Raw genomic sequence first — 90,588 nt, 5'->3', positions numbered from 1 at the left:
CCCCTGGCCGAGCACCGCAGCGAAGTCGGCGCAACGCGCCGACCGCCCCACCATGAGCCCGCGCCCCAGGCCCCCGGCCACGGCGCGCGCCCCCACCGCCTCGCCTCCCAAAAAACGCCCTTATCCGACAAACACTCCCAACCCCTCGCCAACCCGCATGAACACTGGCGCATTTGCTTATCCGAATAAAGCGCGAACCAAAAAATCGTTGGGATTCATAAGGGCCGCTTCTACAGTCCCGTCCTTCGCCATGAACATCGATCTCGCACACGTCAACGCCGAACTCGGCCGCAATGCACAAGGCCTCGTGGACTGGGCCTTCGGCCTGGGCCGCACCGCCATCGTCACCACCAACTTCCGGCCCTTCGAGGCCGTGATCCTGCACATGGTCACGCGCGCCCGGCCCGACGTGCCGGTGGTCTGGATGGACAACGGCTACAACACCGAGGCCACCTACCGCTTCGCCGACGAAGTGACGAAGCTGCTCAAGCTCAACCTGCACATCTACCTGCCGCGCCGCTCGCGCGCGCACCGCGAGGCGGTGGACGGGCCGACGCCCGCGCTCGACGATCCGCGCCACGCCGCCTTCACCGAGGAAGTCAAGCTCGAACCCTTCGCGCGCGCCCTGCGCGAGACGGCGCCGCAGGTCTGGTTCACCGCGCTGCGCGCCACCGACACCGCCGTGCGCGCGCAGATGGACCCGGTGAGCATCAATCCCGACGGCCTGGTCAAGGTCGCGCCGCTGCTGCACTGGACCTCCAAGGACCTGTACGCCTATTGCCAGGAACACGGCCTGCCCAACAACTTCGACTACGTGGACCCCACCAAGGGCGAGGACAACCGCGAATGCGGCCTGCACCTGGCGCACTGACCGCCGCCCGCCCCTTCGATCGCTTCCCAGCCCCCGCGCCCGACCCCATGAACGCCCGCACCGAACCCGATCTGCTGCTGCCCGAAAGCCGCCTCGCGGCGGCCGCCCTGCGCCTGTCCGACGCCCACCTCGACGCCCTGGAGGAAGAGACCATCTTCATCCTGCGCGAGGTGGCGGCCGCCTTCGAGCGCCCCGCGCTGCTGTTCTCCGGCGGCAAGGACTCGCTGGTGATGCTCAAGTGCGCGGAGAAGGCCTTCGGCGCCGGCCGGCTGCCCTACCCCCTGCTGATGATCGACACCGGGCACAACTTCCCGGAGGTGACCGACTTCCGCGACCGGCGTGCGCAGGAACTGGGCGCCCACCTCATCGTGCGCAGCGTCGAGGACTCCATGCGGCGCGGCACCGTGCGCCTGGCGCACCCCGGCGAGTCGCGCAATGCGCACCAGTCGGTCACGCTGCTGGAAGCGATCGAGGAGTTCCGCTTCGACGCGCTGATCGGCGGCGCCCGCCGCGACGAGGAAAAGGCCCGCGCCAAGGAGCGCATCTTTTCCCACCGCGACGCCTTCGGCCAATGGCAGCCCAAGGACCAGCGCCCCGAGCTGTGGACGCTGTTCAACACGCGCCTGGCGCCGGGCGAGCACTTCCGCGTGTTCCCGATCAGCAACTGGACCGAGCTGGACGTGTGGCAGTACATCGAGCGCGAGCGCATCGCCCTGCCCTCGATCTACTACACCCACAAGCGCGAGGTGGTCGAGCGCCGCGGCCTGCTGGTGCCGGTGACCGAGCTGACGCCGCCCAGGGACGGCGAAACCGTGCAGGTGCGCGACGTGCGCTTCCGCACCGTCGGCGACATCACCTGCACCTGCCCGGTGGCCAGCCTGGCCGCGGACGCGGCCGACGTGGTGGCCGAGACGCTGGCCGTCGAGGTCAGCGAGCGCGGCGCCACCCGCATGGACGACAAGACCTCCGACGCTTCGATGGAGAAGCGCAAGAAGGACGGGTATTTCTGACCACCCCCGTTACTCGCGCACTTCGTGTCGCTCGAATCCCCCCTCGAGGGCGCGCACCCGGCGGCCTGGCAAAGCCAGTTCCGCGGGTGCCCTGGCATGGCCTGCTCCGCGGCCTTCGGACGGGAAACCTTGGAGATGCCGGCTCCGGCCGGCCTGAAAGTTGAACATGAACGCCATTGCTACTGAATCGATAGCCTCCAGCACCCACGGGACGGGCGCTGCAGGCACCTTTGGCACTGAAACCGGGGACACCGGCACCGCCCTGCGCTTCATCACCTGCGGCAGCGTGGACGACGGCAAGAGCACGCTGATCGGCCGCCTGCTGGTGGACAGCAAGTCGGTGCTGCAGGACCAGCTGGCCGGCGTGCAGCGCAGCGGCGAGACCGACCTCGCCCTGCTGACCGACGGCCTCTCGGCCGAGCGCGAGCAGGGCATCACCATCGACGTGGCGTACCGCTACTTCTCCACCGCGAAGCGCAAGTTCATCATCGGCGACGCGCCCGGCCACGAGCAGTACACGCGCAACATGGTCACGGCCGCCTCCAGTGCCGATGCCGCCGTGGTGCTGGTCGACGCGACCAAGCTGCCCTGGGCGGCCGAGGTCGGCGACGGCGAGGTCGTGAAGAGCGAGCTGCTGGCGCAGACGCGCCGCCACATGCTGCTGGCACACCTGCTGCGCGTGCAGTCCATCGTGGTGGCGGTGAACAAGCTGGACGCCATCGACGACGCCCAGCTCGCCTTCGAGCGCATCTCCGGCGCGCTGGACGAGTTCGCCGCCGCCGCCGGCGTGCGGATCGCGGCCATCGTGCCCATCTCGGCGCTCAAGGGCTGGAACGTCGCCGGCCGCCACCAGGACGGCAGCGCGGGCTGGGCCGGCTACGAGGGCCCCAGCCTGCTCGAACTGCTGGAGGGCCTGCCGGTCACGGCGCAGGACGAATCCGTGCCCTTCGCCTTCCCGGTGCAGTGGGTCGAGAAGTTCTCGGGCTCGAACGACACCACGCAGGGCCGGCGCATCTTCTGGGGCCGCGTGGCCAGCGGCCACGTGGAGCCCGGCCAGCGCATCGCCATCCTGCCGAGCAACCAGCACGCCACCGTGGCGCGCGTGCTTACGCACACGCGGCAGGACCAGGCCGTGCACGCCGGCCACAGCGCCGGCATCGTGCTCGACCGCGAGGTGGACGTCTCGCGCGGCGACTGGCTGCTGGCGCCCGACGCCTTCGAGCCGCAGCGCGAGATCCGCGCCACCGTCGCCTGGCTGGACGACGAGCCGCTGGTGGCCGGCCGCGCGTACTGGGCGCTGCAGGGCCACCGCTGGGTCAAGGCCCGGGTCGCGCGCATCGCGCACCGGCTGAACATCACCACCCTGGAGGCCGAGGACGCCGCCGAACTGCCGCCCAACGCCATCGGCGAGGTGGTGCTCGCGCTGCAGCAGCCGCTGGCCGTGCGCCCCTTCGCCGAGTCGCGCGCGCTGGGCTCGCTGGTGCTGGTGGACACCGCCTCGCACCGCACCTGCGCCGCCGTTCTTGTCCGCGCGCAGGGCGTGGGCAACGCCTCTGCATAAAATACCGGGTTTCCCCCGACCGCCTTCACCAGCCACAGCGCCATGACCCACGTCGTCTCCGAGAACTGCATCCGCTGCAAATACACCGACTGCGTCGACGTGTGCCCGGTGGACTGTTTCCGCGAGGGGCCGAACATGCTGGTGATCGACCCCGACGAGTGCATCGACTGCGCGGTCTGCATCCCCGAGTGCCCGGCCAACGCCATCTACGCCGAGGAAGACCTGCCGGCCGACCAGATCGCCTTCGTGCAGCTCAACGCCGAACTGGCCCAGGCCGACGGCTGGAAGAGCATCACCAAGCGCAAGGCCGCACTGCCCGACGCGGACGAGTGGAAGGACAAGCCGGGCAAGCTCGCGGAACTCGTCAAGTAAGCCGCCCTTGTCCGAGCAGCCGGCTGCCCCGATCGAGACCGACGCGCTGATCATCGGCGCGGGGCCGGTCGGGCTGTTCCAGGCCTTCCAGCTCGGCCTGCTCGAAATCCCCTGCCGCATCGTCGACGCCCTGCCCCATGCAGGCGGCCAGTGCGTCGAGCTGTACGGCCACAAGCCCATCTACGACATCCCCGGCACGCCGGCCACCACCGGCCGCGGCCTGGCGGACGCCTTGCTCGATCAGCTCGCGCCCTTCGGGGTGCCGATGCACCTGGGCGAGCAGGTCGCCACGCTGGCGCGCGAGGCCGACGGCCGCTGGCGCGCCGGCACCTCGGCCGGTACCGCGTTCATCGCGCGCACGGTGGTCGTCGCGGCCGGCGTGGGCGCCTTCGTGCCGAAGAAGCTGGCGCTGGAAGGCGCGGAACGCTTCGAGGGCACGCGCCTGTTCTACCACCCGGCCGACCTGGCCCGCTTCGCCGGCCAGGACGTGGTGGTGAACGGCGGCGAGGACGCGGCGCTGGAAACGGCGCTGGCCCTCGCCGGCCTGGCGCGCAGCGTGACGCTGCTGCACCGGCGCGACGTGTTCCGCGCCGAGGAGACGCTGCAGGCGGCACTGCAGGACCGCGTCGCCGCCGGCGCCATCCGCCCGGCCGTGGGCCAGCCGGCGGCCTTCAATGGTGGGATCCTGCGCATCGACACGCCGGAAGGCGGCGAGCAGTCGTTGGCGCTGGACGCGCTGGTCGTGTGCCAGGGCATCTCGCCGCGCATGGGCCCCATCGCCGACTGGGGGCTGGAGCTGCAGCGCAAGCAGATCCCGGTGGACACCGAACGCTTCCAGACGCGCGAGGCGGGCCTGTTCGCGGTGGGCGACATCAACACCTACCCGGGCAAGCGCAAGCTCATCGTCTGCGGCTTCCACGAGGCCACGCTGGCCGCCTGGGGCGTGGCCGACATCGTCACCGGCGGCAAGCCGCCGCCGCTGCAGTACACGACCACCAGCACCCGGCTGCATGAGCTGCTGGGCGTGGCCGGCGCCCGCCGGCGCGGCTAGCCGCGGGTCTCTTCCTCCTCCTGTGGCGGCAGCAGCGCAGGGTTCCACACGATCTCCCACAGGTAGCCGTCAGGGTCCGCGAAGTAGCCCGCGTAGCCGCCCCAGAAGGTCGGCGCCGCCTGCTTCACCAACCGCGCGCCCGCCTGCTGCGCCTGGGCCATGACGGCATCCACCTCCTCGCGGCTGCGGACGTTGTGGCCCAGCGAGATGGCCGGCGCGCCGGCATCGGGCAGCGCCACGCCCGCATCGTGCGCCAGCGAATCGCGCGGCCACAGCGCCAGCCGCAGGCCCGATTCCAGCTCGATGAAGACGACGGCGCCGTGCTCGTATTCCTCGCCGATGACGCCCGGCGTCGGGAAGCCCAGCCCGTCGCGGTAGAAGGCGAGCGAGGCGTGCAGGTCCCGCACGCCCAGCGTCAGCACGGTGATCCTCGGGGTCATGGGTCGGTCTCCTTTCGGCACCGATTCTGACCCTTCGGACGCGCCGCCGCTCACTCCTCGGGCGTGAACCCCGACGCCTTGACCCAGGGGCCCCACAGCGCCGTCTCAGCCGCCTGGATCTCGGCCAGCTGGCGCGGCCCCGCCGGCTCGGCATGCATGGTGGCGCGCGCGAGCATCGGCTCGATCTTCTTCACCGCGCCCTGCAGCGCCTGGTACAGCCGGTCGATCTGCCCGGCGGGCGTGCCGGCCGGCGCGTACAGGCCGTACCAGCCGTCCAGCACCAGGTCGATGCCGCTCTCCTTGAGCGTGGGCACCTCGGGCAGCGCGGGGTTGCGGCGCGTGCCGGTGACGGCCAGGATGCGCACCTTGCCGGCGCGGTGGTGCTCGGCCGCGTCGGCCAGCGGCGTCACCGCCAGCGAGATGTTGCCGCCGATCAGGTCGACCAGCGACGGCGCGGCGCCCTTGTAGCCCACGTGCGTGATCTCGACCCCGGCCTTCTGCGCGAAGCCCTGCCCCAGGAAGTGCGGGATGGTGCCCGCCCCCGGCGAGGCGAAGGCGGCCTTGTTCGCGGGATCGCGCGCCCACGCCACGTACTCGGCCACCGTCTTCGCCGGGGTGGCCGGGCCGGTGGTGATGGCGTAGTCCACGATGCACACGCGGCCGACCGGCGCGAAGTCCTTCACCGGGTCGTAGCGCAGTTGCCGGTGGATCCACGGGAACAGGGTCATCGGGCCGTGCGGCACCAGCATCAGCGTGTCGCCGTCGGGCCTGGCCTGGCGCGTGGCCTCCACCACCAGGCGGCCGGCCGCGCCCGGCCGGTTCTCCACCAGCACGGTGCGCTCGAGGCTGGCGCGCATCGCCTCGGCGAGCGCGCGGGCCGTGAGGTCCACCGAGCCGCCGGGGGCGAAGCCCACCAGGATGCGGATCGGCTGCGAAGAGGGCTGCGCCCATGCCGCGGCATGCGGCAGGGCCAGGGACAGCGCGGACAGGCAGAAGTGGCGGCGGCGGGTCATGTCTTGTCTCCTTGTGGGTATGGCAGGCGGCGGGCTTCAGCGCGCGGGCATGTCGCGCAGCGTGCTGATCAGGTGGGCGCGCGCCTCGGGCGGCACGGCGGGGATCTGTGCGTTCCACCGTTCCCAGGCGGCACGCATCGCCGCCAGGCGCTGCGGCTCGCGCCGAGCCCGGTTGGCGCGCTCGCGCGCGTCGCGCGCGATGTCGAACAGGTACTCGTGCTCCTCCACCTTGAGGTACTTCCAGTCGCCGTCGCGCAGGGCGCGCTGGTCCTTGTGCTTCATGCGCCAGTACATCGGGCGCGCGAAGGTGCGGCCGCTGTCGTTCAGCGTCGGCCGCATGGAGACGCCGTCCAGCACATGCTCCGCCGGCGGCCGCGCGCCGGCGATGTCCAGCAGCGTCGCGGTCCAGTCCATCGTCATGCAGTGCTGCTCGCAGACCGTGCCCGGCCGGGCGATGCCGCGCGGCCAGTGGACGATGTAGGGCACGCGGATGCCGCCTTCGGTCAGGTCCATCTTGCCGCCCACCAGCGGCCAGTTGTCCGAGAAGCGCTCGCCGCCGTTGTCGCTGGTGAACACGATCAGCGTGTCTTCCAGCAGCCCGGTCTCGCGCAGGGCATCCACCACCCAGCCGACGCCCTCGTCCATCTCGCGGATCATGGTCCGGTAGGTCTCGACGCTGCCGCCGTCCAGGTGCGCGATGTCCTGCATCACCTCCGGGTCGATGCCGCCCTGCGCGCGCGTCTCCCAGGGCCAGTGCGGCGCGGTGTAGTGCAGGCTCAGCAGGAAGCGCCGGCCGTCGGCCGCGCGCTCGCGCACGTAGCGCGCGGCGCGCTGCGAGAGCAGGTCGGTCAGGTAGCCGGGCTCGTCGTGGGGCTGGCCGTCGAGTTCGAGGTCGGACGCCGGGCCGCGCGCGTTGTGGCCCCAGTAGCTGACGCCACCCGACATGGGGCCGAAGTGGTGCATGTAGCCCGAGCGGTCCGGTCCGAAGTGCGGACGGAAGCCCAGGTGCCACTTGCCGATCAGCGCCGTGTGGTAGCCGACGTCGCGCAGCATCGAGGGCAGCGTGGGCAGACCGGGATGCAGCCCCAGCTCCAGGTTGCCGCGCGAGGTGCCGAGCAGCGGCTCCTCGCTCGCGCCGCGCACCCAGTACTGGTAGCGCCCGGTCATCAGCGCGAAGCGCGTGGGCGAGCACACGGGCGAGTTCGAGTAGCCGTTCACGTAGCGCAGGCCGTTGGCAGCCAGGCCGTCCAGCACCGGCGAGGTGGCGGCGCGGCCGCCGTAGCAGCCCAGGTCGGCGTAGCCCAGGTCGTCGGCCACGATGAAGATGAAGTTGGTCACGCCATCCGTCTCCTGCTTGATGTCTCCTTGTGCGTCACGCAAGGATAGGGAGAGGGTTGCAAAAGTAAAATCGAAAGTTGATCGGCCAATCAATCACTTTCGTATGGACCCGAAGCACCTGACGCACCTGGCCATGGTGCTGGAGAAGGGCTCGATCACCGAGGCCGCCAAGAGCCTGGCGGTGACCCAGCCCACCCTCACGCGCAACATGGCCACGCTGGAGATGCAGGCCGGCGCGCCGCTGTTCACGCGCAGCCGCTTCGGCGTGCGCAGTACGCCCCTGGGCGAGGCGCTGGCGCGCGAGGGCCGGGCCATCGCCGCACGCATGCAGCAGGCCCTCGAGTCGATCGCGCAGCACCGGCTTGGCCTGTTCAACCGGCTGCGCGTGGGCGTGGGTCCGCTGCTGGGGCTGGCGCTGATGCCGCGGCTCGCGCCGGCCTTCCTCGATGCCTTCCCCCACGTGGCGCTGACGATCACCACCGGCCGCCCGACGATGCTGGTGGACGAGCTGATCGACGACCAGCACGACGTGGTGATCACGCCGGCCCTCTCGCGCCAGCTGCCCGCCGGCATCTCGCGCGCGCTGCTGGTGCAGGACTCGATCGGCGTGTTCTGCGGCGCGCAGCACCCGCTGGCCGGCCGGCCGCGGCCGGGCACCCAGGCGCTCAATGCCTGCGAGTGGATCAACGTGGGCGTGACCTCGCCCTTCCAGAACGACGAACTCGACTACCTGCACCGCAACGGCATCCGTCGGCCGCAGACGCAGCTGGCCACCGTCGCCGACGCCGCCATCCTGCTGCAGGTGCTGCGCCAGGGCCGCCACCTGGCCGTGCTGCCGCGCCTTCCGTTGGCGCTGATCGACACGGCGGGCGAACTGCGCCAGATCGCCCTGCCCAGCGAACCCGCGCCGCGCGACGTGCTGGCCTGGACGCGCAGCAGCGTGATCGAGCAGCCGGCCGTGCAGGGCCTGGCGCGCATCGCCCGCGAACTGCTGCAGCAGCCCAAGGGCCATCGGCGGCGGCCGGCAGGCAAGGCCCCGCGCGCCTAGAATGCCGGTTCGCTAGGGGTGCTGGGCTGCGACTGCGGCCCGGCTGAGATCAAACCCTTTGAACCTGATTGAGGTCATCCTCGCGCAGGGAAGCCGGTCCGGCGGCAGCCGTCCTCCTCTTCAGGACGCCTTCAGTCCCGCCCCCGGACCTCAGCCCACCTGCCATCACTTTGCACTGGAGCAAATGCATGGCGCAAGCCCGATCCTCTTCCTCCGCCAACGAGGCGCTGACGCCGCTGCCCGCCGAGCGGCGCGTGTTCCGCTGGCACGACCACCTCTCGCTGTGGTTCAGCCTCGGCGTGGGCCTGCTCGTGATGCAGATCGGCGCCTACCTGGTGCCGGCGGTGGGCACGCACGATGCGGTCATCGCGATCCTCGTCGGCTCCGCGGTGGGCGCGGGCCTGCTGGCCTGGACGGCGCGGCTGGGCTGCGAGACCGGCCTGGCCAGCGCCGGCCTGATGCATGCCACCTACGGCAGCGCCTTCGCGCGGCTGCCGGTGGTGCTGAACATCGTGCAACTGGTGGGCTGGACCACTTTCGAGCTGGTGGTGATGCGCGAGGGCACGCAGGCCATCGCCAAGCAGGCGCTGGGGCTCGACCTGGCCGGCAGCGGCGGCGTGCTGGCCGGCACGCTGCTGTGGGGCGCGGTGCTGCTGGCGCTGCTGTCGGGATCGATGGTGACGCTGGTGCGCCGCTTCGTCGCCCGCTTCGGGCTGCCGCTGGTGGTGATCTCGCTGCTGTGGCTGACCTGGCAGTTCGGCGCGCAACTCTCGGCCAAGGGCTTCGACGCCTTCTGGCAGCGGCCGGGCGACGGCAGCATGGGCCTGTTCAGCGCCATGGATCTGGTGATCGCGATGCCCGTATCGTGGCTGCCGCTGGTGGCTGACTATGCGCGCCACGGTCGGCGCGCCGCGCCGGGCCGCCTGGGCGGCGCCTTCGGCGGCACCTGGGTCGGCTACGCGCTGGCCAACGTCTGGTGCTATGCGCTGGGCGTGATGGTCGCCAGCGTGGCCGAGCCGGGCACCTCGCTGGTCACGGCGCTGCTGCTGGCGCAGGGCGGCCTGATCGCGCTGGGCCTGATCCTCATCGACGAGCTGGACAACGCGTACGGTGACGTCTACTCGGGCTCGGTCTCGGTCCACAGCCTGGCGCCGCGCTGGAGCGTGCGCCGGTGGGGCCTGGCAATGGCGGCGCTGTGCATCGCGCTGGCGCTGGTGCTGCCCATGCACCAGCTGGAGCCCTTCCTGCTGATGCTCAGCTCGGTGTTCGTGCCGCTGTACGGCGTGATCCTGGGGCGGCTGGGCGGGGGCGCCGCGGTGCAGGCCGGCGCGCGGCGCGTGGACTGGTCGGCCGCGCTGGTCTGGGTCGGCGGCATCGCGCTGTACCACGCCTGCGCCAAGTGGGCGCCGCAGTGGGGCTCGGCGCTGCCGACGCTGTTCGTGTGCTTCGTGCTCGCACGCCTCACGCGCCCGGCGGCAGCGGGAGCCGCACCGCTGGCCGGGGCGCAAAGCCATGGTTGAGCGGGCCGTGGCCGCCGCCGGTGCGCACTTCGGCGCCGGCCTGCATCGCGCCGCGCACGTACTCGCGCGCCTGCGCCACGGCGTCGGGCAGCGCCAGCCCCAGCGCCAGCCCGCAGGCGATGGCCGAGGACAGCGTGCAGCCGGTGCCGTGCAGGTTGCGGCTGGCGATGCGCGGCGCGCTGAAGCGCTGCCGCGTGCCGTCGGAGGCGGCCAGCAGGTCCACCACGTCGTCGCCCGGCAGGTGGCCGCCCTTGAGCAGCACCGCCGGCGCGCCCAGCGCGAGCAGTTCGTCCGCGGCGGCGTCCAGCGCCTCCGGGCCCGCGATGGGATGGCCCACCAGCAGCGCGGCCTCGTCCAGGTTGGGCGTGATGACGGCGGCGCGCGGGAAGAGTTCGCGCACCATCACCTGCACCGTCTCCTCGGCGATCAGCCGGTCGCCGCTGGTGGCGACCATCACCGGGTCGAGCACGACCTGGCGCAGCCCGTAGTGCCGGATCGCCCAGGCCACCACCTCCACCACCTCGGGCGCGTGCAGCATGCCCAGCTTGACGGCATCGACCCCGATGTCTTCGATGACGGCCTGCAACTGCGCCTTCAGGAAGTCCGGCGGCACCGCATGGATGCCCGTCACGCCGCGCGTGTTCTGCGCGGTGAGCGCGGTGATGGCCGTCATGCCGTAGCAGCCCAGCGCCGCGAAGGTCTTCAGGTCGGCCTGGATGCCGGCGCCGCCGCCGCTGTCGGAGCCGGCGATGCTCAGCACGCGGGGGTAGCGCAGCGTGCCTTCGGGGAGTGGCATGTTCGTCATGGCGGCGGAGTGTCGCAGAGGAGAAGCAGCCCACCCCCAGTCTCCGCGGACTTCGTTCCGCTTCGCCAGCCCCTCAAGGGGGCACATCCTGCGGCCTGGCCAAGCCAGTTCCGCGGATGTTCCCGCATGGCCTGCTCCGCGGCCTTTCGTACCGTCTTGGATCGTGCAACGCGGGCGAGGCTCAACGTCATGGGGCGCTGAAGTGAGTACCCTGCCCTTCGACCATGCCCACGTGCTCGGCGCCGGCCTGATGGGCCGCCTGCTGGCGCTGGCGCTGGCGCGCGCCGGCTGCGCGGTGGACGTGTACGAGGCCGGCGGCCCCGATGCCGAGGGGGCCGCCGCCCGCGTGGCGGCCGCCATGCTGGCACCGCTGGCCGAATCCGCCATCGCCCCCGAGCCGCTGGTGCGCATGGGCATGCATGCGCTGGAGCGCTGGCCGCAACTGCTCGCCGGCCTGCCCGCGCCCGTGTTCTTCCAGCGCGAGGGCACGCTGCTCGTCTGGCACCGGCAGGACGCGAACGAGGCCGCGCGCCTGGCTGCCACGCTGCAGCGTACGCAGGCCGCGGTGCCCGGGCTGCCGGCCATGCAGCGGCTGGACGGCCCGGCCCTGGCGGCGCTGGAGCCCGCGCTGGCCGGCCGCTTCGCGCAGGGCTGGCTGCTGCCCGGCGAAGGCCAGCTCGACAACCGCGAGCTGCTCGCCGCGCTGCTCGCCGGCCTGCAGGCGATGCCGAACGTGCGCCTGCACTGGCACAGCCCACGCGCGCCGCAGGACTTCTCGCCGGCGGCGCGCGAGCGCGTCGTCGACTGCCGCGGCCTGGGCGCCAAGCCGCAGTGGGACGCGCTGCGCGGCGTGCGCGGCGAGGTGCTGCGCCTGCATGCGCCGGGCGTCGAGCTGCGCCGGCCCACGCGGCTGGCACATCCGCGCTACCCGCTCTACATCGCGCCCAAGCCGGGCCACGTGTTCGTCGTCGGCGCCACCGAGATCGAGTCCGACGACCTTTCGCCGGCCAGCGTGCGCTCGACGATGGAACTGCTCAGCGCCGCGTACGCCGTACACCCCGGCTTCGGCGAGGCGCGCATCCTCGAAGTGCTCACGCAGTGCCGCCCCACCCTGCCCGACAACCGGCCCGCGCTGCGCTGGCTGGCGCCGCGCATGCTGCAGGTCAACGGCCTGTACCGCCACGGCTTCATGATCTCGCCCGCCATGCTCGACGCGGCGATGCAGGTGCTGGCCGATCAGGGCGATGCCTTGGCGCGGCGCTTCGATCTCCTCATACTGGACACCCCATGAACATCCTGCTCAACGGCCAGCCGCGCGAGTTGGCCCCGCCCGCCACGCTGGCCGACGCCATCGCGCTGCTGGCGCCGGCGCCGCCCTATGCCGCCGCCGTGAACCGCGAATTCGTGCCTCGCTCCTCGCATGCCGAGCGCGAACTGCGCGAGGGCGACGAGATCGAGGTGATCCGGCCCGTGACGGGAGGCTGACGAACATGAACGACAACACGTCCTCCCCCGCCGGCGACGCGCTGGTCCTGTACGGCCAGCGCTTCGACGGCCGCCTGCTGCTGGGCACCGCCCGCTATCCCTCGCCCGACGTGCTGGAGGCCGCGGTGCGGCGCGCCCGGCCCGCGATGCTCACCGCTTCGCTGCGCCGCCAGGGCGCCGCGCCCTCGGGCGCCGACGCCGGCCAGGACTTCTGGGCGCTGCTCAAGCGCCTGGACGTGCCGGTGCTGCCCAACACCGCCGGCTGCCACAGCGTGCAGGAGGCCGTCGCCACCGCGCAGATGGCGCGCGAGGTGTTCGACACGCCCTGGATCAAGCTGGAGCTGATCGGCGACGACTACACCCTGCAGCCCGACACGCTCAATCTCGTCGAGGCGGCACGCCTGCTGATCGACGACGGCTTCCAGGTGCTGCCCTACTGCACCGAGGACCTGGTGCTGTGCCAGCGCCTGGTCGACGTCGGCTGCCAGGCCGTGATGCCCTGGGCCGCGCCCATCGGCACCGGCCGCGGCCCCGTGAACCCCTACGCGCTGCAGGCGCTGCGCGAGCGCCTCGCCGTGCCCATGCTGGTGGATGCCGGCCTCGGCCTGCCCTCGCACGCCTGCCAGGTGATGGAATGGGGCTACGACGGCGTGCTGCTCAACACCGCCGTCGCGCTGGCGCAAGACCCGGTCGCGATGGCCGGCGCCTTCGCCGATGCCGTGCGTGCCGGCCGCGCCGCCCGGCTCGCCGGCGCCATGTCCACCAGCGATGCCGCCCAGCCCAGCACGCCGGTGCTCGGCACGCCCTTCTGGCACCATGCAGGCGCCCATGACTGAACACGACCCCACCACCATCGCCTCGGCGGTGCTCACCGCCCACCTGCCGCGCTTCGGCGCGCACCCGCCCAGCGTGCCGCAGGACTACACGCTGGCCGACCCCGTGTACCGCGGCGTCAAGCAGGCCTGCGTGCTGCTGGGCTTCATCGAGGCCGACGCGGAATGCGTCGCGCTGGCCTGGCACGCGCAGACGGAGCGCCTGGGCTTCTTCGACGCGCTCGCCTGGCCCGCCACGCCGGTGGACTTCGGCCTGCGCGAGTTCCCGCCACAGGCGCGCGACGACGCCTTCCCGCCCTGCCCCGGGCGCCTGGGGCTGTACGCCGTGCTGCCCGACGCCGCCTGGGTCGGCCGCATGGCCCGCGCCGGCGTGCCCACCGTGCAGTTGCGCTTCAAGTCCGCCGACGCCGCGGCGGTCCGCCACGAGGTGCGCGCGGCCGTGCGGGCCGTTCAGGGCACCGGTGCGCTGCTCTTCATCAACGACCACTGGCGCGAGGCGGTCGAGGCCGGCGCCTATGGCGTGCACCTCGGGCAGGAGGATCTCGACGAACTGCACGAGGCCGACGTCGACACGCTGCGCGCCGCCGGCGCGCGCCTGGGCGTGAGCACGCACGGCTACGCCGAGATGGTCCGCGCCGATGCGGTCAGCCCGAGCTATCTCGCGCTGGGCGCGGTGTTCCCCACCACCCTCAAGCAGATGGCGACCGCGCCGCAGGGTGTGGCGCGGCTGGGCGACTACGCCCGGCTGATGCACGGCTACCCCCTGGTGGCCATCGGCGGCATCGACGCCGCCAGCCTGCCGGCCGTGATGGCCACCGGCGTCGGCAGCGCGGCGGCGGTGCGTGCCATCGTCGCGGCAGACGATCCCGAAGCCGCCGTCCGGACGCTGATGGCGGACCTGGCCCGCCACGCGCCCCTGCCGGCGCCCTGAGCCGCCGCGGGCCGCGGCGACAATGCCGCGCGGGCGCTCCCGCCCAGCGCCCCTGCCCCGCCTGCATGACGACGACGCCCCACGCCCCCGCCGACGCCACCCTGCACCTGAAGTACCGGCCCGACATCGACGGCCTGCGCGCGATCGCCGTGCTGTCGGTGGTCGGCTTCCACGCCTTTCCGCAGCGGGTCAAGGGCGGCTTCATCGGCGTCGACATCTTCTTCGTCATCTCCGGCTACCTCATCACCACCATCCTGCTGGGTAACCTGTCCAGCCACGGCTTCAGCTACCGCGACTTCTATGCGCGGCGTATCAGGCGGCTCTTCCCTGCACTGCTGGCGGTGCTGGCGGCCACCTTCGCCTTCGGCTGGTACGCGCTGCTGGTCGACGAGTTCGGGCAACTGGGCAAGCACGTCGCCGCCGGCGCGGGCTTCGTCTCCAACCTCGCCTTCTGGAGCGAATCGGGCTACTTCGACACCGCCACCGAGAGCAAGCCGCTGCTGCACCTGTGGTCGCTGGCGGTGGAGGAGCAGTTCTACATCGTGTGGCCGCTGCTGCTGGGCCTGGCCTGGCGCCGGCACTGGAACGTGCTGGCCACGCTGGGCGCCGTGGCGGCGCTGTCCTTCCTGCTCAACGTGGCGGGCGTGCATCCCTGGGCCAGCGCCACCTTCTACCTGCCGGCCTCGCGCTTCTGGGAACTGGCCGCCGGCGGGCTGCTGGCCTACATGCGGCTGCACCGGCCGCGGCTGCTCTCGCGCGGCGACGACCTGCAGGCCATCGTCGGCCTGGTGCTGATCGGCGCCGGCCTCGCGCTGCTCGACAAGGACAAGGCCTTCCCCGGCTGGTGGGCCATCCTGCCGGTGTTCGGCGCCTTCTTCTGCATCGCCGCCGGCCCCGCCGCCTGGCTGAACCGCCGCGTGCTCGGCTCGCGCCCGATGGTGTGGTTCGGGCTCATCAGTTATCCGCTCTACCTCTGGCACTGGCCGCTGCTGGCCTATGCCCGCGTGCTCGAAGGCGGCATGCCCGCGCGCAACGTGCGCATCGCCTGCGTCGTCGCGGCCGTCGCCCTGGCCTGGGCCACGTGGAAGTGGGTGGAGCAGCCGCTGCGCCACAGCCGCCGCACGGGCGTGGTGCGAAATCTCTCCATCGCCATGGCGGTGCTGTTCGTGCTGGGCCTGCTCGCCTGGGCCCAGCGCCTGCCGCCGCGGCTGAGCGACCCCTACCTCAGCCGCGTCGCCGCGGCCACCACCGACTGGGCCTATCCGGACGGCCTGGCGCACACCACCCTCGGCAAGCGGCCCGCCTACACCATCGGCACCGGCCCCAAGCGCGTGCTGCTGTTCGGCGACAGCCACATCGAGCAGTACGGGCCGCGCGCGGTCGAGATCGCCCGCGACGGCGGTCCCGCCGCGCTGAACACCCTGCTCTTCGCGACCAAGGGCGGCTGCCCGCCGATCCCCAACGTATTCGAGGACCGGAACGTCGACTGCGATGCCTGGCGCAGCGACATCATCGACTACATCCACGCCACCAGGCCCGATGCCGTCGTCATCGGCGGCTGCTGGAACTGCTACTTCATCAAGCAAGCCGTGGCGAACCCCGACGGCAACTACGACGAGGGCTACTACTACCGCGACCGCCTCGCCGGCGACCGCAAGTACGCCTTCCGCGGCGGCGGCGGCGTGGAATGGGCGATCAAGTCGCTGGAGTACATCCTCAAGGACCTGTCGCTGCACACACGCGTGTACTTCCTGCTCGACAACCCCATCGGCGACGCCTTCGAGCCCAAGCACCTCATCACCTACGACCGCCTCGGCGCCTGGAGCGTGCAGCGCGTCAGCCCGCGCGTGCCGCTGCCGGGCGACCAGCAGTTCGTCGATGCGCGCCTGCGCGAGCTGGCCGTGCGCAGCGGCGCCACGCTGATCGACCCGCTGCCGACGCTGTGCCCCGATGGCCAGTGCATTCGCACCACCGGGGACGGAACCCCCGTCTACAAGGACTCCGATCACCTGCGCGCCGACTACGCGCGCGAGCACGCAACCTACCTGGACGCGGTGCTCAAGGCAGCGCCTTGAACATCGCCGCAACAAATCGACGCGACCTTGAGAGAAGCGCGAAAAACACGCTATACTCGTGGGCTCATTCCCCGATAGCTCAGTCGGTAGAGCGCCGGACTGTTAATCCGTAGGTCCCTGGTTCGAGCCCAGGTCGGGGAGCCAAACAAACCCTCGTGGTTCTTGAATGCCTCGTCATCTTTTCGATGGCGGGGCATTTTCCTTTCAGGCACTCTTCCGGCAGCGAGTTGCCAAGAGTCAGCAGCCTAGCGCCGCGACGAAGGCGACAGCGGCGCCCGCAGGGTCTGCGTGGTGGTGTCGATGGCCTCCCGGATGGCCCGGTCCTGCGGCGACTCGCCGGACCAGCCGAAGATCACCCAGAGGCACGCCGCCATGGCGGCCAGGCCGACGGCCAGGATCAAGGAGAACGAAAGCACGTTGCACGCTCCGAGGGTCGATGCGGTAGAACGATCCAGGGGCGTGAATCTGCAACGAACAGGCGCCGGGCCCTCGCCGGCAGGCCGCCGTCTAGCCCGAACGTTGCTGGCGGCAGACGTTGTCGCCGGTGGTCGTCAATTGCAGCGAGCCGCCCAGCCACTCCAGCCAGGACAGCGTCACCAGGTCCTCGATGTCGGCCTCGGCGATTTCGCTGGCGCGCCTGCGATGGAGCAGGTCGGCGATGTGGGGAAGCTCAACGCGAAGCGCGTCCTGCCTGGACTTGGAGATGGACACGCTGTTCATGCTGGTCTTTCGTGCTGTCTGACCGGCCAGGGTACCACTCGACGTGCCGCACCGCAGCGGCGAAGGGGTGCCCGAAGGGCGGACAACGTGAAATCGCCTACACTTGGGCCTATCGGCCGCAGCGTGCTCGTTGCTGCGGCCCTTGTTTGACACCACCCGGCACCTGCTGCCGCACGGATCGTCGCCAGTCGCATCACACCTGCGCAAGGCTGATCGTCATCCTCCGCTCCTGACGAGCTTCACACCGGCCCGCCACCTCCCCTTTCGGGCGGTCCACTCCCTTCTCTTCCTTCATCGCTGCGCCGCAGCCTCACGGCTTGCCGCAGCCCACCGCTTGCACCGCGCAAGCCCTGCCAGTACATGAACCAACCGACCGCCCACGCAGTGGGCAAGTACCTCGTCACACCGATGACGAAGCTCACCGAGACCGGCCAGTACGCCGCTTCGGTCTCCATCCGCCGCGGCATGCACGACCGCGTGTTCCGGCTCATCCCCTGTTTCGACAGCGCAGCGCGCGCCGCACGCTACGCCCTTACTCAAGGCCGGCATTTCGTGCTGACCAACCAACTGGCTTGAGCACGCCTCTCGCCCAACCACCGAAGGAGTCTCTTGGCCAAGGAAGAACTGATTGAAATGCAGGGGCGCGTCGAGGAAGTGCTGCCCGACTCGCGCTTTCGCGTGACGCTGGACAACGGCCACACGCTCATCTGCTACTCGGGCGGCAAGATGCGCAAGCACCGCATCCGCGTGCTGGCGGGCGACCGGGTCTCGCTCGAGATGTCGCCCTACGACCTCAACAAGGGACGGCTGACCTTCCGGCACCTCGAGCCTCGCTCGCAGGGCGGAGCCCCCGCCGGTGCCCGGCGCCCTGCGCGATAGGCGCCATCGCAACAACCGCCTCCCCTGCCCTTCGCGGCCTGCGGACCGCACACATCACTCACATTCACTCGAAAGAACATCATGGAAAACAAACTCTACGTCGGCAACCTCTCTTACTCGATGCGCGACGACTCGCTGCGCCAGCACTTCTCGGCCTTCGGCCAGGTCTCCTCGGCCAAGGTCATGATGGAGCGCGACTCGGGGCGCTCCAAGGGCTTCGGCTTCGTGGAGATGGGCTCGCCTGCGGAAGCGCAGGCCGCCATCCAGGGACTGAACGGCAAGGAAGTGGACGGCCGCGCCCTGACGGTCAACATCGCGCGCCCCATGGAGCCGCGCTCGGGCGGCGGCTTCGGCGGCGGTGACCGCCGTGGCGGCGGCTATCGGCAACGCGCCTACTGAGCATCAACCGTACGACTGGCTCGCAGCGTCGAGCCATCCGGAAGGGCCGCGCCGGCATCACGCCGCGCGGCCCTTTTTTCGCGCCTGCCCCGCACGCACGCGCGTTCGCGGATGATCGGGCTTCGCAACGAAACCAGCAGGAGACCGCATGGCGCAGCCACCGCAACGACAGGCACTGACGACCATTCTCATCACCGGCGGCGGCCGCGGCATCGGCGCCGCGACGGCGCGGCTGTGCGCCGCCGCCGGCCACGACGTCGCTTTCACCTACAGCGCCCAGCACGATGCCGCGCAGACGCTGGTGGCGCAGATCGAGGCGCTGGGCCGGCGCGCCTGGGCGGTGCAGGCCGATGTGGCGGACCCCGAGGCGGCGCAACGCGTGGTCGACGGCATCCCGGCCGGCTTCGGCCCCCTCGCAGGCCTGGTCAACAACGCCGGCATCACCGGGCCGCTGGGGTCCTTCGCCGACACGACCATCGACACGATGCGCCGCGTGCTGGACGTCAACGTGCTGGGCACGATGGCGATGAGCCAGTGCGTGCTGCGGCGCTGGCTGGCCGAAGGCACGGCGGGCAGCATCGTCAATGTCTCGTCCATCGCGGCCACGCTGGGCGCCGCGGGCGAGTACGTGCACTACGCCGCGTCGAAGGCGGCGGTCGAGGGGTTCACGATCGGCCTGGCGCGCGAGGTGGCGGCCAAGGGCATCCGCGTGAACGCCGTGTCTCCCGGCACCGCGCTGACCGACATCCATGCCGCCGCGGGCGAGCCCGGCCGGCCCCAGCGCGTGGCCGCCCGCATCCCGATGCAGCGGCCGGCCGAGGCGCAGGAGATCGCGGAAGCGATCGCATGGCTGCTGTCGGAGCGCGCCTCGTACGTGACGGGCACCGTGCTGAAGGTCGCGGGCGGCCTGTGAGCCGGGCGGAGCTCAGGCGTGCTGGCCCGACCCGCGGGGAAAGCGCTGGATCATCTGCCAGCCCAGCGGCGTGATGGCCGTCACCGTGGCCGGCGGCTGGTGATGGCCGTTGAGCGTCCGCACCGGCTTGGGGATGTCGGCGCGCACATGCCCGGCCAGCGCCAGCATGCGCACTGCATCGACGTCATCGCCCTCCGTCACGGCAATGGGCAGCGTCTGCAGGGCGAGTCGATGAAGCAGTTCCAACGGCATGGCTCGGAGTATTCTGCCGCGCATGCATGGCTGCACGCACGCGGCGGCCGAATCCGGTAATTTTCATCGGCCGGCCGGGCTGCGCGCATGCCCTTCAGCCCAGCCGCACCGGCACGAAGATGCGGTTGTCGCCGCGCTGGATCAGCAGGGCCACCGACTTGTCGGCCTTGGCGACGGCCTCGCGCACCTGCTCGACGCTCCTGGCCGGCGTGCCGTTGATGGCCAGCAGCACGTCGCCCGGCTGCACGCCCGCCATGGCGGACGGCCCGCGCGCATCCTCGACGACGAGGCCGGCCTCGGCGGCGATCTCTCGCTTTTCCTGCGGCTGCAGCGGCCGCAGCGCCAGGCCCAGCCGGCCCTTGCCCGTCGCCTTGTCGGCTTCGGCGACCTGGGCCTTGTCGCCGGCGTTGCCCAGGCTGGCCGTCAACTGCTCGGGACGGCCCTGGCGCCAGATGTCGATGCGCACCTTCTGCCCCGGCGCGAGCTGGCCGATCAGCGCCGGCAGGTCGCCCGAGGCGGTGATGGGCTGCCCATCCACCTTGAGGATCACGTCGCCGGTGCGCAGGCCCGCCTGGTCGGCCGGCCCACCCTTCTGCACGTTCGACACCAGCGCGCCCTCGGGCTTGTCGAGCTTGAAGGAGTCGGCGAAGGCCTGGTTCACCTCCTGGATGGTCACGCCCAGCTTCGCATGGCTGGCATGGCCGGTGGCGACGATCTGCTCCTTGACCCGCGTGGCCAGGTCGATCGGGATGGCGAACGAGACGCCCTGGTAGCCGCCACTGCGGCTGTAGATCTGCGAGTTGATGCCCACCACCTCGCCGCGCGCGTTGAACAGCGGGCCGCCGGAGTTGCCGGGGTTGATGGCGACGTCGGTCTGGATGAAGGGCGTGTAGCTGTCGTCGGGCAGCGAACGGCCCTTGGCGCTCACCACGCCGACCGTCACGCTGTTCTCGAAGCCGAAGGGCGAGCCGATGGCCAGCACCCATTCGCCGACCTTGAGGTCCTTCGGGTTGCCCAGCGGCACCGTGGGCAGGTTCTTCGCGTCGATCTTGAGCACGGCCACGTCGGTCTTCGGGTCCGCGCCCAGCACCTTGGCCTGGAACTCGCGCCGGTCGGTGAGCTTGACGGTCACCTCCTTCGCGTCCTTGACCACGTGCGCGTTGGTGAGGATCACGCCGTCGGGGCTGACGATGAAGCCCGAGCCCTGCGCATGCGTGGGCATCGGCCGTTGCGGCCCGCGCTGCATGCCCGGCATGCCGAACTGGCGGAAGAACTCGTAGAAGGGATCGTCGGGCGAGATGCCCTGCGGGCCGTCATCCTCCAGCGCCGTCTTGGTGGTGCCGGTGACGCTGATGTTGACCACGGCCGGGCCGTTGCGCGCGGTGATGACCGAGAAGTCCGGCGCGGCGACGGGCGCGACCATCGGAGCGGCTGTCGCGGTGCCCGTCGCGGCGGGCGGCGTGGCGAGCGCGTTCGCGCTGGTGTAGGCACCAGTCGCGGCCGCGCCCAGCAGGGCGGCGGCTGCCAGGGCCACGGCAAGGCGCTTGGGGGTGTCGATGCGGGTGTTCATGGCGACGTCCTTTCTTCTTCACGAGGCAATGAGCCGAAGCTCGATGCGACGGAATATCGGGCGGGTCGCTTAGGCCCGCCTTAAACGCCGCGATCAGCGGGCAGGAAAACGCACCGCCACCCGCAGGCCGCCCAGGCGCGGCGAGGTCTCCAGCGCCAGTTGCGCGCCGTGCAGTTGCGCCACCGAGTGCACGATGGCCAGGCCCAGGCCGCTGCCCTGCACCGTCGCCTGCGTCTGGCCGGTGCGATAGAAGCGGTCGAGCACGCGCTCGCGCTCGGCCTCGGGCAGGCCGGCACCGGAGTCGTCCACGCACAGCGTCACGCCCTCGCCGTCGGCCGCGATCTCCACGTCGACCCGGCCGCCCTCGGGCGCGTACTTGACCGCGTTGTCCAGCAGGTTGCGCAGCATGATGCGCAGCGCGTCCGGGTGCCCCTGCACGATGGCGGGCGCGGCCGGCGGCGTGCCCAGCCCCAGGTCGATGTCGCGCGCCTGCGCGGCGGGCACGGCGTCACCGATGGCCGAGCGCGCCAGTTCGAGCAGGTCCACCGGCTGGGCGGGCACGCCCGCGGCGGCATTCGCCTCCTGGCGGGCCAGGGCCAGCAGCTGCTCGACCAGCCGGGTGGCGCGGTCGATGCCGGCAGCCAGCCGCTGCGTGGCGACGGTGCGGGCTTCGCCTTCGGGCGCGCGCTGCAGGCCCTGCACCTGCAGCTTGAGCGCCGCCAGCGGCGAGCGCAGTTCGTGCGCCGCGTCGGCCACGAAGTGCTTCTGCGCCTCGAAGGCATGCTGCAGCCGGCCGAACAGCAGGTTCAGCTCGTGCACCAGCGGGCGCACCTCCTCGGGCAGGTCCGCCTCGCTCAGCGGCGAGAGGTCGTCCGCCTGGCGCGAGGCCACCTGGCCGCGCACCCGCGCCACCGGCGCCAGCGAGGCGCTCACGACCCACCACACCACCAGCATCAGCAGCGGCGCCATGAGCGCCACCGGCGCCACCGTGCGCAGCGCCAGCGCGCCGGCCATGTGGCGGCGCGCCGCCATGTCCTGCGCCACCTGGATCACCAGCCCGCGCGACTGCAGCGAGAACACGCGGTAGGTGGTGCCGCGCGCGCCCACGTCGGAAAAGCCCAGCACCGCCCGCTGCGGCAGCGCCGCCTGCTCCGCGGACTCGAAGATGCGCACGCCGTCGGCGGTCCACACCTGCACCACGAACTCGAAGTTCTGCTCCGTCGGCCCCAGCCCGCTGACCGCCGCGCTCGGCGGCAGGCCGGCGCGCAGCGACAGCGCCATCTGCTGCATGTGGTAGTCGAAGATCTGGTCCGCCTCGTGCAGCACCGTGCGGTAGGTGGCGAAAGCCTGCACGCCGCCGGCCAGCACGATCGCCGCCAGCAGGAACCACAGCAGCCGTGCGCGCAGCGACCTCATTCGCCGCCGCTCCAGCGGACGCGCGTCGCCGGCCCGTGGCCGTCGCCCCTGCATCGAAAGGCCGCGGAGCAAGCCATGCGGGAGCGCCCGCGGAACTGGCTCTGCCAGGCCGCTGGGCGAGCCCCCCTCTGGAGGGGGTTGGCGGAGCGCGAAGCGCGCAGACTGGGGGTCGTCATTCTTTCGGCACCGTGTAGCCGACGCCGCGCACGGTGCGGATCAGGTCGGCGCCCAGCTTGCGGCGCAGGCCGTGCACGTACACCTCCACCGCGTTGCTGCTGATCTCGTCCTTCCAGCCGTAGAGCTTCTCCTCGAGCTGGGCGCGCGAGAGCACGATGCCGGGCCGGGCGATCAGCGGCTCCAGCACCGCCCATTCGCGCGCCGACAGCACCACCGGCCTGCCGTCCACCGCCGCCTCGCGGGTCGCGGGGTTCAGGCTCACGCCGCGGTGCTCGAACACCGGCTCGGCCCGCCCGGCGGCGCGGCGCAGCAGCGCGCGGATGCGGGCCAGCAGCTCGTCCAGGTCGTAGGGCTTGAGCACGTAGTCGTCGGCGCCGGCGTCCAGCCCCTGCACGCGCTGCTCGACCGAGTCGCGTGCGGTGGCGATCAGCACCGGCATGCGCTGCTTGCGCGCGCGCAGGGCGCGCAGCACGTCCAGGCCGTCCATCCGGGGCACGCCCAGGTCCAGCAGCACCAGGTCGTAGTCCTGGGTGCGCAGCGCCGTGTCGGCCATCTCGCCGTCCTTGACCCAGTCGACGGCGTAGTGCTCGGCGCGCAGCAGATCGAGCACGGTCTCGCCGATCATCAGGTCGTCTTCGAGCAGCAGCAGGCGCATGGCGTTCGGAGGAAGGAAAGCGGGGTTCGAGATGGAATGCGGCGCCGGAGTTCGCGCACCCGCTCAGAGGATCGCGCGCACCTCCCGCGCCGCCTCGAAGAGCAGCGGCAGCAGCGCATTCTGCAGCGCCGCCGCGTCCCGGCCGGCATCGGAGAGCACCACGTTCAGTGCCGCCACCGTGCGGCCGCGCATGTCGCGCAGCGGCACGGCCAGGGCGCGCACCGCCAGTTCGTGCTCCTCGGCGGCGAAGGCCCAGTCCTGCCGGCGCACCTGCGCCAGCCGCTGGCGCAGCGCCCGCGCCTGCGTCAGGGTGTGGGGCGTCAGCCGCGGCAGCGTGCGGCCCTGCAGCCAGGCCCGCAGCTCGGCCTGCGGCAGGCCGGCCAACAGCACCTGGCCGGTGGACGTGGCATGCGCCGGCAGCCGCGCGCCCAGGTGCAGGCCGTAGGCCAGCACGCGGTTGGGCGCGCCCAGCGCGCCGCTGCGCGCCACGATGACGACCTCCTCCCCGTCGAGCACCACGGCCGAGAAGGATTCGCCCGTCTGCGCCGCCAGCCGGTTGAGCGTGGGCTGCAGCGCCCGCGGCAGCCGCGACGACGCCAGGTAGCTGCCCGAGAAGCGCAGCACCTTGGGCGACATCCAGTAGTAGCTGCCGTCCGTCTCCAGGTAGCCCAGGTGGGCCAGCGTCAGCAGGTGGCGCCGCGCCGCCGCGCGGGTGATGCCGGCGCGCGCCGCCGCCAGCGTGGCGTTCAGGCGCTGGCGCTCGGTGTCGAAGCTCTCCAGCACCGCCATGCCCTTGGCGATGCCCTCGATGAAGTCGGCCTTGGCGATGGTCATGGAAAGCGGCGGCTGTGATGCGGCATTTGCGCGATCATCGCGCAGCGGGTCGCATGATCGCACAGCAGTGCAGGCCGGGGACTGCCGCCGCGCGCCCGGCCTGCCTACGCTCGGCCATCCCCTTTTCGCACCCTTGGAGACACACGCCATGCGCACCCAGATCGCCATCATCGGCGCCGGCCCCTCCGGCCTGCTGCTCGGACAACTGCTGCACCAGGCCGGCATCGACAACGTCGTCGTGGAGCGCCAGACCGGCGACTACGTGCTCGGCCGCATCCGTGCCGGCGTGCTGGAGCAGGTGACGATGGACCTGCTGGCACGTGCCGGCGTGGACGCGCGCGCCAAGGCCGAGGGCCTGCCGCACCACGGCATCGAGCTGCTGTTCCAGGGCGCGCGCCACCGCATCGACCTGCACGGCCTCTCGGGCGGCAAGCAGGTGACGGTGTACGGCCAGACCGAAGTCACGCGCGACCTGATGGAGGCGCGCACCGCCGCCGGCCTGACCACCGTCTACGGCGCCGCCAACGTCAGCCTGCACGACTTCGACGGCAGCGCGCCCCGCGTGCGCTACGAGAAGGACGGCGCCACGCACGAGATCGAGTGCGACTTCATCGCCGGCTGCGACGGCTACCACGGCGTCAGCCGCGCCAGCGTGCCGGCGCAGGCCATCCACCTGCACGAGAAGGTCTACCCCTTCGGCTGGCTGGGCGTGCTGGCCGACGTGCCGCCCGTGTCCGACGAGCTGATCTACTGCAACACGCAGCGCGGCTTCGCCCTGTGCAGCATGCGCAGCCACACGCGCAGCCGCTACTACGTGCAGGTGCCGCTGGAGGAGCGGGTCGAGAACTGGAGCGATGAGGCCTTCTGGAACGAGCTGCGCGCCCGCCTGGACCCCGAGGCGCGCGAGCGCCTGGTCACCGGCCCCTCGCTGGAGAAGAGCATCGCGCCGCTGCGCAGCTTCGTGGCCGAGCCGATGCGCTTCGGCCGCCTGTTCCTGGCCGGCGACGCGGCGCACATCGTGCCGCCGACCGGCGCCAAGGGCCTGAACCTCGCCGCGGGCGACGTCGGCTACCTCTCGGAAGCCTTCATCCGCCACTATGCCGAGCGCAGCACCGCCGCGCTGGACCGCTATTCCGAGCTGTGCCTGCGCCGGGTGTGGAAGGCGGAGCGCTTCTCGTGGTGGTTCACCTCGCTGATGCACCGCTTCCCGGCCGAGGGTGAGTTCGGCCAGAAGATCCAGGAAGCCGAGCTGGACTACCTGGTCCACTCGAAGGCGGCCTCCACCTCCCTGGCCGAGAACTACGTGGGCCTGCCGATGGAATCGTTCTGAGCGCGGCTCGGCCGAGAATGGGCGCTCCCCTCCACGCCCATCCCGACCGATCTTGCAGCCCCGCCACCGCCCCCTGACCTGGCTCGAACCCGGCGCACCCTTCCCGCCGGTGGCCGCCGCCTGGGCGGAGGGCGATCCGGTGCCCGGCCTGCTGGCCGGCGGCGGCGCGCTGGACGTCGACACGCTGCTGGACGCCTACCGGCACGGCATCTTCCCCTGGTTCGGCGACGAGCAGCCCATCCTGTGGTGGAGCCCCGACCCGCGCATGGTGCTGCCGGTGGCCGGGTTCCGCCTGCACCGCTCGCTGCGCAAGGCGCTGCAGGCCTTCCGCGCCGACGCGGCGCGCTGCGAGATCCGCGTGGACCACGGCTTCGCCGCCGTCATCGCCGCCTGCGCCGAGGCGCCGCGCGCCGGCCAGTCGGGCACCTGGATCGTGCCCGAGATGCAGGCGGCCTACCTCGCCCTGCACCGGGCCGGCCACGCCCACAGCGTCGAGACCTGGATCGACGGCGAACTGGCCGGCGGCCTGTACTGCGTCGGCATCGGGCGCATGGTGTTCGGCGAGTCGATGTTCGCCCGCCGCACCGATGCCTCGAAGATCGCCCTGGCGGCGCTGGCATGCTTGTGCCGCCGGCACGGCGTCGAGGCGATCGACTGCCAGCAGAACACCCGCCACCTGGCCAGCCTGGGCGCGTGCGAATGGCCGCGCGAGCGCTTCGTCGCCCACGTGGCGCGGGCCACCGCGCTGCCCCCGCCGCCGTCATGGCGCTTCGAATCCCTATACTGGAACGAACTCCTGCCGCCAGCCCTCGCGCCGTGACGCATCTCAAGGATCTCCCGCTCCAGACGCTGCAGTTCTACGCCACGGCGCCCTACCCGTGCAGCTACCTGCCGGCGCGCCAGGCCCGCTCGCAGGTGGCCACGCCCAGCCACCAGATCAACAACGACGTCTACTCCGACCTGGTCACGGGGGGCTTCCGCCGCAGCGGCATGTTCACCTACCGGCCCTACTGCGACGGTTGCCGCGCCTGCGTGCCGCTGCGCGTGCTGGCCGACCGCTTCCAGCCCACCCGCAGCCAGCGTCGCGCCTGGAAGCGGCACGCCGGCCTGCAGGTGCGCGTGCTGCGCCTGTGCTTCGTGCCGGAGCACTACCAGCTCTACCTGCGCTACCAGAACGGCCGCCACGCCGGCGGTGGCATGGACCACGACAGCATCGACCAGTACACCCAGTTCCTGCTGCAAAGCCGCGTCAACTCGCGGCTGGTGGAGTTCCGCGAGACGCGGCCCGACGGCAGCCCCGGCGCACTGAAGATGGTGTCGATCCTGGACGTGCTCAACGACGGCATCTCGGCCGTCTACACCTTCTACGAGCCCGAGCCCGGCACCGCCTACGGCACCTACGGCGTGCTGTGGCAGATCGCCCAGGCGCGCGAGCTGCGGCTGCCGTACGTCTACCTGGGCTACTGGATCGCCGAGAGCGACAAGATGGGCTACAAGGCGCGCTTCGAGCCGCACGAGGTGCTGGTCGGCGGCCGCTGGCAGCCGCCCCCGGCGACAAGATCCGATTTCACGTAATAAAATGGCAGGCGTTGCCGAACGCCCTGCCCTCATGAGAAAAGCCCAAGCCGACGCCCCCGCCACCCCGGTCATCCAGGTCATCGAGCGCATGTTCGCGCTGATCGACGTGCTGGCCTCGCGCGAGGAGGCGATCTCGCTCAAGGAGATCAGCGAGAAGACGGGGCTGCACCCTTCCACCACCCACCGCATCCTCAACGACCTGGCGGTCGGCCGCTTCGTCGACCGGCCCGAGGCCGGCAGCTACCGGCTGGGCATGCGGCTGCTGGAGCTGGGCAATATGGTCAAGGCGCGGCTGAACGTGCGCGACGCGGCGCTCGGCCCGATGCGCGAGCTGCACCGGCTGACGCAGCAGCCCGTCAACCTGAGCGTGCGCCAGGGCGACGAGATCGTCTACGTGGAACGCGCCTACAGCGAGCGCTCGGGCATGCAGGTGGTGCGCGCCATCGGCGGCCGCGCGCCGCTGCACCTCACCTCCACGGGCAAGCTCTTCCTGGCCGCCGAGGACCCGCAGCGCGTGCGCACCTATGCCACCCGCACCGGGCTGGCCGGCCACACGCGCAACAGCATCACCCAGTTGCCGGTGCTGGAGCGCGAGCTCTCCCGGGCGCGCCAGTACGGCATCGCGCGCGACAACGAGGAGCTGGAACTGGGCGTGCGCTGCATGGCCGCCGGCATCTACGACGACCAGGGCAAGCTGGTGGCGGGGCTGTCGATCTCGGCCCCGGCGGACCGGCTGGACGACGGCTGGCTGCCCAAGCTGCAGGCCACCGCCAACGACATCTCGGTAGCGCTGGGGTACACCGGCGCCGCGCCGGGCGACGGGGCTGCCGCATCGGCATGAAGGATGGCCCCTCGGCCAACCGCTTCGCGCTTGCCCGATCCCCCGAGGGGATGCTTTTTCATCTTGGGGCGGCCCGGCGATGAAAAAGGGGCCTTCAGGCCCCTTTTTTCTTCTCGTTGCAGGATCAGCGCCTGCCGCCCTCAACTCGCCGCCTGCGCGCTCAACGCATGGAAGTGGGTGGACTCCACCCAGCGGCGCACGCGTTCCGCATCGGCGATCCGGCTGAACTTGCCGGCCGAATCCAGGAACACCATGATGATCTTGCGCCCGGCCACTTTGGCCTGCATCACCAGGCACTGGCCCGCCTCGGAGATGTAGCCCGTCTTCTGCAGGCCGATGTCCCAGTCGGGGCTGCGCACCAGCCGGTTGGTGGTGTTGAATTGCAGCACGCGGTTGCCGATCTCGACCTGGTGCTCCGGCGAGGTCGTCAGTTCGCGCAGCAGCGCGTCGCTGGACGCCGCGCTCACCAGGGTGGCCAGGTCCTGCGCCGTCGACTGGTTGCGCGGCGACAGGCCGGTGGGCTCGACGTAGCGGGTGTCGTGCATGCCCAGCATGCGCGCCTTGGCGTTCATCACGCTCACGAAGGTGCTCATGCCGCCGGGATAGGTGCGGCCCAGCGCATGCGCGGCGCGGTTTTCGCTGGACATCAGCGCCAGGTGCAGCAGTTCGCCGCGCGAGAGCGTCGAGCCCACGCGCAGGCGCGAGCTGCTGCCCTTTTCCGTGTCGACGTCGTCCTGCGTGATGGTGACGAGCTCGTCCATCGGCAGGCGCGCCTCGCTGATGAGCAGGCCCGTCATCAGCTTGGTCAGCGAGGCGATGGGCAGCACCGCATGGTCGTTCTTGCTGAACAGCACCTCGCGCGTGTCCTGGTCGATCACCAGGGCGGCGCTGGAGCGCAGATCGAGCGGGTCGTCGGTGTTCTGCAGCCCGGCCATCTGGCCGAAGGACAGCCGCGGCGGCGGCACGTCGGCCACCCGCACCACGGAACGGCGCTGCACCGCCACCACCGTCTTGCCGCCCTTCTTGCGCACCGTCGCCACCACGTTGCGGCCGCCGCGCACCACACGGTCGGCCGATGCCGTGCGCTTGGAGGACGCCGCCTTTTTGACGCTCTTGGATTGGGAGGCAGCCGCCGCCTTCGATTTGCCGCTGGCGCTCGCCACGGCCTTTTTCGCACTGGCGGCCGGTTTCTTGGCCGCAGCCTTGGCGGCATGCGCGCCCGGCAGCAGGAAGGCCGAGGCGCACAGCGCGATGGCGAACAGGCGCAGGGCGCCGGTCAGACGCCGGGAGAAGGCTCGAGGCGTAACCAAAGGTACGGGGGCTTCGGGCATCAATAAATCTCCAGCGGCGTCAGAACAGGTGCCGCAGTCTATCCAATTAGAAAAAGGGCCGCAATATCAGTTACTTGCGTTCCCTTCTTCATTTCAAGAGCCAGAAACGCCCGAAAACCTACCCCTGCGCTGCCACTCGTTCAGCTTGGCTCTGTAACTTGTTGAGAGCACTCAGATATGCCTTGGCGGAAGCGACGACGATATCGGGATCGGCACCCACGCCGTTCACCACCCGCCCGGCATTTTGTAACCGAACTGTAACTTCCCCTTGGCTTTCGGTCGAGCCCGAAATGGCGTTGACCGAGTAAAGCACCATCTCGGCGCCGCTTTTCACGTGCGACTCGATGGCCTTGAGGGACGCGTCGACCGGCCCGTTGCCGTCCGATTCTCCGGTCACCTCCCTGCCCTCGACGGTGAACACCACCCGGGCGTGGGGGCGCTCGCCGGTCTCGCTGTGCTGGGCCAGCGAGACGAAGCCGAAGCGCTCGCCGACGTTCGAGCTGCTCTCGTCGCTGACCAGCGCCAGGATGTCCTCGTCGAAGATCTCGGCCTTGCGGTCGGCCAGTTCCTTGAAGCGCAGGAAGGCGGCGTTGACATCGGCCTCGCTGTCCATCTCCACGCCCAGTTCCTGCAGGCGCTGCTTGAAGGCGTTGCGGCCCGAGAGCTTGCCCAGCACGATCTTGTTGGCGCTCCAGCCCACGTCCTCGGCGCGCATGATCTCGTAGGTGTCGCGCGCCTTGAGCACGCCGTCCTGGTGGATGCCCGAGGCGTGCGCGAAGGCGTTGGCGCCGACCACCGCCTTGTTGGGCTGCACCACGAAGCCGGTGGTCTGGCTGACCATGCGGCTGGCCGGCACGATGTGCTCGGTGGCGATGCCCACGTCCAGGCCGAAGTAGTCCCTGCGGGTCTTCACGGCCATCACGATCTCCTCGAGCGAGCAGTTGCCGGCACGCTCGCCCAGGCCGTTGATGGTGCACTCCACCTGGCGCGCGCCGCCGATCTTCACGCCGGCCAGCGAGTTGGCCACGGCCATGCCCAGGTCGTTGTGGCAGTGCACGGACCAGACGGCCTTGTCGCTGTTCGGGATGCGCTCGCGCAGCGTGCGGATGAAGTTGCCGTACAGCTCGGGGATCGCGTAGCCGACGGTGTCGGGCACGTTGATGGTGGTGGCGCCCTCGGCGATCACCGTCTCCAGCACACGGCACAGGAAGTCCACGTCGCTGCGGTAGCCGTCCTCGGGGCTGAACTCCACGTCGGCCACCTTGTTGCGCGCGAAGCGCACCGCCAGCCGGGCCTGCTCGTGCACCTCCTCGGGCGACATGCGCAGCTTCTTCTCCATGTGCAGCGGACTGGTCGCGATGAAGGTGTGGATGCGCCCGCGCGCCGCGCCCTCGAGCGCCTCGGCTGCGCGCGAGATGTCGCGGTCGTTGGCGCGCGAGAGGCCGCACACCACCGAGTCCTTGATCGTGTTGGCGATGGCCTTCACGCACTCGAAGTCGCCGTTGGAACTGGCCGGGAAGCCCGCCTCGATCACGTCGACCTTCAGCCGCTCGAGCTGCTTGGCGATGCGCATCTTCTCGTCGCGCGTCATCGAGGCGCCGGGCGACTGCTCGCCGTCGCGCAGGGTGGTGTCGAAAATGATCAGCTTGTCGGTCATCGTGTGCTCCTTTGTGTCGTCCGAACCACCCTGCGCGCAGGCTCAGGCCGCGACGGCTTCTTCGGCAACCTGCGATTGTGCCCCGCCGCCGGCGCCCTGCTGCGCCCGCTGCACGCCGCAGACGATCGCCTTGAAGGCGGCGGCCGTGGTGTCGGCGTCGATGCCCACGCCGAACAGCGTCTGCGAGTCGTCCACCCGCATCTCGACGTAGGCGACCGAGCGCGCGTCGGCGCCGCCGCCGATGGCGTGCTGCTGGTAGTCGATCACGCGGACGGCATGGCCGGTGGCCCGCTCCAGCGCGCGGCTGAAGGCGTCGATCGGCCCGTTGCCGCGCCCTTCGACGGCATGCACCTCGCCGGCCCACGCCAGGTCGCCGTGCATCGAGACGACGCCCCCATCGTGCGCCTCGACCACGTGGTGGCGCAGGCCGTGCTCCGCGCCCATGCGGTACTCGCTGCGGAAGATCTGCCAGATGTCGGCGGCGGTGAGCTCCTTGCCCTCGGTGTCCATCACGCGCTGAACCGCCTGGCTGAACTCGATCTGCAGGCGGCGCGGCAAGGCCAGGCCGTATTCGCTCTCGAGCAGGTACGAGATGCCGCCCTTGCCCGACTGGCTGTTGACGCGGATCACCGCCTCGTAGCTGCGGCCCACGTCCTTCGGGTCGATGGGCAGGTAGGGCATGTCCCAGATCTCGTCTTCCCTGCGCGCGGCGAAGGCCTTCTTGATCGCGTCCTGGTGCGAGCCCGAGAAGGAGGTGTAGACCAGATCGCCCACATAGGGATGGCGCGGATGCACCGGGATCTGGTTGCAGTGCTCGACCGTGGCGCGGATCTCGTCGATGTTGGAGAAGTCCAGCCCCGGCGAGACGCCCTGCGTGTAGAGGTTGAGCGCGACGTTCACGACGTCGAGGTTGCCGGTGCGCTCGCCGTTGCCGAACAGGCAGCCCTCGAGCCGGTCGGCGCCGGCCATCAGCGCGAACTCGGCGGCCGCCGTGCCGGTGCCACGGTCGTTGTGCGGGTGGACCGAGAGGACGATCGCATCGCGCCGCGCCAGGTGGCGATGCATCCACTCGATCATGTCCGCGAAGATGTTGGGCGTGGAGTGCTCCACCGTCGAAGGCAGGTTGACGATGCACTTGTGCGCGGGCGTCGGCGCCCACACTTCGGTCACCGCATCGACCACGCGCTTGGAGAAGGCCAGGTCGGTGCCCGAGAACATCTCGGGCGAGTACTGGAAGGTCCACTGCGTGTCCGGCTGGCGCGCGGCCTGTTCCTTGAACATGCGGGCATGGCTCACGGCCAGCTCGACGATGCCGTCCTCGTCGAGGCCGAGCACCACGCGGCGCATCACCGGCGCGACGGCGTTGTAGAGGTGGACGATGGCGCGCGGCACGCCCTGCAAGGCCTCGAAGGTGCGCTCGATGAGGTGGTCGCGCGCCTGCGTGAGCACCTGGATCGTCACGTCGTCGGGGATGCGGTCCTCCTCGATCAGCTTGCGCACGAAGTCGAACTCGGTCTGCGAGGCGGAGGGGAAGCCGACCTCGATCTCCTTGAAGCCGATCGCCACGAGCGTCTCGAACATGCGCATCTTGCGCGCCACGTCCATCGGCTCGACCAGGGCCTGGTTGCCGTCGCGCAGGTCGGTCGACAGCCAGATCGGCGCCCGGGTCAGGACGGCATCGGGCCAGGTGCGGTCCTTGAGGCCGACGGGCGCGAAGGCGCGGTACTTGGTGCTGGGTTGCTGGAGCATGTCGATTTCTCTGCGTTGGTTGAACCGACCAGCAACACCCAAAAACAAAACGGCCCGTTGCTGGTGCGAACGGGCCGTGAGGTCTGCGTGTGTACGCGTGCGCGCTACCGCCTCCGCCCGTGCGGGGGAATCAGTAGTAGGGCCAGCGACATCGCGTTCATGGGAGCGGCGACTTTAGCACACATCTTCTCAACGATGCAGGCCCTGCTCATCGGGCTCGTCGGTGGAGACGCTGATCACGCTGACCGGATGCCCCTTGGCCTTGCGCCAGGCATAGATCACGTAGCCGCTGAAGCCGTAGGCCACGAACAGCAGGAACAGCACCGTCGGCGGGTGGATGTTGATCACGGCGATGCCCAGCGCGATGAGCACGATGGTGGCGAAGGGCACACTCCTTTTCACCTGCATGTCCTTGAAGCTGTAGAAGGGCGCGTTGGTCACCATCGTCAGCCCGGCATACAGGGTGAAGAAAAAGGTGATCCAGGTGATGTGCTGCCAGGACAGGTCGAAGGCACCGGTGCCGCGCTTGCCCCAGTCGGTGACCAGCCAGATGAAGCCGGTGACCAGCGCCGCCGCCGCCGGCGAAGGCAGCCCCTGGAACCAGCGCTTGTCCACCACGCCGGTGTTGACGTTGAAGCGCGCCAGGCGCAGCGCCGCGCAGGCGCAGTAGACGAAGGCGGCGATCCAGCCCCAGCGACCCATGCCCTTGAGCGACCATTCGTAGGCGATCAGCGCCGGCGCCGCGCCGAAGGACACCATGTCCGACAGCGAGTCCATCTGCTCGCCGAAGGCGCTCTGCGTGTTGGTCATCCGCGCCACGCGGCCGTCCAGGCTGTCCAGCACCATCGCCGCGAACACGCCGATGGTGGCCAGGTCGAAGCGCCCGTTCATCGCCATCACGATGGCGTAGAAACCGCCGAACAGCGCGGCCAGCGTGAACAGGTTGGGCAGGATGTAGATGCCCTTGCGGCGCTTGCGTGGAAGCGGTTCGCTTGCGGGCGTGTCGTCATGCATGAAATCGGCCTCCAGCACCCGCGCAGCACGCGGGGAAACGCAGTGTAGTCAACGAAAAAGGGCCACCGCCTTCGCGGTGGCCCTTGTTTCGGCGGGAATCCCGGATCAGTTGCGGGTCTGGTCGACCAGCTTGTTCTTCTTGATCCAGGGCATCATGGCGCGCAGCTTCTCGCCCACCACCTCGATCTGGTGCTCGGCGTTCAGGCGGCGGCGGCTGATCAGCGTCGGGGCGCCGGCCGCGTTCTCCAGCACGAAGCTCTTGGCGTACTCGCCCGTCTGGATGTCGCGCAGCACCTTCTTCATCGTGGCCTTGGTCTCGTCGGTCACGATGCGCGGCCCGGTCACGTACTCGCCGTACTCGGCGTTGTTCGAGATCGAGTAGTTCATGTTGGCGATGCCGCCTTCGTAGATCAGGTCCACGATCAGCTTGAGCTCGTGCAGGCACTCGAAGTAGGCCATCTCGGGCGCATAGCCGGCTTCCACCAGCGTCTCGAAGCCGGCCTTGATCAGCTCCACGGTGCCGCCGCACAGCACGGCCTGCTCGCCGAACAGGTCGGTCTCGGTCTCTTCGCGGAAGTTGGTCTCGATGATGCCGGCCTTGCCGCCGCCGTTGGCCATGGCGTAGGACAGGGCCAGGTCGCGCGCCTTGCCGCTCTTGTCCTGGTGCACGGCCACGAGGTGGGGCACGCCGCCGCCTTGCGTGTAGGTGCTGCGCACAGTGTGGCCGGGGGCCTTGGGTGCGACCATCCACACGTCCAGGTCGGCGCGCGGCTGCACGAAGCCGTAGTGCACGTTGAAGCCGTGCGCGAAGACCAGCGAGGCGCCTTCCTTGATGTTGGGCGCCACGTCGTTCTTGTAGACGCTGGCGATCTGCTCGTCGGGCAGCAGGATCATCACGACGTCGGCCTGCTTCACCGCCTCGGCCACTTCGGCCACCTTCAGGCCGGCCTTCTCGACCTTCGGCCAGGAGGCGCCGCCCTTGCGCAGGCCGACCACGACCTTCACGCCGCTGTCGTTCAGGTTCTGCGCGTGCGCATGGCCCTGCGAGCCGTAGCCGATGATGGCGACGGTCTTGCCCTTGATGAGGCTCAGGTCGCAGTCCTTGTCGTAAAACACCTTCATGTTCGTTCTCCGTGATGAATCAAATGCCCGTTCGCCCCGAGCCTGTCGAAGGGCTCTGCCAGGGCTTCGACAGGCTCAGCCCGAACGGGTGAAGAGCTGAGCCTGCAAAGTGAAGCGTCAGACGCGCAGGATCCGCTCGCCGCGGCCGATGCCGCTCGGGCCGGTGCGCACCGTCTCGAGGATGGCGCTGCGGTCGATGGCGTCGAGGAAGGCGTCGTTCTTGCCGTGGTCGCCGGTGAGCTCGATGGTGTAGCTCTTGTCGGTGACGTCGATGATGCGGCCGCGGAAGATGTCGACCATGCGCTTCATCTCCTCGCGCTCCTTGCCCACCGCGCGTACCTTCACCATCATGAGCTCGCGCTCGGTGTAGGCGCCCTCGGTCAGGTCGACCACCTTCACCACCTCGATCAGGCGGTTCAGGTGCTTGGTGATCTGCTCGATGATGTCGTCGGAGCCTGTGGTCTGGATGGTCATCCGCGACAGGCTCGCGTCCTCGGTCGGCGCGACGGTCAGCGATTCGATGTTGTAGCCGCGGGCCGAGAACAGGCCCACCACGCGGGACAGTGCGCCGGGTTCGTTCTCCAGCAGCACGGCGATGATGTGTTTCATTTGCTTGATTCCTCTTTTCGCCGCCCTCCCCTGCGCACGGTAATGCGCAGGCTCGGCGGGCAATAGATTCGTCGAAAAGGAGCCGTGCCTGCGCAGCAGGCCGGCTGGTCGTCCGTCTACAGATCCTCGCTGCCGAGCAGCATCTCGGTGATGCCCTTGCCGGCCTGCACCATCGGGAAGACGTTCTCGGTGGGGTCGGTGCGGAAGTCCATGAACACCGTGCGGTCCTTGAGCTTGCGCGCCTCGCGCAGCGCCGGCTCCACGTCCTCGGGCCGTTCGATCAGCATGCCGACGTGGCCATAGGCCTCGGCCAGCTTCACGAAGTTGGGCAGCGCGTCCATGTAGCTGTGGCTGTAGCGGCCGGAGTACTCGATCTCCTGCCACTGGCGCACCATGCCCAGGTAGCGGTTGTTCAGCGAGACGATCTTGATCGGCGTGTTGTACTGCAGGCAGGTGGACAGCTCCTGGATGCACATCTGCACCGAGCCCTCGCCGGTGATGGTGAACACCTCGGCCTCCGGCTTGGCCAGCTTGATGCCCATCGCGTAGGGGATGCCCACGCCCATGGTGCCCAGGCCGCCGGAGTTGATCCACCGGCGCGGCTCGTCGAAGCGGTAGTACTGCGCGGCCCACATCTGGTGCTGGCCGACGTCCGAGCAGATGTAGGTCTCGGTGTCCTTGGTCATGTTCCACAGCGTCTCGACGACCTTCTGCGGCTTGATGACTTGCTTGTTGTCGCTGTCGTACTTCAGGCAGTCGCGGCTGCGCCAGCCCTCGATGGTCTTCCACCAGTCGGCCAGCGTGGCGGCGTCGGGCTTGGTGCTGCTCTCGCGCACCATCGAGATCAGCTCGGTCAGGACGTCCTTGACGTCGCCCACGATCGGGATGTCCACCTTCACCCGCTTGGAGATGGAGGACGGGTCGATGTCGACGTGGATGATCTTGCGCTCGTTCTGCGCGAAGTGCTTCGGGTTGCCGATCACGCGGTCGTCGAAGCGCGCGCCCACCGCCAGCAGCACGTCGCAGTTCTGCATCGCGTTGTTGGCCTCGATGGTGCCGTGCATGCCCAGCATGCCGAGGAACTTGCGGTCGCTCGCCGGGTAGGCGCCCAGGCCCATCAGCGTGTTGGTGACCGGGTAGCCCAGCATGTCCACCAGCGTGCGCAGCTCGTTGCAGGCGTTGCCCAGCAGCACGCCGCCGCCGGTGTAGATGTAGGGGCGCTTGGCGCCCAGCAGCAGTTGCAGCGCCTTGCGGATCTGGCCGCCGTGGCCCTTCTTCACCGGGTTGTACGAGCGCATCTCCACCTTCTCGGGGTAGCCGTGGTAGGCCACCTTCTTGAAGGAGACGTCCTTGGGGATGTCGACCACCACCGGACCGGGACGGCCGCTGCGCGCGATGTGGAAGGCCTTCTTCATCGTCAGCGCGATGTCCTTCGCGTCCTTGACGAGGAAGTTGTGCTTGACGATGGGGCGGGTGATGCCGACGGTGTCGCACTCCTGGAAGGCGTCCTGCCCGATGGCGGGCGTGGGCACCTGGCCGGCGATGATCACCATCGGGATCGAATCCATGTAGGCGGTGGCGATGCCGGTGACCGCGTTGGTCAGGCCGGGGCCGGAGGTGACCAGCGCCACGCCGACGTCGCCGGTGGCGCGGGCGTAGCCGTCGGCCGCGTGCACCGCCGCCTGCTCGTGGCGCACCAGCACGTGCTGCATGGTGTCCTGCTTGTACAGGGCGTCGTAGATGTAGAGGACGGCGCCGCCGGGATAGCCCCAGATGTACTTGACGCCTTCGGCCTGCAGTGCCTTGACCAGCACCTCGGAGCCCATGAGTTCCTGTGTCTGGCTGCCGGTGGCCGCGGCGGCAGAGGCGAGTTCGGCCTTGGAGATTTCCATGTCAGATCAACCTTTCGAGTTTTCGGGAACGAAAAACCTTGGGTGCCCCTTGCCAGCCCTTGTGGGACCGCGTCGGGACTTGAGGCCAAAACCATGGGCGGCAAGGATGTTCCGCCGGGCAGTGACCCGTTTGCCATTTGAGCGAAGCCTTGCATTATGGCACCGCTGCCGGCGATCTCAGGGGCCGGGTGCCATAATTCGCGCGCCGAGGCACCGCCCCCGACGGTGCCCGCCCCTCCTTCCCCACGCCCGCGCGCCCTTTCGCTTGGCCACCGAACAAGAACTTTCCGACTTCCTCAAGAGCGTGGAGAAGCGGGCGTTCAAGCGCTGCGTCTACCACGTACGCGACGAGGAGGCGGCGCTGGACATCGTGCAGGACAGCATGATGAAGCTGGCCGAGCACTACGGCGACAAGCCGCCCGCCGAGCTGCCCCTGCTGTTCCAACGCATCCTGTCCAACTGCACGCTGGACTGGTTCAGGCGCCAGAAGACACGGCGCGCGCTGTTCTCCAACCTCAGCGACTTCGACGGCGGGGACGGCGACGGGCCGGCCGACTTCGACCTGCTGGAAAGCCTCGCCGCCACCGTGGACACCCGCGAGACGGAAAGTGCCGAGGACAGCACCCGCCGCGCGCAGGTCTTCCACGCGATCGAGGCCGAAATCGCCGCCCTGCCCGCCCGTCAACGCGAGGCTTTTCTGCTGCGTTACTGGGAAGACATGGACGTGTCCGAGACGGCTGCCGCCATGGGCTGCTCCGAAGGCAGCGTCAAGACGCACTGTTCGCGTGCCGTCCATGCCCTGGGCAAGGCGCTCAAGGCCAAGGGAATCCAGCTATGAACCCGACATCGAACCCCTCTTCCGCCGCCCTGGAAGACCGCTTCGGCCGTGCCGTCGCCACCCGCCTGTCCACGGGCGAGGCCGCGCTGCCGCACGACGTCGCGGAGCGCCTGCGCGCGGCGCGCATGCAGGCGCTGGCGCGGCGCAAGCCGGCGCAGGCGCACACACCCGCCGTGGTGGCCGGCCGCTCCGGCACGGCCGCCGTGCTGGGGCGGGGCGACTGGCTGAGCCGGCTGGCGACGGTGCTGCCCCTGCTCGCGCTGCTGGTCGGGCTGGTCGCCATCTCGGCTTGGCAGGACGAACAGCGCGCCAGCGAGATGGCCGATGTGGATGCCGCCCTGCTCACGGACGACCTGCCCCCCGCCGCCTACACCGATCCGGGCTTCGCGCAGTACCTCCTGCGCGAGGCCGCGGCCGCGCATTGACCGATGCCCCAGCGGATGCATCGCCCGTCGCTGCGCGCCGCCGTGCTGGCGGCATGCCTGCTCGCCTTCGGCGGGGGAACGGCTGCGCTGGCCGGGCCGCCCTCCCCGGGCCCCGCCAAGGCAGGCGGCACCAAGCCCGCCCGCGGCGCCACGGCTCGCCCGCTGTGGCATGAGCTGACAGCCGACCAGCAGGCCGCCCTGCACCCCCTCGCCAAGCTCTGGAACAGCCTGGGCGAAGCCCACAAGCGCAAGTGGCTGGCGCTGTCGGGCAACTTCTCGCGGATGAGTGCGGAAGAGCAGGCCACGATGCACAGCCGCATGACCGAATGGAGCACCCTCAGCCCACGCCAGCGGGCGCGAGCGCGCCTGAACTTCGCCGAAATCAGGCGGCTGGCCCCCCCGGACGAGCGCAAGGCGAAGTGGGAGGCCTACCAGGCGCTCAGCGAGGAAGAGCGGCGCCGGCTGGCGGCCAGCGCCGCCGCCGTGCCCGCCACCACCGCGATGCCGGTGCGTCCGGTGCCTGCTCGCAAGCTGGCGCCGGTGCCGGCCGACGCCCTGCATGATCCCCGCAGCGCCCCGCGCATCCAGCTGGAGCCGCCGCCCGTGCAGGGCCCCCTGCTGGCGCCCGCCGGCGGAGCGGACCGGCCCGCCCGCTAGCCGGTGCTGCCGGTGCACGAGAATGCGGGGATGCTTCCGCGCACCTCGCCGCCAGACTCCCCCACCACCCGACCGCCACCTGCCCCGGACGCCGCCGGCACCACACCCGCCGCACCCGACCTGAAGACGCCCGGCCTATGGCGGCGGATGGCCTGCTGGCTGTACGAAGGCATGCTGATGTTCGCCGTGGTCTTCGTCGCGGACTACCTGTTCAGCGCCCTCACCCAGACCCGGCACGGCCTGCAGAACCGCCACGGCCAGCAGGCCTTCCTGTTCGTCGTCATCGGCATCTACTTCACCTGGTTCTGGTCCCGCGGCCAGACGCTGGCCATGAAGACCTGGCACATCCGCGTCGTCGACCGCCACGGCCGCCCGCTGACCCAGCCGCGCGCGCTGCTGCGCTACGTGCTCTCGTGGGTCTGGTTCCTGCCGCCGCTGGCCGGCATCTGGGCCTCGGGCGTGCCGATGTCGGCCGGGCAGCAGACGGTGCTGCTGATCGGCTGGATCGCCATCTGGGCGCTGCTGGCGCGCTTCCACCCGCAGCGCCAGTTCTGGCACGACGCCTGGGCCGGTACGCGGCTGGTGTCCAGCGAAGGGGGCCGCCGATGAGCACCCCGCTGCCCACCGAGCCGGCCGTCGTCAACCCGCAGAAGTCCCGGCGCGGCCTGAACCGCCTGTGGCACGCCGCGGGCTACTCGCTCAACGGCCTGCGGGCCGGCTGGGGCGAGCCGGCCTTCCGCATGGAGGCGCTGCTGGCGGTCGTCCTGGTGCCGCTGGCCTTCTGGCTGGGCCGCGACTGGGCCGAGGTGGCGCTGCTGGCCGGCAGCGTGGTGCTGCTGATGATCGTGGAGCTGCTGAACACGGCGGTGGAGGCGGCCATCGACCGCATCGGCCCCGAATGGCACGACCTGTCCAAGCGCGCCAAGGACATGGGCAGCGCGGCAGTGTTCCTGGCCTCGCTGCTGTCCGCCTGCATCTGGCTGGCGGCGCTGTGGCAGCGCTTTCTCGCGTCCTGAGCGAAGGGGCGCGCATGGTTCCCGAATCTCCGATGACCTCCTCCTCTTCTTCGTCTTCTTCCCGCTTCTCGGTCTGCGTGTATTGCGGTTCGCGCGCCGGCGCCGACACGGCCTATGCCGCGGCCGCCACCGCCGTCGGCACCTGGATCGGCCGCCAGCGCGGCCAGCTGGTCTACGGCGGCGGCCGCACCGGCCTGATGGGCACCGTCGCCGAAGCCGCGCGCGCGGCGGGCGCCCGCGTGGTCGGCATCATCCCGAAGGCGCTGGTGGACCGCGAACTGGCCAACCCGCTGTGCGACGAACTGCACGTGGTCGACACCATGCACGAACGCAAGGCCATGATGGGCGAGCGCGCCGACGCCTTCCTGGCTCTGCCCGGCGGCATCGGCACCTTCGAGGAGCTGTTCGAGATCTGGACCTGGCGCCAGCTGGGCTACCACGACAAGCCCGTCGGCATCCTCGACGTGGCGGGCTACTACGAAGGACTGCTGTCCTTCCTCGCCGGCAGCGTGCGTGCCGGCTTCATGGGCGAATGGCAGATGGACCTGGTGCGCACCGGCACCCAGCCCGAGGCGCTGCTGGAGGCCCTGCGCACCGAGGCCGCCGCCCACCCGCGCGGCGACCAGTTGGCGCAGGTCGTCTGACGCCTTCCGCCGGGGCGGGCGTCAGATCGCGCCGTCGTCCTCCTCGCCGGTGCGGATGCGCACCACGCGCTCCACGTTCGTGACGAAGATCTTGCCGTCGCCGATCTTGCCGGTGCGCGCGGCCGAGACGATCGCCTCCACGCAGCGGTCGACGTCGGCATCCGACACCACCACCTCGATCTTCATCTTGGGCAGGAAGTCGACCACGTACTCGGCGCCGCGGTACAGCTCCGTGTGGCCCTTCTGGCGGCCGAAGCCCTTGACCTCGGTGACCGTCAGGCCCGAGACGCCGACCTGGGCCAGCGCCTCGCGCACGTCGTCGAGCTTGAAGGGTTTGACGATGGCGGTGATCTGCTTCATGGGCGGCTGGCTCTTTCTCGGTTCGGTTGATGCAGGGAGACTGGCGATAGGTTAACGCCAAAACCCGCGGGCCGACGCGCAGCGCGGGCCGCTGGTACGCTCGGCGGCCCATGCGTTCCTCCACACCGACGGCGCCGTTCGGGCCGCTTCTGCACTGGTTCAACGGGCAGGCCGGGCTCCTGCTCGTTTTCACCACCCTCATCTGGGGCTGCAACGCCGTCGCCGCGCGGCTGGCGGTGGGCGAGATCTCGCCCATGATGCTGACCACTGCGCGCTGGAGCATCTGCTGCGTGGCGCTGTGGTTCACCGCCCGGCGGCAGGTGGCGGCGCATTGGCCCGTGCTCAAGCCGCGCTGGCGCTACCTCTCGGTGATGGGCGTGAGCGGCTTCACGGCCTTCAACGCCCTCTTCTACGCCGCCGCGCACCACACCACCGCCATCAACATCGCGATCATCCAGGGCACCATCCCGGTGCTGGTGCTGCTCGGCGCGGTGCTGTTCCTGCGCCTGCGCGTCACGCCGCTGCAGTCGCTGGGCGTGCTGGTCACCCTGGCGGGCATCGTGGTGATCGCCTCGCGCGGGCAGTGGGCGGTGCTCGCCGGGCTGGCCTTCAACATCGGCGACGTGTGGATGGTGATCGCCTCGCTGCTGTACGCCGGCTACATGCTGGGCCTGCGCTGGCGTCCGGCGGTGCCGCCGATCGTCTTCTTCGCCGCGGTGGCGGGCGTAGCGGCGCTGGCCTCGCTGCCGCTGCTGGCGGCCGAGATCGCCACCGGCCACTTCTTCATGCCGACGCTCAAGGGCTGGGCGCTGATGCTGTTCGTCGGGCTGTTCCCCTCCTTCGTCTCGCAGATCACCTTCATCCAGGCGGTCAGCCTCATCGGCGCGGCGCGGGCGGGCGTGTTCCTGAACCTGACGCCGGTGTTCGGGCCGCTGCTGGCGGTGCTGATCCTGGGCGAGCCGCTGGCGCTCTACCACGCGGTCGCGCTGGCGCTGGTGCTGGGCGGCATCTGGATCGCCGAGCGGCTCGGCGCACGGTCCACCGGAGCCGCCTGATGGCCGCCGAGCCGGTCCTGCGCATCCACATCGATCCGGCGCAGATCGACGCCGCGGCGTGGGACGCGCTGCTGGCGCGCCAAGCCGAGCCCACCCCGTTCATGCGCCACGCCTACCTCGACGCGCTGCATGCCAGCGGCAGCGCCACGGCCGACACCGGCTGGGCGCCGGCCTTCGCCACCCTCTGGCGCGGCGAGGCGCTGCAGGCCGCCTGCCCGCTCTACGTCAAGAGTCATTCCTACGGCGAATACGTCTTCGACTGGGCCTGGGCCAACGCCTACGAAGAGCATGGCCTGGCCTACTACCCCAAGGCCGTGTGCGCGGTGCCGTTCACGCCCGTGCCCGGCGCTCGGCTGCTGGCGGTGGACGCCGAGCACCGCGTGCTGCTGGTCGACGGCCTGGTGCAGTGGTGCCGGCAGATGGAGTTGTCGTCGCTGCACCTGCTCTTCGGCGACGACGAGGACATCGCCGCCTGCCAGGCGGCCGGCCTGATGCTGCGCCACACCGTGCAGTTCCATTGGAACAATGTGGCCCCCACGCTCCCCGCTTCGCTGGGTTCGCTGCCCCCCGAGGGGGCGCTCGCCGCCTTGGGACGGCCCGGCGGCGGCGGGGGGTATGCCCACTTCGACGCCTTCCTCGCCGCCCTCTCGCACGACAAGCGCAAGAAGATTCGCCAGGAGCGGCGCAAGGTGCGCGAGGCCGGCGTCGGCTTCCGCTGGGCACGCGGCGCCGACATCGGCGAAGCCGACTGGGACTTCTTCTACCGCTGCTACGCCCGCACCTACCGCGAGCACGGCAACCCGCCCTACCTCACGCGCGACTTCTTCCGCCGCCAGGCGGCGCAGATGCCGGAGGCCTGGCTGCTGTTCATCGCCGAGCGCGAAGGCCGCCGCATCGCCGCCAGCCTGATCGCGCTGGAGGAGCGCGAGGGCAGCCCTGCCGTCGCCTATGGCCGCTACTGGGGCGCGCTGGAGCGGGTGGACTGCCTGCACTTCGAGGCGTGCTACTACCAGCCCATCGAATGGTGCATCGCGCACGGCGTGCGGCGCTTCGAGGGCGGCGCGCAGGGCGAGCACAAGATGGCCCGCGCCCTGATGCCGGTGCGCACCACCAGCGCCCACTGGCTGGCACACCCGGCCTTCGCCGAGGCGGTGGAGCGCTTCCTGGCGCGCGAAGACGCCGGCATCGGGCACTACATGACCCATCTGGAGGAGCGCAACCCCTTCAAGGGCTGATGCAGGGGCGCATCGGCTGGACCACAATCGGATGCCGCTCCGGCCCCATGCCATGCCCCGCCTGATCCTCCTCCTGCCCGACGGAAGCACCCGGCAAGCGCCGGTGAACGGCCTGCCGTTCAGCATCGGCCGCATGCCGGGCTGCGACCTGGTGATCGACGACCCGCTGGTCAGCCGCCGCCATGCGCTGCTCGAGCAGGCAGGCGACACCCTGCGCCTGAGCGACCTCGACAGCCACAACGGCACCTTCGTCAACGGCAAGCGCATCACGCAGTGCGCGCTGGCGGACGGCGACCGGTTGCGCGTGGCCGAATGCACGCTGCGCATCCTTTTCAGCGACCGCGAACTGGACGCCGCGGAAGCCTTGCGCCTGGTCGCCGCGCCCGGCAGGTTGAGCCAACCGGAACGGCAGAGGCCGGCGTCCCGGCCCGGCGGCTGAGGCCGCCATGAAAAAAGAGCGCCTCGGCGCTCTTTTCCTTTGGTCTTCCTACTTCTTGTAGGCGGCCACGCCGTCGGCGATCTCCTTGTGGGCGGCCTCCACGCCTTCCCAGCCGAGCACCTTGACCCACTTGCCGGCTTCCAGGTCCTTGTAGTGCTCGAAGAAGTGGCTGATGGCCTTCAGGCGCATCGGGTTCACGTCGTCCACCTTCTTCCAGTGGCTGTAGATCGGCAGGATCTTGTCGGTGGGCACGGCCAGCACCTTGCCGTCGATGCCCGCCTCGTCTTCCATCTTCAGGATGCCCAGCGCGCGGCAGGTCACCACCACGCCCGGATGCAGCGGGTACGGCGTGATCACCAGCACGTCCACCGGGTCGCCGTCGCCCGACAGCGTCTGCGGCACGTAGCCGTAGTTGGTCGGGTAGTACATGGCGGTGGTCATGAAGCGGTCCACGAAGATCGCGCCGGACTCCTTGTCCACTTCGTACTTGATCGGATCCGCGTTCATCGGGATCTCGATGACCACGTTGAATTCGTCGGGGAGCTTCTTGCCGGGGGAGACTTTGTCGAAAGCCATGATGTGTTGTCTTTGGTGGGAAGGCACGGCCGCGGCCGCATGGGGACAAACCCGGAGTTTAGCGACCGTGCCACACGGCCCCCGCACGATGTCACGGTTTTGACGGTAAATTCGTCGCGTTGGCCAATCGGCACCCTGTCCGCGCACAGGGGCTCGAGGAAGCAACGCGGCGGCAGCATCGGCCCATCGCGTTGCACACCGGGCTGGATGCTGGCGTCTCCGCTTCTGTTTGTGTGCAAACAACCGAGGAGATTCGTGGCATGACCGGCAACACCCCTCTCGTCCTCGCCATCGTCTGCGGCCTGGTGGCCGTGGCGTACGGCATCTGGGCGCGCAGCTGGATTCTTTCGAAAGACGCGGGCAACGCCCGCATGCAGGAGATCGCGGCGGCCATCCAGGCCGGCGCATCGGCGTACCTGGCCAAGCAGTACACCACCATCGCCGTCGTCGGCATCGTGCTGGCGGTGCTGATCGGGCTGTTCCTGGACGTGACCACGGCCATCGGCTTCGTGGTCGGCGCGGTGCTCTCGGGCGCCTGCGGCTTCATCGGCATGAATGTCTCGGTGCGCGCCAACGTGCGCACGGCGCAGGCAGCCACGCAGGGCATCGGGCCGGCGCTGGACGTCGCCTTCCGCGGCGGCGCCATCACCGGCATGCTGGTGGTGGGCCTGGGGCTGCTGGGCGTGGCGGGCTTCTACTGGTTCCTGGGCGGCACCGCCGCCACGAGCTCGCAGGCGCTCAATCCGCTGATCGGCTTCGCCTTCGGCTCCTCGCTGATCTCCATCTTCGCGCGGCTGGGCGGCGGCATCTTCACCAAGGGCGCCGACGTGGGCGCCGACCTGGTGGGCAAGGTGGAGGCCGGCATCCCCGAGGACGACCCGCGCAACCCCGCCGTGATCGCCGACAACGTGGGCGACAACGTGGGCGACTGCGCCGGCATGGCGGCCGACCTGTTCGAGACCTACGCCGTCACGCTGATCGCCACCATGGTGCTGGGCGCGCTGATGGTGACGGCGGCGCCGGTCAACGCCGTGCTCTACCCGCTGGCGCTGGGCGGCGTGTCGATCATCGCGTCGATCATCGGCTGCTTCTTCGTCAAGGCCTCGCCGGGCATGAAGAACGTGATGCCGGCGCTGTACAAGGGCCTGGCGATCGCGGGCATCCTGTCGCTGATCGCCTTCTGGTTCGTGACGGCGTGGCTGGTGCCCGACAACGCGGTGCGCGAGACCGGCAGCCAGATTCGCCTGTTCGGCGCCTGTTTCGTCGGCCTGGCGCTCACCGCCGCGCTGGTGTGGATCACCGAGTACTACACCGGCACGCAGTACAAGCCGGTGCAGCACGTGGCGCAGGCCTCCACCACCGGGCACGGCACCAACATCATCGCGGGCCTGGGCGTGTCGATGCGCTCCACCGCCTGGCCGGTGATCTTCGTGTGCATCGCCATCATCGCGTCGTACGCGCTCGCGGGCCTGTACGGCATCGCGGTCGCCGCCACGGCCATGCTGTCCATGGCCGGCATCGTGGTCGCGCTGGACGCCTACGGCCCCATCACCGACAACGCCGGCGGCATCGCCGAGATGAGCGAACTGCCCTCCTCCGTGCGCGACATCACCGACCCGCTGGACGCCGTGGGCAACACCACCAAGGCCGTGACCAAGGGCTACGCCATCGGCTCGGCCGGCCTGGCGGCGCTGGTGCTGTTCGCCGACTACACGCACAAGCTGGAGACCTACGGCCAGGCGATCGACTTCAATCTGTCGGACCCGATGGTGATCGTGGGCCTGTTCATCGGCGGCCTGATCCCCTACCTCTTCGGCGCCATGGCGATGGAGGCCGTGGGCCGCGCCGCCGGCAGCGTGGTGGAGGAAGTGCGGCGCCAGTTCCGCGAGATCAAGGGCATCATGGAAGGCACCGGCAAGCCCGAATACGGCAAGGCGGTGAGCATGCTCACCGGCGCGGCCATCAAGGAGATGATGATCCCCTCGCTGCTGCCGGTGCTGGTGCCGATCGTCGTCGGCCTGGTGCTCGGGCCGAAGGCGCTGGGCGGCCTGCTGATGGGTACCATCGTCACCGGCCTGTTCGTCGCCATCAGCATGTGCACCGGCGGCGGCGCCTGGGACAACGCCAAGAAGTACATCGAGGACGGCCACTTCGGCGGCAAGGGCAGCGAGACGCACAAGGCCGCCGTCACCGGCGACACGGTGGGCGACCCCTACAAGGACACCGCCGGCCCGGCGGTGAACCCGCTGATCAAGATCATCAACATCGTGGCGCTGCTCATCGTGCCGCTGGTGGTGAAGTTCCATGCCGGCGATGCCGCCGCCATGACGCATCCGCCTGCCGCGGCCCCGGCGGCGGCCGTCGCCCCGGCCGCCGGCACGGGGAAGTGAGCCGGACGCCGTGCCGAGCATCGAACGCGTCGAGGCCTTCATCGCCGCCGTCGAGGGCGGCGACCACGTGAAGGCGATCGAGGACTTCTATGCCGCGGATGCCTCCATGCGCGAGAACCAGGCCGAGCCCCGGCGCGGGCGCGAAGTGCTGATGGCCCACGAACGGGCCGTGCTCGACCGCACGGCCCGCGTCGAGACCACCTGCGTGCGGCCGGTGTTCGTCCAGGGCGACCACGTGGTGGTGCGCTGGGTGTTCGAGTTCACCGGCAAGGACGGCCGCCGCACGCGGCTGGAGGAACTGGCCTGGCAGCGCTGGGAAGGCGACCGCATCGCGCAGGAGGAGTTTTTCTACGACCCGGCCCAGATGCGGCCTGGCCCCGCCGCGCCGACGCTCAGTTGAGCACGCGCACCGGCGCGGGCCCGTCCTCCGAGCGCCGGGGGTGCGCCAGCGGCACGGGCGATCCGGGCATCGTGTCGAAATCCGTGACCGGAACGGCTGCCTGCTCGGGCACGTGCAGCGAGGCCACCCAGCGCCCGGCGGACGAATGGGCCGGCTCGTCGTTGGTGAACAGGCCGTTGCGCAGGAAGAAGGCCTCGCCGTCGGGCCGCTCCAGGTGCAGCTCGATCAGGCGCGCGATCGGGAAGGTGTAGGTCACCAGCTTCTCGCGGCTGCTGCGCTTCTTGCCGCCGCAGTTGAAGAAGCCCTCCGCAGCGACGACGATCGACGAGCCGTCGACCTCGGTGGCCCCTTCGCCCGGCCCGCCGCAGCGCCAGACCGCCGAAGGCAGCCGCACGCGCACCTTGTCGATGACCAGGTCGCGGTTGCGATTGAGGTTGTTGAGCGGCGGCACCAGCGTGCGCAGCTGGCGCAGGCGCTCGGCGAAGTGGTCGTCGAGCGTGAACTCGACATGGTTCCATTCCTCACCCGAGCGGGTGAGGACCTGCATGATCACCTGGCGTGTCTTGGCCACTGAATCACCTTGGAAAACACTGTGGTGCCATGGGCACCTCTTTGTTGCCAACTGTAGCCAACTTGCCTACCGACGGGTAGACAGCCAATAGTTCTCACTCCCCCGACGGGGGCGGGCGCTCTCAGCCCTTGAGCTGCTCGTCCAGTTCCTTGCAGGAGGGTGCGCACACGGGCTGGGCCTTGCCCAGCACGCGTTTGGTCTGCATCAGCGAGCGCGGGCGGTGCTTGCCGCACAGGAAGCAGGACATGGTGGCACCGCTGAACGAGGACGAGGCCTTGAACGGCGAGCCCGGCGCCTTGGACTTGTAGCGCAGGCCGCCCTCGCTGACGGTGGTCTTGACTTCAGTGCTGGACATCGGTCCCTTTCCTCGACGTGTTGGGTCCAGCCGCCTGCGCGCGGGCGCGCTCGATGACCTGGCGCGCCTGGAGTTCGGCGCCCATGGCGCTGTCCAGGCCCGAACGACACAGGCCGGCGTGCTGGTAATGAAGGTTCTCGTAGAGCTCGGAGGCGGCGGGAAAAGCGTCCAGGACAGGCTTGAGCTCTTCGGAGGGCAGGTCCTCGAACTCATGCACCAGATGCAGCACGACGGAGCGATACTGCACCGGGTCGACGGGTTGGACGCTGTGCTCCAGCCGCTCGAGCAACCGTGCGAGGGTCGCCGTCACGGCCAGGTCGCGCCCGGCACGTGGTGTGGAATTGGCGTTCATGCACGGCATGTGGTGATTTTCGGTCTTTTTTGCAAGACCCGCCTTTGACCCGGCAAAAAATCCCGTCAGGAAGAGGGAGTCTGTCGCCGCCGGCCGCGCCGGCAGGCCGGCCGGCCCTCCCGCACAATCCGGCCCCATGCAGCTCAACTACATCGCCAACACGAACGTTCCCTCGGCTTCGGGCCGCACCCTGCCCGTGCTCGACCCCTCCGACGGCCAGCCCTTCGACGAGCTGCAGCGCAGCAACGTGGCGGACATCGACGCCGCCGTCCGGGCCGCGCGCGAATGTTTCGAAGGGCCCTGGAGCCGACTCAGCGCCGCCGAGCGCGGCCGCCTGCTGTACGCCTTGTCGCGCAAGGTGGCCGAGCATGCGGACGAGTTGACGGCGCTGGAGCAGCGCGACTGCGGCAAACCGACCAAGCAGGCCCGCGCCGACGCGCTGGCGCTGGTGCGCTACTTCGAGTTCTATGCCGGCGCCTGCGACAAGCTGCACGGCGAGACGATCCCCTACCAGGAGGGCTACAGCGTCTTCACCTGGCGCGAGCCGCACGGCGTGACGGGGCACATCATTCCCTGGAACTACCCGATGCAGATCTTCGGCCGCAGCGTGGGCGGGGCGCTGGCCGCGGGCAACTGCTGTGTCGTGAAGCCGGCCGAGGACGCGTGCCTTTCGCTGATCCGCGTGGCGCAGCTGGCGGCGGAGGCTGGCTTCCCGCCCGGCGCCATCAACATCGTGACGGGCTACGGTCATGAGGTGGGCGACGCGCTGGCGCGGCACCCGGGCATCGACCACATCAGCTTCACCGGCAGCCCGAAGGTGGGCACGCTGATCCAGCAGGTGGCGGCCGAACGGCACTGCCCGGTGACGCTGGAGCTGGGCGGCAAGAGCCCGCAGATCATCTTCGCCGACGCCGACCTGGGTGCCGCGCTGCCGGTGGTGATCAACGCCATCGTGCAGAACGCGGGCCAGACCTGCTCGGCCGGTTCGCGGGTGCTGATCGAGCGCGAGATCTACGAACTGATGCTGGAGCGCCTGGCCAAGGCCTTCGAGGCGCTGCGCGTGGGCCCGGCGGCGATGGATCTGGACGTGGGGCCGCTGATCCGCCAGAGCCAGCAGCAGCGGGTGTGGGATTTCCTCTCGGATGCTCACGCGGCCGACATCCCGGTGGTGGCGCAGGGCCAGGTCGTCGACGAAGCGCCTGAGACCGGCTTCTACCAGGCCCCCACCCTGCTGCGCGACGTGCCCGTCAAGCACCGTCTGGCACAGGAGGAAGTCTTCGGCCCGGTGCTGGCCGCGATGAGCTTCCAGGGCGAGGACGAAGCAGTCGAGCTGGCCAACGCCACCCAGTTCGGCCTGGTGGCCGGCGTCTGGACGCAGGACGGCGGGCGCCAGTTCCGCATGGCCAAGCGGGTGCGAAGCGGCCAGGTCTTCATCAACAACTACGGCGCCGGCGGCGGAGTGGAGCTGCCCTTCGGCGGCGTCAAGTCCTCCGGCTACGGGCGCGAGAAGGGCTTCGAGGCGCTGTACGGCTTCACCACGCTCAAGACGGTGGCGGTGCGGCACGGCTGAGACCGCCCGCGCAACGAAAAACGGCGCCCGAGGGCGCCGTTGTCTTTGCTGCGGCAGCGGTCAGCGCCGCCCGCCCAGCAGGCTGCCGCCGATCTTGAGCAGGTCGCCCAGGTCGAGTTGGCCGTCGCCGTTCTGGTCCAGCACCGCGCCCAGCAGGCCGCCGCCGAGGCCGCCCTGGTTCTGGATGCGGCTGGACTCCTGCCCCAGCATGCCGCCCAGGCTGCCGGCATCCATGCCGCCGGAGCTCGCCCGCTTGGCCAGGAAGGCCATGACGATGGGCGCCAGGATCTTCAGCAGCTGGCCGGCCTGGCCGGCACCCAGGCCGGTCGCCTGGCCCAGGCCGCTCTCGGCGCGGGGTTGGGCGTCGCCGAAGATGTGGCCCAGGATGCCGCCGCCGTCGAGCTGACGGCCGGCCGCCGCACCGCCGCCGCCCAGCACGCTGCCCAGCAGGTCGCCCAGCCCGCCCATGCCGCCCGCCGCCGCGCCCGCGCCGCCGCCCATGAGGCCGCCCAGCAGGCTGCCCAGGTCCATGCTGCCCTCGCCGGCATGGTCGCGCTGCAGGGCGCCGAACAGGTCGGCCGCGCCCTGCGGCTGCTGGGCGTTGCGGCCCAGCGCGCCGAGCAGCATCGGCAGCGCCGCGCCGATGGCGTCGCGCGTCTGGTCCGCGTCGGCGCCGATCTGGCCGGCGATCTGCTGCGGCGCACCGCCCTGCAGCAACTGGCTGAAGAGGTCGTCGGTGAGGGAGTCGGAAGCGTTCATGGCAGGCAATCCTCGCAAGTGCGGAACGGGGCCGCGGCGCGGCCCGGGGCGGCCATCGTAGCCAGCCCAGGGCCGCCGCCGGCCAATCCTGCGCCCGAAGCGATGAAAAAGCCGCAGATTGCCGCGCCGTTCAACCCAGCGCCGTGTCCAGCAGCATCATCAGCACGAAGCCCAGCATCAGCCCGCTGGTGGCGAAGGCCTCGTGCCCCTTGCGGTGCGACTCGGGGATGATCTCGTGGCTGATGACGAACAGCATCGCACCGGCCGCGAAGCCCAGGCCCCAGGGCAGCAGCGCGGCCGACCAGCCGATGACGGCCGCGCCGAGCACCGCGCCCAGCGGCTCCACCAGGCCCGAGGCCATGCCCAGCGCCACCGCCAGCGCGCGCGGGTAGCCGGCCGCCAGCAGCGCCACGGCGACCACCAGGCCCTCCGGTACGTCCTGGATGGCGATGCCGGTGGCCAGCGCGTCGGCGCGCAGGCCGTCGTTGCCGGCGTAGCCGACGCCGATCGCCAGCCCCTCGGGCAGGTTGTGCAGCGCGATGGCGATGACGAACAGCCAGGTGCGCCGCAGCTTGCGCACCGCCTGCCCGTCCATGCCCTCGCGGCCCTTGATGAAGTGCTCGTGCGGCAGCAGCCTGTCCATCAGCATCAGCGCCGCGCCGCCCAGCAGGATGGACGCGCCGATCACGCCGCCGGCGGCCCATGCACTGCCCATGCCCTGCGCGCGCGCCGCCTCCAGGCCCGGGATGATCAGCGAGAAGGCGCAGGCGGCCAGCATCACGCCGGCGCCGAAGCCGAACAGCGTGTCCTGCACGCGCTCCGACAGCCGCTGCGAGAACATGACCGGCAGCGTGCCCAGGGCCGTCGCCAGCGCGGCCGCCGAGCCGCCCACCAGGGCATCCCAGACCACCGGGCGCGCCGTGACGAAGCGCCAGAACTCCGCCGCCAGCACCAGCGCGCCGGCGGCCACGATGGCCAGGCCCAGCCATTCGCGGACCGTCAGCGGCGGGCGCGGCGGCTGCGTGCTGCGGGCAGTCGGTGTCTCGTCCATCGGTTCACTCTCCTGGCGGGGCGGCATCGGGCGCGAACCGGCGCGTCAGCCGCGCGCCGCGGCGAAGCGCCGCGCCACTTCGGCCCAGTTCACCACGTTGTAGAAGGCGGCGATGTAGTCCGGCCGCCGGTTCTGGTACTTCAGGTAGTAGGCGTGCTCCCACACGTCCAGGCCCAGGATGGGCGTGGCGCCGGAGCCGATGCCGGCCATCAGCGGGCTGTCCTGGTTGCCGCTGCTTTCCACCGCCAGCTTGCCGCCGGCACCCACCACCAGCCAGGCCCAGCCGCTGCCGAAGCGCGTCAGGGCGGCCTTGGTGAAGGCATCCTTGAAGGCGTCGAGGCCGCCCAGGTCGGCGTCGATCGCCTGCGCCAGTTCGCCCGACGGCGCGCCGCCCCCGCCCTGCCCGGCCGGCGCCATCACGGTCCAGAACAGGCTGTGGTTGGCATGGCCGCCGCCGTTGTTGCGCACGGCCGTGCGGATGCCTTCGGGCAGGCGCTCCAGGTCGGCGATGAGGCGCTCCACCGGCTCGCCGTCGTGCGGCGTGTCCTTGACCGCGGCGTTGAGGTTGTTGACGTAGGTCTGGTGGTGCTTGGTGTGATGGATCTCCATCGTCTGGGCGTCGATGTGCGGTTCGAGCGCGTCGAAGGCATAAGGCAGCGGGGGCAGCGTGTAGGGCATGGTTCTCCTTGGGTTGCGGGTGTCAGTGAAGGTGCATGGACGGGCCGGCCTGCAGCAGCGGCCCAGGCAGGTGCAGCGCGGCCTCGATGGCCGGCTCCGGCCTGCGCTCGCGCTGCCAGGCCAGCAGTTCGGCGCGGGCCTCGCGCAGGTGGCGCCAGGCGGCCTGGCGCACGTCGGGCGGCACGTGCGCGTCGCCGCCCAGGCGCAGCAGCAGCGCATGCGCCTGGCACAGGTGGTCGATCGCTGCGCGGCCTGGCCGCGGTGGCAGTACAGGTCGGCCAGGTTGTGGTGGGAGACGACCAGGGCGGCCAGGCAGTCGTCGGGGCGCTGCACCAGCAGCGGGCCGTCCAGCAGTTCCTCGGCCAGCCACAGGGCCTGCACCTGGGCGGCCAGGGCCAGTTCCAGCCGGTGCCGGGCCTGCGCCTCGTGCGCCTGGCGGGTCAGCTGCTCCCAGCGGGCCAGGCACGCGCCGGCCTCGGACGGGGCCGACGGATCGGAAGGAAGAACGGGGAACGGGGGCATGGCGAAGCTCCTTGGAACCAAAGAGCCCTTTGCGTCATGCCTGCATGTGCGTACTCGGGCGTTACGCGGATGATAGTCATTCTCAACGACACCGATCCAGTCAGGGTTGTCCCGCGCCGCGCGGGAGGCCCTGTGGCCATATCGGCCGCGGGCCCTGCGGTACATTGCGGCGACCCCATGAACGCCCCCCGCGAGATCGCCATTCCCGTCGAGCGCATCGGCCGCGCCGCGCCTGCGCTGCCGGCCGCCCTGCCCCCGGCCGGCGGCCAAGGCGACGGCCTGCTGCATGACCGGCTGGGGCGCCCGCTCACCGACCTGCGCATCAGCGTCACCGACCGCTGCAACTTCCGCTGCGGCTACTGCATGCCCAAGGAGGTGTTCGACAAGGACTACCGCTACCTGCCGCACGGCGCGCTGCTCAGCTTCGAGGAGATCGCGCGGCTGGCCGCGGTGTTCGCCCGCCGCGGCGTGCGCAAGCTGCGGCTGACCGGCGGCGAGCCGCTGCTGCGCAAGAACATCGAGGCGCTGGTCGCGCAGTTGGCCGCGCTGCGCACGCCGGCCGGCGAGCCGCTGGACATCGCGCTGACCACCAACGGCTCGCTGCTCGCGCGCAAGGCGCAGGCGCTGGCCGCCGCCGGGCTGCGCCGCGTGACGGTGAGCCTGGACGCGCTGGACGACGCCGTCTTCCGGCGCATGAACGACGTGGACTTCCCGGTAGCCGACGTACTGGCCGGCATCGAGGCGGCGCAGGCCACCGGGCTGGGGCCGGTCAAGGTCAACATGGTGGTCAAGCGCGGCGTCAACGACGGGCAGATCCTGCCGATGGCGCGGCACTTCCGCGGCACGGGCTCGGTGCTGCGCTTCATCGAGTACATGGACGTGGGCGCCACCAACGGCTGGCGCATGGACGAGGTGCTGCCCTCGGCCGAGGTGGTGCAGCGCATCGCGGCCGACTTCCCGCTGGTGCCGCTGGAGGCCACGGCGCCGGGCGAGACCGCGCAGCGCTGGGCGTATGCCGACGGCGACGGCGAGATCGGCACCATCAGCAGCGTGACGCGCGCCTTCTGCCACGACTGCAGCCGCGCGCGCCTGTCGACCGAGGGGCGGCTCTACCTGTGCCTGTTCGCCGGCCAGGGGCACGACCTCAAGCCCCTGCTGCGCGGCGGCGCCGGCGACGACGTGCTGGAGTCGACCATCGCCGCCATCTGGCAGGGCCGCGCGGACCGTTACTCCGAGTTGCGCGCCCTGCACGCGGCCGACGCCGGCTTGCCCGCGCCGCGCCGCGTCGAGATGAGCTACATCGGCGGGTGAAGCCCGAACACATCACCGGCTTGGTGCTCGCCGGCGGCCTGGGCACCCGCATGGGCGGGGCCGACAAGGGCCTGGTGCCATGGCAGGGCCGGCCGCTCGCCGTGCACGCGCTGGAGCGGCTGCGTCCGCAGGTCGGCGCGCTGGCGATCAACGCCAACCGCCACCAGAGCGCCTACGCCACCTTCGGCGTGCCGGTGTGGCCCGACACGGTCGCCGGGCACCCGGGCCCGCTGGCCGGCTTCCTGGCGGGTATGGCGCAGGCCCGCACCGACTGGCTGCTCACCGTGCCCTGCGACACGCCGCGCTTCCCGCCCGACCTGGCCCGCCGCCTGGGCGAGGCGGTGCTGGGCGAAGGCGCCGACCTCGCCGTGGCGGCAGCCCTGGAGGACGGCACGATGCGCCCGCAGCCCGTGTTCTGCCTGATGCGCACCTCGCTGCATGCGTCGCTGGCGCGCTTCGTCGCCGGGGGCGGCCGCAAGGTCGGCCAATGGGTCGCCGAATGCCACGGTCTCGTCGTGCCTTTCGACCGGCCGGGCGACGCCGGCGCCTTCGCCAACGCCAACACCCCGCAGGACCTGCAGGCCCTCGGCGGCTGAGACGCTACAGCCGCCCCTGCGCGTGCAGCACGCCCTTGTTGGCCAGCGCGTCTGCGCGCTCGTTGCCCGGGTCGCCCGAATGGCCCTTGACCCAGCGCCACTCGATCTGGTGCCCGTGGTTGGCCACCAGGTCGTCCAGGCGCTTCCACAGCTCCACGTTCTTGACGGGCTGCTTGGTCGAGGTGATCCAGCCCTTGGCCTTCCAGCCGCGGATCCACTCGGTGATGCCCTGGCGCACGTACTGGCTGTCCAGGTAGAGCACCACCCTGCACGGTCGCTTGAGCGCGGCCAGGCCCTCGATCACGGCCGTCAGTTCCATGCGGTTGTTGGTGGTGTTCAGCTCGCCGCCGAACAGCTCTTTCTCGCTGGCGCCGGATTTCAGCCAGGCGCCCCAGCCGCCGGGGCCGGGGTTGCCCTTGCAGGCGCCGTCGGTGTAGATGATGACTTCGTTCAAGGCAGGTGCTTCTTCTCTTCTTCGATCGCGACGAGGCCGCGGTGCGCGCGGCCGGCCAGCGGCACCGGCGCCGTCGCGATGGGGTTCTTGCGCCGCCAGTCCGCGGGCAGCAGGCGCATGCCGCGCACGCGCTTGACGGCGACAATGAAATAGGCCGCGCCGAAGATCGGCCACCAGCGCTCGCCCAGGCGGTCGATCCAGCGCCAGCGGTCCAGCCAGGCCTGGCTGCGCACCGCCGGCCGGTACAGCCCGAAGCGGCTGGACTCGACCTCGAAGCCGAGCAGCCGCAGCCAGTCGCGCATGCGCCAGTAGCCGATGAACTCTCCCTGCGTCGGCAGGTACAGCTCGCCGAAGCCCAGCCGCCGGTACAGCCGCGCGCGGCGCTGGCGCAGGCCCCACAGGCTGGCCGGGTTCAGGCCGCAGATCACCACGCGGCCCTCGGGCACCAGCACGCGCTCGACCTCGCGCAGCGTGGCGTGCGGGTCGGGGCTGAGCTCGAGCGCATGCGGCAGCGCCAGCAGGTCCAGGCTGCCGGCCGGGAATGGCAGCGCGGTGAAATCGCACACCAGCGCCGCCTTGGGGCAGCCCTCGTCGGGCGCGGCCAGCCAGCGGTGCGGCATGCGGTTGGCGCGCAGCGCCGGCAGCTCGGGCAGGCCCAGCTGCAACGCGTGATACCCGAAGATGTCGGCCACCGCCTCGTCGAACTGCGCTGCTTCCCACGCGCTCAGGTGACGTCCTGCAGGGGTCTCGAACCACGCCTGCAAACCTATAATTCGGTCGCTCATGACCCTCGTTCCGTTGCCCGCTTTTGCCGACAACTACATCTGGATGCTGCAGGTCGGGGCACACGCGATCGTGGTCGATCCGGGCGATGCCAAACCGGTGTTCGATGCCCTGGCGTCGCGGCCCGACCTGAGGTTGGCGGCGATTCTAGTCACGCACCACCACGCCGATCACACCGGCGGCGTGGACGCGCTGCGCGAGGCCACCGGCGCCGCGGTCTACGGCCCGGCGCACGAGCGCATCCCGCAGCCCTTCACGCCGCTCGCGCAGGGCGACGTGGCCGAGGTGCTCGGCCTGCGCTTCGAGGTCATCGACGTGCCCGGCCACACGGCGGGGCACATCGCCTATCACCTGCCGGCCACGGACAGCCAGGCGCCGCTGCTCTTCTGCGGCGACACGCTCTTCTCCGGCGGCTGCGGCCGCCTGTTCGAGGGCACGCCGCAGCAGATGCTGCATTCGCTCGACGCGCTGGCGGCGCTGCCCGGCAGCACGCGCGTGTGCTGCGCCCACGAGTACACGCTGTCCAACCTGCGCTTCGCCCGGGCCGTCGAGCCGAGCAACGGCGCGCTGGCCGACTACGCCGCGCGCTGCGAAACGCTGCGCGAGCGCGGCCAGCCCACGCTGCCTGCCGAGCTGTCGACCGAGCGCCTCATCAACCCCTTCCTTCGCAGCCGCGAACCCACCGTCAGCGCCGCCGTCCAACGGCACGCCCACCTGTCCGCCGATGCGGACGAGGTCGCCGTCTTCGCCGCGCTGCGCCAATGGAAAAACGACTTCCGATGAGACTCCTCCTTGCCGCCTTCCTGGCAAGCGCCCTGTTCCTCACAGGCTGCGCAAGCACCTCTCCCTCCTCTTCGTCCTCCTCTCCTTCTTCCAGCACCACCGCCAGCGGCCCCTCGGTCTACCCCGACGGCAGCCTGTCGCCCATCGCCGCCGGCCGGGCCGGCGGCAGCGCGCGCAGCGTCGTCACGCTGGCGCCGCCGACGGACATGTGGGACCGCATCCGCCGCGGCTTCAAGATGCCCGACCTGGACAGCGACCTGGTGCGCGACCGCGAGCAGTGGTACGCCACCCGGCCCGACTACATCCAGCGCATGGTGGACCGCTCCAACAAGTACATCTTCCACATCGTCGAGGAGCTGGAGCGCCGCGGCATGCCCACCGAGCTGGCGCTGCTGCCCTACATCGAGAGCGCCTTCAACCCGCAGGCCGTCTCCAGCGCGCGGGCGGCGGGCATGTGGCAGTTCATGCCCGCCACCGGCACCGACTACGACCTCAAGCAGAACATCTTCCGCGACGACCGGCGCGACGTGGTCGCCTCCACCCGCGCCGCGCTGGACTACCTGCAGAAGCTCTACGGCATGTTCGGCGACTGGCACCTGGCCCTGGCCGCCTACAACTGGGGCGAGGGCAACGTGGGCCGCGCCATCGCGCGCAACCAGAAGGCCGGCCTGCCCGCCGGCTACACCGACATCCGGATGCCGGACGAGACGCGCTACTACGTGCCCAAGCTGCAGGCCGTGAAGAACATCGTGGCCGCCCCGCAGAAGTTCGGCGTGGAGCTGCCCTACATCTCCAACCACCCCTACTTCCAGACCGTGGCGCTCACGCGCGACCTGGACGTGGAGCTGGCCGCCAAGCTGGCCGACGTGCGGGTGGAGGACTTCCGCGCCCTCAATCCCGCCGCGCACAAGCCGGTGCTGCTGGCCGCCGGCGGCAAGACCGAGATCCTGCTGCCTTGGGACAACGCCGCCGTCTTCCAGCGCAACTTCGACGCCTACAGCCAGGGCCAGTACGCGAGCTGGACCGCCTGGACCGTGCCCACGACGATGACGGCGGCCGACGCGGCCCAGCGCACCGGCATGAGCGAATCGGACCTGCGTGCGATGAACAACATCCCGCCGCGCATGCTGATCAAGACCGGCTCCACGCTCATCGTGCCGCGCAGCGCACGCGTGCAGGAAGACGTGGCCGCCGTCGTGGCCGAGACGGGGCACCTGAGCTTCGAGCCCGAGGTCGTCACGCGCCGCACCACCGTCAAGGCCGGCCGGCGCGACACGGTGGCCAGCATCGCGCGCCGCTACCGGCTGAGCCCCTCCAGCGTCGCGCAGTGGAACGACGTGGGCACCGGCCACACCTTCAAGCGCGGCTACCAGGTGGTCGTATACCTGCCGGTGCGCGCCGCCAGCACGGCGCGCGTGGGCAGCGGCACCCGTGCCACGCGGGCCGGCGGCAAGCATGCCGTCGTCACCGGCAAGCGCGGCGGCGGCGTCGCCAAGGCCACGGCGGGCACGTCGACGCGCAAGGCGGCCAGCAAGCAGCCGGTGCGCCAGGCCCGCGGCGGCACTCCGAGCAAGAAGAAGCGCTGAACGCCGCGCCGGCGGCTGCCGGCCGCCGGCCATCCATCCACGTCCGGAGGCAGGGAGGCCCCATGGCAGCAGAAGGCAGTGCAGGCGAGCTGATCAAGGTCGTCACCCTCCTCGGGGCCGCGGTGGTGGCAGTGCCGCTGTTCAAGCGCCTGGGGCTGGGCTCGGTGCTCGGCTACCTGGCGGCGGGGCTGGTCATCGGCCCCTTCGGCCTGGGCCTGTTCAGCGAACCGCAGGCCATCCTGCACACGGCCGAGCTCGGCGTGGTGATGTTCCTGTTCGTCATCGGGCTGGAGATGCGGCCCTCGCACCTGTGGAACCTGCGGCGCGCGATCTTCGGCCTGGGCAGCCTGCAGGTGGTGGTGTGCGGCCTGCTGCTCACCGGCGTGGGCGTCGCCTTCGGCTTTTCGCTGCCGGTGTCCTTCGTCAGCGCGATGGGCTTCGTGCTCACTTCCACCGCCATCGTCATGCAGCTGCTGGGCGAGCGCGGCGACATCGCCCAGCCGCGTGGCCAGAAGATCGTCGCCATCCTGCTGTTCGAGGACCTGCTGATCGTCCCGCTGCTGGCGGTCGTCGCCTTCCTGGCGCCGCCCAGCGCGGTGGCCGAGGCGGTCTCGCCCTCGCGCTGGGCCGCCATCGGCATCGCCGCCGCCTCGCTGGCCGCGCTGGTGGCGGCGGGCGTCTGGCTGCTCAACCCCCTCTTCCGCATCCTGGCGAACGCCAAGGCGCGCGAGGTCATGACCGCTGCGGCGCTGCTGGTGGTGCTGGGCGCCGCCCTGCTGATGCAGCTGGGCGGCCTGTCGATGGCGATGGGTGCCTTCCTGGCCGGCGTGCTGCTGTCCGAATCCACCTTCCGCCACCAGCTCGAGGCCGACGTCGAGCCCTTCCGCGGCCTGCTGCTGGGCCTCTTCTTTCTCGGCGTGGGCATGTCGCTGGATCTGGGCGTGGTGGCGCGCAACTGGCCGCTCATCGTGGCGGGCGTGCTGTCGATGATGGTGGTCAAGGCGCTGTGCATCTACGGCGTGGCGCGGCTGGCGAGAAGCTCGCACGCCGACGCGCTGGACCGCGCGGTGCTGATGGCGCAGGGCGGCGAGTTCGCTTTCGTGCTGTTCGGCTCGGCCCTGTCAGCGGGCGTCATCGACACCGTGGTCAACGCCAACATGACGGCCATCGTGGTGCTGTCGATGGCGCTCACGCCGCTGGTGGTGCTGGTGCACAAGCGCCTGGCCCGGCCCGTCGTGTCCATGGACGGCGTGGAGGAAGCGCGCGGCCTGTGCGGCAGCGTGCTCATCATCGGCTTCGGCCGCTTCGGCCAGATCGCCAGCCAGGGCGTGCTGGCGCGCGGCGCCAGCCTCAGCATCATCGACGTGGACACGCAGGTGATCCGCGACGCGGCCGACTACGGCTTCAAGGTCTACTACGGCGACGGCAGCCGCGCCGACGTGCTGCATGCCGCCGGCGCGCACAGCGCACGGGCCATCCTGGTGTGCATCGACGACAAGGCCGCGGCCACGCGCATCGCGGAACTGGTCAAGCACGAGTTCCCCCATGCCAAGCTGCTGGTGCGCGCCTTCGACCGCGAGCACGCGCACGAACTGCTCAAGGCCGAGGTGGACTTCCAGATCCGCGAGACCTTCGAGTCCGCCATGCGCTTCGGCCGCGAGGCGGTGGTCGCCGTCGGCGCCACGCAGACCGAGGCCGACGAGCTGATCGAGGACGTGCGCCGCCGCGACGCGGAACGCTTCGACGTGGAGGCCACCGGCGGCATCTTCGCCGGGCGGGCGCTCATCCTGGGCAACGCCGAGCAGAAAGGACAACGCTGATGGCTGCAGACGCCGTGCACGACCCGCGCGAGGTACTGCGCTTCTGGCTCGAAGCGGGCCCTGCCGCCTGGTTCCGCAAGGACGAGGCCTTCGACCGGCGCTTCCGCGAGCGCTTCCACGAGGCGCACTTCGCCGCCGCCCGGCGCGCGCTCGACGCCTGGGCCGATGCCTCGGCCGACAGCGCCCTCGCCCTGGTCCTGCTGCTCGACCAGTACCCGCGCAACGCCTTCCGCGGCACCGGCCACATGTACGCCACCGACCCGCTGGCGCGGCACTTCGCCGCCCGCCTGGTGGAGCGCGGCTTCGACAGGCAGGTCGACCCCACGCTGCGCCTGTTCTGCTACCTGCCCTTCACCCACTCGGAGGCGATGGCCGACCAGGACCGCTCGCTGGCGCTGCACACGGCGCTGGGTGCCGAGTCGGCCGAGCACGCCCGGGGCCACCGGGACATCATCCGGCGCTTCGGCCGCTTCCCGCACCGCAACGCGCTGCTGGGGCGCGCGACAACCGCTGAGGAGCAGGCCTTCCTGGACCAGGGCGGCTTTGCCGGCTGATCAGAGCTTCTCGGTCTCGCCGCTTCGGGGCTGCCACTTCATCAGGCGACGCTCGATCGCGCCGACCAGGCCGTCCAGCGCCAGCGCGAAGGCCGTGAGCACCGCGATACCGGCGAACACGGTGTTGACATCGAAAGTGCCCTCCGCCTGCAGGATCAGGTAGCCGACGCCGCGCGCCGAGCCCAGGTACTCGCCCACCACCGCGCCCACGAAGGCCAGCCCCACCGAGGTGTGCAGGCTGGAGAAGACCCAGCTCGTGGCACTGGGCAGGTACACCGTGCGCAGCAACTGGCGCTGGTTCGCGCCCAGCATGCGCGCATTGGCCAGCACCACGGGGCTGACCTCGCGCACGCCCTGGTAGACGTTGAAGAACACGATGAAGAACACCAGCGTCACCGCCAGCGCCACCTTGCTCCAGATGCCCAGGCCGAACCACAGCGCGAAGATCGGCGCCAGGATCACCCGCGGCATCGAGTTGGCGGCCTTGATGTACGGGTCGAGGATCAGGCTGGCCGTGGGCGCCAGCGCCAGCCACAGGCCGCAGGCCAGGCCCAGCACCGTGCCGATGGCAAAGGCGAGCACCGTTTCCAGCAGCGTCACGCCCAGGTGCCGGTAGATGTCGGCGTTGCCGGGCAGCCCGTCGGGGAAGAGCGCGTTGGCCGGCACGTCGAAGGGCAGGAACCAGCTCCAGATGCGGCCCGCCACCTTGATCGGTTCGGCCAGGAAGAAGGCGACCTTCTCGTCGCGCGAGACGGCATGCCATGCCACCAGCAGCACGACCAGCAGCAGCAGTTGCCACCAGCGCGCATTGCGTTCGTTCAGCCCGAGCTTCATGGTCATGCCGCCTTCTGCAACTGCTGCGCGTAGCCCTTGAGCACCTCGTCGCGCAGCACGCCCCAGATCTGCGAGTGCAGCTCGACGAAGCGCGGGTGCATGCGCACCTCCGCCACGTCGCGCGGCCGGGGCAGGTCGATGACGAACTCGCCGATCGGGTGCGTGGCCGGCCCGGCCGACAGCACCACCACCCGGTCGCTCATGGCGATGGCCTCGTCCAGGTCGTGCGTGATGAACAGCACCGCCTTGCGTCCCCGGCCCCCGGGCACTGCGTGCCCACCCCCCAAGGGGGTGCGCTCCGGGCTTGGGGCGGCCCGGCGCCCTTCGCCGCCTGCCCACAGGTCGAGCACCTCGTTCTCCATCAGCTGGCGCGTCTGCACGTCCAGCGCGCTGAAGGGCTCGTCCATGAGGATGATGTCCGGGTCCAGCGCCAGCGTCTGCGCCAGCGCCGTGCGCTTGCGCATGCCGCCCGAGAGCTGGTGCGGATAGCGGTCCTCGAAGCCGGCCAGGCCCACGCGCGCCAGCCACTGGGTCGCCTGCGCACGCGCCTCGGCCTCCGCCATGCCGCGGTACTGCAGGCCGACCATCACGTTGGCCAGCGCGCTGCGCCAGGGCATCAGCGCCTCGGACTGGAACATGTAGCCGGCCCGCGCATTGATGCCGGCCAGCGGCCGGCCGAACACGCGCACGCTGCCGGCGGATGGTTCCAGCAGCCCCGCCGCCACGTTCAGCAGCGTGGACTTGCCGCAGCCCGTGGGCCCGACGACGGAGACGAACTCGCCGGCGGCCACGCACAGCGTGGTGTCGGCCACGGCGGTGTAGCGCTGGCGTGCGTCGTCGCGCGCGCGGAACGTGCAGGTGATGTCGAGCAGTTCGAGGGCGTGGTCGGCCATGGCGGGCGGCGGTCGGGAAAAGAACACGCCCGGCACGGGGGCCGGGCGCGGATGTAGCAAGGCGGGCGGCGGCCCCGACTTCAGGCCTTGAAGCGCTCCTTGGCGCGGCGGGCGAAGTCGTTGGTGTAGATCTTCGAGAGGTCGATGCGCTCGGCCTTGACGCTGGCGTCGAAACTGGTGATGGCGGTCAGCGCCGTCTTCGGCCCGGCCTCCGGCACGATGCCGTCGGTGGAGATGGACTCGCGCACCTTGTCGAACGAGGCCAGGTACAGCGCCCGGTCGCCCAGCAGGTAGGCCTCGGGTACGGTCTTGATGATGTCGCCGGGGCCGGCCGTCTGCAGCCACTTGAGCGCGCGCACGATGGCGTTGGCCAGCGCCTGGCAGGTGTTGGGGTGCTTGCCCACGAAGTCCATCGGCGCGTACAGGCAGGCGGCGGGCATCGGGCCGCCGAAGACATCCTGCGTGCCCTTGAGCGTGCGCGTGTCGCTGATGATCTTCACGTCGCCCTTCTGCTCCAGCATGGTCATCACCGGGTCGGTGTTGCTGATGGCGTCGATCTGGCCCGAGCGCAGCGCGGTGAGCGCGCCGGCAGCCACGCCCACACCCACGTAGCTCACGTCCGACGCCTTCAGGCCGCCGCGCGAGAGCACCAGGTTGGCCACCATGTTGGTGGACGAGCCGGGCGCCGACACGCCGATCTTCTTGCCGCGCAGGTCGGCGATCGACTGGTAGGCCGGCATGTTCTTGGTCGACACGCCCACCGCGATCTGCGGCGCGCGGCCCTGCAGCACGAAGGACTGGAAGAACTGGTTCTTGGCCTGCAGGTTGATGGTGTGCTCGAAGGCGCCCGAGCACACGTCGGCCGAGCCACCCACCACCGCCTGCAGCGCGCGCGAGCCGCCGGCGAAGTCGGAGATCTCGACGTCCAGCCCCTCCGCCTTGAAGTAGCCGAGCTGCTCGGTGATGGTCAGCGGCAGGTAGTAGAAGGCGGCCTTGCCGCCGACGGCGATGGAGACCTTCGTCTTCTCCAGCTTGGCCTGCGCGCGCAGCGCGGGGGCCGCGACGAGCGCTGCCGATGCGGTGGCCATGGAAGTGAAGGTGCGACGTGTGAGCATGGCGGCGAGGAAGTAGTAAGGGAGTCGTTGGTCTCTCGGCAGCTTAGGCGGCGCCCCATCGTGGAGCATCGGGACCATCCCCACACCGGGTTTTCACGGTAAGCCAAAGCGTTCAGCGCTCCGCGGCGCTGCCGCCGCACTCAGGGCGAGACGAAGAAGATGGCGATGCACGCCAGCAGGCCCAGCGCCCACACCAGGCTGCGCAGCATGCTGCGGCCGCGCAGGTACAGCGAGATGTAGACCACCCGCAGCAGCACATAGGAAAGCGCCAGCGCGTCGAGCCGGCCCTGCGCCGCGCCGAACTGATGGGCGATGACGACCGCGCCGATGAACAGCGGCAGGCCCTCGAAGCTGTTGGCCTGCGCCGCCATGGCGCGGGCGCGCCAGCCGCTCTGGCGGGCGGCCCACTCGCGCGGCGCCGCGTTGTCCCGGGGGCCGAAGGCGCCGGCCTTGGCAACCCAGGCGCACACGTAGGGCAGCGCGGCGGCGATCAGCACGCACCAGTAGGCCAGGGTGAGGTGATGCAAGCCCATGCTCCGTCTCCCATTCGCAGGCCGTCAGCGGCGGTCCACCAGCGCGTGCGCGATGGTGCCGAGATCGACGTACTCCAGCTCGCTGCCGGCCGGCACGCCGCGCGCCAGCCGCGTCACGGTGAGCCCGCGCGCGCGCAACGCCTCGCCAACGACGTGCGCCGTCGCCTCGCCCTCGGCGGTGAAGTTGGTCGCCAGGATCACCTCGCGCACCACGCCGTCGGTGGCGCGCTCCATCAGGCGCGCCAGGCCGATGTCGCGCGGGCCGATGCCGTCCAGCGGGCTCAGGCGGCCCATCAGCACGAAATAGTGGCCGCGGAAGGCGCCGGTGCGCTCCAGCGCGGCCTGGTCCGCCGGCGTCTCGACCACGGCCAGTTGCGTCGCGTCGCGCCGCGGGTCGCGGCACACGCTGCAGATCTCGGCCTCGGTGAAGGTGTTGCAGCGGTCGCAGTGGCGCACGCTCGCCACCGCCTGACCCAGCGTGCGCGCCAGCAGTTGCGCGCCCTCGCGGTCGTGCTGCAGCAGGTGGAAGGCCATGCGCGAGGCCGAGCGCACGCCCACCCCGGGCAGGCGGCGCAGGGCCTCGACCAGAGCGTCGAGCGAATGGGCGTCGGACATGGGTCAGCTCATCGTCCGCCGGCCCGGTGGGGCACCGCGGGCATCAGAAGGGAAACTTCATCCCGGCCGGCAGACCGGGCATACCGGCGGCGATCTTGCCCATCTTCTGCTCGCTGGTCTCCTCGGCCTTGCGCACGGCGGCGTTGAAGGCCGCGGCCACCAGGTCCTCCAGCATGTCCTTGTCGTCGGCCAGCAGGCTCGGGTCGATGGTGACGCGCTTGACGTCGTGCTTGCAGGTCATCACCACCTTGACGAGGCCGGCGCCGGATTCGCCCTCGACCTCGATGGTGGCCAGTTCCTCCTGGGCCTTCTTGAGGTTGTCCTGCATCGCCTGCGCCTGCTTCATCAGGCCGGCCAGTTGTCCTTTGTTGAACATGGTGGGTTCCTTGGGTTCGGTGGGAAAGGGGAGCCGCCGGCCTCAGAAGATGTGGATGAATCCGGCGTGCCCGAGCAGGCCGCCAAAACGTGCCCGATCAAGGCGCAAAGCGCAGCCATAGCCCCCGCTATGGCGAGCATTTGCAACGCCGAGCGGGCGCGTTTTGGCGGGATGAGCGGGCATGTTGGGTTCGTTCACATCTTCTCAAGCCGGGCGGAGGGAGCCGGGCACGATGCGCGCGCCCCACTTCTGCATCAGGTACTGCACGTCGGGATCCGCCTGGATCGCCTCCTCGGCCGCGCGCTGGCGCTGCTCGGATGCGGCGCGGTTGCGCCGGGCCGGGCTGTCGGCGACGCTGCCGATCTCGATGGCCAGGCGCACGGGGTGGCCGGCGGCGGCCAGCGCATTTTGCAGCTTCTCGCGGCTGGCGCCCTGGTTCAGCGATTCGCGCTCGACGCGCAGCAGCCACTGGTCGACGTCGCGCGCGACCAGTTGCGACTGCAGCGCCAGTTCGCGCGCCAGCGCAGTGATGGCCTCGGCAGCGACGAGCTGCATCACGGTGGCGTGCCAGAAATCGCCCTCCTCGCTCGGGGCGATCGGTGATGCCGCTTCGCGCGGCATCTCGCGCTGGCCGGGCGGCGGCTGCACGCGTACCGGCACGGGCATGACGTCGGAAGGCGGCTGCGCGGCGGGAGCGGTCGGCGCAGCCGGACGGCGCGGCGCATCGACGACCGGCAGCCGTTGGCCCGCGGCCTGCGCGGCGGGTGTCGGCGGCGGCAGCTCCACGGCAGGCGGTGCCGGCATGGGCGCCGGGGCGGGCGGTTCCGGCACCTGCGGCGCAACAACGGCCGCAAGCGGTTCGGGATGCGTCGCGGGGGCGGGTGCCGGCGGCCGGACTTCAGCCGGCGGCGCTGGATTCAGCAGAGTTTTTTTTTCCGCTGCGCCGTCCTCGACCGCCGGCTTGAAGGCCAGCAGGCGCAGCAGCACCATGGTCAGCGCGGCGTACTCGTCGGGGGCCAGGCCGAGCTCGGCGCGGCCGTGCAGGCACATGCTGTAGAGCAGTTGCGTCTCGTCGGCCGGCATCAGCGCCGCCAGCCGCGCGGCCTCCTGCGCGTCGGGATCGCCCGCGTCCTGCTGCGCCGCGCGCGAGGGCACGGCCTGCAGTACCGCCATGGCCTGCAGCACGGCCGTCATCTCCTCCAGCGTGGAGGCGGCCGACAGGCCGGCGTCGCGCATGGCCTCGACCGTCTCGACCACCGTGCGCCCGTCGCCCTGCGCCAGCGCCTCGACCAGCCGGTGCACGTGGCCGCGGTCGGCGCTGCCCAGCATCTGGCGCACGCCGGCCTCGGCCAGCGTACCGTTGCCGTAGGCGATGGCCTGGTCGGTGAGCGAGAGCGCGTCGCGCATCGAGCCGCGCGCAGCCCGCGCCAGCAGGCGCAGCGCGCCGGGCTCGGCCGGCACCTGCTCGGTGCCCAGCACGCGCACCAGGTGCTCGTTCACCGTCTCCGGCGCCATCGGACGCAGGTTGAACTGCAGGCAGCGCGACAGCACCGTGACCGGCACCTTCTGCGGATCGGTCGTGGCGAGCACGAACTTGAGGTACTCCGGCGGCTCCTCCAGCGTCTTGAGCATCGCGTTGAACGCGGTGTTCGTGAGCATGTGCACCTCGTCGATCATGAAGACCTTGAAGCGCCCCTGCACCGGCTTGTAGACCGCCTGCTCCAGCAGGCCCTGCACCTCGTCCACGCCGCGGTTGGAGGCGGCGTCCAGTTCGGTGTAGTCGACGAAGCGGCCGGCGTCGATCTCGGTGCAGGCCTGGCACACGCCGCAGGGTGTGGCGGTGATGCCGCCGCTGCCGTCGGCGCCCTGGCAATTGAGCGACTTGGCCAGGATGCGCGACACCGTCGTCTTGCCCACGCCGCGCGTGCCGGTGAACAGGTAGGCGTGGTGCAGGCGCTGCTGCGTCAATGCATTGGTCAGGGCCTGGACCACATGTTCCTGGCCCACCATCTCGCCGAAGTTGCGTGGGCGGTACTTGCGGGCGAGCACGAGGTAGGACATTGCGGCGATTCTAAAAGCCGGCCCGCGCGCCGGACTTGCCCGCCCCCGCGGCGAAGCGGCGATGCACGCCGGCTAGAATGCACCTCGACGGGCCTCCCCGCATGGTGAAGCGGCCAACCGGGTCAGGTGGGGAACCAAGCAGCCCTAACTGTGTAGCCAGTGCCGGGGGTAAGGCTCGTCACCTTTCATCTTCCTTCAGACACCTTTCCGCCGCCCGACGGGCCGCGCGGACAAGGACCGGGCTATCGCTGCCATAGCCACGACGCGAAGCAGGGCCGCAACGCATCTGCCACAATCTTCAGGACACCGCGACCGCGCCTGCGGTCGTGCCCAACCCCAAGGAATCCCGACATGGCCAGCGAACTGATCAAGCACATCTCCGACGCCTCCTTCGAAGCCGACGTCCTGCAGTCCGACAAGCCGGTGCTGGTGGACTACTGGGCCGAGTGGTGCGGCCCGTGCAAGATGATCGCGCCCATCCTGGACGACGTGTCCACCGCCTACGAAGGCAAGCTGCAGATCGCCAAGATGAACGTGGACGAGAACCGCGACATCCCGGCCAAGTTCGGCATCCGCGGCATCCCGACGCTGATGCTGTTCAAGAACGGCCAGCTCGCCGCCACCAAGGTCGGCGCGATGAGCAAGGCGCAACTGACGGCCTTCCTCGAACAGCAGCTCGCCTGACGCGACGGCGCGCCGCACGGGCGCGCCGCGAACCCACGGGCGGCCGGGCGCGCAATGCCTCGGCCGCCTGTCTTTTTTCCTGTCATAATCACTCACCAATCGCCGGCCCCGACCCAAGGGCACGGTTCGAGTTCCAGGGTTTCCGGGGCACACATCTCGCCCCGCTGCAAGCCCCCTCCCCCTCTCCCGCCGTCCTCCTTCCACGAATTCCCCACGCGGGGCCATTCCATGCACCTGAACGAACTCAAGGCACTGCACGTCTCCGAACTCCTGAAGCAGGCCGAAGCGCTCGAAATCGACAACGCCAGCCGCATGCGCAAGCAGGAGCTGATGTTCGCCCTCATCAAGAAGCGCGCGAAGGCCGGCGAGCAGGTGTTTGCCGACGGCGTGCTGGAGATCCTGCCCGACGGCTTCGGCTTCCTGCGCAGCCCCGACACCAGCTTCACCGCCAGCACCGACGACATCTACATCAGCCCCAGCCAGGTGCGCCGCTTCAACCTGCACACCGGCGACATGATCGAGGGCGAGGTGCGCATCCCCAAGGACGGCGAGCGCTACTTCGCGCTGACCAAGCTCGACAAGGTGAACGACGGCGCGCCCGAGGCGAACAAGCACAAGGTGATGTTCGAGAACCTCACGCCGCTGTTCCCCAAGGAGCAGATGAAGCTCGAGCGCGAGAACTTCAAAGGCGACGAGAACATCACCGGGCGCATCATCGACATCATCGCGCCCATCGGCAAAGGCCAGCGCGCGCTGCTGGTGGCGCCGCCCAAGAGCGGCAAGACGGTGATGATGCAGCACATCGCCCACGCCATCAGCACCAACTACCCCGAGACGCACCTGATGGTGCTGCTGGTGGACGAGCGGCCGGAAGAAGTGACGGAGATGCAGCGCTCGATCAAGGGCGAGGTGATCGCCTCCACCTTCGACGAGCCCGCCGCGCGCCACGTGCACGTGGCCGAGATGGTGATCGAGCGCGCCAAGCGCCTGGTCGAGCTGAAGAAGGACGTGGTGATCATGCTCGACTCGATCACCCGCCTGGCCCGCGCCTACAACAACGTGGTGCCGTCCTCCGGCAAGGTGCTCACCGGCGGCGTGGACGCCAACGCCCTGCACCGGCCCAAGCGCTTCCTGGGCGCCGCCCGCAACGTGGAGGAAGGCGGCTCGCTGACCATCATCGGCACCGCGCTGATCGACACCGGCAGCCGCATGGACGAGGTGATCTTCGAGGAGTTCAAGGGCACCGGCAACAGCGAAATCCACCTCGACCGGCGCCTGTACGAGAAGCGCGTCTTCCCCTCCATCCAGCTCAACCGCAGCGGCACCCGCCGCGAGGAACTGCTGCTGGCGCCCGAGGTGCTGCAGAAGACCCGCATCCTGCGCCAGTTCATGTACAACATGGACGAGATCGAGGCGATGGAGATGGTGCTCAAGAGCATGAAGGCCACCAAGACCAACGTCGAATTCTTCGACATGATGCGCCGCGGCGGCTAGGCCTCCGCCCTTCTTCAGCGCACGGCGAGCGCCCGGCCTTCGCGCGCGCTGCGCCGGCCCAGGTCCAGCAGTTCCATCAGGTCCACCGCCTCGTCGGCGGTGACGGGCGCCGCGCCGCGCCCGAGGATCGCGTCGCGCACCGCGGCGTAGAAGCGGGTGTAGTCGCCGCGCAGATTCGGCACGGCCTCGACGCGCATGCTGCCGTCGTCCTGCGGCAACGCCAGTTCCCCTTCCCGGACGTCCACGCCCCAGTCCTCGCCGCCTGGCCGGCCGCCGGCGCGCAGCGCATCCTCCTGCAGGTCCACCCCGTGCTTCACGTAGCTGCCCAGCGTGCCGTGCAGCAGGTAACGCGGCGCCGGGTGGGCGGCCAGGGCGGTCGCGTGCAGCGCCACCCGCAGCGGCGCCGCTGCGCCCGATTCGTAACGCAGCAGCGCATGGAAATGGTCCTCGACGCGGGCGCCATCGCGCAGCTTCGCGGTGTCGAGCTGCAGCGTGTCCGGGCGGCCGAAAAGCTGCACCGCCTGGTCCAGCAGGTGCGCGCCGAGGTCGACCCAGAGGCCGGCGCCGGGCACGTCCTGTTCGCGCCAGCGCTCGCGCACTCCGGGACGGTAGCGGTCGAAGTGCGACTCGAAGTACACGGGGCGCCCCACGCGGCCGCGCGCCAGCACCTCCCGCAGCGTCAGGAAATCGGCGTCGAAGCGCCGGTTCTGGTAGACCGAGAGCACGCGCCGCAGGTGCGTGGCCATCGCCGCCAGATCGCGTGCCTCGGCGGCATCGAGGGTGAAGGGCTTGTCGACCACCACGTGCCGGCCGGCCAGCAGGGCCGCGCGGGCCACCGGGTGGTGCTGGGCGTTGGGCGTGGCGACGACGACCAGTTCCACGTCCTGGCGTGCCACCAGCGCATGCACGTCGGGCACCACCGCGGCCTGCGGCCAGTCGCGGCGCACCTTGTCGGGCTGCGAGCTGGCCACCGCCGCCAGCCGCAGGCCCGGCACGGCTGCCAGCACCGGGGCATGGAAGGTCTGGCCGGCGAAGCCGTAGCCGACCAATCCCACCCCGATGGGGCTCGTGCCGGCGTCTCTTGCAGGTTCGATTTGACTCATGGCCGCGCCAGTATGCGATAATTGAAGGCTTCCCGCGAAAAGTGCGCCGCTTTCATGCCCGGCATGCCTGCGTTGTGTGGCTCTCGCATCGACCTCCAAGGAAAACCATCATGGCCAAAGAAGGCATCCATCCCGACTACCGCGAAGTCCTCTTCGTGGACCTGTCCAACGGCTTCAAGTTCGTCACCCGTTCGTGCGTGAACACGAAGGAAACCGACACCTTCGAAGGCAAGGAATACCCGCTGTACAAGCTGGACACCTCCAGCGAATCGCACCCCTTCTACACCGGCACGCAGAAGTCGGTGGACAACATGGGCGGCCGCGTGGAGCGCTTCCGCAACCGCTTCGGCAAGACCGCGCTGTCCAAGTAAGAACCACTGACGACGCGCCGCCTGTCGGTGCCAGGGCAGCCCGGGTGACCGCGCTGCCCTTTTCATTTCCGGCCCGCGCCGCCACCGCCTTCGCGCCTTGAACCAGCCCACGCCCGCCATCGTCACCCAGAGCGCCGCGCGCCGCCTGCCGCGCGTGGCACTGCTGCTGCTGTGCGCGGCCTACCTGCTGCCGGGCCTGGTGGGGCGCGGGCCCTGGAAGAGCGCCGATGTGGCCGCCTTCGGCTACATGGCGGCGCTGGCCGAGGGCGGCGCCGGGCTGGCCCGCTGGTTCGACCCCCACCTGCTCGGGCTGCGCCCCGAGATCCCCGCGCTGCTGCCCTACTGGCTGGGCGCCTGGGCCATCCAGTGGATGCCCTGGCTGCGGCCGGACCTGGCGGTGCGCGTGGTGTTCGCCCTGATGCTGTGGGGCACCTTCTCGGCCACCTGGTACGCCGTCTACTATCTCGCCCGCACCCCGCGCGCGCAGCCGGTGGCCTTCGCCTTCGGCGGCGAGGCGCGCCCGACCGACTACGCGCGCGCCATCGCCGACGGCGGCCTGCTGGCCCTGATCGCCTGCCTGGGCCTGGCCCAGCTGGGGCACGAGACGACCCCGGCGCTGGCCCAGCTGTTCTTCGTCAGCTGCCTGTTCTACGGCGCGGCGGCGCTGCCCTATCGCCGGGCCGCGCCCATGATCGCCTTCGGCGTCGGCAGCCTCGGCCTGGCGCTGAGCGGCGCGCCCGCGCTGGGCCTGGCGTCGGGCGCCGGCCTGCTGGCGCTGGCCCTGCGCGAAAGGCGCCTGCGCCCGCAGGAGCCGGACGGCGGCGACCACCCTGCCCCCACCTATTCCATCCCGGCCATCGCCACGATGGCCGCCTGGCTGCTGGCCGCCCTCGCGGTGGCGGCGGCGCTGCACCAGCTCCACTGGCGCCTGGCCTGGCCCGGCGCGCAGCCGGGCGCCTCTGCTGCCGCGGAGTGGCGCAGCCTGCTGAAACTGCTGGTGTGGTTCACCTGGCCGGCCTGGCCGCTGGCGCTGTGGACGCTGTGGCGCTGGCGGCTGCAGCTGACGGCGCGCCACGTGGCGGTGCCGCTGTGGCTGGTGCTGGTGGTGATGTTCAGCACCCTGTTCACCGGATCGTCCGACCGCTCGCTGCTGCTGGGCCTGCCGGCCCTGGCCACGCTCGCGGCCTTCGCGCTGCCCACCTTCCGGCGCAGCGTGTCGGCGCTGATCGACTGGTTCACCCTGCTCTTCTTCTCGGGCTGCGCGCTGTTCATCTGGGTCTACTGGATCTCGCTGCACACCGGCGTGCCGGCCAAGCCGGCGGCCAACGTGGCGAAGCTGGCGCCGGGCTTCACGCCGGAGTTCTCCGGCCTGGCCTTCCTCTTCGCGGCGGCCGGCACCGTCGCCTGGATCGCCCTGGTGCGCTGGCGCACCGGCCGCCACCGCGCCGCGCTGTGGAAGACGCTGGTGATGCCCGCCGGCGGCGCCGCCCTGTGCTGGCTGCTGCTGATGACGCTGTGGCTGCCGCTGCTGGACTACGCGCGCAGCTATGCGCCGCAGGTCGGCGCCATCGCCGCGCGCATCGGCAAGCCGGCCTGCGTCGCCGAGCTGGGCCTGAGCCGGGCGCACATCGCGGCGCTGCGCCACCACGGCCGCTTCCCGCTGCAGCCGGTCAACTCCCACTCGACCTGCGGCTGGCTGCTGGTCAGCCCCGAGGCCCTGCCCACGCTGCACCTCATCGTCAGCCTGGAGCAGTGGCGCTTCGCCGGCACCTTCCGCCGGCCCACCAGCCCCAGCGACGACCTGCTGCTGTTCGAGCACGTGGCGAAGGCGCCATGAGCGCCGCCCGGCCGCCCGAAGGCGCTCGCACCGCAGCCGGAGGCGAAGGCACCCCAACGCCCCTGCCCGGCCGCTCCGAAGGGGCTCGCACCGCCGTGCGAAGCACGGAGGTCCTCCATTGAGCCGAGCCGCCCCGGGCGAGCGCGGCCTGATCGCGCGCCATGCCGGCACGGTGCTGGCCGGGCAGCTGGCCGTGATGGCCTTCGGCGTCACCGACACGGTGGTGGCGGGCCGCTTCGCCCAGGACGCGCTGGCGGCACTGTCGGTCGGCTCGGCCATCTTCATCAGCGTGTTCGTGTCGCTCATGGGCGGGCTGCAGGCGCTGCTGCCGATCTGGGCCGAGCTGAGCGGCGCCGGCCGGCGGGCCGAGGTCGGCCGCTCGGTGCGCCAGTCGCTGTACGTCGCGGCGGCGGCCGTCGCGCTCGGCCTGATCGTGCTGCTGCACCCCGAGCCGCTGCTGCGCTGGACCGACGTGCCGGCCGCGATGCAGGCCGAGGTGACGCGCTACCTGGCGGTGCTGGCGCTGGCGCTGCCGCCCGCGCTGCTGTTCCGCCTCTACAGCACGCTCAACCAGAGCCTGGGCCACCCGCGGCTGGTCACCTGGCTGCAGATCGGCGCGCTCGCGGTGAAGCTGCCGCTGTCGATCTGGTGGACCTTCGGCGGCCTGGGCGTCCCGGCGCTGGGCCTGGTCGGCTGCGGCCTGGCGACGGTGGCCGTCAACTGGCTGATGCTCGCGTTGGCCCTGTGGCTGATGCGCACGCAGCCGCTGTATCGAGAACTGCGCCTGTGGCGGGGCATGGAGCGGCCCGACTGGCGGCAGCTGCGCCAGTTCGCCCGGCTGGGCGTGCCCGGCGGCCTCTCGGTGCTGGTGGAGGTGACCTCGTTCACGCTGATGGCGCTGTTCATCGCCCGCCTGGGCACGGCCGCCGCGGCGGCGCACCAGATCGCGTCGAACCTCACTGCCGTCGCCTACATGGTGCCGCTGTCGATGGGCCTGGCCACCAGCGCCCGCGTGAGCCACTGGCTGGGCGCAGGCGACCCGGCCCGCGCCCGGCACGCCTACCGCCAGGGCTTCGAGCTGACGCTGGCCGGCGCCCTGGCCTGCGCCGCCGCGATGGTGCTGGCCCGCGGACCGCTGGCCGGGCTGTATTCGTCGGATGCGACGGTGGCCGCCCTGGCGGCCACGCTGCTGATGGCCACCGCCGCCTACCACCTGGCCGACGCCGTGCAGACGCTGTGCGTGTTCGTGCTGCGCTGCTACCGCGTGACGGTGCTGCCGCTGGCGATCTACTGCACGCTGCTGTGGGGCATCGGGCTGGGCGGCAGCTACCTGCTGGCCTACCGCGGCCTGGGCCCCTGGCCGGCGATGGCCTCGCCGCTGGCCTTCTGGATCATGAGCTCGGCCGCGCTGGCGATGACGGCGATGCTGTTCCTGCTGCTGCTGGCGCGCGTGCTGACAGGTACGCGGGCGGACGCTCTGGCCTTCAGTGCCCGGCCGGGCGGCCGCTGAGACGCCGCAGGGCGGCAGCGGTCCGCTACGGCACCCCGTGCAGCGCGGTCCCGGCCAGCGTTGCCGCCCGCGCCTCGCGCACCCGCGTCACCGGGAAATGCAGGACGAAGCGCGAGCCCTGCCCCAGCGTGCTCTCGATGCGCAACTGCGCGCCGTGCCGCTGGGCGATGTGCTTGACGATCGCCAGGCCCAGGCCCGTGCCGCCGGTCTCGCGCGAGCGGCTGCGGTCGACGCGGTAGAAGCGTTCGGTCAGCCGCGGGATGTGCTCGGCCGCGATGCCCGGGCCGGTGTCGCGCACGGCGAACTCGCCGCGGCCGTCGGGCAGCACGCGCCAGCTCACCGCCACCTCGCCGCCCGGCGGCGTGTAGCGCACGGCGTTGCTCACCAGGTTGGACATCGCGCTCTGCAGCTCGGTGGCATTGCCGGCCAGCTCGGAGTCGGCCTCCAGTGCGAAAGACAGCCGGTGCCCCTTGGCCGAGAGCCGGCCCGACAGGCCGCGCGCCTCGTCCTCGCAATGCGCCAGCAGCGCCTTGGCGCGCGTCCACTGGTTCATGGCCGGGGCGGCGCTGCCTTCCAGCCGCGACAGGGTGAGCAGGTCCTGCACCAGTGTGCCCATGCGCTGCGCCTGCTGGCCCATCAGGCCCAGGTAGCGGGCGCGCTCGTCGGCCTCCAGCGGCAGGCTCTGCAGCGTCTCGACGAAGCCGGTCAGCACCGTCAGCGGCGTGCGGATCTCGTGCGAGACGTTCGCCACGAAGTCGCGCCGCATCGCCTCGGCCTGCTCCAGCGCCGTGATGTCGCGCGTGAGCAGCATGCGCCGGCTGCCGGCATAGGGATGCACCTGCACCGACAGGCGCATCGGATGGCCGTGCGCGGTGCGCTGCGCCGAGGGCGCGTCGATCACCACGTCGCGGCTGTAGTTCCACGAGGCCAGGTAGGCGACGAACGCCGGGTCGCGCACCAGGTTGCCCAGGTGCTGCTGCAGGTCGCGCCCGGCGTCGATGCCCAGTTGCGCGGCCGCCGTCTGGTTGCACCACTCGATGCGGCCCTGCTCGTCGAGCAGCACGACGCCGTTGGGCGAGGCCTGGATGGCCTGCAGGAATTCGTCGAGCCGGTCCTGCGCCTGCCGCGTCTGCTGCTCGCGCAGGCGCAATTGCTTGCGGATGCGCTCGGCCAGTTCGCCCCACAGGCCGAAGCCACGCGCCGGCATGGGTGCGCCTTCGGCCCGCAGCGCGCTCAGCAGACGCGAGGCCTGCCATGCGTCGAGCGCCAGCCAGGCCAGCGCGCCGGCCATGGCGCCCCAGCCCCACTGCCGCCAGCCGAGCGCGGCGACGGCGACGGCCGCGCCCGCGCAGGCGGCGACCAGGAAGGTGAGGAATCGAAGCGGCATGGGATCGCGATTATCCGGCCCGCTCCCCGCGCACGCGGGCTGGGCCCTCGCTCAAGCAGGCATCAGACGGTGGCCTGCGCAGTGAAGCGGTAGCCGGCGCCGCGCACCGTCTCGACCATGGCGGCGGCCGCGCCCAGCGACTCGCGCAGGCGCTTGACGTGCACGTCCACCGTGCGCTCCTCGATGAAGACGTGGTCGCCCCAGACCTTGTCGAGCAGCTGCGAGCGGCTGTGCACGCGCTCGGCGTTCTGCATCAGGTAGGCCAGCAGCTTGAACTCCGTCGGCCCCATCTTCAGCGGCGTGCCCTGCCAGGTGACGCGGTGGGTGGCGCTGTCCAGCGCCAGCTCGCCCACCTCCACGCGCTCGCTGGCCACCTCGGGCGCCCGGCGCCGCAGCACGGCGCGGATGCGCGCCAGCATCTCCTGCGTGGAGAAGGGCTTGGTGATGTAGTCGTCGGCGCCGGCGTCCAGGCCCGCCACCTTGTCGGGCTCGTCGCCGCGGGCGGTGAGCATGAGGATGGGCACGGCCTTGGTGCGGCTGTCCTTGCGCCACTGGCGCGCCAGTTGCAGGCCGCTCTGGCCGGGCAGCATCCAGTCGAGCAGGATCAGGTCCGGCAGCACGGCGTCGATCTCGCGCTGGGCGCTGTCGCCGTCCTCGGCCCAGATCGGCTCGAAGCCGTTGTGCCGCAGGTTCACGGCCAGCAGCTCGGCGATGGAGGACTCGTCCTCGACGATCAGGACTCTGGGTTTTTTCATCGCCGGGCCGCCCCAAGACGAAAAAGCGCCCCCTCGGGGGGCAGCGACCACACGAAGTGGGGAGCGTGGGGGCCAAACGTCTTCATTGAAGCGCTGATTCGATCTCTTGCATCGAAGTGTGCCGCACGTCGGCGCCCTTGACGACATAGATGATGAACTCGGCGATGTTCTTCGCGTGGTCGCCGATGCGCTCGATGGCCTTGGCGACGAACAACAGGTCCAGGCCCGCGGAAATGGTGCGCGGGTCTTCCATCATGTAGGTGACCAGCTTGCGCACGAAGCCGTCGAACTCCTGGTCGATCAGGTCGTCGTCCTTCAGGATCGACAGCGCCGCCGCGGTGTCCAGCCGCGCGAAGGCGTCCAGCGCCTTGCGCAGCAGGCCCGAGGCCAGGTCGGCCGCGATGCGCAGCTCCGACGCCGGCACCGAGCGCGCCGTGCCGTTGTCGATGACGGACTTGACCAGGCGGGCGATCTTGTTGGCCTCGTCGCCCACGCGCTCCAGGTTGGCGGTGGTCTTGGAGATGGCGATCAAGAGGCGCAGGTCGCGCGCCGTCGGCTGGCGGCGGGCGATGATCGAGGACAGCTCGCGGTCGATCTCGATCTCCATCGCGTTCACGCGCGCCTCGGTGTCCATCACGCGCTGGGCCGTCTCGCCGTCGAAGTGCAGCAGCGCATGGATGGCCAGCCGGATCTGCGACTCGGCCATGCCGCCCAGCTCCATCACGCGCGAGGAGACGGTGTTGAGTTCGCTGTCGAACTGGGTCGAAAGGTGCTTGTCGGGCATCTCGTCTCTCCTTGCGGTCAGCCGAAGCGGCCGGTGATGTAGTCCTCGGTCTCCTTGCGCTGCGGCTTGAAGAACATCTGCTCCGTGGGGCCGAACTCGATCAGGTCGCCCAGGTACATGTAGGCCGTGTAGTCGCTGCAGCGGGCGGCCTGCTGCATGTTGTGCGTCACGATCACGACCGTGTACTCGTTCTTCAGCTCGGCAATCAGCTCCTCGATCTTGGCGGTGGAGATCGGGTCCAGCGCCGAGCAGGGCTCGTCCAGCAGCAGCACCTCGGGCTTGATGGCGATGCCGCGGGCGATGCACAGGCGCTGCTGCTGCCCGCCCGAGAGGCCCGATCCGCTTTGCTGCAGCTTGTCGCGCACCTCGGTCCACAGGGCCGCCTTCTTCAGCGCCCACTCGACGCGGTCGTCCATCTCGGAGGCCGAGAGGTTCTCGAACAGCCGCACGCCGAAGGCGATGTTGTCGTAGATCGACATCGGGAAGGGCGTGGGCTTCTGGAACACCATGCCGACCTTGGCGCGGATCAGCGCCACGTCCTGCCGGCTGGTCAGCAGGTTCTCGCCGTCCAGCTCGATCGCGCCCTCGGCGCGCTGCTCCGGGTACAGCTCGAACATGCGGTTGAAGGTGCGCAGCAGCGTGGACTTGCCGCAGCCCGAGGGCCCGATGAAGGCGGTGACCTTGTTCTCCGGGATCTGCAGGTTGATGCTCTTGAGCGCGTGGAACTTGCCGTAGTAGAAGTTCAGGTCCTTGACGGCGATCTTGGCGCGCGGGGCCTGTGCAGCAGCGGTGGCAACCATGATGTGTGTGTAGTTCAGTTCTTGTTGCGGGTCAGCACGCGCGCCAGGATGTTCAGCGCGAGCACCGCGATGGTGATGAGGAAGACGCCAGCCCAGGCCAGCTTCTGCCAGTTCTCGTAGGGGCTCATCGCGAACTTGAAGATGGTCACCGGCAGACTGGCCATCGGCTGCGTGATGTTGCTGGTCCAGAACTGGTTGCTCAGCGCGGTGAACAGCAGCGGAGCCGTCTCGCCGGCGATGCGGGCCACGGCCAGCAGGATGCCCGTGACGACACCGGCGCGCGCGGCGCGCAGCGTGATCGACAGGATCACCTTCCACTTGGGCGTGCCCAGCGCGTAGGCCGCCTCGCGCAGGCCCGGCGGCACCAGCTGCAGCATGTTCTCGGTGGTGCGGATCACCACCGGGATGGTGATGAGCGCCAGCGCCATGGCCCCGGCCAGTGCCGAGAAGCCCTGGAAGCGCGCCACCGCCACCGCATAGACGAACAGGCCGATCACGATCGAGGGCGCCGACAGCAGGATGTCGTTGACGAAGCGCACCACGGCGGCCAGCCAGCCGCGCGGGTTGTACTCGGCCAGATAGATGCCGGCCAGGATGCCGATGGGCGTGCCCACGAAGGTGGCCAGGCCCACCATGACGATGGAGCCGAAGATGGCGTTGAGGATGCCGCCCTCCTCGTTCGGCGGCGGCGTCATCTCGGTGAAGGTCGCCAGCGACAGGCCGCCCAGGCCCAGGCGCAGCGTCTCCCAGAGGATCCAGATCAGCCAGAACACGCCGAAGGCCATGGCCGCCAGCGACAGCGCGAGCGCCACCTTGTTGAGGCGGCTGCGCGCCGCGAACTTGGCCTGGCGCGTATCGGCCAGCGTCTTGGCCTGAAGAAGTGCTTCCGCTGTAGTCACGATGCCTTCCCCTCGCTCTTCTTCATGCGCGCCAGCAGCAGCTTGGACAGCGACAGCACGACGAAGGTGATGAAGAACAGCACCAGGCCCAGGTACATCAGCGCCGCCTGGTGCAGGCCGGCGCCGGCTTCGGCGAACTCGTTGGCCAGGGCCGAAGTGATGCTGTTGGCCGCCTCGAACAACGACAGCGAGTTGAGCTGGTTCATGTTGCCGATGACGAAGGTGACGGCCATCGTCTCGCCCAGCGCCCGGCCCAGTCCGAGCATGATGCCGCCGACGACGCCGGCCTTGGTGTAGGGCAGCACGACCTTGCTCACCACCTCCCAGGTGGTCGAGCCCAGGCCGTAGGCGGACTCCTTCAGCAGCGGCGGCGTGACCTCGAACACGTCGCGCATCACCGAGGCGATGAAGGGGATGATCATGATGGCCAGGATGATCCCGGCCGACAGGATGCCGATGCCCACCGGCGGGCCCGACACCAGCGCGCCCAGGTACGGCACGCCCGCCAGCAGCTTCTGCAGCGGCTGCTGCACCCAGGTCGAGAGGATCGGCCCGAACACCAGCAGGCCCCACATGCCGTACACGATGGACGGCACCGCGGCCAGCAGTTCGATGGCGGTGCCCAGCGGGCGCTTGAGCCAGGAGGGCGACAGCTCGGTGAGGAACAGCGCGATGCCGAAGCTCACCGGCACGGCGATCACCAGCGCGATGAGCGAGGTGGCCAACGTGCCGTAGATCATCACCAGGCCGCCGTACTCGTTGGTGACCGGGTCCCACACGCTGCTGGTGAGGAAGCCCAGGCCGTACTTGGCGATCGCGGGCCAGGCGCCGACGATGAGCGACAGCAGGATGCCGATGAGCAGCGCCAGCGTCAGCAGCGCGGCGCCCTTGGCGGCCCAGCCGAAGAGCCGGTCGGCCATCGGGCCCGAGCGGGCCTTCTTGGCGGGGGGAGGCGTGGCCGCGCGCGCGCCGGCGCGGGCCGGGTTCAGGTCCAGCGCGCCGGGGTCGGCCGTGAGGGTGGAAGACAAGGCGTGCTCCGTTGCGGGCCGGCGCTCAGGCAAGGTGCTTGCACTCAACGGCCGGCCCTCGTGGTTTCTTCTTGTGTGTGCGGGCGGCGGCGATCAGTCCAGCGCGATCGACTTGCCCTGGCCGTCCTTGACGTCGGACCAGGCCTTGACGATGGCCGTCTTCACGCTGGCGGGCATCGGCACGTAGTCCAGGTCGCCGGCGGTCTTGTCGCCGTTCTTGTAGGCCCAGTCGAAGAAGCGCAGCACGGTCGAACCCTGGGCCGGCTTGTCCTGCACCTTGTGCACCAGGATGAAGGTCGCGCCGGTGATGGGCCACGAACCCTCGCCCGGCTGGTTGGTCAGGATCTGGTAGAAGCTCTTGTCCCAGGCGGCGCCGGCGGCGGCGGCCTTGAAGGCGGCGTCATCGGGCGCGACGAACTTGCCGGCCTGGTTCTGCAGCAGCGCGTAGGTCATCTTGTTCTGCTTGACGTAGGCGTACTCGACGTAGCCGATCGAGTTGGGCAGGCGGCCCACGAAGGCGGCCACGCCCTCGTTGCCCTTGCCGCCGGCGCCGGTCGGCCAGTTCACGGCGGTGCCCTCGCCCACCTTGTCCTTCCACTCGGCGTTGACCTTGCTCAGGTAGTTGGTGAACAGGAAGCTGGTGCCGGAGCCGTCGGCGCGACGCACCGGGGCGATGGCGGCGTCGGGCAGGTTCAGCGAGCCGTTGAGTGCCTTGATGGCCGGGTCGTTCCACTTGGTGATCTTGCCCAGGTAGATGTCGCCCAGCACCTGGCCGCTGAGCTTGAGCTCGCCCGGCTTGATGCCCTGGATGTTCACGACGGGGATCACGCCGCCGATCACGGTGGGGAACTGCAGCAGGCCCTTGGCGCTGAGGTCCTCGTCCTTGAGCGGCGCGTCGGAGGCGCCGAAGTCCACCGTCTTGGCCTCGATCTGCTTGAGGCCGGCGCCGGAGCCGACCGACTGGTAGTTGATCTTCACGCCGGTGGCCTTGTTGAAGTCGGCCGCCCACTTGGCGTACAGCGGTGCCGGGAAGCTGGCGCCGGCGCCGGTGGCTTCCTGCGCGAAGGCAGCGGAGAAGGCGGTGGCCGCGGCCAGGCCGACGGAGGCGAATCGGAGGATGGTGTTCATTCGGGCTTCCTTTCGAAGGGAGTCATGCGCCCCGGATCGGGGGTTGCCGCGGACTGTAGGAAGCTTGTGTGACAGCGATGTGACACGAAAAAATGCCGCGCTGCCGAGTGAGGAACGCATTCGCCGCCGTGAACGGAAGATGACGCCGTCACGCGGTTGTCACACGGCCCGCACACCATGGCGGCCCCGGGCGCGCCGTTACCATCCAGGCTTTGCCCGGCACCTCTTTCATGCAGAACGGCACCCGCCTCGCCGCCGTCGACCTCGGCTCGAACAGCTTCCGCCTCGAAATCGGGCAGGTGGACCACGACCAGATCCACCGCAGCGAATACCACAAGGAAACCGTGCGCCTGGGCAATGGCCTGGACAGCGCACGCAACCTCACGCCCGAGGCGATGCAGCGCGGCTGGGACGCGCTGGCCCGCTTCGGCGAGCGACTGGCCGGCTTCAAGCGCGCCCAGGTGCGCGCCGTGGCCACGCAGACGCTGCGCGAGGCGCGCAACCGCGACGAGTTCCTGCTGCGCGCGCGCACCGTGCTGGGCTTCGGCATCGACGTCATTCCCGGCCGCGAGGAAGCGCGCCTGATCTACCAGGGCGTGGCGCACCTGCTGCCGCAGGGCGAGGCGAGCGATGCCGAGCGCAGGCTGGTCATCGACATCGGCGGCCGCTCCACCGAACTGATCGTCGGCCAGCGGCTGGAGCCGCTGGCGACCGAGTCCTACCGCGTGGGCAGCGTCGCCTGGTCGATGAAGCACTTCGCCCAGGGCCAGTTCACCGCCAGCGCCTTCCGCCACGCCGAGATCGCCGCGCAGGCGGTGCTGGACGACACCCTCGGCTTCTGCACGCGCGACCGCTGGGACGTGGCCTACGGGGCCTCCGGCACCATCGGCGCGGTGGGCGACATCCTCGCCGCCGCGGGCGGCGCGCCGGGCGTGGTCACGCGCGAGGGGCTGGACTGGCTGCTGGAGCGTCTGCTCAAGGCCGGCAGCGCCGACAAGCTGCGCCTGGAGGGCCTGCGCGAAGACCGCAAGGCCGTCATCGGCGGCGGCCTGGCCGTGCTGCGGGCGCTCTTCTCGCTGCTGGACATCGAGCGCATGAACGTGGCGCAGGGCGCCCTGCGCCACGGCGTGCTGTACGAACTGCTGGAGCGCGACGAAGGCGTGGCGGACCTGCGCGACAGCGCCGTCCAGCGGCTGGCCTCGCGCTTCGGCGCCGACGCGCAGCAGGCGCGGCGCGTGGGCGACACCGCCTCGGCGCTGTACCTGCAGCTCGTGCCCGAGGCGCGCGGCGGCGCCACCACCAGCCGCGCCGGCCGCAGCCTGCGCAAGCTGCGCTGGGCGGCGCAGCTGCACGAGGTGGGCATGCAGATCTCGCACAGCGACTACCACAAGCACGGCGCCTACGTGCTGGACAACGTCGATGCGCCGGGCTTCACCGTCAACGAGATGCACGTGCTCAGCCAGCTCGTGCTGGGCCACCGCGGCAAGCTGCGCAAGGTGGAAGCCTCGCTGGCCGCCGACGAGGCCTTCGCCGCGCAGCTGCTGTCGCTGCGGCTGGCGGTCATCCTGTGCCACGCGCGGCGCGACCCGGCTCCCGGCGCACTGACCCTGGAAGCGGCCGGCCTGCGCGCCTTCGGCATCCGCTGCACGGCCGACTGGGCCGAGCGGCATCCGCAGTCGGCCCACCTGCTGCGCGAGGAAGTGCTGGCCTGGCAGAAAAGCGGCTGGCAACTGGCGCTGGACGTGCGCTGAGCGCGGCGCGGCGCCGCCCGGCTACATCAGTTCCGGCGCCTGGACGGTCACCATCACCGTCTGCACCTCGCCGTCGCGCTCGCGGGTGCGCAGCCACCACACCGAGCCCTTGCGCACGGCGCAGCTGTCCTGCTTCAGGCCCATCAGCCGCGCCACCACCTGGCCGAGCGCCGGCTGGTGGCCCACCAGCAGCATCACCGACTTGCCGTTGGGCCAGCCGACGGCCTCCAGCAGCCCGTCGGCCGTCGCCTCGGGCGCCAGTTCCGGTCGCAGCTTGTACTTGCGGCCCAGCGCCAGCACGGTCTGCTCGCAGCGGCGTGCCGGGCTGCAGAGGATGCGCGTGCCGTCGGGCAGCTGGCGGTCCAGCCAGGCGGCCATGCGCTTGGCCTGCTTCTCGCCGCGGCCCGTGAGCGAACGCTCCAGGTCGTCGCAGCCCTCGGTCCAGTCTTCGGCTTCGGCGTGGCGCCAGAGGATCAGGTCCATGTCAGTGCCGCCCGGCCGCCCGAAGGCACTGACGCGCCCCCTTGGGGGGCAGCGAACCGCGAAGCGGTGAGTTGGGGGTCTGTTTCATCGGTCTCGTTCAGTCGCGCAGGGCTTCGCGGGTACGGCCGCGGGAGGCGTAGCGGTCCATCAGCGCCTGCTGCGCGCCATGCGCCTCGATCGCGCGCGAGGCGCCCTCCTCGCCGGGATGCGTGTCGCCGTCCACCCGGCGGTACACGCCGTCGGCGCCCAGTTCCCAGGCGTCGCGGCCGTCGTGCAGGTAGGCCACCAGGCACTCGTCGATCAGGCGCTGGCGCAGCACCGGGTCGGTCACCGGCCAGGCCAGCTCGACGCGGCGCATCATGTTGCGGTTCATCCAGTCGGCGCTGGACAGGTACAGGTCCTCGTCCTCGCCGGTGCGGAAGTAGAAGACGCGCGAGTGCTCCAGGAAGCGCCCGATGATCGAGCGCACGCGGATGTTCTCGCTCACGCCCGGCACCTGCGCCGGCAGCATGCAGGCGCCGCGCACGATGAGGTCGATGCGCACGCCGCGCCGTCCGGCGCGCAGCAGCGCGGCGATCAGCGCCTCGTCGGTCAGCGCGTTCATCTTGGCCACGATGCGCGCGTCCTGCCCGGCTGCCGCGGCGTCGGCCACGGCGTCGATGCGCTCGACCAGCTGCCGGTGCAGGTGGAAAGGCGCCACCCACATGCGGTTCATCTTCGGCAGGCGGCTCAGGCCGGCCAGGTGGACGAAGACGGCCTCCATGTCGGCGGTGAGCAGCGGGTCGGCCGTGAGGTGGCTGATGTCGGTGTACAGGCGCGCCGTCCTCGGGTTGTAGTTGCCGGTCGACAGGTGCCCGTAGCGCACCAGCCGGCGGCCCTCGCGCCGGGTGACGAGCAGCATCTTGGCGTGCGTCTTCAGGCCGACCACGCCATACACCACCTGCGCGCCGATGGACTCCAGCGCCTCGGCCCAGTTGATGTTGGCCTCCTCGTCGAAGCGGGCCTTCAGCTCCAGCACCACCATGACCTCCTTGCCGCGGCGCACCGCCTCGCGCAACAGGTCCATCAGCTCCGAGTCGGCGCCGGTGCGGTAGATGGTCTGGCGGATGGCCAGCACGTCGGGGTCGCTCACCGCCTCGCGCAGGAAGTCGAGCACGCCGTCGAAGCTCTCGAAGGGCTGGTGGATCATCACGTCGCCGCGTTGCAGCCGGTCGAAGAAGGACTGGCCGGGCGAGAGATGCAGGGGGTAGGACGGCACGTAGGGCGGGAAGTGCAGTTCCTTGAAGCGCGGCTCGTCGGCCAGGTCGACCAGCTGCGCGAAGCGCGCGAGGTTCACCGGCCCGTGCACGCGGTACAGCGCCTGCGGCGGCAGGTTGAACTGCGCGAGCAGGAAGCTCGCCAGCGACTCCGCGCAACTGCTGGAGACCTCCAGCCGCACGGCCTGCCCGTAGTGCCGGTGCTGCAGGCCCTGGCGCAGCGCGGTGCGCAGGTTCTTCACGTCCTCCTCGTCCACCGCCAGGTCCGAGTGGCGGGTGACGCGGAACTGCGAGAACTCGCCCACCTCGCGCCCCGGGAACATGGAATGCAGGTGTGCCCGCACGATGCTGGACAGCGCCACCACCAGCGTCTTGCCGCCCGAGACCCTGGCCGGCATGCGGATCAGGCGCGGCAGCACGCGCGGCACCTTGAGGATGGCGATCGGGTTCTCGCGGCCGAAGGCGTCCTTGCCGGCCAGCCGCACGATGAAGTTCAGCGTCTTGTTGGCCACCTGCGGGAAGGGGTGCGCCGGGTCCAGGCCCACCGGCACCAAGAGCGGCCGCACCTCGCGCTCGAAGTACTCCTGCACCCACTTGCGCTGCGCCGCGTCGCGCCGGCCGTGCGAGATGACCTGGATGCCCTCGCGCGCGAAGGCGGGCAGCAGCTCGTCGTTGTACAGCGCGTACTGGCGCTCGACCAGCGCGTGCGCCGCGTCGGCCAGGCGCTCGAAGGACCCGGTGGTGTAGTTGCCCGTGAGCTCGCCCGCGGCCGCCGCCTGCAGGTGCGGCGCGGCGCGCACCTCGAAGAACTCATCCAGGTTGGACGAGACGATGCACAGGTAGCGCAGGCGCTCCAGCAGCGGCACCTCGGGCCGCTCGGCCCAGTTGAGCACGCGGCGGTTGAAAGCGAGGATGCTGTGGTCGCGGTCGAGCAGCGCCGGCGCGGGCCGGACCGCCGGCCGCACGGGCGGCGGCGCCGGCAGCGGCGGCACCGCGGGGAGTTCGGTCGACGGGACGGCGTCGCGTGGGGCGGTGTCGCGCGCGGGCTCGGAATTCGATGGCATGGCGGGCGGTTGGGGGACTGACATGACAGTCGCATGAACAACTGTCATGGAAGTGTCATTCAGCCACATGACATTCTCGTGACAGACACCACCCGGCCCGCGCCCCCGACGGCCTCAGGCGGCGCCGAACTGGCGCCGCCAGCGCGGCGGCAGGTCGGCGATGCGCAGCAGCATGGGCAGGTCGGCGGTGTTGAAGTCCGGGTCCCAGGCCGGTGCGCCCAGCACGCGCGCGCCCAGGCGCAGGTAGCCGCGGATCAGCGCCGGCGGCTCCACCGGCAGCGTGCCGTCGAGCCGGTCCACCGGCAGCGGCAGGCGCGGCTGCACCTGGTACTCGATGGGCGCCATGTGCGTGGCCGACACCTGGCGCCAGATGCTGGCGGCCGCGTCGCCGCAGGCGGCGCCATGCCAGTTCATCGGGATGCTGGCGCAGCCGATCATGGTGTCCAGCCGGTTGCGGTGCATGAAGTCCGCCAGTGCCCCCCACAGCGCCAGGATCACCCCGCCCTGGCGGTGGTCGCGGTGCACGCAGCTTCGGCCCAGCTCCACCATGCGCGTGCGCAGGCTGCGCAGGCGGGTGAGGTCGAACTCGGTGTCGCTGTAGGTGCCGCCGACCCGTCGCGCCTGCGCGGGCGTGAGCACGCGGTAGGTGCCGATCACGCGGCCGGTGGCCTCCTCGCGCACCAGCAGGTGCTCGCAGAAATCGTCGAACAGGTCCACGTCGTGGCCCGGCAGCGGCGTGGCCAGGCGCGCGCCCATCTCGCCGGCGAACACCTCGTGGCGCAGCCGCTGCGCGGCGCGGACCTCGTCCTGGTGGCGGGCCCAGCCGACCGTCAGGCCGGAGGACGCCGCGGGCGCGGCCGGCGGCGCGGCGGGGGCGGCGGCCTCGGGCCACACGGTGCCGCGCAGCCCGAGGCGGGCCAGGGCGAGGGTCGGCGTCGGGAGTTCTTTCATTCGGTGCTTCGGAAGAAAAAAGGGCTTTGACTGCGGGTTGCGCGGCAGTCTGCGCAGGCCCCATGAAGCGCGCATGTCATGACTGTGGCAATTGCATGACGGCGGGCGCCATGGCGCCGCCCGGTATAAGCTGGCGCGCCTGTTCCTCACCCTCCCCCGCCCTGCCATGCCCCAAGCGCCGATCGAAGTCCATTCCTGGCCCACGCCCAACGGCCACAAGGTCCACATCATGCTGGAGGAGTGCGGCCTGCCCTGGCGCGTGCACCCCGTCAACATCGGCAAGGGCGAGCAGTTCGAGCCCGGCTTCCTGGCGATCAGCCCGAACAACAAGATCCCGGCCATCGTCGACCCGCAGGGCCCGGACGGGCAGCCGATCTCGCTGTTCGAGTCCGGCGCCATCCTCGTCTACCTGGCGGGCAAGACCGGCCGCTTCCTGCCCGAAGGCGACCGCGCGCGCTACCAGGTGCTGCAGTGGCTGATGTTCCAGATGGGCGGCGTCGGCCCCATGCTGGGCCAGGCGCACCACTTCCGCCTGTACGCGCCCGAGAAGATCCCCTACGCCATCGACCGCTACACCAACGAGGCGAAGCGCCTGTACGGCGTGATCGACCGGCAGTTGGGCCGCACGCCCTGGATCGCTGGCGACGACTACAGCATCGCCGACATCGCCATCTTCCCGTGGCTGCGCAGCTGGCAGAACCAGGGCATCGTGCTCACCGACTACCCCCACCTGAAGAAGTGGTTCGACGCCATCGCCGGGCGGCCGGCCGTGCAGCGCGCCGTGCAGGTCATGGCCGACCTGCGCAAGCCGCTCACCGACGACAGGTCGCGCGACATCCTCTTCGGCAAGACCCAATACCAGAAACGATAGAATCGCGCGCTTGTCGGAGCGTAGCGCAGCCTGGTAGCGCATCTGCTTTGGGAGCAGAGGGTCGCGAGTTCGAATCCCGCCGCTCCGACCATTTCTTTTCCGGCGTCCGTCCCGGACTCTGCCCGTAGCTCAACTGGATAGAGCAGCTGCCTTCTAAGCAGCAGGTCGGGGGTTCGAGCCCCTCCGGGCAGGCCAATTCAAGGTCCGCAATCGTCCGACAGCGTCCAGGATTTTGCATGTCCCCCTCTGAGAACTCGCAATGAACGTCCAAAGTCGTCCAGGCAAGTATGACTGAATCCAGGGACACGTGGGGGCACTTTTGGGGGCAGAAGACAAATGGCTGGGGGCATCAAACCTGAAGCAGGTGCTCCACTGATCAAGGCGCCCCGTCATACACAAACGCCCAGTCCGCATAGCTTCTCGCCTGCCCCGCCTTGACGTAAACCGCTGCCGGCAGCGCCGTGCACATCGGCTCCCGGAGCGATCCCCGCTCGCGCGGGGCAACCTGTACAACGCGCGTGCTTACGATGTCGGCTGCGGGCTTACGCCACCAGCCAGAACGCGCGGCTCGCACACAGCTTCAACCTCACCCAGGACATCGTCACGCGGTCTACGACCACATCGGGCCTATCCCCGCTCGCGCGGGGCAACCTGGAGCGGGGCAGATGGGGGAGGATGGCCGTGGGGCCTATCCCCGCTCGCGCGGGGCAACCTACGTGCGACTTAGAACGGCTAACACAACCCTGTCATCGTCAATCGCCTGATCGGCGTTTGACGATGCATGAGTCGAAACAAGAACAGGGAAATCAGCGCGGCGCTGTTCAAGAAGATCGAGCCTTTGCTACCGGTCTTCGTGCCCTCGGCCAAGGGCGGGCGTCCGCGAGTGAGCGACGAGCAGGCTCTCAACGGCATTCTGTTCGTGCTGCGCACCGGCATCCCCTGGGAAGAGTTGCCCCAGCAGTTGGGCTTTGGCAGCGGCATGACGTGCTGGCGGCGGCTGCGCCAATGGCAGGACGCGGGGGTGTGGCACCAACTGCATCTGCTGTTGTTGGCCGAGCTACGCAGTGCCGGGCGACTCGACTTCAGCCGAGCCAGCCTAGATGCGGCCAGCGTCCCCAGCCCCCGGGGGGATCGCACACGGGCCCCAACCCGACCGACAGGGGCAAACTCGGCAGCAAGCGCCACCTCATCACGGATCGCCAGGGCATCCCGCTGATGTTCTGCGTCACCGGCGCCAACCGGCACGATTCGGTGGTCTTCGAGCAGTTGGTCGATGCCTTGCCCGATGTGCGGGGAAAGCGCGGCAGGCCGCGCCGCTGGCCGGGCAAGCTGCATGCAGACAAGGGCTACGACTTTGCGCGCTGTCGGGCGCACCTCAAGCGCCGGGGCATCGTCGATCGCATTGCCCGCAGGGGAATCGAGCGCAACGATCGGCTCGGGCGCCATCGCTGGGTCGTGGAACGCTCGCATGCCTGGCTGGCCGCCTTTGGCAAGCTGCGCGTGCGCTTCGAGCGAAGCATCCACACTCATGTGGCCTTACTCTCCTTGGCTTGTAGTGTCATCTGCGTCCGATCCTTGATACGGTTGTGTTAGCCGCTCTTAGGCCGCGCCCTGCTGGAAGGGGCCTATCCCCGCTCGCGCGGGGCAACCGCATAGCCGCGGCTAATAAGCCTGCGAAGCGAGGGCCTATCCCCGCTCGCGCGGGGCAACCGCCAGCAACGGGGACTACTTCACCTCACCGCGGGGCCTATCCCCGCTCGCGCGGGGCAACCGTCAACGGCCCGCAGGGCATGACCGCCGACGTGGGCCTATCCCCGCTCGCGCGGGGCAACCTCGGCACAGCTGTCGATGACGTGCTGGGGTGCGGGCCTATCCCCGCTCGCGCGGGGCAACCCCCTCAGCGAGCGCCGCCAGCTCACCGTACTGGGGCCTATCCCCGCTCGCGCGGGGCAACCAGGATGTCTAGATTCCCGACGATCCCGTCATAGGGCCTATCCCCGCTCGCGCGGGGCAACCTTCACCAGCTTGCGCTCGGCGTTGCGCTGCAGGGGCCTATCCCCGCTCGCGCGGGGCAACCTCCACCGCCGCGAAGATCGGCGGATACATCAGGGGCCTATCCCCGCTCGCGCGGGGCAACCGACTTCAACGGGCAGAAGATGTTCGTGGACGAGGGCCTATCCCCGCTCGCGCGGGGCAACCGCCACCGCCCTTTCCATGGACTGGTCGCGGTAGGGCCTATCCCCGCTCGCGCGGGGCAACCCCGCCTTCGAGGGCCTGGCCCAAGGCGGGCAGGGGCCTATCCCCGCTCGCGCGGGGCAACCGGACCGAAGCGGCGCGGGTCCAGCGGCTTGCCGGGCCTATCCCCGCTCGCGCGGGGCAACCTCCAGAGCAGCGCGCACCATCTTGATCGTCTCGGGCCTATCCCCGCTCGCGCGGGGCAACCAAGGAGCGCCCCTTGCGGACCTTGTCCAAGTTGGGCCTATCCCCGCTCGCGCGGGGCAACCTGGCTCGCAGAGCCGGAAGACGACTACGACGTGGGCCTATCCCCGCTCGCGCGGGGCAACCCCTGGTTGGGCGGACTCTCCCACCGCCGATGGGGGCCTATCCCCGCTCGCGCGGGGCAACCGCCACCTGAACATGACGGGTCTACGCAATCTCGGGCCTATCCCCGCTCGCGCGGGGCAACCGCGCTGAGGCTGGCTATCAGCCTGGGCCTGGAGGGCCTATCCCCGCTCGCGCGGGGCAACCCGCGTCGGCCAGCTTGTAGCCCTTCTCCCGCGGGGCCTATCCCCGCTCGCGCGGGGCAACCGTGTCTGCTGTCGGCCTGGAGAACAGCCGCACGGGCCTATCCCCGCTCGCGCGGGGCAACCTCCACCATCGGCAAGAGGTGCTGGCCTTCGGAGGGCCTATCCCCGCTCGCGCGGGGCAACCCGC

At 70.5% G+C, this 90,588-nt stretch carries 93 protein-coding genes, 3 tRNA genes, 1 other RNA gene, 1 CRISPR repeat array and 1 riboswitch; of the genes, 50 read left to right on the top strand and 47 right to left on the bottom strand.

Translation table 11 applies throughout. The features are described from left to right. Positions 1 to 250: 250 nt before the first annotated feature. From Q392_RS26895 to Q392_RS26875, 5 genes are all read left to right on the top strand, one after another. The gene (locus Q392_RS26895; RefSeq protein ID WP_038215983.1) at positions 251 to 871 is read left to right on the top strand and encodes a phosphoadenosine phosphosulfate reductase domain-containing protein; all 621 of its coding nucleotides are present in this window, start codon (positions 251 to 253) and stop codon (positions 869 to 871) included. Between the two features lie 47 nt (positions 872 to 918). Beyond that, positions 919 to 1,881, top strand: coding sequence for a sulfate adenylyltransferase subunit CysD (gene cysD / locus Q392_RS26890; protein ID WP_038215970.1), 963 nt, complete (start codon positions 919 to 921; stop codon positions 1,879 to 1,881). Positions 1,882 to 2,047: 166 nt separating this feature from the next. Next, positions 2,048 to 3,442: a sulfate adenylyltransferase subunit 1 gene (locus tag Q392_RS26885; RefSeq protein WP_038215964.1), complete on the top strand. Its 1,395-nt coding sequence runs from the start codon at positions 2,048 to 2,050 to the stop codon at positions 3,440 to 3,442. Positions 3,443 to 3,484: 42 nt separating this feature from the next. Continuing rightward, positions 3,485 to 3,814, top strand: a complete 330-nt coding sequence (gene fdxA, locus Q392_RS26880; protein ID WP_038215959.1) for a ferredoxin FdxA — start codon at positions 3,485 to 3,487, stop codon at positions 3,812 to 3,814. Between the two features lie 7 nt (positions 3,815 to 3,821). Continuing rightward, the gene (locus tag Q392_RS26875; RefSeq protein WP_038215957.1) at positions 3,822 to 4,865 is read left to right on the top strand and encodes an NAD(P)/FAD-dependent oxidoreductase; all 1,044 of its coding nucleotides are present in this window, start codon (positions 3,822 to 3,824) and stop codon (positions 4,863 to 4,865) included. On the opposite strand, the gene Q392_RS26870 is transcribed toward Q392_RS26875, so the two are convergent. Genes Q392_RS26870 through Q392_RS26860 form a run of 3 tightly spaced genes read right to left on the bottom strand, consistent with a single transcriptional unit; the run spans position 4,862 to position 7,656 of the window. Next, positions 4,862 to 5,305 carry a VOC family protein gene (locus Q392_RS26870; protein ID WP_038215954.1) on the bottom strand — a complete coding sequence of 148 codons (444 nt, stop codon included), beginning with the start codon at positions 5,303 to 5,305 and terminating at the stop codon, positions 4,862 to 4,864. The two genes, Q392_RS26875 and Q392_RS26870, sit on opposite strands and share 4 nt — an antisense overlap. Positions 5,306 to 5,355: 50 nt before the next feature. Further along, entirely contained in the window at positions 5,356 to 6,318 is a 963-nt protein-coding gene (locus Q392_RS26865) for a tripartite tricarboxylate transporter substrate-binding protein (protein WP_038215952.1), read from the bottom strand. A gap of 36 nt (positions 6,319 to 6,354) precedes the next feature. Further along, a complete protein-coding gene (locus tag Q392_RS26860) occupies positions 6,355 to 7,656 on the bottom strand; it encodes a sulfatase family protein (RefSeq protein ID WP_038215950.1) in 1,302 nt (433 codons plus the stop codon). Between the two features lie 103 nt (positions 7,657 to 7,759). On the opposite strand from Q392_RS26860, the gene Q392_RS31550 reads away from it, so the two are divergent. Both Q392_RS31550 and Q392_RS26850 read left to right on the top strand, forming a co-directional pair. Then, the gene (locus tag Q392_RS31550; RefSeq protein WP_051954003.1) at positions 7,760 to 8,704 is read left to right on the top strand and encodes a LysR family transcriptional regulator; all 945 of its coding nucleotides are present in this window, start codon (positions 7,760 to 7,762) and stop codon (positions 8,702 to 8,704) included. 4 nt (positions 8,705 to 8,708) lie between these two features. Continuing rightward, positions 8,709 to 8,812: riboswitch (TPP riboswitch) on the top strand. 80 nt (positions 8,813 to 8,892) lie between these two features. Then, positions 8,893 to 10,224 (top strand): purine-cytosine permease family protein, encoded by a 1,332-nt coding sequence (locus Q392_RS26850; RefSeq protein WP_038215948.1) that lies wholly within the window; start codon positions 8,893 to 8,895, stop codon positions 10,222 to 10,224. Here Q392_RS26850 and thiD read toward each other — a convergent pair. Continuing rightward, positions 10,166 to 11,020, bottom strand: a complete 855-nt coding sequence (thiD, locus tag Q392_RS26845) for a bifunctional hydroxymethylpyrimidine kinase/phosphomethylpyrimidine kinase (protein WP_157008419.1) — start codon at positions 11,018 to 11,020, stop codon at positions 10,166 to 10,168. The two genes, Q392_RS26850 and thiD, sit on opposite strands and share 59 nt — an antisense overlap. A 211-nt stretch (positions 11,021 to 11,231) precedes the next feature. Between thiD and Q392_RS26840 the strand changes: the two genes are divergently transcribed. The 6 genes from Q392_RS26840 to Q392_RS26815 all read left to right on the top strand — a co-directional run bounded on the left by Q392_RS26840 (position 11,232) and on the right by Q392_RS26815 (position 16,497). Continuing rightward, the gene (locus Q392_RS26840; RefSeq protein WP_038215943.1) at positions 11,232 to 12,320 is read left to right on the top strand and encodes an FAD-dependent oxidoreductase; all 1,089 of its coding nucleotides are present in this window, start codon (positions 11,232 to 11,234) and stop codon (positions 12,318 to 12,320) included. Next, the gene (thiS, locus tag Q392_RS26835; protein ID WP_038215941.1) at positions 12,317 to 12,514 is read left to right on the top strand and encodes a sulfur carrier protein ThiS; all 198 of its coding nucleotides are present in this window, start codon (positions 12,317 to 12,319) and stop codon (positions 12,512 to 12,514) included. Before Q392_RS26840 ends, thiS begins: the two co-directional genes overlap by 4 nt. A gap of 5 nt (positions 12,515 to 12,519) precedes the next feature. Next, complete coding sequence (locus tag Q392_RS26830; protein WP_038215937.1) at positions 12,520 to 13,350, top strand: thiazole synthase; 831 nt, start codon at positions 12,520 to 12,522, stop codon at positions 13,348 to 13,350. After that, positions 13,343 to 14,278, top strand: coding sequence for a thiamine phosphate synthase (locus Q392_RS26825; RefSeq protein ID WP_038217196.1), 936 nt, complete (start codon positions 13,343 to 13,345; stop codon positions 14,276 to 14,278). Before Q392_RS26830 ends, Q392_RS26825 begins: the two co-directional genes overlap by 8 nt. Before the next feature lie 65 nt (positions 14,279 to 14,343). Beyond that, complete coding sequence (locus Q392_RS26820; protein ID WP_051954002.1) at positions 14,344 to 16,353, top strand: acyltransferase family protein; 2,010 nt, start codon at positions 14,344 to 14,346, stop codon at positions 16,351 to 16,353. Positions 16,354 to 16,421: 68 nt separating this feature from the next. After that, positions 16,422 to 16,497, top strand: a tRNA-Asn gene (locus Q392_RS26815). Positions 16,498 to 16,598: 101 nt separating this feature from the next. On the opposite strand, the gene Q392_RS33225 is transcribed toward Q392_RS26815, so the two are convergent. Together Q392_RS33225 and Q392_RS26810 are read right to left on the bottom strand one after the other, a co-directional pair. Next, on the bottom strand, positions 16,599 to 16,769 hold the full coding sequence (locus Q392_RS33225) for a hypothetical protein (RefSeq protein ID WP_157008369.1): 171 nt from the start codon (positions 16,767 to 16,769) through the stop codon (positions 16,599 to 16,601). Positions 16,770 to 16,860: 91 nt separating this feature from the next. Next, positions 16,861 to 17,073 (bottom strand): hypothetical protein, encoded by a 213-nt coding sequence (locus Q392_RS26810; protein WP_051954001.1) that lies wholly within the window; start codon positions 17,071 to 17,073, stop codon positions 16,861 to 16,863. Between the two features lie 360 nt (positions 17,074 to 17,433). Here Q392_RS26810 and Q392_RS26805 point away from each other — a divergent pair, with 360 nt between their 5' ends. The 4 genes from Q392_RS26805 to Q392_RS26790 all read left to right on the top strand — a co-directional run bounded on the left by Q392_RS26805 (position 17,434) and on the right by Q392_RS26790 (position 19,264). Beyond that, complete coding sequence (locus Q392_RS26805; RefSeq protein ID WP_038215932.1) at positions 17,434 to 17,649, top strand: hypothetical protein; 216 nt, start codon at positions 17,434 to 17,436, stop codon at positions 17,647 to 17,649. A 33-nt stretch (positions 17,650 to 17,682) separates the two neighbouring features. After that, entirely contained in the window at positions 17,683 to 17,952 is a 270-nt protein-coding gene (infA, locus tag Q392_RS26800) for a translation initiation factor IF-1 (protein WP_038215929.1), read from the top strand. 81 nt (positions 17,953 to 18,033) lie between these two features. Then, a complete protein-coding gene (locus Q392_RS26795; protein ID WP_038215927.1) occupies positions 18,034 to 18,351 on the top strand; it encodes an RNA recognition motif domain-containing protein in 318 nt (105 codons plus the stop codon). A gap of 148 nt (positions 18,352 to 18,499) precedes the next feature. Beyond that, positions 18,500 to 19,264, top strand: a complete 765-nt coding sequence (locus Q392_RS26790) for an SDR family NAD(P)-dependent oxidoreductase (RefSeq protein ID WP_051954000.1) — start codon at positions 18,500 to 18,502, stop codon at positions 19,262 to 19,264. A 12-nt stretch (positions 19,265 to 19,276) separates the two neighbouring features. On the opposite strand, the gene Q392_RS26785 is transcribed toward Q392_RS26790, so the two are convergent. The 5 genes from Q392_RS26785 to Q392_RS26765 form a co-directional block, all read right to left on the bottom strand. Continuing rightward, complete coding sequence (locus tag Q392_RS26785; RefSeq protein WP_157008367.1) at positions 19,277 to 19,516, bottom strand: hypothetical protein; 240 nt, start codon at positions 19,514 to 19,516, stop codon at positions 19,277 to 19,279. 94 nt (positions 19,517 to 19,610) lie between these two features. Continuing rightward, positions 19,611 to 21,086, bottom strand: coding sequence for a DegQ family serine endoprotease (locus Q392_RS26780; protein WP_038215922.1), 1,476 nt, complete (start codon positions 21,084 to 21,086; stop codon positions 19,611 to 19,613). Between the two features lie 93 nt (positions 21,087 to 21,179). Then, a complete protein-coding gene (locus Q392_RS26775) occupies positions 21,180 to 22,502 on the bottom strand; it encodes an ATP-binding protein (RefSeq protein ID WP_038215919.1) in 1,323 nt (440 codons plus the stop codon). A gap of 172 nt (positions 22,503 to 22,674) precedes the next feature. Beyond that, a complete protein-coding gene (locus Q392_RS26770) occupies positions 22,675 to 23,334 on the bottom strand; it encodes a response regulator (RefSeq protein WP_038215916.1) in 660 nt (219 codons plus the stop codon). A gap of 63 nt (positions 23,335 to 23,397) precedes the next feature. Beyond that, entirely contained in the window at positions 23,398 to 24,168 is a 771-nt protein-coding gene (locus Q392_RS26765) for an IclR family transcriptional regulator domain-containing protein (protein WP_038215914.1), read from the bottom strand. Positions 24,169 to 24,316: 148 nt separating this feature from the next. On the opposite strand from Q392_RS26765, the gene pobA reads away from it, so the two are divergent. Genes pobA through Q392_RS26745 form a run of 4 tightly spaced genes read left to right on the top strand, consistent with a single transcriptional unit; the run spans position 24,317 to position 27,917 of the window. Continuing rightward, on the top strand, positions 24,317 to 25,498 hold the full coding sequence (gene pobA / locus Q392_RS26760) for a 4-hydroxybenzoate 3-monooxygenase (protein WP_038215913.1): 1,182 nt from the start codon (positions 24,317 to 24,319) through the stop codon (positions 25,496 to 25,498). Positions 25,499 to 25,550: 52 nt separating this feature from the next. Continuing rightward, a complete protein-coding gene (gene aat / locus Q392_RS26755) occupies positions 25,551 to 26,318 on the top strand; it encodes a leucyl/phenylalanyl-tRNA--protein transferase (RefSeq protein ID WP_038215911.1) in 768 nt (255 codons plus the stop codon). After that, on the top strand, positions 26,315 to 27,073 hold the full coding sequence (locus Q392_RS26750; RefSeq protein ID WP_038215908.1) for an arginyltransferase: 759 nt from the start codon (positions 26,315 to 26,317) through the stop codon (positions 27,071 to 27,073). Before aat ends, Q392_RS26750 begins: the two co-directional genes overlap by 4 nt. 34 nt (positions 27,074 to 27,107) lie before the next feature. Next, the gene (locus Q392_RS26745; RefSeq protein ID WP_038215906.1) at positions 27,108 to 27,917 is read left to right on the top strand and encodes an IclR family transcriptional regulator; all 810 of its coding nucleotides are present in this window, start codon (positions 27,108 to 27,110) and stop codon (positions 27,915 to 27,917) included. A 140-nt stretch (positions 27,918 to 28,057) separates the two neighbouring features. On the opposite strand, the gene pbpG is transcribed toward Q392_RS26745, so the two are convergent. The 7 genes from pbpG to Q392_RS26710 form a co-directional block, all read right to left on the bottom strand. Then, on the bottom strand, positions 28,058 to 29,248 hold the full coding sequence (pbpG, locus tag Q392_RS26740) for a D-alanyl-D-alanine endopeptidase (protein ID WP_051953999.1): 1,191 nt from the start codon (positions 29,246 to 29,248) through the stop codon (positions 28,058 to 28,060). 118 nt (positions 29,249 to 29,366) lie between these two features. Continuing rightward, positions 29,367 to 30,905, bottom strand: coding sequence for a 2-isopropylmalate synthase (locus tag Q392_RS26735; RefSeq protein ID WP_038215903.1), 1,539 nt, complete (start codon positions 30,903 to 30,905; stop codon positions 29,367 to 29,369). A gap of 42 nt (positions 30,906 to 30,947) precedes the next feature. Beyond that, positions 30,948 to 32,654, bottom strand: a complete 1,707-nt coding sequence (gene leuA, locus Q392_RS26730; protein WP_038215900.1) for a 2-isopropylmalate synthase — start codon at positions 32,652 to 32,654, stop codon at positions 30,948 to 30,950. 189 nt (positions 32,655 to 32,843) lie between these two features. After that, positions 32,844 to 33,668, bottom strand: a complete 825-nt coding sequence (gene pssA / locus Q392_RS26725; RefSeq protein ID WP_038217175.1) for a CDP-diacylglycerol--serine O-phosphatidyltransferase — start codon at positions 33,666 to 33,668, stop codon at positions 32,844 to 32,846. A 105-nt stretch (positions 33,669 to 33,773) separates the two neighbouring features. Then, positions 33,774 to 34,790 carry a ketol-acid reductoisomerase gene (gene ilvC, locus Q392_RS26720; RefSeq protein WP_038215898.1) on the bottom strand — a complete coding sequence of 339 codons (1,017 nt, stop codon included), beginning with the start codon at positions 34,788 to 34,790 and terminating at the stop codon, positions 33,774 to 33,776. A gap of 117 nt (positions 34,791 to 34,907) precedes the next feature. Continuing rightward, entirely contained in the window at positions 34,908 to 35,399 is a 492-nt protein-coding gene (gene ilvN, locus Q392_RS26715) for an acetolactate synthase small subunit (protein WP_038215896.1), read from the bottom strand. Between the two features lie 116 nt (positions 35,400 to 35,515). Continuing rightward, positions 35,516 to 37,291: an acetolactate synthase 3 catalytic subunit gene (locus tag Q392_RS26710; RefSeq protein WP_038215894.1), complete on the bottom strand. Its 1,776-nt coding sequence runs from the start codon at positions 37,289 to 37,291 to the stop codon at positions 35,516 to 35,518. A 265-nt stretch (positions 37,292 to 37,556) separates the two neighbouring features. On the opposite strand from Q392_RS26710, the gene Q392_RS26705 reads away from it, so the two are divergent. From Q392_RS26705 to Q392_RS26680, 6 genes are read left to right on the top strand one after another with little or no spacing between them, the layout of a single operon-like run. Then, a complete protein-coding gene (locus Q392_RS26705; RefSeq protein WP_038215892.1) occupies positions 37,557 to 38,129 on the top strand; it encodes an RNA polymerase sigma factor in 573 nt (190 codons plus the stop codon). Next, complete coding sequence (locus Q392_RS26700; protein WP_038215890.1) at positions 38,126 to 38,554, top strand: DUF3619 family protein; 429 nt, start codon at positions 38,126 to 38,128, stop codon at positions 38,552 to 38,554. The genes Q392_RS26705 and Q392_RS26700 overlap by 4 nt, the downstream gene beginning before the upstream one ends. Before the next feature lie 3 nt (positions 38,555 to 38,557). After that, a complete protein-coding gene (locus Q392_RS26695; protein WP_084217435.1) occupies positions 38,558 to 39,211 on the top strand; it encodes a DUF3106 domain-containing protein in 654 nt (217 codons plus the stop codon). A gap of 30 nt (positions 39,212 to 39,241) precedes the next feature. Next, complete coding sequence (locus Q392_RS26690) at positions 39,242 to 39,820, top strand: RDD family protein (protein ID WP_084217434.1); 579 nt, start codon at positions 39,242 to 39,244, stop codon at positions 39,818 to 39,820. Further along, positions 39,817 to 40,227: a diacylglycerol kinase gene (locus tag Q392_RS26685; RefSeq protein ID WP_038215884.1), complete on the top strand. Its 411-nt coding sequence runs from the start codon at positions 39,817 to 39,819 to the stop codon at positions 40,225 to 40,227. Before Q392_RS26690 ends, Q392_RS26685 begins: the two co-directional genes overlap by 4 nt. A 14-nt stretch (positions 40,228 to 40,241) precedes the next feature. After that, the gene (locus Q392_RS26680) at positions 40,242 to 40,871 is read left to right on the top strand and encodes an LOG family protein (RefSeq protein ID WP_245610836.1); all 630 of its coding nucleotides are present in this window, start codon (positions 40,242 to 40,244) and stop codon (positions 40,869 to 40,871) included. 21 nt (positions 40,872 to 40,892) lie between these two features. Here Q392_RS26680 and Q392_RS26675 read toward each other — a convergent pair whose 3' ends face one another. After that, positions 40,893 to 41,231, bottom strand: a complete 339-nt coding sequence (locus Q392_RS26675; protein ID WP_038215878.1) for a P-II family nitrogen regulator — start codon at positions 41,229 to 41,231, stop codon at positions 40,893 to 40,895. Between the two features lie 110 nt (positions 41,232 to 41,341). Here Q392_RS26675 and Q392_RS26670 point away from each other — a divergent pair, with 110 nt between their 5' ends. The 3 genes from Q392_RS26670 to Q392_RS31545 are packed head-to-tail and all read left to right on the top strand — an operon-like array spanning position 41,342 to position 43,960. Next, on the top strand, positions 41,342 to 42,286 hold the full coding sequence (locus Q392_RS26670) for a DMT family transporter (protein WP_051953997.1): 945 nt from the start codon (positions 41,342 to 41,344) through the stop codon (positions 42,284 to 42,286). Beyond that, on the top strand, positions 42,286 to 43,521 hold the full coding sequence (locus tag Q392_RS26665) for a GNAT family N-acetyltransferase (RefSeq protein ID WP_038215875.1): 1,236 nt from the start codon (positions 42,286 to 42,288) through the stop codon (positions 43,519 to 43,521). Before Q392_RS26670 ends, Q392_RS26665 begins: the two co-directional genes overlap by 1 nt. A gap of 52 nt (positions 43,522 to 43,573) precedes the next feature. Next, the gene (locus Q392_RS31545) at positions 43,574 to 43,960 is read left to right on the top strand and encodes an FHA domain-containing protein (RefSeq protein WP_211260322.1); all 387 of its coding nucleotides are present in this window, start codon (positions 43,574 to 43,576) and stop codon (positions 43,958 to 43,960) included. Positions 43,961 to 44,008: 48 nt separating this feature from the next. Here the strand turns inward: Q392_RS31545 and ppa are convergent, their stop codons facing one another. Further along, positions 44,009 to 44,536 (bottom strand): inorganic diphosphatase, encoded by a 528-nt coding sequence (ppa, locus tag Q392_RS26655; protein WP_038215872.1) that lies wholly within the window; start codon positions 44,534 to 44,536, stop codon positions 44,009 to 44,011. 260 nt (positions 44,537 to 44,796) lie between these two features. Here ppa and Q392_RS26650 point away from each other — a divergent pair, with 260 nt between their 5' ends. After that, on the top strand, positions 44,797 to 46,926 hold the full coding sequence (locus Q392_RS26650) for a sodium-translocating pyrophosphatase (RefSeq protein WP_051953995.1): 2,130 nt from the start codon (positions 44,797 to 44,799) through the stop codon (positions 46,924 to 46,926). Between the two features lie 10 nt (positions 46,927 to 46,936). Next, positions 46,937 to 47,326, top strand: a complete 390-nt coding sequence (locus Q392_RS26645; protein WP_038215868.1) for a nuclear transport factor 2 family protein — start codon at positions 46,937 to 46,939, stop codon at positions 47,324 to 47,326. Here Q392_RS26645 and Q392_RS26640 read toward each other — a convergent pair. The 3 genes from Q392_RS26640 to Q392_RS26630 form a co-directional block, all read right to left on the bottom strand. Continuing rightward, positions 47,319 to 47,897: a hypothetical protein gene (locus Q392_RS26640; RefSeq protein WP_051953994.1), complete on the bottom strand. Its 579-nt coding sequence runs from the start codon at positions 47,895 to 47,897 to the stop codon at positions 47,319 to 47,321. The genes Q392_RS26645 and Q392_RS26640 overlap by 8 nt on opposite strands. Positions 47,898 to 48,018: 121 nt before the next feature. Then, the gene (locus Q392_RS26635; protein WP_038215865.1) at positions 48,019 to 48,252 is read right to left on the bottom strand and encodes a hypothetical protein; all 234 of its coding nucleotides are present in this window, start codon (positions 48,250 to 48,252) and stop codon (positions 48,019 to 48,021) included. Continuing rightward, positions 48,239 to 48,604, bottom strand: coding sequence for a hypothetical protein (locus Q392_RS26630; RefSeq protein ID WP_211260321.1), 366 nt, complete (start codon positions 48,602 to 48,604; stop codon positions 48,239 to 48,241). Before Q392_RS26630 ends, Q392_RS26635 begins: the two co-directional genes overlap by 14 nt. Before the next feature lie 136 nt (positions 48,605 to 48,740). On the opposite strand from Q392_RS26630, the gene Q392_RS26625 reads away from it, so the two are divergent. Then, complete coding sequence (locus Q392_RS26625; protein WP_038215859.1) at positions 48,741 to 50,174, top strand: aldehyde dehydrogenase family protein; 1,434 nt, start codon at positions 48,741 to 48,743, stop codon at positions 50,172 to 50,174. A gap of 60 nt (positions 50,175 to 50,234) precedes the next feature. Here Q392_RS26625 and Q392_RS26620 read toward each other — a convergent pair whose 3' ends face one another. The 3 genes from Q392_RS26620 to Q392_RS26610 form a co-directional block, all read right to left on the bottom strand. Continuing rightward, the gene (locus tag Q392_RS26620; protein ID WP_038215856.1) at positions 50,235 to 50,933 is read right to left on the bottom strand and encodes a DUF937 domain-containing protein; all 699 of its coding nucleotides are present in this window, start codon (positions 50,931 to 50,933) and stop codon (positions 50,235 to 50,237) included. A 130-nt stretch (positions 50,934 to 51,063) separates the two neighbouring features. Continuing rightward, positions 51,064 to 51,984 carry a ZIP family metal transporter gene (locus Q392_RS26615; RefSeq protein WP_038215852.1) on the bottom strand — a complete coding sequence of 307 codons (921 nt, stop codon included), beginning with the start codon at positions 51,982 to 51,984 and terminating at the stop codon, positions 51,064 to 51,066. Between the two features lie 45 nt (positions 51,985 to 52,029). Further along, a complete protein-coding gene (locus tag Q392_RS26610; protein WP_038215849.1) occupies positions 52,030 to 52,662 on the bottom strand; it encodes a superoxide dismutase in 633 nt (210 codons plus the stop codon). Positions 52,663 to 53,361: 699 nt separating this feature from the next. Here Q392_RS26610 and moaA point away from each other — a divergent pair. Together moaA and mobA are read left to right on the top strand one after the other, a co-directional pair. Beyond that, the gene (gene moaA, locus Q392_RS26605) at positions 53,362 to 54,495 is read left to right on the top strand and encodes a GTP 3',8-cyclase MoaA (RefSeq protein ID WP_038215846.1); all 1,134 of its coding nucleotides are present in this window, start codon (positions 53,362 to 53,364) and stop codon (positions 54,493 to 54,495) included. Then, on the top strand, positions 54,492 to 55,091 hold the full coding sequence (gene mobA / locus Q392_RS26600; RefSeq protein ID WP_038215844.1) for a molybdenum cofactor guanylyltransferase MobA: 600 nt from the start codon (positions 54,492 to 54,494) through the stop codon (positions 55,089 to 55,091). The genes moaA and mobA overlap by 4 nt, the downstream gene beginning before the upstream one ends. A gap of 4 nt (positions 55,092 to 55,095) precedes the next feature. Here mobA and rnhA read toward each other — a convergent pair whose 3' ends face one another. Both rnhA and Q392_RS26590 read right to left on the bottom strand, forming a co-directional pair. After that, positions 55,096 to 55,545, bottom strand: a complete 450-nt coding sequence (rnhA, locus tag Q392_RS26595) for a ribonuclease HI (protein ID WP_038215841.1) — start codon at positions 55,543 to 55,545, stop codon at positions 55,096 to 55,098. Further along, positions 55,542 to 56,330 (bottom strand): class I SAM-dependent methyltransferase, encoded by a 789-nt coding sequence (locus tag Q392_RS26590; protein WP_211260320.1) that lies wholly within the window; start codon positions 56,328 to 56,330, stop codon positions 55,542 to 55,544. Before Q392_RS26590 ends, rnhA begins: the two co-directional genes overlap by 4 nt. Between Q392_RS26590 and gloB the strand changes: the two genes are divergently transcribed. From gloB to Q392_RS26570, 4 genes are all read left to right on the top strand, one after another. Next, on the top strand, positions 56,329 to 57,111 hold the full coding sequence (gene gloB / locus Q392_RS26585; RefSeq protein WP_038215839.1) for a hydroxyacylglutathione hydrolase: 783 nt from the start codon (positions 56,329 to 56,331) through the stop codon (positions 57,109 to 57,111). The genes Q392_RS26590 and gloB overlap by 2 nt on opposite strands. After that, the gene (locus Q392_RS26580) at positions 57,108 to 58,697 is read left to right on the top strand and encodes a transglycosylase SLT domain-containing protein (protein WP_038215835.1); all 1,590 of its coding nucleotides are present in this window, start codon (positions 57,108 to 57,110) and stop codon (positions 58,695 to 58,697) included. The genes gloB and Q392_RS26580 overlap by 4 nt, the downstream gene beginning before the upstream one ends. A 62-nt stretch (positions 58,698 to 58,759) precedes the next feature. Further along, the gene (locus Q392_RS26575; RefSeq protein WP_038215826.1) at positions 58,760 to 60,517 is read left to right on the top strand and encodes a monovalent cation:proton antiporter-2 (CPA2) family protein; all 1,758 of its coding nucleotides are present in this window, start codon (positions 58,760 to 58,762) and stop codon (positions 60,515 to 60,517) included. Then, positions 60,517 to 61,071 (top strand): DUF924 family protein, encoded by a 555-nt coding sequence (locus Q392_RS26570; RefSeq protein WP_038215823.1) that lies wholly within the window; start codon positions 60,517 to 60,519, stop codon positions 61,069 to 61,071. The genes Q392_RS26575 and Q392_RS26570 overlap by 1 nt, the downstream gene beginning before the upstream one ends. Here Q392_RS26570 and Q392_RS26565 read toward each other — a convergent pair whose 3' ends face one another. The 8 genes from Q392_RS26565 to dnaX form a co-directional block, all read right to left on the bottom strand. Further along, entirely contained in the window at positions 61,072 to 61,905 is an 834-nt protein-coding gene (locus Q392_RS26565; protein ID WP_038215821.1) for an ABC transporter permease, read from the bottom strand. 2 nt (positions 61,906 to 61,907) lie between these two features. Continuing rightward, a complete protein-coding gene (locus tag Q392_RS26560) occupies positions 61,908 to 62,798 on the bottom strand; it encodes an ABC transporter ATP-binding protein (RefSeq protein WP_038215819.1) in 891 nt (296 codons plus the stop codon). A gap of 80 nt (positions 62,799 to 62,878) precedes the next feature. Beyond that, positions 62,879 to 63,913 carry an ABC transporter substrate-binding protein gene (locus Q392_RS26555; RefSeq protein WP_038215805.1) on the bottom strand — a complete coding sequence of 345 codons (1,035 nt, stop codon included), beginning with the start codon at positions 63,911 to 63,913 and terminating at the stop codon, positions 62,879 to 62,881. Positions 63,914 to 64,053: 140 nt separating this feature from the next. Next, positions 64,054 to 64,446 (bottom strand): MAPEG family protein, encoded by a 393-nt coding sequence (locus Q392_RS26550; RefSeq protein ID WP_038215803.1) that lies wholly within the window; start codon positions 64,444 to 64,446, stop codon positions 64,054 to 64,056. Between the two features lie 24 nt (positions 64,447 to 64,470). Then, positions 64,471 to 65,061 carry a recombination mediator RecR gene (gene recR / locus Q392_RS26545; protein ID WP_038215797.1) on the bottom strand — a complete coding sequence of 197 codons (591 nt, stop codon included), beginning with the start codon at positions 65,059 to 65,061 and terminating at the stop codon, positions 64,471 to 64,473. Positions 65,062 to 65,104: 43 nt separating this feature from the next. Beyond that, the gene (locus tag Q392_RS26540) at positions 65,105 to 65,437 is read right to left on the bottom strand and encodes a YbaB/EbfC family nucleoid-associated protein (RefSeq protein WP_038215795.1); all 333 of its coding nucleotides are present in this window, start codon (positions 65,435 to 65,437) and stop codon (positions 65,105 to 65,107) included. Between the two features lie 42 nt (positions 65,438 to 65,479). Further along, positions 65,480 to 65,635 (bottom strand): hypothetical protein, encoded by a 156-nt coding sequence (locus Q392_RS33220; protein ID WP_157008365.1) that lies wholly within the window; start codon positions 65,633 to 65,635, stop codon positions 65,480 to 65,482. 6 nt (positions 65,636 to 65,641) lie between these two features. Continuing rightward, a complete protein-coding gene (dnaX, locus tag Q392_RS26535) occupies positions 65,642 to 67,498 on the bottom strand; it encodes a DNA polymerase III subunit gamma/tau (protein WP_038215791.1) in 1,857 nt (618 codons plus the stop codon). A gap of 86 nt (positions 67,499 to 67,584) precedes the next feature. Between dnaX and ffs the strand changes: the two genes are divergently transcribed. The 3 genes from ffs (at position 67,585) to rho (ending at position 69,676) form a co-directional block, all read left to right on the top strand. Continuing rightward, an RNA gene (gene ffs / locus Q392_RS32465) (signal recognition particle sRNA small type) lies at positions 67,585 to 67,681 on the top strand. 168 nt (positions 67,682 to 67,849) lie between these two features. Further along, a complete protein-coding gene (trxA, locus tag Q392_RS26530) occupies positions 67,850 to 68,182 on the top strand; it encodes a thioredoxin TrxA (protein ID WP_038215789.1) in 333 nt (110 codons plus the stop codon). A 228-nt stretch (positions 68,183 to 68,410) separates the two neighbouring features. After that, the gene (gene rho / locus Q392_RS26525; protein ID WP_038215784.1) at positions 68,411 to 69,676 is read left to right on the top strand and encodes a transcription termination factor Rho; all 1,266 of its coding nucleotides are present in this window, start codon (positions 68,411 to 68,413) and stop codon (positions 69,674 to 69,676) included. A 14-nt stretch (positions 69,677 to 69,690) separates the two neighbouring features. Here the strand turns inward: rho and Q392_RS26520 are convergent, their stop codons facing one another. Further along, positions 69,691 to 70,779, bottom strand: coding sequence for an oxidoreductase (locus tag Q392_RS26520; RefSeq protein ID WP_051953992.1), 1,089 nt, complete (start codon positions 70,777 to 70,779; stop codon positions 69,691 to 69,693). 110 nt (positions 70,780 to 70,889) lie between these two features. On the opposite strand from Q392_RS26520, the gene Q392_RS26515 reads away from it, so the two are divergent. From Q392_RS26515 to Q392_RS26505, 3 genes are all read left to right on the top strand, one after another. Further along, positions 70,890 to 71,150, top strand: a complete 261-nt coding sequence (locus Q392_RS26515; protein ID WP_038215781.1) for a type B 50S ribosomal protein L31 — start codon at positions 70,890 to 70,892, stop codon at positions 71,148 to 71,150. Positions 71,151 to 71,247: 97 nt separating this feature from the next. Beyond that, entirely contained in the window at positions 71,248 to 72,987 is a 1,740-nt protein-coding gene (locus tag Q392_RS26510) for a hypothetical protein (RefSeq protein WP_038215777.1), read from the top strand. Between the two features lie 118 nt (positions 72,988 to 73,105). Continuing rightward, positions 73,106 to 74,497, top strand: coding sequence for an MATE family efflux transporter (locus Q392_RS26505; protein WP_038215774.1), 1,392 nt, complete (start codon positions 73,106 to 73,108; stop codon positions 74,495 to 74,497). A 25-nt stretch (positions 74,498 to 74,522) separates the two neighbouring features. Here Q392_RS26505 and phoR read toward each other — a convergent pair whose 3' ends face one another. The 7 genes from phoR to pstS form a co-directional block, all read right to left on the bottom strand. Beyond that, positions 74,523 to 75,884, bottom strand: a complete 1,362-nt coding sequence (gene phoR, locus Q392_RS26500; protein ID WP_051953991.1) for a phosphate regulon sensor histidine kinase PhoR — start codon at positions 75,882 to 75,884, stop codon at positions 74,523 to 74,525. Positions 75,885 to 75,946: 62 nt separating this feature from the next. Then, positions 75,947 to 76,639 carry a phosphate regulon transcriptional regulator PhoB gene (gene phoB / locus Q392_RS26495; protein ID WP_038215773.1) on the bottom strand — a complete coding sequence of 231 codons (693 nt, stop codon included), beginning with the start codon at positions 76,637 to 76,639 and terminating at the stop codon, positions 75,947 to 75,949. Between the two features lie 82 nt (positions 76,640 to 76,721). After that, entirely contained in the window at positions 76,722 to 77,423 is a 702-nt protein-coding gene (phoU, locus tag Q392_RS26490) for a phosphate signaling complex protein PhoU (protein ID WP_038215771.1), read from the bottom strand. A 17-nt stretch (positions 77,424 to 77,440) separates the two neighbouring features. Next, entirely contained in the window at positions 77,441 to 78,223 is a 783-nt protein-coding gene (gene pstB / locus Q392_RS26485; RefSeq protein ID WP_038215769.1) for a phosphate ABC transporter ATP-binding protein PstB, read from the bottom strand. Positions 78,224 to 78,237: 14 nt separating this feature from the next. Continuing rightward, the gene (gene pstA, locus Q392_RS26480; RefSeq protein ID WP_084217433.1) at positions 78,238 to 79,122 is read right to left on the bottom strand and encodes a phosphate ABC transporter permease PstA; all 885 of its coding nucleotides are present in this window, start codon (positions 79,120 to 79,122) and stop codon (positions 78,238 to 78,240) included. Continuing rightward, positions 79,119 to 80,042: a phosphate ABC transporter permease subunit PstC gene (gene pstC, locus Q392_RS26475; protein ID WP_245610853.1), complete on the bottom strand. Its 924-nt coding sequence runs from the start codon at positions 80,040 to 80,042 to the stop codon at positions 79,119 to 79,121. The genes pstA and pstC overlap by 4 nt, the downstream gene beginning before the upstream one ends. Before the next feature lie 201 nt (positions 80,043 to 80,243). Then, positions 80,244 to 81,278: a phosphate ABC transporter substrate-binding protein PstS gene (gene pstS / locus Q392_RS26470; RefSeq protein WP_038215768.1), complete on the bottom strand. Its 1,035-nt coding sequence runs from the start codon at positions 81,276 to 81,278 to the stop codon at positions 80,244 to 80,246. A gap of 230 nt (positions 81,279 to 81,508) precedes the next feature. On the opposite strand from pstS, the gene Q392_RS26465 reads away from it, so the two are divergent. Then, positions 81,509 to 83,029 (top strand): Ppx/GppA phosphatase family protein, encoded by a 1,521-nt coding sequence (locus tag Q392_RS26465; RefSeq protein ID WP_038215766.1) that lies wholly within the window; start codon positions 81,509 to 81,511, stop codon positions 83,027 to 83,029. Between the two features lie 21 nt (positions 83,030 to 83,050). Here the strand turns inward: Q392_RS26465 and Q392_RS26460 are convergent, their stop codons facing one another. From Q392_RS26460 to Q392_RS26450, 3 genes are all read right to left on the bottom strand, one after another. Continuing rightward, complete coding sequence (locus Q392_RS26460) at positions 83,051 to 83,512, bottom strand: SixA phosphatase family protein (RefSeq protein ID WP_038215762.1); 462 nt, start codon at positions 83,510 to 83,512, stop codon at positions 83,051 to 83,053. Between the two features lie 97 nt (positions 83,513 to 83,609). Next, positions 83,610 to 85,832, bottom strand: coding sequence for a polyphosphate kinase 1 (gene ppk1, locus Q392_RS26455; protein ID WP_084217432.1), 2,223 nt, complete (start codon positions 85,830 to 85,832; stop codon positions 83,610 to 83,612). Between the two features lie 114 nt (positions 85,833 to 85,946). Further along, positions 85,947 to 86,783: a GNAT family N-acetyltransferase gene (locus Q392_RS26450; RefSeq protein WP_038215759.1), complete on the bottom strand. Its 837-nt coding sequence runs from the start codon at positions 86,781 to 86,783 to the stop codon at positions 85,947 to 85,949. A 166-nt stretch (positions 86,784 to 86,949) separates the two neighbouring features. On the opposite strand from Q392_RS26450, the gene Q392_RS26445 reads away from it, so the two are divergent. The 4 genes from Q392_RS26445 to Q392_RS32460 all read left to right on the top strand — a co-directional run bounded on the left by Q392_RS26445 (position 86,950) and on the right by Q392_RS32460 (position 89,247). Then, positions 86,950 to 87,654: a glutathione S-transferase family protein gene (locus tag Q392_RS26445; protein ID WP_038215756.1), complete on the top strand. Its 705-nt coding sequence runs from the start codon at positions 86,950 to 86,952 to the stop codon at positions 87,652 to 87,654. A 14-nt stretch (positions 87,655 to 87,668) separates the two neighbouring features. Next, positions 87,669 to 87,745: transfer RNA gene (locus Q392_RS26440), tRNA-Pro, on the top strand. A 27-nt stretch (positions 87,746 to 87,772) separates the two neighbouring features. Next, positions 87,773 to 87,849, top strand: a tRNA-Arg gene (locus tag Q392_RS26435). Positions 87,850 to 88,435: 586 nt separating this feature from the next. Then, positions 88,436 to 89,247, top strand: a protein-coding gene (locus tag Q392_RS32460; RefSeq protein WP_157008361.1) for an IS5 family transposase whose coding sequence is annotated in 2 segments (ribosomal slippage) — positions 88,436 to 88,769 and positions 88,769 to 89,247 — 813 coding nt in all. Because the reading frame shifts where the segments join, the coding sequence is not laid out codon by codon here. Between the two features lie 27 nt (positions 89,248 to 89,274). Next, positions 89,275 to 90,585: a CRISPR direct-repeat array (repeat unit 29 nt; unit sequence GGGCCTATCCCCGCTCGCGCGGGGCAACC). Positions 90,586 to 90,588 lie beyond the last annotated feature (3 nt).

This window comes from Xenophilus azovorans DSM 13620, from assembly GCF_000745855.1.
Lineage (GTDB): Bacteria > Pseudomonadota > Gammaproteobacteria > Burkholderiales > Burkholderiaceae_C > Xenophilus > Xenophilus azovorans.
Note: the sequence above shows the minus strand (reverse complement) of the source record. Positions and strands in the feature narration are given on the sequence as shown.

Coding starts and splice junctions, on each gene's coding strand:
- Q392_RS26895 (WP_038215983.1), top strand. CDS start 251: ATGAACATCGATCTCGCACACGTCAACGCCGAACTCGGCCGCAATGCA.
- cysD (WP_038215970.1), top strand. CDS start 919: ATGAACGCCCGCACCGAACCCGATCTGCTGCTGCCCGAAAGCCGCCTC.
- Q392_RS26885 (WP_038215964.1), top strand. CDS start 2,048: ATGAACGCCATTGCTACTGAATCGATAGCCTCCAGCACCCACGGGACG.
- fdxA (WP_038215959.1), top strand. CDS start 3,485: ATGACCCACGTCGTCTCCGAGAACTGCATCCGCTGCAAATACACCGAC.
- Q392_RS26870 (WP_038215954.1), bottom strand. CDS start 5,305: ATGACCCCGAGGATCACCGTGCTGACGCTGGGCGTGCGGGACCTGCAC.
- Q392_RS26865 (WP_038215952.1), bottom strand. CDS start 6,318: ATGACCCGCCGCCGCCACTTCTGCCTGTCCGCGCTGTCCCTGGCCCTG.
- Q392_RS31550 (WP_051954003.1), top strand. CDS start 7,760: ATGGACCCGAAGCACCTGACGCACCTGGCCATGGTGCTGGAGAAGGGC.
- Q392_RS26850 (WP_038215948.1), top strand. CDS start 8,893: ATGGCGCAAGCCCGATCCTCTTCCTCCGCCAACGAGGCGCTGACGCCG.
- thiD (WP_157008419.1), bottom strand. CDS start 11,020: ATGCCACTCCCCGAAGGCACGCTGCGCTACCCCCGCGTGCTGAGCATC.
- thiS (WP_038215941.1), top strand. CDS start 12,317: ATGAACATCCTGCTCAACGGCCAGCCGCGCGAGTTGGCCCCGCCCGCC.
- Q392_RS26830 (WP_038215937.1), top strand. CDS start 12,520: ATGAACGACAACACGTCCTCCCCCGCCGGCGACGCGCTGGTCCTGTAC.
- Q392_RS26825 (WP_038217196.1), top strand. CDS start 13,343: ATGACTGAACACGACCCCACCACCATCGCCTCGGCGGTGCTCACCGCC.
- Q392_RS26820 (WP_051954002.1), top strand. CDS start 14,344: ATGACGACGACGCCCCACGCCCCCGCCGACGCCACCCTGCACCTGAAG.
- Q392_RS26810 (WP_051954001.1), bottom strand. CDS start 17,073: ATGAACAGCGTGTCCATCTCCAAGTCCAGGCAGGACGCGCTTCGCGTT.
- Q392_RS26805 (WP_038215932.1), top strand. CDS start 17,434: ATGAACCAACCGACCGCCCACGCAGTGGGCAAGTACCTCGTCACACCG.
- Q392_RS26795 (WP_038215927.1), top strand. CDS start 18,034: ATGGAAAACAAACTCTACGTCGGCAACCTCTCTTACTCGATGCGCGAC.
- Q392_RS26790 (WP_051954000.1), top strand. CDS start 18,500: ATGGCGCAGCCACCGCAACGACAGGCACTGACGACCATTCTCATCACC.
- Q392_RS26785 (WP_157008367.1), bottom strand. CDS start 19,516: ATGCCGTTGGAACTGCTTCATCGACTCGCCCTGCAGACGCTGCCCATT.
- Q392_RS26780 (WP_038215922.1), bottom strand. CDS start 21,086: ATGAACACCCGCATCGACACCCCCAAGCGCCTTGCCGTGGCCCTGGCA.
- Q392_RS26775 (WP_038215919.1), bottom strand. CDS start 22,502: ATGAGGTCGCTGCGCGCACGGCTGCTGTGGTTCCTGCTGGCGGCGATC.
- Q392_RS26770 (WP_038215916.1), bottom strand. CDS start 23,334: ATGCGCCTGCTGCTGCTCGAAGACGACCTGATGATCGGCGAGACCGTG.
- Q392_RS26765 (WP_038215914.1), bottom strand. CDS start 24,168: ATGACCATCGCCAAGGCCGACTTCATCGAGGGCATCGCCAAGGGCATG.
- pobA (WP_038215913.1), top strand. CDS start 24,317: ATGCGCACCCAGATCGCCATCATCGGCGCCGGCCCCTCCGGCCTGCTG.
- Q392_RS26745 (WP_038215906.1), top strand. CDS start 27,108: ATGAGAAAAGCCCAAGCCGACGCCCCCGCCACCCCGGTCATCCAGGTC.
- pbpG (WP_051953999.1), bottom strand. CDS start 29,248: ATGCCCGAAGCCCCCGTACCTTTGGTTACGCCTCGAGCCTTCTCCCGG.
- Q392_RS26735 (WP_038215903.1), bottom strand. CDS start 30,905: ATGACCGACAAGCTGATCATTTTCGACACCACCCTGCGCGACGGCGAG.
- leuA (WP_038215900.1), bottom strand. CDS start 32,654: ATGCTCCAGCAACCCAGCACCAAGTACCGCGCCTTCGCGCCCGTCGGC.
- pssA (WP_038217175.1), bottom strand. CDS start 33,668: ATGCATGACGACACGCCCGCAAGCGAACCGCTTCCACGCAAGCGCCGC.
- ilvC (WP_038215898.1), bottom strand. CDS start 34,790: ATGAAGGTGTTTTACGACAAGGACTGCGACCTGAGCCTCATCAAGGGC.
- ilvN (WP_038215896.1), bottom strand. CDS start 35,399: ATGAAACACATCATCGCCGTGCTGCTGGAGAACGAACCCGGCGCACTG.
- Q392_RS26710 (WP_038215894.1), bottom strand. CDS start 37,291: ATGGAAATCTCCAAGGCCGAACTCGCCTCTGCCGCCGCGGCCACCGGC.
- Q392_RS26700 (WP_038215890.1), top strand. CDS start 38,126: ATGAACCCGACATCGAACCCCTCTTCCGCCGCCCTGGAAGACCGCTTC.
- Q392_RS26695 (WP_084217435.1), top strand. CDS start 38,558: ATGCCCCAGCGGATGCATCGCCCGTCGCTGCGCGCCGCCGTGCTGGCG.
- Q392_RS26690 (WP_084217434.1), top strand. CDS start 39,242: ATGCTTCCGCGCACCTCGCCGCCAGACTCCCCCACCACCCGACCGCCA.
- Q392_RS26685 (WP_038215884.1), top strand. CDS start 39,817: ATGAGCACCCCGCTGCCCACCGAGCCGGCCGTCGTCAACCCGCAGAAG.
- Q392_RS26680 (WP_245610836.1), top strand. CDS start 40,242: ATGGTTCCCGAATCTCCGATGACCTCCTCCTCTTCTTCGTCTTCTTCC.
- Q392_RS26675 (WP_038215878.1), bottom strand. CDS start 41,231: ATGAAGCAGATCACCGCCATCGTCAAACCCTTCAAGCTCGACGACGTG.
- Q392_RS26670 (WP_051953997.1), top strand. CDS start 41,342: ATGCGTTCCTCCACACCGACGGCGCCGTTCGGGCCGCTTCTGCACTGG.
- Q392_RS26665 (WP_038215875.1), top strand. CDS start 42,286: ATGGCCGCCGAGCCGGTCCTGCGCATCCACATCGATCCGGCGCAGATC.
- Q392_RS31545 (WP_211260322.1), top strand. CDS start 43,574: ATGCCCCGCCTGATCCTCCTCCTGCCCGACGGAAGCACCCGGCAAGCG.
- ppa (WP_038215872.1), bottom strand. CDS start 44,536: ATGGCTTTCGACAAAGTCTCCCCCGGCAAGAAGCTCCCCGACGAATTC.
- Q392_RS26650 (WP_051953995.1), top strand. CDS start 44,797: ATGACCGGCAACACCCCTCTCGTCCTCGCCATCGTCTGCGGCCTGGTG.
- Q392_RS26635 (WP_038215865.1), bottom strand. CDS start 48,252: ATGTCCAGCACTGAAGTCAAGACCACCGTCAGCGAGGGCGGCCTGCGC.
- Q392_RS26630 (WP_211260321.1), bottom strand. CDS start 48,604: ATGAACGCCAATTCCACACCACGTGCCGGGCGCGACCTGGCCGTGACG.
- Q392_RS26625 (WP_038215859.1), top strand. CDS start 48,741: ATGCAGCTCAACTACATCGCCAACACGAACGTTCCCTCGGCTTCGGGC.
- Q392_RS26620 (WP_038215856.1), bottom strand. CDS start 50,933: ATGAACGCTTCCGACTCCCTCACCGACGACCTCTTCAGCCAGTTGCTG.
- Q392_RS26615 (WP_038215852.1), bottom strand. CDS start 51,984: ATGGACGAGACACCGACTGCCCGCAGCACGCAGCCGCCGCGCCCGCCG.
- Q392_RS26610 (WP_038215849.1), bottom strand. CDS start 52,662: ATGCCCTACACGCTGCCCCCGCTGCCTTATGCCTTCGACGCGCTCGAA.
- moaA (WP_038215846.1), top strand. CDS start 53,362: ATGAACGCCCCCCGCGAGATCGCCATTCCCGTCGAGCGCATCGGCCGC.
- gloB (WP_038215839.1), top strand. CDS start 56,329: ATGACCCTCGTTCCGTTGCCCGCTTTTGCCGACAACTACATCTGGATG.
- Q392_RS26590 (WP_211260320.1), bottom strand. CDS start 56,330: ATGAGCGACCGAATTATAGGTTTGCAGGCGTGGTTCGAGACCCCTGCA.
- Q392_RS26580 (WP_038215835.1), top strand. CDS start 57,108: ATGAGACTCCTCCTTGCCGCCTTCCTGGCAAGCGCCCTGTTCCTCACA.
- Q392_RS26575 (WP_038215826.1), top strand. CDS start 58,760: ATGGCAGCAGAAGGCAGTGCAGGCGAGCTGATCAAGGTCGTCACCCTC.
- Q392_RS26570 (WP_038215823.1), top strand. CDS start 60,517: ATGGCTGCAGACGCCGTGCACGACCCGCGCGAGGTACTGCGCTTCTGG.
- Q392_RS26565 (WP_038215821.1), bottom strand. CDS start 61,905: ATGAAGCTCGGGCTGAACGAACGCAATGCGCGCTGGTGGCAACTGCTG.
- Q392_RS26560 (WP_038215819.1), bottom strand. CDS start 62,798: ATGGCCGACCACGCCCTCGAACTGCTCGACATCACCTGCACGTTCCGC.
- Q392_RS26555 (WP_038215805.1), bottom strand. CDS start 63,913: ATGCTCACACGTCGCACCTTCACTTCCATGGCCACCGCATCGGCAGCG.
- Q392_RS26550 (WP_038215803.1), bottom strand. CDS start 64,446: ATGGGCTTGCATCACCTCACCCTGGCCTACTGGTGCGTGCTGATCGCC.
- recR (WP_038215797.1), bottom strand. CDS start 65,061: ATGTCCGACGCCCATTCGCTCGACGCTCTGGTCGAGGCCCTGCGCCGC.
- Q392_RS26540 (WP_038215795.1), bottom strand. CDS start 65,437: ATGTTCAACAAAGGACAACTGGCCGGCCTGATGAAGCAGGCGCAGGCG.
- dnaX (WP_038215791.1), bottom strand. CDS start 67,498: ATGTCCTACCTCGTGCTCGCCCGCAAGTACCGCCCACGCAACTTCGGC.
- trxA (WP_038215789.1), top strand. CDS start 67,850: ATGGCCAGCGAACTGATCAAGCACATCTCCGACGCCTCCTTCGAAGCC.
- rho (WP_038215784.1), top strand. CDS start 68,411: ATGCACCTGAACGAACTCAAGGCACTGCACGTCTCCGAACTCCTGAAG.
- Q392_RS26520 (WP_051953992.1), bottom strand. CDS start 70,779: ATGAGTCAAATCGAACCTGCAAGAGACGCCGGCACGAGCCCCATCGGG.
- Q392_RS26515 (WP_038215781.1), top strand. CDS start 70,890: ATGGCCAAAGAAGGCATCCATCCCGACTACCGCGAAGTCCTCTTCGTG.
- phoR (WP_051953991.1), bottom strand. CDS start 75,884: ATGCCGCTTCGATTCCTCACCTTCCTGGTCGCCGCCTGCGCGGGCGCG.
- phoB (WP_038215773.1), bottom strand. CDS start 76,639: ATGAAAAAACCCAGAGTCCTGATCGTCGAGGACGAGTCCTCCATCGCC.
- phoU (WP_038215771.1), bottom strand. CDS start 77,423: ATGCCCGACAAGCACCTTTCGACCCAGTTCGACAGCGAACTCAACACC.
- pstB (WP_038215769.1), bottom strand. CDS start 78,223: ATGGTTGCCACCGCTGCTGCACAGGCCCCGCGCGCCAAGATCGCCGTC.
- pstC (WP_245610853.1), bottom strand. CDS start 80,042: ATGGCCGACCGGCTCTTCGGCTGGGCCGCCAAGGGCGCCGCGCTGCTG.
- pstS (WP_038215768.1), bottom strand. CDS start 81,278: ATGAACACCATCCTCCGATTCGCCTCCGTCGGCCTGGCCGCGGCCACC.
- Q392_RS26465 (WP_038215766.1), top strand. CDS start 81,509: ATGCAGAACGGCACCCGCCTCGCCGCCGTCGACCTCGGCTCGAACAGC.
- Q392_RS26460 (WP_038215762.1), bottom strand. CDS start 83,512: ATGGACCTGATCCTCTGGCGCCACGCCGAAGCCGAAGACTGGACCGAG.
- ppk1 (WP_084217432.1), bottom strand. CDS start 85,832: ATGCCATCGAATTCCGAGCCCGCGCGCGACACCGCCCCACGCGACGCC.
- Q392_RS26450 (WP_038215759.1), bottom strand. CDS start 86,783: ATGAAAGAACTCCCGACGCCGACCCTCGCCCTGGCCCGCCTCGGGCTG.
- Q392_RS26445 (WP_038215756.1), top strand. CDS start 86,950: ATGCCCCAAGCGCCGATCGAAGTCCATTCCTGGCCCACGCCCAACGGC.